108 protein-coding genes, 4 tRNA genes and 3 pseudogenes are annotated in these 111,803 nt (G+C 69.1%); 85 read left to right on the top strand and 30 right to left on the bottom strand.

Going from position 1 to position 111,803, the window contains the following annotated elements; genetic code table 11:
* The first annotated feature begins 456 nt into the window (after window positions 1-456).
* The 15 genes from ACFU6I_RS00575 to recQ all read left to right on the top strand — a co-directional run bounded on the left by ACFU6I_RS00575 (window position 457) and on the right by recQ (window position 18,609).
* The gene (locus ACFU6I_RS00575; RefSeq protein ID WP_003992243.1) at window positions 457-816 is read left to right on the top strand and encodes an NADH-quinone oxidoreductase subunit A; all 360 of its coding nucleotides are present in this window, start codon (window positions 457-459) and stop codon (window positions 814-816) included.
* A gap of 18 nt (window positions 817-834) precedes the next feature.
* Window positions 835-1,389, top strand: a complete 555-nt coding sequence (locus ACFU6I_RS00570; RefSeq protein ID WP_030926341.1) for an NADH-quinone oxidoreductase subunit B family protein — start codon at window positions 835-837, stop codon at window positions 1,387-1,389.
* Window positions 1,386-2,096, top strand: coding sequence for an NADH-quinone oxidoreductase subunit C (locus ACFU6I_RS00565; protein WP_384359879.1), 711 nt, complete (start codon window positions 1,386-1,388; stop codon window positions 2,094-2,096). The genes ACFU6I_RS00570 and ACFU6I_RS00565 overlap by 4 nt, the downstream gene beginning before the upstream one ends.
* Window positions 2,096-3,418 (top strand): NADH-quinone oxidoreductase subunit D, encoded by a 1,323-nt coding sequence (locus ACFU6I_RS00560; protein ID WP_345514884.1) that lies wholly within the window; start codon window positions 2,096-2,098, stop codon window positions 3,416-3,418. The genes ACFU6I_RS00565 and ACFU6I_RS00560 overlap by 1 nt, the downstream gene beginning before the upstream one ends.
* Window positions 3,419-3,447: 29 nt before the next feature.
* The gene (gene nuoE / locus ACFU6I_RS00555) at window positions 3,448-4,224 is read left to right on the top strand and encodes an NADH-quinone oxidoreductase subunit NuoE (RefSeq protein WP_376666265.1); all 777 of its coding nucleotides are present in this window, start codon (window positions 3,448-3,450) and stop codon (window positions 4,222-4,224) included.
* On the top strand, window positions 4,221-5,603 hold the full coding sequence (gene nuoF / locus ACFU6I_RS00550; protein WP_384359877.1) for an NADH-quinone oxidoreductase subunit NuoF: 1,383 nt from the start codon (window positions 4,221-4,223) through the stop codon (window positions 5,601-5,603). Before nuoE ends, nuoF begins: the two co-directional genes overlap by 4 nt.
* Window positions 5,600-8,107, top strand: a complete 2,508-nt coding sequence (locus ACFU6I_RS00545; RefSeq protein WP_384359875.1) for an NADH-quinone oxidoreductase subunit G — start codon at window positions 5,600-5,602, stop codon at window positions 8,105-8,107. Before nuoF ends, ACFU6I_RS00545 begins: the two co-directional genes overlap by 4 nt.
* Window positions 8,104-9,522 (top strand): NADH-quinone oxidoreductase subunit NuoH, encoded by a 1,419-nt coding sequence (gene nuoH, locus ACFU6I_RS00540; RefSeq protein ID WP_384359874.1) that lies wholly within the window; start codon window positions 8,104-8,106, stop codon window positions 9,520-9,522. Before ACFU6I_RS00545 ends, nuoH begins: the two co-directional genes overlap by 4 nt.
* Window positions 9,515-10,129: an NADH-quinone oxidoreductase subunit NuoI gene (gene nuoI / locus ACFU6I_RS00535; RefSeq protein ID WP_384359872.1), complete on the top strand. Its 615-nt coding sequence runs from the start codon at window positions 9,515-9,517 to the stop codon at window positions 10,127-10,129. Before nuoH ends, nuoI begins: the two co-directional genes overlap by 8 nt.
* Entirely contained in the window at window positions 10,126-10,953 is an 828-nt protein-coding gene (locus tag ACFU6I_RS00530) for an NADH-quinone oxidoreductase subunit J (protein WP_266982719.1), read from the top strand. The genes nuoI and ACFU6I_RS00530 overlap by 4 nt, the downstream gene beginning before the upstream one ends.
* The gene (nuoK, locus tag ACFU6I_RS00525) at window positions 10,950-11,249 is read left to right on the top strand and encodes an NADH-quinone oxidoreductase subunit NuoK (RefSeq protein ID WP_037693122.1); all 300 of its coding nucleotides are present in this window, start codon (window positions 10,950-10,952) and stop codon (window positions 11,247-11,249) included. Before ACFU6I_RS00530 ends, nuoK (ACFU6I_RS00525) begins: the two co-directional genes overlap by 4 nt.
* Before the next feature lie 14 nt (window positions 11,250-11,263).
* Window positions 11,264-13,159, top strand: a complete 1,896-nt coding sequence (gene nuoL, locus ACFU6I_RS00520; protein ID WP_384359870.1) for an NADH-quinone oxidoreductase subunit L — start codon at window positions 11,264-11,266, stop codon at window positions 13,157-13,159.
* A 5-nt stretch (window positions 13,160-13,164) separates the two neighbouring features.
* Window positions 13,165-14,736, top strand: coding sequence for an NADH-quinone oxidoreductase subunit M (locus ACFU6I_RS00515; protein WP_384359868.1), 1,572 nt, complete (start codon window positions 13,165-13,167; stop codon window positions 14,734-14,736).
* Window positions 14,733-16,397: an NADH-quinone oxidoreductase subunit NuoN gene (nuoN, locus tag ACFU6I_RS00510; protein WP_384359866.1), complete on the top strand. Its 1,665-nt coding sequence runs from the start codon at window positions 14,733-14,735 to the stop codon at window positions 16,395-16,397. The genes ACFU6I_RS00515 and nuoN overlap by 4 nt, the downstream gene beginning before the upstream one ends.
* Before the next feature lie 202 nt (window positions 16,398-16,599).
* Complete coding sequence (gene recQ / locus ACFU6I_RS00505) at window positions 16,600-18,609, top strand: DNA helicase RecQ (RefSeq protein WP_384359864.1); 2,010 nt, start codon at window positions 16,600-16,602, stop codon at window positions 18,607-18,609.
* A 28-nt stretch (window positions 18,610-18,637) separates the two neighbouring features.
* Here recQ and ACFU6I_RS00500 read toward each other — a convergent pair whose 3' ends face one another.
* The 4 genes from ACFU6I_RS00500 to ACFU6I_RS00485 form a co-directional block, all read right to left on the bottom strand.
* The gene (locus ACFU6I_RS00500) at window positions 18,638-18,982 is read right to left on the bottom strand and encodes a hypothetical protein (protein WP_384359862.1); all 345 of its coding nucleotides are present in this window, start codon (window positions 18,980-18,982) and stop codon (window positions 18,638-18,640) included.
* 175 nt (window positions 18,983-19,157) lie between these two features.
* Window positions 19,158-19,838: a GPP34 family phosphoprotein gene (locus ACFU6I_RS00495; RefSeq protein WP_384359860.1), complete on the bottom strand. Its 681-nt coding sequence runs from the start codon at window positions 19,836-19,838 to the stop codon at window positions 19,158-19,160.
* A complete protein-coding gene (gene fahA / locus ACFU6I_RS00490; RefSeq protein WP_384359858.1) occupies window positions 19,835-21,064 on the bottom strand; it encodes a fumarylacetoacetase in 1,230 nt (409 codons plus the stop codon). Before fahA ends, ACFU6I_RS00495 begins: the two co-directional genes overlap by 4 nt.
* A gap of 137 nt (window positions 21,065-21,201) precedes the next feature.
* Entirely contained in the window at window positions 21,202-23,196 is a 1,995-nt protein-coding gene (locus tag ACFU6I_RS00485; protein ID WP_384359856.1) for a CocE/NonD family hydrolase, read from the bottom strand.
* A gap of 436 nt (window positions 23,197-23,632) precedes the next feature.
* On the opposite strand from ACFU6I_RS00485, the gene ACFU6I_RS00480 reads away from it, so the two are divergent.
* The 7 genes and pseudogenes from ACFU6I_RS00480 to ACFU6I_RS00450 all read left to right on the top strand — a co-directional run bounded on the left by ACFU6I_RS00480 (window position 23,633) and on the right by ACFU6I_RS00450 (window position 30,365).
* Window positions 23,633-24,643: a polyprenyl synthetase family protein gene (locus ACFU6I_RS00480; protein WP_384359854.1), complete on the top strand. Its 1,011-nt coding sequence runs from the start codon at window positions 23,633-23,635 to the stop codon at window positions 24,641-24,643.
* Window positions 24,644-24,837: 194 nt separating this feature from the next.
* Window positions 24,838-25,296: pseudogene (locus tag ACFU6I_RS00475) on the top strand (hypothetical protein).
* A gap of 211 nt (window positions 25,297-25,507) precedes the next feature.
* Window positions 25,508-26,056, top strand: coding sequence for a DUF1062 domain-containing protein (locus ACFU6I_RS00470; RefSeq protein ID WP_384359852.1), 549 nt, complete (start codon window positions 25,508-25,510; stop codon window positions 26,054-26,056).
* A gap of 296 nt (window positions 26,057-26,352) precedes the next feature.
* On the top strand, window positions 26,353-27,591 hold the full coding sequence (locus ACFU6I_RS00465; protein ID WP_384359850.1) for an outer membrane lipoprotein carrier protein LolA: 1,239 nt from the start codon (window positions 26,353-26,355) through the stop codon (window positions 27,589-27,591).
* 89 nt (window positions 27,592-27,680) lie between these two features.
* A complete protein-coding gene (locus ACFU6I_RS00460; protein ID WP_384359848.1) occupies window positions 27,681-28,667 on the top strand; it encodes an ATP-binding cassette domain-containing protein in 987 nt (328 codons plus the stop codon).
* Window positions 28,654-29,538, top strand: a complete 885-nt coding sequence (locus ACFU6I_RS00455; RefSeq protein ID WP_384359846.1) for an ABC transporter permease — start codon at window positions 28,654-28,656, stop codon at window positions 29,536-29,538. Before ACFU6I_RS00460 ends, ACFU6I_RS00455 begins: the two co-directional genes overlap by 14 nt.
* A gap of 203 nt (window positions 29,539-29,741) precedes the next feature.
* Window positions 29,742-30,365: a TetR/AcrR family transcriptional regulator gene (locus ACFU6I_RS00450; RefSeq protein WP_384359844.1), complete on the top strand. Its 624-nt coding sequence runs from the start codon at window positions 29,742-29,744 to the stop codon at window positions 30,363-30,365.
* Between the two features lie 84 nt (window positions 30,366-30,449).
* Here the strand turns inward: ACFU6I_RS00450 and ACFU6I_RS00445 are convergent, their stop codons facing one another.
* The 5 genes from ACFU6I_RS00445 to ACFU6I_RS00425 form a co-directional block, all read right to left on the bottom strand.
* Entirely contained in the window at window positions 30,450-31,004 is a 555-nt protein-coding gene (locus ACFU6I_RS00445; protein WP_384359842.1) for a flavodoxin family protein, read from the bottom strand.
* Window positions 31,005-31,145: 141 nt separating this feature from the next.
* Window positions 31,146-31,952: an HAD family hydrolase gene (locus ACFU6I_RS00440; protein ID WP_384359840.1), complete on the bottom strand. Its 807-nt coding sequence runs from the start codon at window positions 31,950-31,952 to the stop codon at window positions 31,146-31,148.
* 411 nt (window positions 31,953-32,363) lie between these two features.
* The gene (locus tag ACFU6I_RS00435; RefSeq protein WP_384359838.1) at window positions 32,364-32,570 is read right to left on the bottom strand and encodes a hypothetical protein; all 207 of its coding nucleotides are present in this window, start codon (window positions 32,568-32,570) and stop codon (window positions 32,364-32,366) included.
* 108 nt (window positions 32,571-32,678) lie between these two features.
* Complete coding sequence (locus ACFU6I_RS00430; RefSeq protein ID WP_384359836.1) at window positions 32,679-34,220, bottom strand: FAD-dependent monooxygenase; 1,542 nt, start codon at window positions 34,218-34,220, stop codon at window positions 32,679-32,681.
* A 72-nt stretch (window positions 34,221-34,292) separates the two neighbouring features.
* A complete protein-coding gene (locus ACFU6I_RS00425) occupies window positions 34,293-34,742 on the bottom strand; it encodes a winged helix-turn-helix transcriptional regulator (protein WP_384359834.1) in 450 nt (149 codons plus the stop codon).
* 104 nt (window positions 34,743-34,846) lie between these two features.
* Here ACFU6I_RS00425 and ACFU6I_RS00420 point away from each other — a divergent pair.
* A pseudogene (locus tag ACFU6I_RS00420) lies at window positions 34,847-36,223 on the top strand (MFS transporter); the annotation flags it as partial.
* Here the strand turns inward: ACFU6I_RS00420 and rarD are convergent.
* Window positions 36,186-37,178, bottom strand: a complete 993-nt coding sequence (rarD, locus tag ACFU6I_RS00415; RefSeq protein ID WP_384359832.1) for an EamA family transporter RarD — start codon at window positions 37,176-37,178, stop codon at window positions 36,186-36,188. The pseudogene ACFU6I_RS00420 and the gene rarD sit on opposite strands and share 38 nt — an antisense overlap.
* Before the next feature lie 129 nt (window positions 37,179-37,307).
* On the bottom strand, window positions 37,308-38,168 hold the full coding sequence (locus tag ACFU6I_RS00410) for an SDR family oxidoreductase (RefSeq protein ID WP_384359830.1): 861 nt from the start codon (window positions 38,166-38,168) through the stop codon (window positions 37,308-37,310).
* A 110-nt stretch (window positions 38,169-38,278) separates the two neighbouring features.
* On the opposite strand from ACFU6I_RS00410, the gene ACFU6I_RS00405 reads away from it, so the two are divergent.
* The gene (locus ACFU6I_RS00405; protein ID WP_384359828.1) at window positions 38,279-38,662 is read left to right on the top strand and encodes a winged helix-turn-helix transcriptional regulator; all 384 of its coding nucleotides are present in this window, start codon (window positions 38,279-38,281) and stop codon (window positions 38,660-38,662) included.
* Here ACFU6I_RS00405 and ACFU6I_RS00400 read toward each other — a convergent pair.
* The 6 genes from ACFU6I_RS00400 to ACFU6I_RS00375 all read right to left on the bottom strand — a co-directional run bounded on the left by ACFU6I_RS00400 (window position 38,650) and on the right by ACFU6I_RS00375 (window position 47,705).
* Window positions 38,650-40,605, bottom strand: a complete 1,956-nt coding sequence (locus tag ACFU6I_RS00400) for an APC family permease (protein WP_384359826.1) — start codon at window positions 40,603-40,605, stop codon at window positions 38,650-38,652. The two genes, ACFU6I_RS00405 and ACFU6I_RS00400, sit on opposite strands and share 13 nt — an antisense overlap.
* A gap of 154 nt (window positions 40,606-40,759) precedes the next feature.
* Entirely contained in the window at window positions 40,760-41,839 is a 1,080-nt protein-coding gene (locus tag ACFU6I_RS00395; RefSeq protein ID WP_384359824.1) for a 2-oxoacid:ferredoxin oxidoreductase subunit beta, read from the bottom strand.
* A complete protein-coding gene (locus tag ACFU6I_RS00390) occupies window positions 41,832-43,805 on the bottom strand; it encodes a 2-oxoacid:acceptor oxidoreductase subunit alpha (protein ID WP_384359822.1) in 1,974 nt (657 codons plus the stop codon). The genes ACFU6I_RS00395 and ACFU6I_RS00390 overlap by 8 nt, the downstream gene beginning before the upstream one ends.
* 262 nt (window positions 43,806-44,067) lie before the next feature.
* Window positions 44,068-44,727: a LuxR C-terminal-related transcriptional regulator gene (locus ACFU6I_RS00385; RefSeq protein WP_384360205.1), complete on the bottom strand. Its 660-nt coding sequence runs from the start codon at window positions 44,725-44,727 to the stop codon at window positions 44,068-44,070.
* A gap of 204 nt (window positions 44,728-44,931) precedes the next feature.
* Window positions 44,932-46,287: a sensor histidine kinase gene (locus ACFU6I_RS00380; RefSeq protein WP_384359820.1), complete on the bottom strand. Its 1,356-nt coding sequence runs from the start codon at window positions 46,285-46,287 to the stop codon at window positions 44,932-44,934.
* A gap of 218 nt (window positions 46,288-46,505) precedes the next feature.
* Window positions 46,506-47,705 carry a sensor histidine kinase gene (locus tag ACFU6I_RS00375; RefSeq protein WP_384359818.1) on the bottom strand — a complete coding sequence of 400 codons (1,200 nt, stop codon included), beginning with the start codon at window positions 47,703-47,705 and terminating at the stop codon, window positions 46,506-46,508.
* Window positions 47,706-47,883: 178 nt separating this feature from the next.
* Between ACFU6I_RS00375 and ACFU6I_RS00370 the strand changes: the two genes are divergently transcribed.
* The 15 genes from ACFU6I_RS00370 to ACFU6I_RS00300 all read left to right on the top strand — a co-directional run bounded on the left by ACFU6I_RS00370 (window position 47,884) and on the right by ACFU6I_RS00300 (window position 60,632).
* Window positions 47,884-48,285, top strand: a complete 402-nt coding sequence (locus ACFU6I_RS00370) for an NADH-quinone oxidoreductase subunit A (protein ID WP_266990544.1) — start codon at window positions 47,884-47,886, stop codon at window positions 48,283-48,285.
* Window positions 48,276-48,905: an NADH-quinone oxidoreductase subunit B family protein gene (locus ACFU6I_RS00365; protein WP_323135876.1), complete on the top strand. Its 630-nt coding sequence runs from the start codon at window positions 48,276-48,278 to the stop codon at window positions 48,903-48,905. The genes ACFU6I_RS00370 and ACFU6I_RS00365 overlap by 10 nt, the downstream gene beginning before the upstream one ends.
* The gene (locus ACFU6I_RS00360; protein ID WP_384359816.1) at window positions 48,902-50,149 is read left to right on the top strand and encodes an NADH-quinone oxidoreductase subunit C; all 1,248 of its coding nucleotides are present in this window, start codon (window positions 48,902-48,904) and stop codon (window positions 50,147-50,149) included. The genes ACFU6I_RS00365 and ACFU6I_RS00360 overlap by 4 nt, the downstream gene beginning before the upstream one ends.
* Window positions 50,146-51,114 carry an NADH-quinone oxidoreductase subunit H gene (locus ACFU6I_RS00355; RefSeq protein ID WP_376340296.1) on the top strand — a complete coding sequence of 323 codons (969 nt, stop codon included), beginning with the start codon at window positions 50,146-50,148 and terminating at the stop codon, window positions 51,112-51,114. Before ACFU6I_RS00360 ends, ACFU6I_RS00355 begins: the two co-directional genes overlap by 4 nt.
* On the top strand, window positions 51,114-51,692 hold the full coding sequence (locus ACFU6I_RS00350; protein ID WP_384359814.1) for a NuoI/complex I 23 kDa subunit family protein: 579 nt from the start codon (window positions 51,114-51,116) through the stop codon (window positions 51,690-51,692). The genes ACFU6I_RS00355 and ACFU6I_RS00350 overlap by 1 nt, the downstream gene beginning before the upstream one ends.
* A complete protein-coding gene (locus ACFU6I_RS00345) occupies window positions 51,689-52,243 on the top strand; it encodes an NADH-quinone oxidoreductase subunit J (RefSeq protein ID WP_327244868.1) in 555 nt (184 codons plus the stop codon). Before ACFU6I_RS00350 ends, ACFU6I_RS00345 begins: the two co-directional genes overlap by 4 nt.
* Window positions 52,243-52,653 carry an NADH-quinone oxidoreductase subunit NuoK gene (nuoK, locus tag ACFU6I_RS00340; RefSeq protein WP_266982661.1) on the top strand — a complete coding sequence of 137 codons (411 nt, stop codon included), beginning with the start codon at window positions 52,243-52,245 and terminating at the stop codon, window positions 52,651-52,653. Before ACFU6I_RS00345 ends, nuoK (ACFU6I_RS00340) begins: the two co-directional genes overlap by 1 nt.
* Entirely contained in the window at window positions 52,650-54,650 is a 2,001-nt protein-coding gene (locus tag ACFU6I_RS00335) for an NADH-quinone oxidoreductase subunit L (RefSeq protein WP_327244867.1), read from the top strand. The genes nuoK (ACFU6I_RS00340) and ACFU6I_RS00335 overlap by 4 nt, the downstream gene beginning before the upstream one ends.
* Before the next feature lie 27 nt (window positions 54,651-54,677).
* Window positions 54,678-56,228, top strand: coding sequence for a NuoM family protein (locus tag ACFU6I_RS00330; RefSeq protein WP_384360203.1), 1,551 nt, complete (start codon window positions 54,678-54,680; stop codon window positions 56,226-56,228).
* A complete protein-coding gene (locus ACFU6I_RS00325; RefSeq protein WP_384359811.1) occupies window positions 56,225-57,775 on the top strand; it encodes an NADH-quinone oxidoreductase subunit N in 1,551 nt (516 codons plus the stop codon). The genes ACFU6I_RS00330 and ACFU6I_RS00325 overlap by 4 nt, the downstream gene beginning before the upstream one ends.
* Window positions 57,776-57,877: 102 nt before the next feature.
* Complete coding sequence (gene mscL / locus ACFU6I_RS00320) at window positions 57,878-58,339, top strand: large conductance mechanosensitive channel protein MscL (RefSeq protein WP_384359809.1); 462 nt, start codon at window positions 57,878-57,880, stop codon at window positions 58,337-58,339.
* Between the two features lie 205 nt (window positions 58,340-58,544).
* Window positions 58,545-59,408, top strand: a complete 864-nt coding sequence (gene htpX / locus ACFU6I_RS00315; protein ID WP_345514931.1) for a zinc metalloprotease HtpX — start codon at window positions 58,545-58,547, stop codon at window positions 59,406-59,408.
* Window positions 59,405-59,797, top strand: a complete 393-nt coding sequence (locus ACFU6I_RS00310) for a YccF domain-containing protein (protein WP_266982651.1) — start codon at window positions 59,405-59,407, stop codon at window positions 59,795-59,797. Before htpX ends, ACFU6I_RS00310 begins: the two co-directional genes overlap by 4 nt.
* Window positions 59,798-59,921: 124 nt before the next feature.
* Window positions 59,922-60,260 (top strand): hypothetical protein, encoded by a 339-nt coding sequence (locus ACFU6I_RS00305; protein WP_384359807.1) that lies wholly within the window; start codon window positions 59,922-59,924, stop codon window positions 60,258-60,260.
* Between the two features lie 99 nt (window positions 60,261-60,359).
* Window positions 60,360-60,632 (top strand): GlsB/YeaQ/YmgE family stress response membrane protein, encoded by a 273-nt coding sequence (locus ACFU6I_RS00300; RefSeq protein WP_384359805.1) that lies wholly within the window; start codon window positions 60,360-60,362, stop codon window positions 60,630-60,632.
* Window positions 60,633-60,647: 15 nt separating this feature from the next.
* On the opposite strand, the gene ACFU6I_RS00295 is transcribed toward ACFU6I_RS00300, so the two are convergent.
* The 3 genes from ACFU6I_RS00295 to ACFU6I_RS00285 all read right to left on the bottom strand — a co-directional run bounded on the left by ACFU6I_RS00295 (window position 60,648) and on the right by ACFU6I_RS00285 (window position 62,558).
* Window positions 60,648-61,307, bottom strand: coding sequence for an alpha-ketoglutarate-dependent dioxygenase AlkB family protein (locus ACFU6I_RS00295; protein WP_384360201.1), 660 nt, complete (start codon window positions 61,305-61,307; stop codon window positions 60,648-60,650).
* A 61-nt stretch (window positions 61,308-61,368) separates the two neighbouring features.
* The gene (locus ACFU6I_RS00290) at window positions 61,369-61,878 is read right to left on the bottom strand and encodes a methylated-DNA--[protein]-cysteine S-methyltransferase (protein WP_384359803.1); all 510 of its coding nucleotides are present in this window, start codon (window positions 61,876-61,878) and stop codon (window positions 61,369-61,371) included.
* A gap of 191 nt (window positions 61,879-62,069) precedes the next feature.
* Complete coding sequence (locus ACFU6I_RS00285; protein ID WP_030926258.1) at window positions 62,070-62,558, bottom strand: YajQ family cyclic di-GMP-binding protein; 489 nt, start codon at window positions 62,556-62,558, stop codon at window positions 62,070-62,072.
* Window positions 62,559-62,727: 169 nt separating this feature from the next.
* On the opposite strand from ACFU6I_RS00285, the gene ACFU6I_RS00280 reads away from it, so the two are divergent.
* A tRNA-Tyr gene (locus ACFU6I_RS00280) sits at window positions 62,728-62,809 on the top strand.
* Window positions 62,810-63,149: 340 nt separating this feature from the next.
* On the opposite strand, the gene ACFU6I_RS00275 is transcribed toward ACFU6I_RS00280, so the two are convergent.
* Both ACFU6I_RS00275 and ACFU6I_RS00270 read right to left on the bottom strand, forming a co-directional pair.
* A complete protein-coding gene (locus ACFU6I_RS00275) occupies window positions 63,150-63,806 on the bottom strand; it encodes an SDR family oxidoreductase (protein ID WP_384359801.1) in 657 nt (218 codons plus the stop codon).
* A 34-nt stretch (window positions 63,807-63,840) separates the two neighbouring features.
* The gene (locus ACFU6I_RS00270) at window positions 63,841-65,112 is read right to left on the bottom strand and encodes an amidohydrolase family protein (protein ID WP_384359799.1); all 1,272 of its coding nucleotides are present in this window, start codon (window positions 65,110-65,112) and stop codon (window positions 63,841-63,843) included.
* 370 nt (window positions 65,113-65,482) lie between these two features.
* Here ACFU6I_RS00270 and ACFU6I_RS00265 point away from each other — a divergent pair.
* The 8 genes from ACFU6I_RS00265 (at window position 65,483) to ACFU6I_RS00230 (ending at window position 70,296) form a co-directional block, all read left to right on the top strand.
* A tRNA-Thr gene (locus ACFU6I_RS00265) sits at window positions 65,483-65,555 on the top strand.
* A gap of 47 nt (window positions 65,556-65,602) precedes the next feature.
* Window positions 65,603-65,675: transfer RNA gene (locus ACFU6I_RS00260), tRNA-Met, on the top strand.
* 85 nt (window positions 65,676-65,760) lie between these two features.
* Window positions 65,761-65,925, top strand: a complete 165-nt coding sequence (gene rpmG, locus ACFU6I_RS00255; RefSeq protein ID WP_003956487.1) for a 50S ribosomal protein L33 — start codon at window positions 65,761-65,763, stop codon at window positions 65,923-65,925.
* 117 nt (window positions 65,926-66,042) lie between these two features.
* Entirely contained in the window at window positions 66,043-66,495 is a 453-nt protein-coding gene (locus ACFU6I_RS00250) for a MaoC family dehydratase N-terminal domain-containing protein (protein ID WP_345514940.1), read from the top strand.
* A complete protein-coding gene (locus ACFU6I_RS00245) occupies window positions 66,495-66,923 on the top strand; it encodes a MaoC family dehydratase (protein ID WP_384359797.1) in 429 nt (142 codons plus the stop codon). Before ACFU6I_RS00250 ends, ACFU6I_RS00245 begins: the two co-directional genes overlap by 1 nt.
* Window positions 66,924-67,076: 153 nt before the next feature.
* Complete coding sequence (locus ACFU6I_RS00240) at window positions 67,077-67,625, top strand: TetR/AcrR family transcriptional regulator (RefSeq protein ID WP_384360199.1); 549 nt, start codon at window positions 67,077-67,079, stop codon at window positions 67,623-67,625.
* 91 nt (window positions 67,626-67,716) lie between these two features.
* Window positions 67,717-69,147 (top strand): DHA2 family efflux MFS transporter permease subunit, encoded by a 1,431-nt coding sequence (locus tag ACFU6I_RS00235; RefSeq protein WP_384359795.1) that lies wholly within the window; start codon window positions 67,717-67,719, stop codon window positions 69,145-69,147.
* A 93-nt stretch (window positions 69,148-69,240) separates the two neighbouring features.
* Window positions 69,241-70,296 carry a UDP-N-acetylmuramate dehydrogenase gene (locus ACFU6I_RS00230; protein WP_384359793.1) on the top strand — a complete coding sequence of 352 codons (1,056 nt, stop codon included), beginning with the start codon at window positions 69,241-69,243 and terminating at the stop codon, window positions 70,294-70,296.
* Between the two features lie 13 nt (window positions 70,297-70,309).
* On the opposite strand, the gene ACFU6I_RS00225 is transcribed toward ACFU6I_RS00230, so the two are convergent.
* Window positions 70,310-70,945, bottom strand: coding sequence for an NAD(P)-dependent oxidoreductase (locus ACFU6I_RS00225; RefSeq protein ID WP_384359791.1), 636 nt, complete (start codon window positions 70,943-70,945; stop codon window positions 70,310-70,312).
* Window positions 70,946-71,031: 86 nt separating this feature from the next.
* Here ACFU6I_RS00225 and ACFU6I_RS00220 point away from each other — a divergent pair, with 86 nt between their 5' ends.
* Complete coding sequence (locus ACFU6I_RS00220; RefSeq protein ID WP_384359789.1) at window positions 71,032-71,637, top strand: TetR/AcrR family transcriptional regulator; 606 nt, start codon at window positions 71,032-71,034, stop codon at window positions 71,635-71,637.
* Window positions 71,638-71,660: 23 nt separating this feature from the next.
* Here the strand turns inward: ACFU6I_RS00220 and ACFU6I_RS00215 are convergent.
* From ACFU6I_RS00215 to ACFU6I_RS00205, 3 genes and pseudogenes are all read right to left on the bottom strand, one after another.
* Window positions 71,661-71,786: pseudogene (locus ACFU6I_RS00215) on the bottom strand (carboxymuconolactone decarboxylase family protein); the annotation flags it as partial.
* A gap of 55 nt (window positions 71,787-71,841) precedes the next feature.
* Window positions 71,842-72,861: an adenosine deaminase gene (locus tag ACFU6I_RS00210; RefSeq protein ID WP_384359787.1), complete on the bottom strand. Its 1,020-nt coding sequence runs from the start codon at window positions 72,859-72,861 to the stop codon at window positions 71,842-71,844.
* 121 nt (window positions 72,862-72,982) lie between these two features.
* Complete coding sequence (locus ACFU6I_RS00205; RefSeq protein WP_266982621.1) at window positions 72,983-74,209, bottom strand: pyridoxal phosphate-dependent aminotransferase; 1,227 nt, start codon at window positions 74,207-74,209, stop codon at window positions 72,983-72,985.
* Between the two features lie 224 nt (window positions 74,210-74,433).
* On the opposite strand from ACFU6I_RS00205, the gene ACFU6I_RS00200 reads away from it, so the two are divergent.
* From ACFU6I_RS00200 to tuf, 13 genes are all read left to right on the top strand, one after another.
* Window positions 74,434-74,506, top strand: a tRNA-Trp gene (locus ACFU6I_RS00200).
* 106 nt (window positions 74,507-74,612) lie between these two features.
* Window positions 74,613-74,900: a preprotein translocase subunit SecE gene (gene secE / locus ACFU6I_RS00195; protein ID WP_037687986.1), complete on the top strand. Its 288-nt coding sequence runs from the start codon at window positions 74,613-74,615 to the stop codon at window positions 74,898-74,900.
* A gap of 73 nt (window positions 74,901-74,973) precedes the next feature.
* Window positions 74,974-75,846, top strand: coding sequence for a transcription termination/antitermination protein NusG (nusG, locus tag ACFU6I_RS00190; RefSeq protein ID WP_384359785.1), 873 nt, complete (start codon window positions 74,974-74,976; stop codon window positions 75,844-75,846).
* Window positions 75,847-76,021: 175 nt separating this feature from the next.
* Window positions 76,022-76,456, top strand: a complete 435-nt coding sequence (rplK, locus tag ACFU6I_RS00185) for a 50S ribosomal protein L11 (RefSeq protein WP_384359783.1) — start codon at window positions 76,022-76,024, stop codon at window positions 76,454-76,456.
* Window positions 76,457-76,536: 80 nt separating this feature from the next.
* Window positions 76,537-77,259, top strand: coding sequence for a 50S ribosomal protein L1 (rplA, locus tag ACFU6I_RS00180; RefSeq protein WP_345514952.1), 723 nt, complete (start codon window positions 76,537-76,539; stop codon window positions 77,257-77,259).
* Window positions 77,260-77,834: 575 nt separating this feature from the next.
* The gene (gene rplJ / locus ACFU6I_RS00175; RefSeq protein WP_345514953.1) at window positions 77,835-78,365 is read left to right on the top strand and encodes a 50S ribosomal protein L10; all 531 of its coding nucleotides are present in this window, start codon (window positions 77,835-77,837) and stop codon (window positions 78,363-78,365) included.
* Between the two features lie 111 nt (window positions 78,366-78,476).
* Complete coding sequence (gene rplL / locus ACFU6I_RS00170) at window positions 78,477-78,860, top strand: 50S ribosomal protein L7/L12 (RefSeq protein ID WP_384359781.1); 384 nt, start codon at window positions 78,477-78,479, stop codon at window positions 78,858-78,860.
* A gap of 598 nt (window positions 78,861-79,458) precedes the next feature.
* Window positions 79,459-82,944: a DNA-directed RNA polymerase subunit beta gene (gene rpoB, locus ACFU6I_RS00165; RefSeq protein ID WP_345514955.1), complete on the top strand. Its 3,486-nt coding sequence runs from the start codon at window positions 79,459-79,461 to the stop codon at window positions 82,942-82,944.
* Between the two features lie 99 nt (window positions 82,945-83,043).
* Window positions 83,044-86,943 carry a DNA-directed RNA polymerase subunit beta' gene (locus tag ACFU6I_RS00160; RefSeq protein WP_384359779.1) on the top strand — a complete coding sequence of 1,300 codons (3,900 nt, stop codon included), beginning with the start codon at window positions 83,044-83,046 and terminating at the stop codon, window positions 86,941-86,943.
* A 764-nt stretch (window positions 86,944-87,707) separates the two neighbouring features.
* Window positions 87,708-88,079: a 30S ribosomal protein S12 gene (rpsL, locus tag ACFU6I_RS00155; protein WP_003948652.1), complete on the top strand. Its 372-nt coding sequence runs from the start codon at window positions 87,708-87,710 to the stop codon at window positions 88,077-88,079.
* A gap of 2 nt (window positions 88,080-88,081) precedes the next feature.
* Window positions 88,082-88,552, top strand: coding sequence for a 30S ribosomal protein S7 (gene rpsG, locus ACFU6I_RS00150; RefSeq protein ID WP_030977935.1), 471 nt, complete (start codon window positions 88,082-88,084; stop codon window positions 88,550-88,552).
* A 38-nt stretch (window positions 88,553-88,590) separates the two neighbouring features.
* Window positions 88,591-90,717 (top strand): elongation factor G, encoded by a 2,127-nt coding sequence (fusA, locus tag ACFU6I_RS00145; RefSeq protein ID WP_384359777.1) that lies wholly within the window; start codon window positions 88,591-88,593, stop codon window positions 90,715-90,717.
* Between the two features lie 160 nt (window positions 90,718-90,877).
* Complete coding sequence (gene tuf, locus ACFU6I_RS00140; protein ID WP_266358734.1) at window positions 90,878-92,071, top strand: elongation factor Tu; 1,194 nt, start codon at window positions 90,878-90,880, stop codon at window positions 92,069-92,071.
* A 105-nt stretch (window positions 92,072-92,176) separates the two neighbouring features.
* On the opposite strand, the gene ACFU6I_RS00135 is transcribed toward tuf, so the two are convergent.
* The 4 genes from ACFU6I_RS00135 to ACFU6I_RS00120 all read right to left on the bottom strand — a co-directional run bounded on the left by ACFU6I_RS00135 (window position 92,177) and on the right by ACFU6I_RS00120 (window position 99,334).
* A complete protein-coding gene (locus ACFU6I_RS00135; RefSeq protein WP_384360197.1) occupies window positions 92,177-94,156 on the bottom strand; it encodes a PIG-L family deacetylase in 1,980 nt (659 codons plus the stop codon).
* Window positions 94,157-94,340: 184 nt separating this feature from the next.
* On the bottom strand, window positions 94,341-94,799 hold the full coding sequence (locus ACFU6I_RS00130; protein WP_384359775.1) for a GNAT family N-acetyltransferase: 459 nt from the start codon (window positions 94,797-94,799) through the stop codon (window positions 94,341-94,343).
* A gap of 63 nt (window positions 94,800-94,862) precedes the next feature.
* A complete protein-coding gene (locus ACFU6I_RS00125) occupies window positions 94,863-97,682 on the bottom strand; it encodes a poly(A) polymerase (RefSeq protein ID WP_384359773.1) in 2,820 nt (939 codons plus the stop codon).
* 2 nt (window positions 97,683-97,684) lie between these two features.
* Entirely contained in the window at window positions 97,685-99,334 is a 1,650-nt protein-coding gene (locus tag ACFU6I_RS00120) for an RNA ligase family protein (protein ID WP_384359771.1), read from the bottom strand.
* Window positions 99,335-99,872: 538 nt separating this feature from the next.
* Between ACFU6I_RS00120 and rpsJ the strand changes: the two genes are divergently transcribed.
* The 23 genes from rpsJ (at window position 99,873) to ACFU6I_RS00005 (ending at window position 111,757) form a co-directional block, all read left to right on the top strand.
* Window positions 99,873-100,181 (top strand): 30S ribosomal protein S10, encoded by a 309-nt coding sequence (gene rpsJ / locus ACFU6I_RS00115; RefSeq protein ID WP_003948644.1) that lies wholly within the window; start codon window positions 99,873-99,875, stop codon window positions 100,179-100,181.
* 13 nt (window positions 100,182-100,194) lie between these two features.
* A complete protein-coding gene (rplC, locus tag ACFU6I_RS00110) occupies window positions 100,195-100,839 on the top strand; it encodes a 50S ribosomal protein L3 (RefSeq protein WP_030914132.1) in 645 nt (214 codons plus the stop codon).
* Window positions 100,840-100,843: 4 nt separating this feature from the next.
* Window positions 100,844-101,494: a 50S ribosomal protein L4 gene (gene rplD / locus ACFU6I_RS00105; protein WP_266982601.1), complete on the top strand. Its 651-nt coding sequence runs from the start codon at window positions 100,844-100,846 to the stop codon at window positions 101,492-101,494.
* Window positions 101,494-101,817 (top strand): 50S ribosomal protein L23, encoded by a 324-nt coding sequence (rplW, locus tag ACFU6I_RS00100; protein ID WP_030914135.1) that lies wholly within the window; start codon window positions 101,494-101,496, stop codon window positions 101,815-101,817. Before rplD ends, rplW begins: the two co-directional genes overlap by 1 nt.
* A gap of 40 nt (window positions 101,818-101,857) precedes the next feature.
* A complete protein-coding gene (gene rplB, locus ACFU6I_RS00095) occupies window positions 101,858-102,694 on the top strand; it encodes a 50S ribosomal protein L2 (protein ID WP_266982598.1) in 837 nt (278 codons plus the stop codon).
* 12 nt (window positions 102,695-102,706) lie between these two features.
* Complete coding sequence (rpsS, locus tag ACFU6I_RS00090) at window positions 102,707-102,988, top strand: 30S ribosomal protein S19 (protein ID WP_003966956.1); 282 nt, start codon at window positions 102,707-102,709, stop codon at window positions 102,986-102,988.
* Between the two features lie 42 nt (window positions 102,989-103,030).
* The gene (rplV, locus tag ACFU6I_RS00085) at window positions 103,031-103,378 is read left to right on the top strand and encodes a 50S ribosomal protein L22 (protein ID WP_004571827.1); all 348 of its coding nucleotides are present in this window, start codon (window positions 103,031-103,033) and stop codon (window positions 103,376-103,378) included.
* Window positions 103,378-104,214 (top strand): 30S ribosomal protein S3, encoded by an 837-nt coding sequence (rpsC, locus tag ACFU6I_RS00080; protein ID WP_037688007.1) that lies wholly within the window; start codon window positions 103,378-103,380, stop codon window positions 104,212-104,214. The genes rplV and rpsC overlap by 1 nt, the downstream gene beginning before the upstream one ends.
* A gap of 5 nt (window positions 104,215-104,219) precedes the next feature.
* A complete protein-coding gene (rplP, locus tag ACFU6I_RS00075) occupies window positions 104,220-104,639 on the top strand; it encodes a 50S ribosomal protein L16 (RefSeq protein WP_362619220.1) in 420 nt (139 codons plus the stop codon).
* Window positions 104,639-104,863: a 50S ribosomal protein L29 gene (gene rpmC / locus ACFU6I_RS00070; protein ID WP_014047786.1), complete on the top strand. Its 225-nt coding sequence runs from the start codon at window positions 104,639-104,641 to the stop codon at window positions 104,861-104,863. Before rplP ends, rpmC begins: the two co-directional genes overlap by 1 nt.
* Entirely contained in the window at window positions 104,863-105,147 is a 285-nt protein-coding gene (gene rpsQ, locus ACFU6I_RS00065; RefSeq protein ID WP_030977953.1) for a 30S ribosomal protein S17, read from the top strand. Before rpmC ends, rpsQ begins: the two co-directional genes overlap by 1 nt.
* Before the next feature lie 106 nt (window positions 105,148-105,253).
* Complete coding sequence (gene rplN, locus ACFU6I_RS00060) at window positions 105,254-105,622, top strand: 50S ribosomal protein L14 (protein ID WP_003966950.1); 369 nt, start codon at window positions 105,254-105,256, stop codon at window positions 105,620-105,622.
* Window positions 105,623-105,624: 2 nt separating this feature from the next.
* Window positions 105,625-105,948 (top strand): 50S ribosomal protein L24, encoded by a 324-nt coding sequence (gene rplX, locus ACFU6I_RS00055; RefSeq protein WP_073786786.1) that lies wholly within the window; start codon window positions 105,625-105,627, stop codon window positions 105,946-105,948.
* Window positions 105,948-106,505, top strand: coding sequence for a 50S ribosomal protein L5 (gene rplE, locus ACFU6I_RS00050; RefSeq protein WP_037688009.1), 558 nt, complete (start codon window positions 105,948-105,950; stop codon window positions 106,503-106,505). The genes rplX and rplE overlap by 1 nt, the downstream gene beginning before the upstream one ends.
* A gap of 2 nt (window positions 106,506-106,507) precedes the next feature.
* Window positions 106,508-106,693 carry a type Z 30S ribosomal protein S14 gene (locus ACFU6I_RS00045; protein WP_003948630.1) on the top strand — a complete coding sequence of 62 codons (186 nt, stop codon included), beginning with the start codon at window positions 106,508-106,510 and terminating at the stop codon, window positions 106,691-106,693.
* A gap of 224 nt (window positions 106,694-106,917) precedes the next feature.
* Complete coding sequence (gene rpsH, locus ACFU6I_RS00040) at window positions 106,918-107,316, top strand: 30S ribosomal protein S8 (RefSeq protein ID WP_005313538.1); 399 nt, start codon at window positions 106,918-106,920, stop codon at window positions 107,314-107,316.
* 21 nt (window positions 107,317-107,337) lie between these two features.
* Window positions 107,338-107,877 (top strand): 50S ribosomal protein L6, encoded by a 540-nt coding sequence (gene rplF, locus ACFU6I_RS00035; RefSeq protein WP_093897252.1) that lies wholly within the window; start codon window positions 107,338-107,340, stop codon window positions 107,875-107,877.
* A gap of 2 nt (window positions 107,878-107,879) precedes the next feature.
* On the top strand, window positions 107,880-108,263 hold the full coding sequence (gene rplR / locus ACFU6I_RS00030) for a 50S ribosomal protein L18 (protein ID WP_030914149.1): 384 nt from the start codon (window positions 107,880-107,882) through the stop codon (window positions 108,261-108,263).
* 47 nt (window positions 108,264-108,310) lie between these two features.
* A complete protein-coding gene (rpsE, locus tag ACFU6I_RS00025; protein ID WP_072485533.1) occupies window positions 108,311-108,916 on the top strand; it encodes a 30S ribosomal protein S5 in 606 nt (201 codons plus the stop codon).
* On the top strand, window positions 108,916-109,098 hold the full coding sequence (gene rpmD, locus ACFU6I_RS00020; RefSeq protein WP_030914154.1) for a 50S ribosomal protein L30: 183 nt from the start codon (window positions 108,916-108,918) through the stop codon (window positions 109,096-109,098). Before rpsE ends, rpmD begins: the two co-directional genes overlap by 1 nt.
* 1 nt (window position 109,099) lies before the next feature.
* A complete protein-coding gene (rplO, locus tag ACFU6I_RS00015; protein ID WP_037688017.1) occupies window positions 109,100-109,555 on the top strand; it encodes a 50S ribosomal protein L15 in 456 nt (151 codons plus the stop codon).
* A gap of 223 nt (window positions 109,556-109,778) precedes the next feature.
* Window positions 109,779-111,098 (top strand): preprotein translocase subunit SecY, encoded by a 1,320-nt coding sequence (secY, locus tag ACFU6I_RS00010; protein WP_345514965.1) that lies wholly within the window; start codon window positions 109,779-109,781, stop codon window positions 111,096-111,098.
* On the top strand, window positions 111,098-111,757 hold the full coding sequence (locus ACFU6I_RS00005; RefSeq protein WP_384359768.1) for an adenylate kinase: 660 nt from the start codon (window positions 111,098-111,100) through the stop codon (window positions 111,755-111,757). The genes secY and ACFU6I_RS00005 overlap by 1 nt, the downstream gene beginning before the upstream one ends.
* The last annotated feature ends 46 nt before the right edge of the window (window positions 111,758-111,803 follow it).

The raw sequence follows: 111,803 nt of genomic DNA, 5'->3' as shown, positions 1-111,803 counted from the left end.
CGGCAGGTGCGGCGGGCGACGTTTCGTCCGGAAGATCGCGAATGTCCGCACGCGTCCACTTCACTCCCCGCGAGCCCCTCGCGCGGGTGACCCGGAATGGGACGGATCCTCTTATCACCACCCGGCCGTCCATTGCCAATTTGCTAGTCGAGGCGTCTGATTGTTAGAGGAGCATCGCCTTGACCAGCAATAACAACACCAGATGTCACGTCTCGTGATCGAGCGGCCGCTTTGCGTACGAAGATCACTCCTCATCCGGCTTCATGATCCTTCGCCGGGTGGTGGAGATCACAAAGTCGGTGTAGTACCCCGTGTCGCAGATCACAGGACGGCAGGCATAGGATGCGGGGCAGTCGGGCTTGTGAACTGCCTCACATGTGCACGATCTTGGTGAGGTGGCGAGCCGGTCGCCCGATGCGGTCCAACGGTCAAGGACGACTGGAAGGAGCGAGGAGCGTGAATGCCTACGCGCCCATCCTCGTGCTCGGCGCCCTCGGGGCAGGGTTTGCGATCTTCTCCGTGGTCATGGCCACGCTTATCGGCCCAAAGCGGTACAACCGAGCAAAGCTCGAAGCGTACGAGTGCGGTATCGAACCCACCCCCACTCCAGCCGGAGGCGGCCGCTTCCCCATCAAGTACTACCTGACGGCGATGCTCTTCATCGTCTTCGACATCGAGATCGTCTTCCTCTATCCCTGGGCGGTCACGTTCGACGCCCTGGGGATCTTCGGGCTCGTCGAGATGCTGCTCTTCGTGCTCACCGTCTTCGTCGCCTACGCGTATGTATGGCGTCGCGGCGGCCTGGAATGGGACTGAGGGGCTGAGGGGCACACCATGGGACTCGAAGAGAAGCTGCCCAGCGGCTTCGTGCTGACCACTGTCGAGCAGGCCGCCGGCTGGGTGCGGAAATCCTCCGTCTTCCCCGCGACGTTCGGTCTGGCCTGCTGCGCCATCGAGATGATGACGACCGGAGCCGGGCGCTACGACCTGGCCCGGTTCGGGATGGAGGTCTTCCGCGGATCGCCGCGGCAGGCGGATCTGATGATCGTGGCAGGGCGGGTCAGTCAGAAGATGGCGCCCGTCCTGCGGCAGGTCTACGACCAGATGCCGAACCCCAAGTGGGTTATCTCCATGGGGGTTTGTGCATCATCAGGTGGGATGTTCAACAATTACGCCATTGTGCAAGGTGTTGATCACATTGTCCCGGTCGATATCTATTTGCCGGGTTGTCCGCCACGCCCCGAGATGCTGATGGACGCCATTCTCAAGCTCCACCAGAAGATCCAGGGCTCCAAGCTCGGGGTCAACGCGGAGGAGGCCGCCCGCGAGGCGGAGGACGCGGCACTCAAGGCGCTTCCCCTGATCGAGATGAAGGGGCTGCTGCGGTGAGCGACGAGCAGAACAACAACGGCGTACCCGCGCCGCGCGACGAGACCGGCGAGGTCATCGGCGTACGCAAGGGCATGTTCGGCGCCAACAACGGCGGCGACACCACCGGCTACGGCGGTCTCGTCCGCACGGTGACGCTGCCGGGCGCCACGTCCCGGCCGTACGGCGGCTGGTTCGACGAGGTGGCCGACGAGCTCGAAGGAGCCCTGGAGGAGCAGGATCTGCTTCCCGGCAACGCCATCGAGAAGACCGTCGTCGACCGCGGTGAACTCACCTTCCACATCGCGCGCGAGCACCTGCTCACCGTGGCCCGAACCCTGCGCGACGACCCGGCCCTGCGCTTCGAGCTCTGCACCGGGGTGAGCGGTGTCCACTTCCTCGGCGACAAGGGCCGCGAACTGCACGCCGTCTACCATCTGCGGTCGATCACCCACGGCCGGCTGATCCGGCTGGAGGTCTCGGCCCCGGACAGCGACCCGCACATCCCGTCGCTCGTCACGGTCTATCCGACCAACGACTGGCACGAGCGCGAGACCTACGACTTCTTCGGGCTCATCTTCGACGGGCACCCGGCCCTCACCCGCATCATGATGCCGGACGACTGGCAGGGCTTCCCGCAGCGCAAGGACTACCCGCTCGGTGGCATCGCCGTCGAGTACAAGGGCGCCCAGATCCCGGCTCCGGACCAGCGGAGGTCGTACTCCTGATGACTACTCCCCATGCAACGCCTCGCGCCACGACCGAGGGGACTGTATATACGGTCACCGGCGGCGACTGGGACGAGGTGGTCGAGTCGGCGGTCAAGTCCGACGACGAGCGCATCATCGTCAACATGGGTCCCCAGCACCCGTCCACGCACGGCGTGCTGCGGCTGATCCTGGAGATCGACGGCGAGACCGTCACGGAGGCCCGCTGCGGCATCGGCTACCTCCACACCGGCATCGAGAAGAACCTCGAATTCCGGAACTGGACGCAGGGCACCACGTTCGTCACGCGCATGGATTACCTGACGCCGTTCTTCAACGAGACGGCGTACTGCCTGGGCGTCGAGAAGCTCCTCGGTATCGAGGACCAGATCCCCGACCGGGCGACGGTCCTGCGCGTGCTCCTGATGGAGCTCAACCGGATCTCCTCGCACCTGGTGTGCATCGCCACCGGTGGCATGGAGCTCGGCGCCACCACGATCATGATCTACGGGTTCCGTGATCGTGAACTCGTTCTCGATCTGTTCGAGCTGATCACCGGGCTCCGGATGAATCACGCGTTCGTCCGGCCCGGCGGACTCGCCCAGGACCTGCCGCCGGGCGCGCTCGACCAGCTGCGCGAGTTCGTGAAGACCATGAAGAAGAACCTGCCGGAGTACGACAAGCTCGCCACCGGCAACCCCATCTTCAAGGCCCGCATGCAGGACGTCGGCTATCTCGACCTGACCGGCTGCATGGCGCTCGGCGCCACCGGCCCCATCCTGCGCTCCGCCGGGCTCCCGCACGATCTGCGCAAGACCGATCCCTATTGCGGCTACGAGACATACGAATTCGATGTCCCCACCGCCGACAGCTGCGACGCCTACGGCCGCTTCCTCATCCGTCTGGAAGAGATGCGGCAGTCGCTGCGGATCATCGAGCAGTGCATCGACCGGCTCGCCCCCGGGCCGGTCATGGTCGCCGACAAGAAGATCGCCTGGCCCGCTCAGCTCGCGCTGGGACCCGACGGACTCGGCAACTCGCTCGACCACATCAAGAAGATCATGGGGACCTCCATGGAGGCCCTGATCCACCACTTCAAGCTGGTGACCGAGGGCTTCAGGGTCCCGGCCGGACAGGCGTACACCGCCGTCGAATCGCCCAAGGGCGAGCTCGGCGTGCATGTCGTCTCGGACGGCGGAACCCGCCCCTACCGGGTCCACTTCCGCGACCCGTCCTTCACCAATCTGCAGGCCATGGCGGCGATGTGCGAGGGCGGCCAGGTCGCCGACGTCATCGTCGCCGTCGCGTCCATCGACCCCGTGATGGGAGGCGTCGACCGGTGACCGAAGCACGTCAGGAAGTCAGTCTGGGGATGCCGCAGCTCCCCGCCCCCGCCTACCCGGCCGAGGTGCGCGCCAGGCTCGAAGCGGACGCGAAGGAGGTGATCGCCCGCTACCCCGACAGCCGCTCCGCGCTGCTGCCGCTGCTGCACCTGGTGCAGTCCGAGGAGGGATACGTCTCCCGCACGGGCATGGCGCTCTGCGCCGAGCTGCTCGGCCTCACCACCGCCGAGGTCACCGCGGTCGCCACCTTCTACACGATGTACCGGCGCAAGCCCAGCGGCGACTACCAGGTGGGGGTCTGCACCAACACGCTGTGTGCGGTGATGGGCGGCGACGCCATCTTCGACCGGCTGAAGCAGCATCTCGGCGTCGGCAACAACGAGACGACCGAGGACGGCAAGGTCACCCTCGAACACATCGAGTGCAACGCGGCCTGCGACTTCGCACCCGTGGTGATGGTCAACTGGGAGTTCTTCGACAACCAGACGCCCGAGAGCGCGACGCAGCTCGTCGACGACCTGATCGCCGGGCGCACCGTCGAACCCACCCGCGGCGCCCCACTCTGCTCGTACAAGGAGACCGCGCGGATCCTGGCCGGCTTCCCCGACCAGCGCCCCGGCGCCGTCGAGGCGACCGGCGGAGCGGGCCCCGCCTCGCTGGTCGGCCTCCGGCTGGCGAAGGGTGAGGAACCGCACCCGAAGGTCGTCGCCCCGCGCGGCGAGCAGGCCCGCACCGACGCTCCGCAGCAGACCTCCGCATCCGACCCGGACCACCCGGCCGGTCCCGCAGCAGAGGAGGGAGAGTGATGACGTTGGCAGCCGAAATCAACGACGGGGGCGGCAACGACAGCGGGGCCAGCCCCGAGAAGCTGCTCTCACCCGTGCTCTCCGCCTTCTGGGACGAGCCCGAGTCCTGGACCCTGGACACCTACAAGCGGCACGGCGGCTACGAGGGGCTGCGCAAGGCCCTCGCCATGTCCCCGGACGACCTCATCGCGTACGTCAAGGACTCCGGACTGCGCGGCCGCGGCGGCGCGGGCTTCCCCACCGGCATGAAGTGGCAGTTCATCCCGCAGGGTGACGGCAAGCCGCACTACCTGGTGGTCAACGCCGACGAGTCGGAGCCCGGGACCTGCAAGGACATCCCGCTCCTCTTCGCCAACCCGCACAGCCTCATCGAAGGCATCGTGATCGCCTGCTACGCGATCCGCTCCTCGCATGCCTTCATCTATCTGCGCGGTGAGGTCGTCCCCGTACTGCGGCGCCTGCACGAAGCCGTGCGCGAGGCGTACGAAGCGGGCTACCTCGGGACGAGCATCCTGGGCTCCGGACTCGACCTGGAACTCACCGTGCACGCGGGCGCGGGCGCGTACATCTGCGGTGAGGAGACCGCACTGCTCGACTCGCTCGAAGGGCGACGCGGCCAGCCTCGGCTGCGGCCCCCCTTCCCCGCGGTCGCCGGTCTGTACGCCTGCCCCACCGTGGTGAACAACGTCGAGTCCATCGCCTCGGTTCCCGCGATCCTGAACAACGGCAAGGAGTGGTTCAAGTCGATGGGCAGCGAGAAGTCCCCGGGCTTCACGCTGTACTCGCTCAGCGGCCACGTCGCCAGCCCCGGACAGTACGAGGCCCCGCTCGGCATCACGCTGCGCCAGCTGCTCGACATGAGCGGCGGCATGCGCGCCGGCCACCGGCTGAAGTTCTGGACCCCGGGCGGCTCCTCCACCCCGATGTTCACCGACGAGCACCTCGATGTGCCCCTCGACTACGAGGGCGTCGGCGCCGCCGGTTCCATGCTCGGCACCAAGGCGCTCCAGTGCTTCGACGAGACGACCTGCGTCGTGCGGGCCGTCACCCGCTGGACCGAGTTCTACGCCCATGAGTCCTGCGGCAAGTGCACGCCGTGCCGTGAAGGCACCTACTGGCTCGTCCAGTTGCTCCGCGACATCGAGGCCGGCAAGGGACAGATGGCCGACCTCGACAAGCTGAACGACATCGCCGACAACATCAACGGCAAGTCCTTCTGCGCCCTCGGCGACGGCGCCGCCTCGCCGATCTTCTCCTCGCTGAAGTACTTCCGCGAGGAGTACGAGCAGCACATCACCGGCCGGGGCTGCCCCTTCGATCCCGCCAAGTCGACCGCCTGGGCCGACGACAAGAACGCTCACCAGGGGGTGAACGCATGACAGTCACCACAAGTGCGCCCTCCGGGGGCGGCGAGGCGGCGGTTCCGCCCGAGGACCTTGTCACGCTGACGATCGACGGCATCGAGATCAGCGTGCCCAAGGGCACCCTGGTCATCCGCGCCGCCGAACTCCTCGGCATCGAGATCCCGCGCTTCTGCGACCACCCGCTCCTCGACCCGGCCGGCGCCTGCCGCCAGTGCATCGTCGAGGTCGAGGGCCAGCGCAAGCCGATGGCGTCCTGCACCATCACGTGCACCGACGGCATGGTGGTCAAGTCGCAGCTCACCTCGCCGGTCGCCGACAAGGCGCAGCGCGGTGTGATGGAGCTGCTGCTCATCAACCACCCGCTGGACTGCCCGGTCTGCGACAAGGGCGGCGAGTGCCCGCTGCAGAACCAGGCGATGTCGCACGGCGACCCGGACTCCCGGTTCGACGGAAAGAAGCGGACGTACGAGAAGCCCGTTCCGATCTCCACCCAGGTGCTGCTGGACCGTGAGCGGTGTGTGCTCTGCGCGCGCTGCACCCGGTTCTCCAACCAGGTGGCGGGCGACCCGATGATCGAGCTGATCGAGCGCGGCGCGCTCCAGCAGGTCGGCACGGGCGAGGGCGACCCGTTCGAGTCGTACTTCTCCGGCAACACCATCCAGATCTGCCCGGTCGGCGCACTCACCTCGGCGGCGTACCGGTTCCGCTCCCGCCCCTTCGACCTGGTGTCGTCGCCGTCGGTGTGCGAACACTGCGCGGGCGGCTGCGCGACCCGCACCGATCACCGGCGCGGCAAGGTCATGCGGCGGCTCGCAGCCAACGACCCCGAGGTCAACGAGGAGTGGGTCTGCGACAAGGGTCGCTTCGGCTTCCGCTACGCGCAGCAGCGGGACCGGCTCACCACGCCGCTGGTACGGAACGCGGACGGTGTCCTCGAACCGGCGAGCTGGCCCGAGGCACTGGCTGCCGCGGCCGCCGGGCTCGCCGCGGCACGCGGCAGGACCGGCGTCCTCACCGGCGGCCGGCTGACCGTCGAGGACGCTTACGCGTACAGCAAGTTCGCCCGGATCGCCCTCGATACGAACGACATCGACTTCCGGGCCCGGGTGCACAGCGGCGAGGAGGCCGACTTCCTGGCCGCCCGCGTCGCCGGGCGCGGACGCGACCTGGACGGCAGCGGGATCACCTACACCTCGCTGGAGAAGGCTCCGACCGTCCTGCTGGTCGGCTTCGAGTCCGAGGAGGAGGCGCCCGGCGTCTTCCTGCGGCTGCGCAAGGCCCACCGCAAGCACGGCCAGCGCACCTTCGCCGTCGCCTCGCACGCCACCCGCGGTCTGGAGAAGGCGGGCGGCACGCTGCTGCCCGCAGCTCCCGGCACCGAGACCGAGTGGCTGGACGCGATCGCGGGCGCCGTCGGACTCGACGGCGACGGAGCCGCGGCGGCCGAGGCGCTGCGCGGCGAGGGTGCCGTGATCGTGGTGGGCGAACGGCTGGCCGGCGTACCGGGCGGGCTGACCGCCGCGGTACGGGCGGCCACCGCGACCGGGTCCCGCCTGGTGTGGATCCCGCGCCGGGCCGGCGAGCGCGGTGCGGTGGAGGCGGGCGCGCTGCCGTCGCTGCTGCCCGGCGGCCGCCCGGCCACCGACCCGCGTGCCAGGGACGAGGTGGCGGCCGTATGGGGCGTCGCCGAACTCCCCTCCCGGTTCGGCCGCGACACCGGCCAGATCGTCGAGGCCGCCGCCACCGGCGAACTGGGCGCGCTGCTCGTCGCCGGGGTGGAGACCGCCGACCTGCCGGACCCGGCCCGCGCCCTGGAGGCGCTGGACCGGATCGGCTTCCTCGTCTCGCTGGAGCTGAGGCCCAGCGAGATCACCGAGCGGGCCGACGTCGTCTTCCCGGTCGCCGCGGTGGCCGAGAAGCCCGGCACCTTCCTCAACTGGGAAGGCAGGGCCCGGATGTTCGAGGCGGCGCTGAAGCCCGAGCAGATGACGCGGAGACTCGCGCCGACCGATGCCCGGGTTCTGCACATGCTCGCCGACACGCTCGACGTCCACTTCGCGCTGCCGGATCTGAGGTCCGTACGCCGTGAGCTGGACCGGCTCGGCGGCTGGACCGGTACGCGCGCCGCCGACCCGCACGAGTCGGCGCAGCCGCTGCCCCGGCCCGGCGACGGCGAGGCGGTCCTCGCGGGCCACCGGCTGCTGCTCGACCAGGGGCGGCTCCAGGAGGGCGACGCGGCGCTGGCCGGCACCCGTCACGCGGCGGTCGCCCGGCTCTCCGCCGTCACCGCCGCGGAGACGGGTGTGAAGGACGGCGATCTGCTGGCCGTCACCGGACCGTCCGGCAGCGTCGAACTCCCGCTGCAGGTCACCGACATGCCGGACCGGGTGGTCTGGGTGCCGCTGAACTCCGTCGGGCGGGGCGTACCGGCCGACACCGGCGCCCACCCCGGCGGTCTGGTCCGGATCGGCCCCGCCGCACCGGGTACTCCCGACGTCACACCGGAGGTGCGAGCGTGACTGCCCTCGCTCAACTGGCCTCGGCACCCGACCGTGCCGTACTCGCCGCCGAGGATCTGTCGATGTTCGGCACCGACCCCTGGTGGCTCGTCGTCATCAAGGCGGTGTTCTGCTTCGCGTTCCTGATGGTGACCGTGCTCTTCTCCATCGTGTGGGAGCGCAAGGTCGTCGCCTGGATGCAGCTGCGCATCGGCCCCAACCGGCACGGCCCCTGGGGCATGCTCCAGTCGCTCGCCGACGGCATCAAGCTGATGCTGAAGGAAGACGTCATCGTCAAGCGGGCGGACAAGGTCGTCTATGTCCTCGCGCCGATCGTCGCCGCCGTACCGGCGTTCATGGCGATCGCCGTGATCCCGTTCGGGCCGTCCGGCAACGAGGTCTCGATCTTCGGCCACCGTACGGCGATGCAGCTCACCGACCTGCCGATCGCGATGCTCTACGTCCTCGCGGTCGCGTCGGTCGGGATCTACGGCATCGTGCTGGCCGGCTGGTCCTCCGGATCGACGTACCCGCTGCTCGGCGGATTGCGCTCCTGCGCGCAGATGATCTCGTACGAGATCGCGATGGGCGCCGCGTTCGCCTCCGTCTTCCTCTACTCCGGGTCGATGTCGACCTCGAAGATCGTGGAGGCGCAGCAGGACCGCTGGTTCATCATCCTGCTGCCGGTCTCGTTCATCATCTACATCGTCACCATGGTCGGTGAGACCAACCGCGCCCCGTTCGACATGCCGGAGTCCGAGGGCGACCTCGTCGGCGGCTTCAACACCGAGTACTCGTCGATCAAGTTCGCGATGTTCATGCTCGCCGAGTACGTCAACATGGTCACCGTCTCCGCCGTCTCCACGACGCTGTTCCTGGGCGGCTGGCGGGCCCCGTGGCCGATCAGCACCTTCTGGGAGGGCGCGAACCACGGCTGGTGGCCGATGCTCTGGTTCGTCCTCAAGGTCCAGCTGCTGCTGTTCTTCTTCATCTGGCTGCGCGGCACGCTGCCCCGCGTCCGCTACGACCAGCTGATGAAGCTCGGCTGGAAGGTCCTGATCCCGGTCTCCGTGGTCTGGCTGATGCTGGTCGCGACCGTGCGGGCGCTGCGCAACGAGGGCTACGACTTCTCGAAGATCGTGCTGTACGTGGCCGGGGCCGTGATCGCGATCCTGCTGATCTCCTTCGTCGTCGACATCTTCCGGGACCGCTCGGCCAAGGCGGCCGGGACGGAAGCCGGACCCCGGCCGGAGTTCGACCCGATGGCGGGCGGATTCCCGGTGCCGCCGCTGCCCGGACAGACCCTGCCGCCGGTACCGCGCCGCAGGCCACGGCACGAGCGGGAGCTCGTTGTCAGTGGCGGGCCGGATACCCAGAGTGACGGCAGTCAGATTGGTGGAAGTCCGAGTGACGGAAAGGAGGCTGACGGTGTCTGAGCCATCGGAGTCCACTGGGGACAAGTTCCAGAATCCTGTGGCCGGCTTCGGCGTGACCTTCAAGGCCATGTTCAAGAAGCGGCTGACCGAGCAGTACCCCGAACAGCAGAAGGTGACGGCGCCGCGCTTCCACGGCAGGCACCAGCTCAACCGTCACCCGGACGGCCTGGAGAAGTGCGTCGGCTGCGAGCTGTGCGCCTGGGCCTGTCCCGCTGACGCGATCTATGTGGAGGGCGCGGACAACACCGACGAGGAGCGCTACTCCCCGGGTGAGCGCTACGGCCGCGTCTACCAGATCAACTACGCGCGCTGCATTCTCTGCGGACTGTGCATCGAGGCGTGCCCGACCCGGGCGCTCACGATGACCAATGAGTTCGAGCTCGCCAACACCACCCGCGAGAGCCTCATCTACACCAAGGACGAGCTGCTCGCGGGCCTGGAGGAGGGCATGGTCGACACTCCGCACGCGATCTTCCCGGGCATGGACGAGCAGGACTACTACCGGGGTCTGGTCACCGAGGCGGCGCCCGGCACGGAGCGTCAGGTCGCGGCCTCCAAGGGGGAGTCCAAGGAGCAGGCGGCCAAGGACGAGGAGGTGGACGCATGACCGGCCTGGCCGCAGCGGCCTCCACCACATCGACCGGCGAGGCCTTCCAGTTCTGGGTGCTCGGCACGGTCGCCGTGATCGGCGCGTTGTCCACCGTGCTGATGAAGAAAGCCGTGCACAGCGCGCTGAGCCTCGCCGGGACCATGATCGTCCTGGCGGTGTTCTACCTGGCCAACGGCGCCTACTTCCTCGGCGTCGTCCAGATCGTCGTCTACACCGGCGCGATCATGATGCTGTTCCTCTTCGTGGTCATGCTCGTCGGCGTCACGGCGGCGGATTCGCTGAAGGAGACCCTCAAGGGTCAGCGCTGGCTGGCCGCGGGATGCGGGCTCGGCTTCGGTGTCCTGCTGATCGCGGGCATCGGCAACGCCTCGCTGAACAGCTTCAACGGACTCGGCACCGCGAACGCCGCGCACGGCGGAAACGTCGAGGGGCTGGCCAGCCTCATCTTCACCAAGTACGTCTTCGCCTTCGAGATCACCGGCGCCCTGCTGATCACGGCGACGGTCGGCGCGATGGTGCTCACCCACCGGGAGCGCACCGAACGGGCCAAGACCCAGCGGGAGATGTCGCAGGAGCGCGTACGCGGCAAGCACCTGCCGCCGCTGCCCGCCCCGGGTGTCTACGCCCGGCACAACGCCGTGGACATCGCCGGTCTGCTCCCTGACGGCACCGCGTCCGAGCTCACCGTCATGCAGACACTGCGGCAGCGCGGCCAGATCCGCGACGTGTCGAACGAGTCGCTGGCCGACCTCAAGGCGCTGGAGCAGCGCTCCGAGGAGCGGCTCGGCCGTGACCAGGACGAAGAGGAGGTCACCAAGTGAATCCGGTCAACTACCTCTATCTCTCCGCCCTGTTGTTCACCATCGGCGCGTCCGGGGTGCTGATCAGGCGGAACGCGATCGTGGTGTTCATGTGCGTGGAGCTGATGCTCAACGCCTGCAACCTCGCGTTCGTCACCTTCTCCCGGATGCACGGCAACCTCGACGGCCAGATCATCGCCTTCTTCACGATGGTCGTCGCCGCCGCCGAGGTCGTGGTCGGGCTCGCGATCATCGTGTCGCTGTTCCGTTCCCGCCACTCGGCCTCGGTCGACGACGCCAGCCTGATGAAGCTGTAAGGGGACGCTGAATCGTGGACAACCTCATTGCGCTGCTCGTCGCGGCGCCCCTGCTCGGAGCGGCCGTGCTGCTCTGCGGCGGTCGACGGCTGGACCGCTTCGGACACTGGATCGGCACGCTGCTCGCCGCCGCGTCGTTCGTCGTCGGTGCGGTGCTCTTCGTGGACATGCTGGGGAAGGGTGTCGGCCAACGGGCTCTGCACCAGTACCTGTTCAGCTGGATCCCGGTCGAGGGTTTCCGGGCCGACGTGGCCTTCCAGCTCGACCAGCTGTCGATGACGTTCGTGCTGCTGATCACCGGTGTGGGCACCCTGATCCACATCTACTCGATCGGCTACATGGAGCACGACGAGCGCCGGCGCCGATTCTTCGGCTATCTGAACCTGTTCCTCGCCGCGATGCTCCTGCTGGTCATCGCGGACAACTACCTGCTGCTGTACGTCGGGTGGGAGGGCGTCGGTCTGGCGTCGTACCTGCTGATCGGCTTCTGGCAGCACAAGCCCAGCGCGGCCACCGCCGCCAAGAAGGCGTTCCTGGTCAACCGGGTCGGCGACATGGGCCTGTCGATCGCGATCATGCTGATGTTCACCACGTTCGGCACCTTCGCCTTCGGCCCCGTCCTGGCCTCGACCGGGGAGACGAGCGAGGGCAAGCTGACGGCGATCGGCCTGATGCTGCTGCTCGCCGCCTGCGGCAAGTCGGCCCAGGTACCGCTGCAGTCCTGGCTCGGTGACGCGATGGAGGGCCCGACCCCGGTCTCGGCCCTCATCCACGCCGCCACCATGGTGACCGCGGGCGTCTACCTGATCGTACGCTCGGGCGCGATCTTCAACGCCGCCCCGGACGCGCAGCTGGTCGTCGTGGTCGTCGGTGGGGTCACGCTGCTCTTCGGTGCGATCGTCGGTTGCGCGAAGGACGACATCAAGAAGGCCCTCGCCGGGTCGACGATGTCGCAGATCGGCTACATGATCCTGGCCGCCGGGCTCGGCCCGATCGGCTATGTCTTCGCGATCATGCACCTGGTGACGCACGGCTTCTTCAAGGCCGGGCTCTTCCTCGGCGCGGGTTCGGTCATGCACGGCATGAACGACGAGGTCGACATGCGGAAGTTCGGCGGCCTGCGCAGGTACATGCCGGTCACCTTCATCACCTTCGGCCTCGGCTACCTGGCGATCATCGGTTTCCCCGGCCTGTCCGGGTTCTTCTCCAAGGACAAGATCATCGAGGCGGCGTTCGCCAAGGGCGGCACCGAGGGCTGGATCCTCGGCGCCGTCACGCTGCTGGGCGCCGCGATCACCGCGTTCTACATGACGCGCGTGATGCTGCTGACGTTCTTCGGCGAGAAGCGCTGGCAACCCGACGCCGAGGGGCACGATCCGCACCCGCACGAGTCCCCGAAGTCGATGACCATCCCCATGATCGTCCTCGCGTTCGGTTCGGTCTTCGCCGGAGGGTTCTTCTCCATCGGTGACCGTTTCCTGAACTGGCTGGAGCCGGTCACCGGACACAGCCACGGAGACTCCCCCGTCAGCGCCATGACGGTCACCGCCGCCACCATGGTGGTGCTCGTCATCGGCGTCGCCATCGCCTGGGCGATGTACGGTCGCGGACCCGTCCCGGTCGTCGCCCCGCGCGGCTCGCTGCTCACCCGGGCCGCCCGCCGCGATCTCCTCCAGGACGACTTCAACCACGTGGTCCTGGTCCGCGGCGGCGAGCACCTCACCCGCTCCCTGGTGTACGTCGACCACACCCTGGTCGACGGTGTGGTCAACGGCACGGCCGCAACGATGGGCGGGCTCTCCGGCCGGCTGCGCAAGCTGCAGAACGGCTACGCCCGCTCCTACGCGGTCTCGATGTTCGGCGGTACGGCGGTCGTCATCGCCGCGACCCTGCTGATGAGGGCGGTCTGATCACCATGTCCTTTCCCCTCCTGACAGCGACGGCGGCGCTCCCGGCGATCGGCGCGATCGCCACCGCCGCCGTCCCGGCCGCCCGGCGCACCGCCGCGAAATGGCTGGCGCTGCTCTTCTCGCTGGCCACCCTCGTGCTGGCGGGCATCGTGCTCGCCCGCTTCGAGCCCGGCGGCGCCCGCTACCAGCTCACCGAATCGCACGCCTGGATCAAGGACTTCGGCGTCCGGTACGAACTGGGCGTGGACGGCATCGGGGTGGCGCTCCTGGCGCTCACCGCCCTGCTGATCCCGTTCGTCATCCTGGCCGGCTGGCACGACGCCGATCCCCTGGAGACGAAGTCCTCGCGCTGGCGTCCCACCCAGGGCTTCTTCGCCCTGATCCTGATGGTCGAAGCGATGGTGATCCTCTCCTTCGAGGCCACCGACGTCTTCCTCTTCTACATCCTCTTCGAAGCCATGCTCATCCCGATGTACTTCCTCATCGGCGGCTTCGGGGACCGGGCGCACTCCGGCAGCGACGAGAACGCCGCGGCGCAACGTTCGTACGCCGCGGTCAAGTTCCTCCTCTACAACCTGGCCGGCGGGCTCATCATGCTGGCCGCCGTCATCGGCCTGTACGTCGTCGCGGGCACCTTCTCGCTCTCCGAGATCGCCGAGGCCCGCGCCAACGGCTCGCTCTCCATGGCGACCGACACCGAACGCTGGCTGTTCCTCGGGTTCTTCTTCGCCTTCGCGGTGAAGGCCCCGCTCTGGCCGCTGCACACCTGGCTGCCCAACGCCATGGGCGAGGCGACCTCCCCGGTCGCCGTCCTGATCACCGCGGTCGTCGACAAGGTCGGCACCTTCGCGATGCTCCGCTTCTGCCTCCAGCTGTTCCCCGAGGCCAGCAAGTGGGCGACGCCGGTGATCCTGGTCCTCGCGCTGATCAGCATCGTGTACGGTGCGCTGCTCGCCGTCGGCCAGCGCGACATCAAGCGCCTGATCGCCTATGCGTCGATCTCGCACTTCGGCTTCATCATCCTGGGCATCTTCGCGATGACCAGCCAGGGCCAGTCGGGCGCCACGCTCTACATGGTCAATCACGGCATCTCGACGGCCGCGCTGATGCTGGTGGCGGGCTTCCTGATCACCCGGCGCGGTTCGAGGCTCATCGCCGACTACGGCGGGGTGCAGAAGGTGGCGCCGGTCCTGGCCGGCACGTTCCTGATCGGCGGGCTCGCCACCCTGTCGCTCCCCGGCCTCTCCCCGTTCGTCAGCGAATTCCTCGTCCTGGTCGGAACGTTCAGCGCATATCCGGCGGCCGGCATCATCGCCACCACCGGTATCGTGCTCGCCGCGCTCTACGTCCTCGTCCTCTACCAGCGGACGATGACGGGCCCGGTGAAGGCCGAGGTCCAGGGCATGGCCGACCTGAAGGTCCGGGAGCTGGTGGTGGTCCTCCCGCTCGTCGCGCTCCTGATCTTCCTGGGCGTCTATCCGAAGCCGCTCACGGAGATCGTCAACCCGGCGGTGCAGCACACCATGTCGGACGTACACAAGAAGGACCCCCAGCCTGAGGTGGAGGCCGCCAAGTGAGCGCAACAGCTGTCCACAGCCTGTGGACAATGGCGGGCGGGGTGACAGCGGCCGCCCCGGACGAGAAGTTCAAGGCGCCGGTCATCGAGTACGCCCAGCTGACCCCGGTCCTCATCGTGATCGGTGTCGCCGTCGTCGGCGTACTCGTCGAGGCCTTCGTGCCGCGCCGGGCGCGCTACTACACCCAGGTCTTCCTGACCGTCGTCGCCCTCGCCGCCGCGTTCGCCGCGGTCGTCGGCCTCGCGGCCGGGGGGTACGGCACGACGAAGGCGCACATCGCCGCGATGGGTGCCATCGCCGTCGACGGACCCGCCCTGTTCCTGCAGGGCACCATCCTGCTGACGTCGCTGGTCGCCGTCTTCACCTTCGCCGAGCGGCGGCTCGACCCCGTGGCGCACGGCAACCGCGTCGACTCGTTCGCCGCACAGGCCGCCTCGGTGCCCGGCAGCGAGAGCGAGCAGGCCGCGGTCAAGGCGGGGTTCACCACCACCGAGGTCTTCCCGCTGCTCCTCTTCTCGGTGGCGGGCATGCTGGTCTTCCCGGCGGCCAACGACCTGCTGACGCTCTTCGTGGCCCTGGAGGTCTTCTCCCTCCCGCTCTACCTGCTGTGCGCCGTCGCCCGCCGCAAGCGGCTGATGTCGCAGGAGGCGGCGGTGAAGTACTTCCTGCTCGGCGCCTTCTCGTCGGCGTTCCTGCTCTTCGGGATCGCCCTGCTGTACGGGTACGCGGGCTCCGTCTCGTACGCGGCCATCGCCAACGTGGTCGACGGCTCCGTCACCCAGATCGACCCGGCGCTCGCCGCCACCATGGGCAACGACGTGCTGCTGCTGATCGGCGGCGCGATGATCCTGACCGGGCTGCTCTTCAAGGTCGGCGCCGTCCCGTTCCACATGTGGACCCCGGACGTCTACCAGGGCGCCCCGACCCCGGTCACCGGCTTCATGGCCGCGGCCACGAAGGTCGCCGCCTTCGGTGCGCTGCTGCGCCTGCTGTACGTGGTGCTGCCGGGCCTCAACTGGGACTGGCGGCCGGTCCTGTGGGCCGTCGCGATCGTCACGATGCTGGGCGGTGCGGTCGTCGCCATCACCCAGACCGACATCAAGCGGCTGCTGGCCTACTCGTCCATCGCGCACGCCGGATTCATCCTCGCCGGTGTCATCGCGACGACCCCCAGCGGCATCTCCTCGGTGCTCTTCTACCTGGGTGCGTACTCCTTCGTGACGGTCGGCGCGTTCGCCGTCGTCACGCTGGTGCGCGACGCGGGCGGCGAGGCGACCCACCTGTCGAAGTGGGCGGGGCTCGGACGGCGCTCGCCCCTGGTCGCCGCGGTCTTCGCGGTGTATCTGCTGGCCTTCGCCGGTATCCCGCTGACCTCCGGCTTCGCCGGAAAGTTCGCGGTCTTCAAGGCGGCGGCCGAGGGCGGCGCGGGCGGCCTGGTCGTCGTCGGTGTGATCGCGTCCGCCATCGCCGCGTTCTTCTACATCCGGGTCATCGTGCTCATGTTCTTCAGTGAGCCGAAGGCGGACGGCCCGACGGTCGCCGTCCCGTCCCCGCTGACGATGACGACGATCGCGGTCGGTGTCGCCGTCACGCTGGTGCTGGGCCTGGCCCCGCAGTACTTCCTCGACCTGGCGAGCCAGGCGGGAGTGTTCGTGAGGTGACGCGGAGCGGCCGACCGGTGTCCCGGTTGCCGTTCCGCTCCCGATCGCCGGGCGGGCTCCATGACGAGCCTGCCCGGCGATCGGCTTTCCGGGAGCGGCGGGCAGCGCGGGCTTGTCAAGCGTGGCGGGCGTTGTCACCGGCGGCGCTTATCGTGGCAGGGGACGGCGCAGGAGAACGGGACGGACCCCGGGTGACAGAGCGATGAGCGGGACGGGCGGGACCATGACGGATGTGACCGAGAGCGCCGAGAGCGAAGCGCAGCGGACGCTGCACCGGGTGTTCGGCTACGAGACGTTCCGCGGCGAACAGGAAGCGGTCGTCGACCATGTGGTGGCGGGCGGTGACGCCGTCGTCCTCATGCCCACCGGTGGCGGAAAGTCCCTCTGCTACCAGATCCCGGCCCTGGTCAGACCAGGTACGGGCGTCGTCGTCTCACCGCTGATCGCGCTCATGCAGGACCAGGTCGACGCGCTGCGGGCGCTCGGTGTGCGCGCCGGGTTCATCAACTCCACGCAGGACTTCGACGAGCGTCGGGTCACGGAGGCGGAATTCCTCGCCGGTGAGCTGGACCTGCTGTACCTGGCGCCGGAGCGGCTCCGTCTGGACTCCACCCTCCAGCTGCTCGCCCGCGGAAAGATCTCCGTCTTCGCCATCGACGAGGCGCACTGCGTCGCCCAGTGGGGCCACGACTTCCGGCCGGACTATCTGGCCCTGTCCGTGCTCGGCGAGCGCTGGCCCGACGTGCCCCGGATCGCCCTGACGGCCACGGCGACGAACGCCACGCACCAGGAGATCACCCAGCGTCTGGGCATGCCCGACGCGAAGCACTTCGTCGCCAGCTTCGACCGGCCCAACATCCAGTACCGGATCGTGCCGAAGGCCGACCCGAAGAAGCAGCTGCTCTCCTTCCTGAAGGAGGAGCACGCCGGGGACGTCGGCATCGTCTACTGCCTGTCGCGCAATTCGACGGAGAGGATCGCCGAGTATCTCTGCCGCAACGGCATCGAGGCGGTTCCGTACCACGCGGGTCTGGACGCCGGGACGCGTGCGCGCCACCAGGCACGGTTCCTGCGCGAGGACGGTCTGGTCGTCGTGGCGACGATCGCGTTCGGCATGGGCATCGACAAGCCGGACGTACGGTTCGTCGCCCACCTCGACCTGCCGAAGTCGGTCGAGGGCTACTACCAGGAGACCGGCCGCGCGGGCCGTGACGGGCTGCCGTCCACGGCCTGGATGGCGTACGGCCTCCAGGACGTCGTCCAGCAGCGCAAGCTGATCCAGGGCGGCGAGGGCGACGAGGCGTTCCGCCGCCGCGCGGCCGCCCACCTCGACGCGATGCTCGCCCTGTGCGAGACCGCCGACTGCCGGCGCGCCCGGCTGCTCACATACTTCGGCCAGGAGCCGCAGACCGCGGCCTGCGGCAACTGCGACACCTGCCTCACCCCGCCCGAGACCTGGGACGGCACGGTGGCCGCGCAGAAGCTGCTGTCCACCGTGGTCAGGCTGAAGCGGGAGCGCGGCCAGAAGTTCGGCGCCGGCCAGATCGTCGACATCCTGCTGGGCCGCAAGACCGCGAAGGTCATCCAGTTCGACCACGACCAGCTGTCGGTCTTCGGCATCGGCGAGGAGCTGTCCGAGGCGGAATGGCGTGGCGTGGTCCGGCAGTTGCTGGCCCAGGGCCTGCTGGAGGTCGAGGGCGAGTACGGCACGCTGGTGCTGACGGAGGACAGCGGCTCGGTGCTCGGCCGCGAGCGCGAGGTACGGCTGCGCAAGGAGGCGGCGAAGCCCGCGTCGCGCTCCTCGAAGGGCGAACGCAAGGCGAAGACCTCGGCGGCCGTCGCCGAACTGGCCCCGGAGGCCGTACCGGTCTTCGAGGCGCTGCGGGCCTGGCGTGGCGTCCGGGCGAAGGAGCAGGGCGTCCCGGCGTACGTCATCTTCCACGACGCGACGCTGCGCGAGATCGCGACGGTGCGGCCGGCTTCCCTGGGCGAGCTGGGCGGCATCGGCGGCCTGGGGGAGAAGAAGCTGGCGACGTACGGCGAAGGTGTGCTGGAGGTGCTGGGGTCGTTCGGGGACGCAGGGCCCGAGGCGCCGGACCCGGGACCCGCACCGGTCCCGCACCACGTTCCGGCCCCGGTTCCGGGACCGCCGGTGGCCCCGGACGCGGACCCGGAGTTCGGCTGGGACGAGGAACCACCCGAGTACGAGTGAGCGCCGGGGCGGTGCGGCGGGGGCCGGACTACTCCGGGTCCGCCGCCCGGCGGCGCGGGGTGATCGCGGTGAGATCGAGATCGATCGGGAAGGGCACGGAGACCTTCATCCGGTCGTGGAAGATGCCGGTGGAGATGTAGGCGCCGGTGGCGGGTTCCAGCAGCTCGGGAGGCACCAGCGACTGCAGCTGCCACTCGAAGAAGCTGACCGCCCGCGAACGGAAGAGGGTCTGCGGACTCACGAAAACAAGGCTCCCGTCGATCAGCTCCGTGTGCGGAGGCAGATTCGGGAGTGTGTCCAGGTCATCGGCGGTCCAGCCGCCCACGGGCGGAACCGCCCACCGCGGCTCGGGGGCCTCGGGTTCGACGCTCATGAGTGCTCCCATGCGTCGGAGTCTCGCGGGACTTTCCAGCGTATCCGCCGGGTATGGGATAGGGCTCCCCCGAACGTGTGATCGCCCCGCGCACCGTTGACCGTCGGGAGTCCCGTCCGGCCTCTGTCCCGGTCAGCCGCCGGTCAGGCGCCTGTCCCCGGCCACCTTGCCCGGGTCAGTCGTCCCCGTCGCCTCCGCCGCCCCCCGAACCCGTGCCGCTCCGGTCGGCCTTGTCCTGGCGTACGTTCTGGCGCACCGCGTACGCGGTCCACTCGTCGTGCACCAGGTCGCGCATCGTCGAACGGCTTCTCCAGCCGCCCTGTGCCACGGTGCCCGACAGACCGGTCGCCGAGACCAGCGCGGCCAGTGTGCGGCTCCGCCGGTCCGGGAAGCCGGCTGCCTCGGCGGCCGCGAAGCGTTCCCGGACCGCGGCCGGTCCGGCCGGGTCCGCCGCCGGGTGGCGGTGGTAGGGGAGCAGGCCGAGGAGCCGGTGGGTCTCCCTGCGCAGGACCGAGCGGCCCACCAGATGCTCCAGGCACAGCTCCTCGACGTACCGGCCGGTCCGCCGGATCCACCGCTCGGCGCTGACGCCGCCCGCGGGCCCGCCCTCGTCCGGGGCCGGCAGGCTCCCCAGGACCTGCGCGAGGAGCGGGTCCTGGGGAGCGAGCGGACTGATCACCCGTATCCGGCCGAGCTGTTCGGCGATCCGGCCGTGGAGCTCCAGCTCCGCGAGGACCGCGCCCGCCACCGCGTACTCCAGGAAACGGTTTCGGCAGTACGGCTTGCCGCGCTGCGGGTCCAGGGCGAGCAGGAGCAGTTCCTCGGGGAGCGTGGGCTCCGGGGGAGTGGGGTTCACGACGTGGGCACGATCCGTCCCGTGACCTCGCCGAGGCCGACCCGTGTGCCGTCCGGTCCCGGTGCCCAGGCCGTCATCGTCACGATGTCGCCGTCCTCCAGGAAGGTCCGCTTGCCCTCGGGGAGTTCCAGCGGTTCCCTGCCGTTCCAGGTGAGCTCCAGGAGCGAGCCGCGCTGTCCGGGCTCGGCGCCGCTGACCGTGCCGGAGCCGTACAGGTCGCCGGTGCGCAGCGAGGCGCCGTTCACCGTCATGTGGGCCAGCATCTGGGCCGCCGTCCAGTACATGGTGGCGAACGGCGGCTCGGCGACCACCTGCCCGTTGATCGCGACCGCGATCCGCAGGTCGAGGCCGCCGGGTTCCTCCTCGCCCGTGTCGTCGAGGTAGGGGAGCAGCGGGAAGTCCCGGGCGGGCGGGGCGATCCGGGCCGCTTCCAGGGCTTCGAGCGGCGTCACCCACGGCGATACGGACGTGGCGAAGGACTTGCCGAGGAACGGGCCCAGCGGGACGTACTCCCATGCCTGGAGGTCCCGTGCCGACCAGTCGTTGAGCAGCGAGAGCCCGAAGACATGGTCGCGGAACGCGCCGAGCGGGACCGGCCGTCCCTGCTCCGAGGGGACACCCACCACGAAGCCGACCTCGGCCTCGATGTCCAGCTTGACCGAGGGGCCGAAGACCGGGGCGGCGTCGGAGGGGGCCTTGCGCTGGCCGGAGGGGCGCACCACATCCGTGCCGGAGACGACGACGGTGCCGGACCGGCCGTGGTAACCGATCGGGAGATGCTTCCAGTTCGGCGTCAGTGCGGCGCCGTCCGGCCGGAAGATCTTTCCGACATTGGTGGCGTGGTTCTCGCTGGCGTAGAAGTCGACGTAGTCCGCGACCGCGTACGGCATATGGAGCGTCACCGCCCCGATCGGATGCAGCAGTGGCTCGATGTCCGGGCGGTGCGCAGGAACCGTCACCCACGCGGTCAGGGCCCGCCGGACGTCCCGCCATGCCGTGCGGCCCGCCGACAGCAGTGCGGTCAGGTCCGGCTGGGCGAGAAGCTGGGCGTAGGGCGAGCCGAGCGTGTGCGCCGCGGCTCCGGCGTCCAGCACGTGGCCGCCGATGCGGACGCCGACCCGGCGGTCCTCGGGGTGGTCGTGGGTGGAGAACACCCCGTACGGAAGGTTGTGCGGACCGAAGGGGTCGCCCTCGGCCAGATCGAGCGGGCTGTTCTGCTCGGGCATCTGTTGCTGCCTCGCTTTCCAGGTCGATTGGGGGACACGTTACGTCGGTGTTGCTACCCCGCGGCAGTGTCGCAACTACGCGCAATGGCCGGAAAGTTCCGGCATTCCCCCACGTGAGCAGGGGTACGGCGGTCTTTTCAGCCCGCTGTGCGCGGGATCCGCCTCTCCCAGGTCCGGTGGAAGACGATCTCGTCGCCGTCCTTGCACACCACCTCGTCCGACGTGATGAAGTCGGTCGCGTCCGCACTGATCTCGGACCGCGTCTCGATCCGCGCGTCCCAGGCCGTCTCCGGCCGGTGCAGCCGGATCGTCCAGTCGGAGCGGGTGCGTGCCGACAGCGGGTCGTCCTCCTGGATCGTGTACGTCTCCACCGCGTCCTCGGTGAATTCGAGGCCGTCCGGGTGGACGCGGGTGCCGCCGTGGCGCGGGTCGACCTCCAGCCGCCATTCGCCCCTGGCCACGTCGCGGACCACCAGCCGCTCCGGGCGGGGCTCGTCGAGCGTCACCGGGTGGACGACGCCGAGCGGCTCCGACTGCTCCGCCTGCTCGAACCTGATCGAGGGGTCCTCGGTGCGGCGGCGCACCGGCAGTTCGACGAAACTGCCGTCCGCGTCCAGCGTGAAGCCGGCCGAACCGGCCTGCGGCCAGATCCACGGCCAGTAGGAGGAGGAGACGGCGAGCCTGATCCGGTGGCCGGGCGGGAAGGCGTGCCCGATGCCGTTCAGCTCGAAGGCGACGTCCTCGGTCGCACCGGGCGGCCAGTCGTCGGACCGGTCGCGGCCGTGCCGGGCCGACAGGTTGAGGACCCCGCGGGTGACGAGTGTGGACGCGCCGTCCGGGGCGACGTCGCAGAGCCGGGCGATCGCCTGGCCGCGCGGCACGTCCATGCGGATCCGGAGCGTCACCCTCGGGCGGCCCAGGATCTCGATGGGGGAGTCCTCGACCGGGAACTCGAAGGAGACCGACTTGGCGTCCTCGTCGCGCTGGTCGGGTGGCAGATCGGCGTCGTTGCCGAACGGGAGGAACCGCCCGGCGTCCAGCCCCGTGTGCTGCGGCGAATCGACGGTCTGCGGTCCGCCCCGGAGGGCGTACGTGACCGGCGTGATGTTCTCCGAAGGTCGGCCGGTGTCACCGACCCACCGTCCGGGCAGCGTCTCGTACACCGTCGCGGGCCGGTGCGACTCGCTGATCCAGGACCGCAGCAGCGGCTCGGACATGACGCCGGTGTCCCTGTCCTTGAGGTGCTGGTCCCACCAGCGCAGCGTCTCCTGGAGGAAGCCGATCGAGGGTCCCGGCGGCAGGCCGCGGTCCGGGTACTGGTGCGACCACGGGCCGATCAGCCCGCGCACCTTCGCCGGGTCGAGGTGCTCGACGAGCCGCAGCACGGTGTCGCGGTACGGGTCGTGCCAGCCGCCGACCGCGAGCACGTTCGCCCGGATGGCGGAGTAGTCCTCGCAGACGCTTCCGTGCTTCCAGTAGTCGTCGCGGGTCCGGTGCGCCAGCCAGGTGTGGATGAAGGGCTCGACCGCTTCGAGCCGGTCGCACCACATGTCCTTCCAGTCCTCGCCGACGTGCGCCGGGTCCGGGGGCCGGCAGACGAAGGCGAGCATGGTGGCCGCCCGGGCGTGCATGTCGACGGCGAGGACCGAACCGCCCATGTAGTGCACGTCGTTGTCGTAGCGGTCGTCGGTCGAGCAGACGGTGACGATCGCCTTCAGCGGCTCCGGGGCGAGCGCGGCGATCTGGAGCGAGTTGGAGCCGCCCCAGGAGATGCCGAACATGCCGACCCGGCCGGAGCACCACTGCTGCTCGGCCAGCCAGTGGATGACGGCGACCCCGTCGGCGAGCTCGGTCGCGTCGTACTCGTCGCCCGGCATTCCCTCGCTGTTGCCGTGCCCGCGGACGTCCACGCGGACGGAGGCGTAGCCGTGGCCCGCGTACCAGGGGTGGCGCTGCCAGTCGCGCGGCGCCGTCCAGTCGCTCAGCCGGTACGGCAGGTACTCCAGGAGCGCCGGCACGGGTTCGTCGGTGACCGGCCTCCAGATCCGCGCGTACAGCAGGGTGCCGTCCGGCAGCGGGATGCGGACGTCCTCATGGGTGGTGTCGTACGGGAACCTGGTCCTGATGTGCATGGCGGTACCTCGGTGGAGGGGGTGCACGGTGCGCCTGAGCCAGGGGCCGGCCGCGAAGACGGCCGGACCGGCCCGCACCACGGTGCCGTTCGCCACCGTGTCGGGCCGCCACCGTGTCGGCGAAACGGAGGACCGGGGCGGCCTGCGTGCCGAGGAACGAGAACCGCTTCCGGACCTCCGGGCAGGACAGGGTCATCAGCCCCCGTGACCGGCCGGAACAGGCGTGGTCGTCGGCGGTTGGCGGCTCTGTCTCGTCGAGGGCGGCAGCGCTGTGGGACAAAGGGCCTACTCCTGATCGTATGAGCTGATCACGAACATACCGGCGGTGGCGGGAAGGCGCCCACGGTGATCCAAACGGGACCGGATACGCTGAGTTGAGTGATGACAGCGACACATCGACATTCCGTGTGATCGTCAGCAGACAGGAGATCCCCTCGTGACCGTCGTCGGGCCGTTCGGACTGAGCGTGCGGGACCAGGCTCTTGAGGCCGATGTCCAGACCGGTTTGGCCGCTGTCGAGGCGGGGCTGCTGGATGCCACCAAGAGCGACGTCCCGTTCATCACGGAAGCCGCGCAGCATCTCGTACGGGCCGGGGGCAAGCGTTTCCGGCCACTGCTGGCGATGCTGGCGTCCCAGTTCGGCGACGCGGACGCGCCGGGCGTCGTGCCGTCCGCCGTGGTCGTCGAGCTGACGCATCTTGCGACGCTCTACCACGACGACGTGATGGACGAGGCGGACGTACGCCGCGGCGTCGACAGCGCCAATACCCGCTGGGGCAACTCGGTGGCCGTGCTGACCGGCGACTTCCTCTTCGCGCGCGCCTCGCACATCCTGGCCGACCTCGGCCCGGAGGCCGTACGCATCCAGGCCGAGGCGTTCGAACGCCTGGTCACCGGACAGATCCTGGAGACCGCCGGCCCGCGCGACGGCCGCGACCCGGTCGACCACTACCTCGACGTGATGCGCGGCAAGACCGGCTCGCTGATCGCCGTGGCGTGCCGGTTCGGCGCGATGATGGCCGGCGCCGACGAGTCCGCCGTCGACATCCTCACCCAGTACGGTGAACGGCTCGGCGTCGCCTTCCAGCTTGCCGACGACGTGCTCGACATCGCCTCCGACAGCCACGAGTCCGGCAAGACCCCCGGCACCGATCTGCGCGAAGGAATCCCGACGCTTCCCGTCCTGCACCTGCGGGCGCAGGCGGCGGCCGCAGGCAAGCCGGACGACCTGGAGCTCATTGAGCTGCTGGACGGCGACCTGAGCGACGACGACCGGCTGGCCGAGGCGCTCGGCCGGCTGCGGACGCACCCGGCGCTGGAGCAGGCCCGGCGCGACACCGTCCGGTACGCGGAGGAGGCGCGGGCGACCCTGAAGCCGCTTCCCGAGTGCTACGCGAAGGCCGCACTGGAAGAGCTGTGCGACGCCGTGGTGCACCGCGCGGGCTAGGGCGTGTGTCGGAAGTCCCGCCGTCCGTCCGGAGGGTGGGCCCGGCGGCGTCCGGTGCGTGCGATCGCGAGGCGGAGGGTCGTCCTCGTACTGGACGTACTCGGATGACCCCGACAACGCAGCGAGCGTGCGTGCCAGGTGTCGCGGGGCAGGCGGGACTTCCGACACCCCCCAGTGCCCCTCCGGCGGATCATGTGACGGGTTCGGGCCGGGGGCGTTGCACCCGTCGTGGGACGGGGAATCCGACGAACGGCGAGTGGGCCCGGTCGAAGCCACATGTGCCCAGGACGGTTCGGCGGGGCGGGCGTTGGAAGAGCCACCGCAGGGTGCCGGGGCACCAGGAGGAGCTCGCCAGCCGACAGCACCGGCCCGACGAGGGACGCGGACGCTCCCGGGGCGGACCGGCCTGGAAGATCCATCCGGCCGGTGAAGGTGGTGCCGCCCGCTGTCATTCGTGATCACACGAGGGCAGTGGGGCGACGCACCGCAGCTCGTTCCAGTCGTGCAAGGCGTACAACTCCCGCTGTAACCCGCTACCTGCGCAGACGCCACATCCGAACTTCCGGGCCGTGGCCACGAGGTACGACGAGCCGGCCCACGTCTTCCACGGCACCGTCGTCGTCGCCGCGATCCGGGTCCGGATCCGTCCATGATCCGCCGGACGGAACCTGGCGGTGAGGCGCTGGAAAACCGGTGGAACAGCGCCGCTGTGCTGCCCTACCGTGCTGCCGAGCCAAGTTGTCCAGGCAAGGACGTGCCGTTGTACACCCTGTGAGACCTCCCGAGAGCTGATGTGTCGCGCGTCGCGCATGTGCGCCGCGCTCCTTTTTGCTGCGGACTTCTCACTGGAACCGGGGTACTTCTGTGCTCAAAACCTGGGTGGTCATGCCCACTTGCCTGCCGACCGTTCTCCGCCGTTGCCACGCGTGCGCGTCCGAGCGCTTCCGGGCAAACGGAAAATTTCGTGTCAACGCAAACCACAAGCTCCTCGACGCCTGGCTCCTCGTCCTCTGTACCGCTTGCGGGGACACGGCAAAGCTCACGGTCCTGGAGCGGATGCACGTGCGCTCCGTACGACCTGAGCTGCTGGACCGGCTGCATGACAACGACCCCGGCCTGGCGGCCGAACTGCTCCAGGATCCGGTCGTGCGGCGCCGTAATCGCATCGCCCTCGACTGGGACGACGCGTGGCGCCTCGACACCGGCGGATCGGATCAACCGGACCGCGAGGTGATCGACGTCTCGGTCCGCTTTGCGGCGCGGATCCCTGTCCGGCCGGTGCGACTGATCGCTGACGGTTGCGGTCTTTCGCGGGCCGAGGTCGAGCGACTGATCACGGAGGGGAAACTCGTTTCGGCGGTCCGGCTGAGCGGCAGGCTCTCCGGCGACTTCACCTTCATGCTCAAGCGCTGAGCCCTCCTCGCGGCCAGGGGCCTGTCCGGCAGGATCCGCCGGACAGGCCCCTGGTCCGCTCGTGCGGAGGCTTCAGCGGCGTTCGCCGGCCCCTACCCCTACGGGTCGGGGGAGGGACGACCGTGTTGTGTCATACCGAAGAGGTAGGCGCAGTTGCTTCCGCGGGTTGATGATTCCGCCCGGTGATTTTGGTCAGATGGAGAACAACCACTCCTGACCACATCGGGTGAGAACGGCGGCACGGAGTGGACGAGTGCATCCGGACGGAAGCCGCCGACCACGGAGGTAGGGCACACATGGCACCGAACGACAGCGCAGAGACCACCGGCAGCGCCACGAGCACCACGGCCGCCCGCAGAAAGGCGGCCCGCTACGTCGTCCCGGTCGCGGTGGCGGGGGTGGCGGCCGCGACGATCGGTCTGGTCCCGGCGCTCGCGGACTCCGGTGACCCCGAACTGCCGAAGATCAGCGCACAGAAGCTCATCGAGAAGATCGCGGCCTCGGACACCCAGCAGCTCTCCGGCACGGTACGGGTCAGCAGCGACCTCGGCATCCCGTCGCTGGGTGGTCTGGCCGAGTCGTTCGCCCAGAGCGCCGGCGGCGAGCAGGGTGGTTCGAGCGCCGCCCCGAAGGACAGGCTGACGGAGCTCGCCTCCGGCACGCACACGCTGCGGGTGGCCGCCGACGGCCCCGACAAGCAGCGCGTCTCCATTCTGGACAGCGCCGCCGAGTACAGCGTGATCCGCAACGGGGACCAGCTGTGGGCATACGACAGCAAGTCCGACGAGGCGTACCACGCGACCACCGACAAGGCCCCGGACGCCGGGAAGCACGAGGGGCGCACGGCCCCGGAGGGCGTGCCGACCACACCGAAGGCGCTGGCCGAGCAGGCGCTCAAGGCGGCGGACTCCACCACCTCCGTCACGGTCGACGGCACGGCGCAGGTCGCCGGGCGTGATGCGTACAAGCTGGTCATCAAGCCCAAGCAGAGCGGCTCGACGATCGGCGCGATCACCGTTGCAGTCGATGCGAAGAACGGCGTACCGCTGAAGTTCACCCTCTCCCCGAGCAGCGGTGGCAAGGCGGTGATCGACGCCGGGTTCACCAGCGTCGACTTCTCCAGGCCCGCCGCGTCCTCGTTCACGTTCACCCCGCCCAAGGGCACCGAGGTGACCGAGGCGGGCGAGGCGAAGGCGGAGAAGGACGTCGAGAAGGGGCCGGAGGGACTGACCGGTCTGGACAAGATCGCCGGCGGCGGAGGCGCGAAGGTCATCGGCGAGGGCTGGGGCGCGATCTACGCGATCGAGGCACCGGCCGGCGAGGGACTCCCCTCGTCGGAGAAGAATGCGGATGTTCCGCCCGCGGCCCAGCAGTTCCTGGACTCGTTCGGCGACAAGGTCACCGGAAAGTTCGGCTCCGGCACGGTCTTCAAGACCCGCCTGGTCAACGCCCTGATGACGGACGACGGCAAGGTCTACGTCGGTGCGGTCACCAAGGACGCGCTCGTCAAGGCGGCCGACAGCGCCGCCAACTGACGTTCCCGTCCTTCCTGCACCGCACCACCGCCCCGCCGTACCCTCCGTACGGCGGGGCGTTCCGTTACCCGAACCATGGGGAGTTGCGCATGACAGAGCCCGGTGCCGTGACCGAGTCCTCGGTGGTGCCCCGGACCGGAACGGCCGTGATCGAGACCCGGGGTCTCACCAAGCGGTACCGCGGCGGCCAACTCGCCGTCGACGGACTCGACCTCAGCGTTCCCGACGGCAGCGTCTTCGGCTTCCTCGGGCCCAACGGCTCCGGGAAGACCACCACGATCCGGATGCTGATGGGGCTGATCGCTCCGACGTCCGGTACCGCCCGGGTCCTCGGCGACCCCATGCCGGGCGCCGCCCGCACCGTGCTCCCGCAGGTCGGAACGCTGATCGAAGGACCCGCGCTGTACGCGTTCCTGACCGGCCGGGACAACCTCGTACGGTACGACTCCGCCGACCCGACCGCCGATCCGCGCACCCGCCACGCCCGGGTCGCCGCCGCCCTGGACCGGGTGGGACTCGCCGCCGCGGCGGGCAAGAAGGCGAAGGCGTACTCGCTGGGCATGAAGCAGCGCCTCGGGCTCGCCGCCGCCCTGCTGCAGCCGCGCCGTCTCCTCGTCCTGGACGAGCCGACCAACGGACTCGACCCGCAGGGCATGCGTGAGATCCGCACCCTGGTCCGGGAACTGGCGGCGGACGGCACCACCGTCTTCCTCTCCTCCCACCTCCTCGACGAGATCGAACAGGTCTGCACGCACGCCGCGGTCATGGCCAGGGGGCGGCTGATCACCCAGGGGCCGGTCGCCGACCTCGCGGCCGGCACCCGCGGCAGGCTCGCCGTCACCACTCCCGATCCCGCCGACGCCGCCCGCATCCTCAAGGAACACGGCCTCACCGGCGTCACCGTCGACGGCGACCGGGTCACCGCCGAACCCCCACCGCGCGAGGTCGAGCTCGCCGACCTGAGCGGGGCGCTGGTCCACGGCGGTGTACGCGTACGTTCCTTCGGCGTCGAACGGGCCTCGTTGGAGGACGCCTTCGTCGCACTCACCGGAGAGGGTTTCGATGTCGCAGGCTGAAATCGCACCCGTGCGGGCGGGCCGCTCCCGCTGCCCGCTGTGGACGTTCGGGATCCTCCGCTCCGAACTGGCCACGACCCTGCGCCGCGGGCGCACGCTCGCGCTGCTCGGGGTGCTGGCCGCCGTCCCCGTGCTGATCGGGATCGCGGTGAAGGTCCAGACGAGCGACGGCTCGCCCGCCGGGCCGCCCGACGGCGGGGGCCCGGCGTTCCTCTCCCAGGTGACCAACAACGGCCTGTTCCTGGTCTTCGCCGCCCTGGCGGTGACGCTTCCGGTCTTCCTGCCGCTGGCCGTCGGCGTCGTCGCGGGCGACGCGATCGCGGGCGAGGCCAGCGCGGGCACCCTGCGCTATCTGCTGGTCGCACCCGCGGGCCGGACCCGGCTGCTGCTGACCAAGTACACCGCCACCCTCGCGTTCTGCCTGACCGCGACCCTCGTCGTGGCGGTGTCGGCGCTCGTCGTCGGGGCGCTGCTCTTCCCGGTCGGCGAGGTCACGACGATCTCCGGGACCCGGATCGGCGTCGGCGAGGGGCTCCTGCGGGCCGGCCTGATCGCGGTGACGGTGGCGGCGTCACTCATCGGGTTCGCGGCGCTCGGACTGTTCATCTCGACGCTCGCCGGCAGCGGGATCGCGGCGATGGCCGCGACGGTCGGGGTGCTGATCACCGTACAGATCCTGGACACGATCCCGCAGTTGAGCGGCATCCACCCGTATCTCTTCCCGCACCACTGGTTGTCCTTCGCGGACCTGCTGCGCGATCCCGTCTACTGGGACGGGATCGTCAAGAACCTGGGGCTGCAGGGGCTGTACGCGGCGGTGTTCGGCTCGGCGGCCTGGGCGCGCTTCACGACGAAGGACATCACGGCCTGAGCGGGCGGGCCTTCGTCGGGTCCGGCCGCGCCGTCGGCCGGGCGAGCCGTCCCCCGATCGGCTCGTCGCGGCACGTACGGCACGAACGGTGCGAACAGTCGGAACGGACCGACACGGCACGTTCCGTTTCCGCTTGAACATTGTTCGACTTTTGGCGACGGGCTGTCAACAAGAATCAGATCAAACGCGCCTATGCTCACGGAATGATCACATCGTCGAGTTCCCTGCGCCGCAGCGAGCGATCGCGACGGGCGACCCTGGAGGCCGCGCTCGCCCTGTGCACGGAGAAGGGGTACGGCCGCGTCACCATCGAGGCGATCGCGGCCAGGGCCGGCGTCAGCAAGAAGACGATCTACCGCTGGTGGCCGTCGAAGAGCGCGGTGATCCTGGAGGCATTCACGGAGGCGCTGGTGGACGCCACCCCGTTCGTCGACACCGGCGACATCGCCGCCGACCTGCGCACCCATGTGTCGGGCGCGGTGAATCTGCTCGCCACCGCGCCGTTCGGCCCCGCGTACGCCGGGATCCTCTCCGAGGTCCACCACGACGACGAACTCGCCGAAACGGTCCGGACGCAACTGATCGAACCCCGCTTCGCCCAGGCGGTCGACCGGCTGCGCCGAGCCCAGGAACAGGGCCAGATCCCGCCGGACGCGAATCTGCCGCTGGCCGTGGAGATGCTCTACGGGCCGGTCTACTACCGCCATGTGCTGCGCAAGCCGGTCCAGGACGAGGCGACGATCGCCGCACTGGTCGCGCATGTGCTGTGCGCGCTGCGGGCTTCCGCGACGGACGCCGGTCGGATGCGGGAACCGATCGCGGGATGATCACCGGTGTCCCCGCGCCGGTGGTCGTGTTCCTGGTGCGGCGGTACCGGCGCGGGCCCGGCACCTGACGGCCGGCGCCCCGGGTCAGCCGAAGAAGGTCTTGGCGCGGGTGGCGGCGGCCGTGTCGTTCAGTACGTCGCCGGGCCGGTTGCCGAGCCCCAGCAGCATCCCGCCCCACTCCATCCGCATGTACGACGCGATGGTGCGCAGCGTCCCGGTGGCCGGCTCGGCCACGCTCGGATCGGCCGTCGCGAGCGCGGTGACGCCCCACAGGGTCCGTCGGGCCATTCGCTCCTTGAAGTCGACGCCGGGCACCCGCATCCACCCCGACCAGTGATCCAGGTACCGCTTGGTGGAGGTGGACATGGCGTACCAGTACAGCGGTGACGCCAGGACCAGATCGGTCGCGCCGAGCGTCGCGTCCAGCAGGGTGGCGGCGTTCCCGGTGGGTGCGCGGTAGCTGCCGTCGCCCTCGTGCCGCAGGTCCTCGAAGTCGGGGAGCGTCAGCTCGTTCAGGCTCAGCCAGCGCTGTTCGGTCTCGGGTGGCAGCTGCTCGGCGGCGAGTCGGGCGAGTTCCTCGGTGTTGCCGTCGGTGCGGGTGCTGCCCAGCAGGAACAGGAATGAACGAGCGGTGGTCATGGCGACTTCTCCCCGTGGACGCATCGGATGCCTTGCGCACAACGACTGTACGTGTCTGCACTATATGCACGTGCATGGAAATTGGGAACGGGGCACCGCCCGGGAGCACGGTCGCCGCCGGGACCATGCGCACAGCCGGGATCAGCCGAACAGCCGCTCCAGCACCACCGCGACCCCGTCCGCCTCGTTCGTCAGCGTCACCTCGTCCGCTGCCGCCTTCAGCTCGGGGTGGGCGTTGGCCATCGCGACGCCGTGCCCGGACCGGCGGAACATCGGCAGGTCGTTGGGCATGTCACCGAAGGCGATCGTGGCCGCCGGATCCACCCCCAGGGTCTCGGCCGCCAGGGCCAGCCCGGTGCCCTTGTCGACGCCGTACGGCTGGAGTTCGACGGTGCCGGGGCCGGAGAGGGTGACGGTCGCCAGGTCACCGACGACCGCGCGGGCCGCCTCCGCGAGTGCGTCGTCCGTCAGGTCGGGGTGGCGGACGAGGACCTTGACGATCGGCGCCTCCCACAGTTCCTCGCGGTGGCCGACCCATACGGCGGGCAGTGCGGGGTGGGGCATCAGGTACCCCGGCTCGATCAGCGTCCGCCCGTCGGTTCCGTCCTGGTCCACGGCCGCGAACACCGGCCCGACCTGGGCCTCGATCTTGCCGAGCGCGGTGTCCGCCAGGTCCCGGTCCAGGGTCGCCGTGCGAATGATCTGGCCGGCCCCGGCGTCGTACAGCTGCGTGCCCTGCCCGCAGACCACCGGACCCCGGTACTCCAGCCGCGCGAGCAGGTCCCGTACGCCGGGCACCGGCCGTCCGGTGACCACGATGTGCCGGGCCCCCGACGCGGCGGCCCGGGCGAGCGCGGCACGGGAGCGGGGGCTCACGGTGTCGTCGCGGCGTAGCAGGGTGCCGTCCAGGTCCGTGGCGACGAGGGCATATATGGGTGGGGTGGGCATGCCACAACCCTAGGGAGATCCGCTTCCGGGCGTACGGCCCTGACCTGCGCGGACGGTCGGGATCCGGGTGCGGCGGACAGTCCGGCAGGGGCATATGCGCAGGAATTGCACAGCGCGAGCGATCGTGATGATCTCCGGGCTCGCGCCGGTGAGCGGGCTGTGGTCCCAGTCCCGAGATCCGCGGCCACCGGCCCGGCGACCGGATCCGACACACCCGTGGGCGTACGACGGTTCGGGTCTCCGGAGCCGGGGCGGGCGGGGCAGGGGAGAGGACGTGCTCCGCTTCCACCGGGAACGCATGGCGAGCGCGGCGGAACGCGAGCGGCGGCGCGCGCAGCGGCGGCGCGTGATGGACCGGGTGGCCGCCGCGACGGGCTGAGCCCGTCCGCGGGGAGCCGTCAGCGGCGCGGCTCATCGGGATGTTGCCCAGGTGGACGCCGGCCGCGCGATTTCCTGACCCCCCGAAGTCGGGTCCGCGCTGCCGGGAGCGCTCTGGAGGCGGTACCAGGGGTCGGCCGGGCCGAGTCCGGAAGGGTGCACCATCTGCGCGGTGTCGGCGCGTGCGGTGGGTGTGGCTGCGCAGATGACGGCGGAGACGGCCACGGTGGCGGTCGCCACGCCCCAGAGTGTGCGGGAGTGTCTCTCGAAGTGCCGGGTTCGGGTCATAGGTGTTAGCGAAATATAAGCAGACGGTATGACTGCGCTTACTCACCGGGACACGCGCCGTCATCGCCCCAATGCCGTACGGTCCAGGTGATCCGCGACGGCTCCGTGGTCCGTGGCGCGCGCGATGAGCGCCACGTAGTTGTCGGGGCGGACCAGGACGAGGGCGTCCTCGGTGATCCCGTACGCCGAGCGGGCGTGCCCCTCGTCGTCGGTGAGGCCCCCGTGGCCGCCGCCGTCCACCGCGTGCACGCGCACCATGTCGCCGTACTCCGCCGCCACCTCCCGCAGCGCCTGCGCCGCGCCCGCACCGAAGCCCAGCAGCGTGAAGTGCGGCCCGGCGAACGTCTCGAACAGGCGGACCCGCGCGCCTGTCCCCGCGTCGCGACACGGGGCGTCCGGGGCGCGGTCGCCCGCCCGCAGCCGGGCGCGGGGACCGTCGGCCGCGCCGTCCCGGGCGAGCGAGCTCCAGCGGTAGTTCCCGTCCAGTCCCATGGTCTCCGCGGCGTTCGCCGCATCCAGTCCGCCGCCCGGCTTCCTGATCGCCTCCAGGGTCTCCCGCAGCCGGTCGGAGGCGAGGCCGATGGTCCGGGCGGCGACGGGCAACCGCTCCTCCTCGTAGGTGTCGAGCAGGCCCGTACCCGCCCGTCCGGTCGCCACGAGGGCGAGCTTCCAGCCCAGGTTGAACGCGTCCTGGATGCCGGTGTTCATGCCCAGCCCGCCCGCGATCGCGTGCACATGTGCGGCGTCGCCCGCGAGGAGGACGCGGCCCACCCGGTAGCGGTCGGCCATGCGCTCGTTGACCCGGTACGTCGACAGCAGGGTGGCGTTCGACAGGCGGGTGCCCGGGAGGCCGGAATGCTTGGCGAAGAGCCGCCGGAAGCTTTCCTGCGAGGGCGGTACGGGGGCCCCTGCGGCGTCCGTCTCGGGCCCGGCCTGGAACCACCAGCCCGACGGGGTGCCCGGGATCGGGCACAGCATCACGGCGCCGTCCTCGTCGAACCACTGGTGCCAGATCCCGCGGTCGAGACCCTCCACCTCGACGTCGCCGCAGACCATCATCTGCTCCTGCGTCGTCCGCCCCTCGAACGGCACCCCGAGCAGCTTGCGGACCGCGCTGTGGGCGCCGTCGCAGCCCACCACGTAGGCCGTGCCCGTCTCGCTGCCGTCGGCGAAGGCGACGGTCACCGAGGCGTCCGTCTCCACCAGCCCCGTCACCTCGGCGCCCAGTTCGACACGTACCCCGTACTCAGCGAGCCGGGCCCGCAGGATCTCCTCCAGCCGCCACTGCGCGATGAGCCACGAGCGGTCGTACGGGGCGTCCGGCGTCGGCTCCGACCCCTCGAACGGGTCGGCGTCGGCGATCGCCACTTTGCCCCGGTACTTGCGCATCGGCGGCGGCATCGCGCCCGCCGCCAGGACCTCGTCGACCACGCCGAGATCCTCAAGCACCTCGAGGGAGCGGGGATTGGGCCCCTTCGCCCGCGAACTGCGCGGGAAATCACCGGACTTGTCGACGATCCGTACGGCGATGTCACGTCGGGCGAGATCGCACGCCAGGGTCAGTCCGGTCGGTCCGGCTCCCACGATCAGTACGTCGGTCATGCCTGCTCCTCGGGTGCGGTTCCACTGTCCCCAGGAAATCGTAACTAGGTTAAGAAAGCAACCGGGTAAACATCAATGCGTGTCGGCGGCCTCGCGGGCGTCGTAGTCGGCGCGCGCCGCCGCGATCTCGCCCTGGTGCTCCTCGGTCCAGGTGACGAGTGCCCGGATCGTGGTGTGCAGTGTGCCGCCGAGCGGCGTCAGCTCGTACTCCACGCGGGGCGGCACCACGGCATGGACCGTCCGTTCGACCAGGCCGTCGCGTTCCAGCTGGCGCAGCGTGACGGTCAGCATCCGTTGGCTGATGCCGTCGATCTCGCGGCGCAACTGGGTGAAGCGGAGCTTGCGGCGGTCGAGCAGGGCGATGACGAGGAGCGACCACTTGTCGGCGACCCGGTCCAGGATCTGCCGTACCTCGCAGCCCTCGCGGGTGTCCCACTGGAACGGGTCGGGGTCGCCGACGAGGGCCGCGTCGTCGACGGTGCCTCCGAGGTGACTCGGTGACTTCGAAGTGCCTTCTTCCATGGCTGTTGATGCTGGCGCACGATGCCAGTGGTTACAAGAGGGAACCGACCCGCTTCCGAGTAACTCCCCATGCCCGCCCCATCAAGGAGACACCTGTGTCCACCATGCCCTCGCGCGCCCGGGCCCTGCTCCTCGTCCTCTGCGGCACGATCTTTCTGGAGGGCATCGATGTCGCCATGCTCGCCGTCGCGGTCCCCTCGATCAGATCCGATCTCTCCCTGCCGACCGGTGCCACCGCCTGGGTGATGAGTGCCTACGTCCTCGGCTATGCCGGGTTCACCCTGCTCGGCGGGCGCGCCGCCGACCTGTTCGGCAGGCGCCGGATGTTCCTCGTCTGGCTCTCCGTCTTCCTGGTCTTCTCCGGACTCGGAGGCTTCGCCGAGCGGGGCTGGATACTGATCCTCGCCCGCTTCGTCACCGGGGTGGCCGCCGCGTTCATGACGCCCGCCGCCATGGCGCTCATCACCACCTCGTACGAGGAGGGGCCGCAGCGCAACAAGGCGCTGCTGGTCTTCGCGGGCACCGCGGCGGGCGGCTTCTCGCTCGGGCTCGTCATCGGCGGGCTGCTCACCCAGCTCGGCTGGCGCTGGGTGTTCTTCGCGCCCGTCCTGCTGGCCGGCGGGATCCTGATCGCCGCGCTCCGCACCGTCCCCGCGGAGGCGCGCCCGGTCCGCACCGGCGGCTTCGACCTGCCGGGTGCCGCCGCTGCCGCCGGGGCGATGCTGCTGCTCGCGTACGGGATCGTGCGCCTGGAACACGGCACGACGGACTGGGCGTGGACCGCCGCAGCCTTCGCGGCGGGGCTTCTCCTGATCGCCGTCTTCGTCCTGATCGAACGCCGCTCGCCCGCCCCGCTGGTCCGGCTCTCCCTGCTGCGAAGGGCCTCGATGGTCCGGGCCGACCTCGGTGCCCTGCTCTTCGTGGGGTCCTTCTTCGGGTTCCAGTTCGTGGTGACGCTGTATCTCCAGGAGCTGCGCGGCTGGTCCGCACTGCAGACCGCCCTCGCCCTGGTGGTGATGGGCGCCGACGCGGTCATCGCACCGACGCTCACCCCTCGGCTGGTGAACCGTTACGGCAATGCGCGGGTCATCCTCGGCGGATTCGTCGTCGCCATCGTCTCGTACGGACTCTTCCTGCAGGTCGGGCCCAACTGGTCGTATGCGGCGATGTTCCCGACGCTGCTCCTCACCGGCACCGCCTTCGCCCTCGCCTACGGTCCGCTGACGATCGCGGCCACCGACGGCGTGCCCGACAGTGAGCAGGGGCTGGCGGGCGGGCTGCTGCACACCTCGACCCAGTTCGGTTCAGCGGTCGGCATCTCCGCGGTGACGGCGGTGTACGGGCTCGCCTCGGCGGGCACGGACGGCACGCCCGGAGCCACCCTGGACGCCTTCCGTGCGGCGCTCGTCGTGCCGGTGGTGATGGTGACGCTGGGCGCGCTGGTCAGTGCTCTCGGGCTGCGTACGAGGAGTCCGCGCCGGTTGCCGGAGACGTCCGCTCCGGCGTCGTCGGTGTCGCCGCCGTCGCCGCAAGCCGCGCGGCCTGCGCCCTCGTCCGCCGCACCGTCCGGAACGCGTCCCACGTCAGAAGCGTGAGCGCCAGCCACACCAGCGCGAACCCGGCCCACCGCTCCGGCGGCATCGCCTCGTGGAAGTAGACGATGCCGAGGATGAACTGGAAGACCGGCGCCAGGTACTGCAGCAGGCCCAGCGTCGAGAGGGGGACGCGGATCGCCGCCGCACCGAAGAGGACCAGCGGCGTGGCCGTCACGACACCCGTCGCGGCGAGCAGCGCCGCATGGCCGGCGCCACCGGAGACGAACGTCGCGTCGCCCTGCGCACCGAGCCACAGCAGATAGCCGAGCGCGGGGACGAACAGCACCGCGGTCTCGGCGGTGAGCGACTCCAGGCCGCCCATGTCGACCTTCTTCTTCACCAGGCCGTACGTCGCGAAGGAGAACGCCAGCGTCAACGAGATCCACGGCGGACGTCCGTAACCGATCGCCAGCACGAGCACGGCCGCGACGCCCGTGCCGACCGCCACCCACTGCACGGGGCGCAGCCGCTCACCGAGGAGCAGGACGCCCATGGCGATGGTGACCAGGGGGTTGATGAAGTAGCCGAGCGATGCCTCGACGACTTGGCCGTTGTTCACGGCCCAGATGTACAGACCCCAGTTGACGGTGATCACGGCCGCGGCGACCGTGATCAGCCCCAGCTTCCTCGGTCGGCGTATCAGCTCGCCGATCCACGCCCAGCGGCGCAGCGCGAGCAGCGCGATGCCGACGACGGCGAGCGACCAGACCATGCGGTGGGCCAGGATCTCGATGGCGCCGGACGGCTTCAGCAGCGGCCAGAAGAGCGGGACGATCCCCCACAGACCGTAGGCGCCGATGCCGGACAACAAGCCCGCCCGCTGTTCATTTGTCCCCTTCACGGGCCCTCCCGGCATCCCTCGCGTCGACTGCTCCGCCGACTGCACGACGGTATCGCCGGGAGGGCCCGGTGTCATAGCCGTATCGCAATACGGTCATGACAGCGGGCCCTTCCGGTCCGGGGCGAGGGCTCAGGCGGCGGCGACCGCGGCGGCCACCGTCTCGGCCATCGGCGTCGTCGGGCGGCCGATCAGGCGGGCCAGGTCGCCGCTCGTACCGGCGAGCAGGCCGCGCGCGATCGCCTCGTCGACGTCGACGAGGATCGCGGCGAAGCCCTCGGGCAGACCGGCGCCGACCAGGATCTCCTGGTGCACGGCGGCCGGGACGTTGTTGTACGCGATCTCCTTGCCGGTGGCCTTCGACACCTCGGCCGCGTACTCGGCGAACGACCAGGCGACGTCGCCGCTCAGCTCGTAGGCCTTGCCGAGGTGGTCCTCGCCGGTCAGTACGGCGGCCGCAGCGGCCGCGTAGTCGGCGCGAGTGGCGGAGGCGACCCGGCCGTCGCCCGCGTTGGAGACGACGGCGCCGTGTTCCAGGACCGGGGCGAGGTTCGCCGTGTAGTTCTCCGTGTACCAGCCGTTGCGCAGGAAGGTGTACGGCAGGCCGGAGTCGAGGATCAGCTGCTCGGTGACCTTGTGCTCGGCGGCCAGCTGGAAGTCGGCGTCCGGGCCGCCCAGCACTCCGGTGTACGCGAGCTGCGCGACGCCCGCCGCCTTCGCCGCGTCGATGACCGCCGTGTGCTGCGGCACGCGCTTGCCCACCTCGCTGCCGGAGATGAGCAGGACGCGGTCCCCGGCCTTGAAGGCGCCGGCGAGGGTCTCCGGGCGGTCGTAGTCGGCGACCCGGAGCTCGACACCGCGGGCGGCGAGGCCGGCGGCCTTCTCCTCGTTGCGGACGACGGCGGCGATCCCGCTCGCGGGCACGGTCTCCAGCAGTCGGTCGACGACGAGACTGCCGAGCTCTCCGGTGGCTCCGGTGACGACGATGCTCATGGGGGGTTTCTCCTCTTTGGCTGCTCTGGTCCTTGTTCGTGCTCTCTGTCGCTCACCCTACGGGATGCACTAACCATGAGAAAGTACCCACTTTGAAGTAAGGTACTGGCATGAGCGTAAGCAAGGTGCCCGATGTGAACCAGCAGATGTGCCCCTCCCGCCTGGTGCTCGAACACGTCACCAGCCGCTGGGGCGTCCTCGTCCTGGCCGCCCTGCTGGAGCGCTCCTACCGCTTCAGCGAACTGCGCCGCGAGGTCGGCGGCGTCAGCGAGAAGATGCTGGCCCAGACCCTCCAGACGCTGGAGCGCGACGGCTTCGTGCACCGGGATGCCAAGCCGGTGATCCCGCCGCGGGTGGACTACACGCTCACCGAGCTGGGCAAGGAGGCCGCCGAGCAGGTGTGGGGGCTGGCGCGCTGGACGGAGCGGCGTGTCGACGCCGTGCACGCCGCCCGCGAGTCGTACGACGCCCGGAAGCAGGATCAGTCCGGCTGAGGCGCCCGCCCCTCCTCCAGCTCCCGCAGCGCCCGTGAGACATCGAAGGGCAGGATCGTCACCGCCACATGCGGCAGCTGCGCCAGCGCCTTCGACATCGCCTCGCCGGTGCCCCGGTGCAGCATCTTGCCGAGCGCGTTCCGGTACAGCCGCCGTGGCACCAGGACCGTCAGCGACGTCTGTCCGTCCGCCGTGGTGCGGGTCGCGAGCTCCCGCATCGCATGGCGCAGCCGCCGGTCGGGGCAGGCCACCAGTTCCAGCGGCACGGAGGTCGCGGCTGTCGCCTCCCAGCGGGCGGCCAGCCGCCTGCCGTGCGCCTCGTCGATCGCGAAGTGCACCGCCCGGATCTCGTCCGGGCGCAGCTCATGGGCGTACCGCAGTGCCTTCAGGGTCGCCAGGTCCAGCGTCTCCACGAGGACGAACACCAGATGACGCCGGACCTGCGGCCGGTCTGCGCCCGGGGCCTGGAGGCTGTGCAGTGCGGCGGCCTCGCGTCGGTACTCGCGGTTGATCCGCATCAACGCCCAGACGCCGAGCGGGAAGACGATCACGACCAGCCAGGCGCCCTCGGTGAACTTGGTGACCGCGAAGATCAGAACCACGGCCGCCGAGCTGACCGCGGCCAGCCCATTGACCGCGATCTTCAGCCGGCGGTACCGCTCGCGGCGGCGCAGGTGGTACGCGGTGAGCCCGGACCCCGCCATGGTGAACGCGGTGAACACGCCGATCGCGTAGAGCGCCACCAGCTTGTCCACACTGGCGCCCGTGACGAGCAGCAGCGCCAGCGAGACGACGGTGAGCGCGATGATTCCGTTGGAGAAGGCCAGCCGGTGCCCGCGGCGGGTCAGTACCCGCGGCAGGAAACGGTCCTCGGCGACAAAACTGGCGAGGAACGGGAAGCCGGTGAAGGGCGTGTTGGCACCCGTGTAGAGGACCAGTGCCGTCGCCAGCTGGACGAAGACCAGCCCGGCCGTCCCGAGCGGGCCGGCACCGAAGGCGAGGTGAGCCTCCTGCGCGATGACGGTCGGCGTGCCGTCGATGTACGGGACGGCATGCGTGAAGTGCGCCAGCGTGGAGACGCCGAGGACGAGGATGCCGAGTACACAGCTCATCGCGACGAGGGTGCGGCGGGCATTGCGGCCCTGCGGTTCGCGGAACGCGGAGATGCCGTTGGAGATCGCTTCGAGTCCGGTGAGCGACGAGCCGCCGTTGGCGAAGGAGCGCAGCACGATGAAGAGCGATGCGCCGTATGCCCAGCCGCTGCCCGGCGTCCCCTGCGGAACCACCCCGGCGGCATGCAGATCGGCCTTTGGCAGCTCGCCCGTCAGCCCGCGCACCGCGGCGACGAGCAGCACCAGACCGACCGCGGCCATGAACAGATAGGCGGGCAGCGCGAAGGTCCGGCCCGCCTCGCGGATGCCGCGCAGATTCCCGTACGCGAGCAGCACGATCACCGCGACGGAGACCGGCAGCTGGAGATGGTCCAGGCCGGTCCAGCCGCCCCCGGCCAGATGGGCGAGGGAGATGAGGGCGTTCGTGCCGGCCGACACCTGGACGGCGACGGTCACGATGTAGTCGACGAGCAGCGCCACGGCGGCGATCTGCGCGACGTTCGGCCCGAAGTTCTCCCGGGCGACCACGTACGAGCCGCCCGCCCGCGTGTAGATCATGACGACATCGCTGTAGCAGAGCGTCAGAAGCAGCAGGACCAGCAGGATCGCGCCGGTCACCGGCATGAGGAGGGTGAAGGCAGCCACCCCGACGACGGGCACGAGGACCCGGAGCATCTCCTCGGAGCCGTACGCGGACGAACTGATGCAGTCCGAGGCGAGCACCCCGAGCGCCGTCCGGTTGTTCAGTTTCTCGTCACTGATTCGCTCGGTGGTGAGGGGTTTGCCGAGCAGGTGTCGTTTGATGCGGTACGCGGGACGGTCCAGGGCCATGGGCACATGAGAACGGGTGCCGGGCCGGGAGCGGTGAAGACTCCCCGGCCGGGCACCCGTACGGTGCGCCTCATGACGTCCCGGGGGGTGTCCGGCGGATCGGCCGGGGCCGCGACGAGTGGAACGGTCCGACCCCGATCCGCCGGGACACCCCTCAGCCGACGACCGTCCAGTTGTCGTTGCCCGCGAGCAGCGCGGCCAGATCGCCCTTGCCGTTCTGCTCGACCGCGGTGTCCAGCTGGTCGGCCATCTGCGTGTCGTACACCGGCCGCTCGACGCTGCGCAGGACCCCGATCGGGGTCTGGTGCAGCGTGTCGGGGTCGGCGAGCCGGGACAGCGCGAACGCCGTGGTGGGGCTGTCGGCATGCGCGTCGTGGACCAGGACCTGCGACTCGTTCTCCGCGGTGACCTCGACGACCTTGAGCTCGCCGGTGGCCGGGTCGCGCACCACGCCCTTGGACTGTCCCGTGCCGAAGCGGATCGGCTGTCCGTGCTCCAGCCGGATCACCGCGTTCTCGGCCTTGTCCTTGTCCTTGAGGACCTCGAAGGCGCCGTCGTTGAAGATGTTGCAGTTCTGGTAGATCTCCACCAGCGCCGTGCCCGGGTGGGCGGCCGCCTCGCGCAGCACGCCGGTGAGGTGCTTGCGGTCGGAGTCCACGGTGCGGGCGACGAACGACGCCTCCGCGCCGAGGGCCAGCGACACCGGGTTGAACGGGGCGTCGAGCGAGCCCATCGGCGTCGACTTGGTGATCTTGCCGACCTCGGACGTGGGGGAGTACTGCCCCTTGGTGAGCCCGTAGATCCGGTTGTTGAACAGCAGGATCTTCAGGTTCACATTGCGCCGCAGCGCGTGGATGAGGTGGTTGCCGCCGATGGACAGCGCGTCGCCGTCGCCCGTGACGACCCAGACGGACAGGTCGCGCCGCGAGGACGCCAGCCCGGTCGCGATGGCCGGGGCCCGGCCGTGGATCGAGTGCATCCCGTACGTGTTCATGTAGTACGGGAACCGGGACGAGCAGCCGATGCCGGAGACGAAGACGATGTTCTCCTTCGCCAGACCGAGCTCGGGCATGAACCCCTGCACGGCGGCGAGAACCGCATAGTCACCGCAACCGGGGCACCAGCGCACTTCCTGATCGGACTTGAAGTCCTTCATGGACTGCTTGGCCTCGGCCTTGGGCACCAGCTGCAGTGCCGGGAGCCCGGTGGGGAGTGCCTGGTCGGTGTTAGGCATCGATGGCCTCCTTGAGAGCTGTGGCGAGCTGCTCGGCCTTGAACGGCATTCCGTTGACCTGGTTGTAACTGTGGGCGTCCACCAGGTACTTCGCCCGGATCAGCATGGCGAGCTGGCCGAGGTTCATCTCCGGGACGACCACCTTGTCGTAACGCTCCAGCACCTCGCCCAGATTCCGCGGGAAGGGGTTGAGGTGGCGCAGATGGGCCTGCGCGATCGACTGTCCCTCCGCCCGCAGCCGGCGGACGGCGGCGGTGATGGGGCCGTACGTGGAGCCCCAGCCGAGCACCAGGGTCCGGGCGTCGGAGGGGTCGTCGACCTCCAGGTCGGGGACCTCGATGCCGTCGACCTTCGCCTGGCGGGTGCGGACCATGAAGTCGTGGTTCGCGGGGTCGTACGAGATGTTGCCGGTGCCGTCCTGCTTCTCGATGCCGCCGATGCGGTGTTCGAGACCGGGAGTGCCGGGGACGGCCCACGGGCGGGCCAGGGTCTGCGGATCGCGTTTGTACGGCCAGAAGACCTCGGTGCCGTCGGCCAGCTCATGGTTGGGTCCGGAGGCGAACTGCACGCGCAGGTCGGGGAGTTCGTCGACCTCGGGGATCCGCCACGGCTCGGAGCCGTTGGCGAGGTAACCGTCCGAGAGCAGGAACACCGGTGTGCGGTACGTCAGTGCGATCCGGGCGGCGTCGAGCGCGGCGTCGAAGCAGTCCGCCGGCGTCTTCGGCGCCACGATCGGCACCGGGGCCTCGCCGTTGCGCCCGAACATCGCCTGCAGCAGGTCCGCCTGCTCGGTCTTGGTCGGCAGACCGGTCGACGGGCCGCCGCGCTGGATGTCGATGATGAGCAGCGGCAGTTCGAGCGAGACGGCCAGGCCGATGGTCTCCGACTTCAGCGCCACACCCGGACCGGACGTCGTCGTCACCCCGAGCGAACCGCCGAACGCCGCACCGAGCGCCGCGCCGATGCCCGCGATCTCGTCCTCCGCCTGGAAGGTGCGGACGCCGAAGTTCTTGTGCTTGCTGAGCTCGTGCAGGATGTCGGAAGCCGGGGTGATCGGGTACGAGCCCAGGTAGAGCGGCAGGTCCGCCTGCCGGGCCGCCGCGATCAGCCCGTACGACAGGGCCAGGTTCCCGGAGATGTTCCGGTACGTACCGGTGGGGAACGCCTGCGTCGCGGGCGCCACCTCGTAGCTGACCGCGAAGTCCTCGGTGGTCTCACCGAAATTCCAGCCCGCCCGGAACGCCGCCACGTTGGCCTCGGCGATCTGCGGCTTCTTGGCGAACTTCGCCCGCAGGAACGCCTCGGTGCCGTCGGTCGGCCGGTGGTACATCCAGGAGAGCAGCCCGAGCGCGAACATGTTCTTCGAGCGCTCGGCCTCCTTGCGGGAGAGCCCGAACTCCTTCAGCGCCTCGATCGTCAGCGTCGTCAGGGGCACCGGGTGGACGTTGTACGCCTGCAGCGAGCCGTCCTCCAGCGGGCTGGTCTCGTAGCCCACCTTCGCCATCGGGCGTTTGGTGAACTCGTCGGTGTTGACGATGATTTCGGCGCCGCGCGGCACATCGCCGATGTTCGCCCTCAGCGCGGCGGGGTTCATCGCGACCAGCACGTTCGGGGCATCGCCCGGCGTGAGGATGTCATGGTCGGCGAAGTGCAACTGGAACGACGAGACGCCCGGCAGGGTACCTGCGGGGGCCCGGATCTCGGCCGGGAAGTTCGGCAGCGTCGACAGGTCGTTCCCGAACGACGCCGTCTCCGAGGTGAACCGGTCACCCGTGAGCTGCATGCCGTCTCCGGAGTCACCCGCGAAACGGATGATCACCCTGTCCAGGCGGCGGATCTCCTTCTCGCCGACGCCCGCTTTCTCGGAATGGGGGGCGCGTTGTCCCCCGAGAACAGTCTCGCCGGCCTGATCGGCGTCGTTGGTCTCGTCGGCCTGTCCGGCTGGGCTACTGACCTGGCTGGTCACTGAACTGGACCTCCCTCGGGGCGGCGGCTCGGGACCGTCCGGCCCGCCGGCGGTCCCCAAGCCCACCCTACGTCGGTAAGGGTCGCCTTCCCTGGAACGGTCACATGGTGGACGCCACTATGAGATGCAATTTTGTACCGCTTTGTCATATTCCGCGAACCCCTCTGGGCTGTCGGTCGACGTCGTTCGCTGCTTCTCGGCGCTCATCCTTTGGTCCCAGGCCCTCGATCGGCCTCGGATGACCTGGCAGGGTGTCAGATTCTCAGGATTTGAGATAGGTCAGAACGGCCAGCACGCGGCGGTGATCCCCGTCACTGGGCGAGAGCCCGAGCTTCAGGAAAATATTGCTGACGTGCTTCTCCACCGCGCCGTCGCTCACCACCAGCTGCCTGGCGACCGCGGAGTTCGTCCGCCCCTCCGCCATCAGACCGAGCACCTCGCGCTCGCGCGGCGTCAGCCCGGCCAGGACGTCCTGCTTACGGCTCCGGCCCAGCAGCTGCGCCACCACCTCAGGGTCCAGCGCCGTACCGCCCTGTGCCACTCGGACCACGGCGTCGACGAACTCACGGACCTCGGCGACCCGGTCCTTCAGCAGATACCCCACCCCCCGGCTGCTGCCGGCCAGCAGCTCGGTCGCGTACTGCTCCTCGACGTACTGCGAAAGGACCAGGACCCCGATGCCGGGATACTCCTTGCGCAGCCGCACCGCCGCCCGTACGCCCTCATCGGTGTGGGTCGGAGGCATCCGCACATCGGCGACGACCACATCAGGCAGCTCGTCCCGGGCGGCGAGGTCGCCCACCGTCTTGATCAGCGCCTCGGCGTCCCCCACCCCGGCGACGACGTCATGCCCGAGATCGGTCAGCAGCCGGGTGAGTCCCTCCCGAAGCAGTACCGAATCCTCGGCGATGACCACCCGCACCCTGTCCTCCACCACGACGCTTTTTCCCCACTGCACTGGTCCGCCGGCCCGCGGCCGACGGAAATCCGTCCCCTGGCCCCTCCAGCATCCCAGCATCGGCCCGCCGATGGGGACTGTGCCGAATGCTCGAGGGCACGGACGGGGCGAGGAAACGCCCGTGAGGGGGATGAGAAGGGACAGCGGCAGCGGGCCGGACGGTCCGCCTCAGCCGCGCCACGGCAGCTCGGCCGTGACCCGCGTCGGCCCGCCCACCGGGGAGTCGACGACGAGGACGCCGTCCACCGCGTCCAGCCGCTCGGTCAGACCGGCCAGACCGCTGCCCGCCGACAGGTCCGCGCCACCCCGCCCGTTGTCCGTGACCTGCAGCATCAGCCGGTCGGCCGTACGCCACACATCAACCGTCGCACGCGTCGCGTACGCATGCTTGCTGACGTTCTGCAGCAGCTCGGACACGGTGAAGTACGCAATCCCCTCGATGGCCTGCGCGGGCCGCGACGCCAGGTCCACCTCGACCGTGACCGGGACGGTGCAGCGGGAGGCGATGGCGGAGAGCGCGGCGTCCAGGCCGCGGTCGGTGAGGACGGCGGGATGGATCCCGCGGGCGAGGTCGCGGAGTTCCTGGAGGGCGACCTTCACCTCGCCGTGCGCCTCGTCGACCATGCGGGCGGCGGCCTGGGGGTCCTGCGCCAGCTTCTCCTTCGCCAGACCGAGATCCATGGCGAGGGCGACGAGCCGGGCCTGCGCGCCGTCGTGCAGATCGCGTTCGATGCGCCGCAGGTCGGCGGCGGCGGTGTCCACGACCACACCCCGGTCCGACTCCAGCTCCGAAACGCGCGACGCCAGCCGGGACGGCCCGAGCAGCCCGTACACCATCACCCGGTCCACGGACGTCAGACCACGGATGATCCACGGGGTGACCAGCACGAGTATCAGGCCGAACGCACTGGTCACGGCCAGCTCGAAGGGTGAGTCGAGATAGACGTCGTGGGTGGCGTCGCCGTACAGCTGGATGCCGTCGATCCCCGCGTACGCAGGGAAGACCCACTGCCACAACGGATACGTGAGGGCCGCCCATCCGTACGCCCAGAACGTCAACGAGACGGTGAACGCGAAGACCGCCCACGGGAAGTGCAGCAGCGCATAGAGAAGGTGCCGCCAGGACGCCCCGCTCTTCAGCACCGCACCGACCCAGGACATCGGCCCGCCGGTCCTGCCGCGCACCGGCGCCGGATCCGCCACCCGGAGCCGCAGCAGCCCCCGCGCCCGGACCCGCTCCATGGCACCGAAACCGCGGCACATGGCCAGGGTGCCGGCAAGGAGCGGAATGCCGACGAACGTGATCAGCAGACCCGCACTGGCGGAGGTCAGAGTGATCGCGAGGCTGAACAGCACCACACTGATGGGCAGACTCAGCAACAGATAGCCGAACTCGCGCCAGGTCCTCGCCTCGAACGGCGCGCGCAGCACCGCGGGAACGACGTGCTTCACCGAAGGGTGGTCCTCGGGGCCGGAACCGGACCGCTGAGGGTCGCGAGTGTCCGGTCCGTATGCCGTGGCCATGGTGCCGTCCGTTTCTCTGCTCGGCGGGTGGAGTGGTTCCTCTTCGGCAGCCCGCACAGGCCGCCACCTCAAGAGTGCTGTGCGGCGGGACTCCTCACCATGAGGCCGGTATCCCTTTTCGACCGGGGGTTTTCCCCACCCCCGACTGCGGCCTGGGCCCCCTCCCGCGGAATTCGGACCGGAGCAGGGAGCCGGGTCCGAATTCCGCAGGAAAGGCCCTACGGCCGTTTCGCGACGCCCGCGCCGTCCCCGCCCCGGTCCCGCCAGGGCAACTCGGCCACGACCGTCGTCGGCCCGCCGACCGGCGACGTCAGGACGAACAGCCCGTCCACCGCCCCCAGCCGCTCCGCCAGCCCGGACATCCCCGTACCGCCGTCCATCCGCGCCCCGCCCCGGCCGTCGTCACTGACCTGGATCAGCAGCCGTTCCCCCGACCGCCACACCTCGACGGACGCCGAACGCGCACCACTGTGCTTGCTGACGTTCTGCAGTAGCTCGGACACGGTGAAGTACGCAATCCCCTCGATGGCCTGCGCGGGCCGCGACGGCAGATCCACGCCCACCGTGACCGGGACGGTGCAGCGGGAGGCGATGGCGGAGAGCGCGGCGTCCAGGCCGCGGTCGGTGAGGACGGCGGGATGGATCCCCCGGGCGAGGTCGCGGAGCTCCTGGAGGGCGACCTTCACCTCGCCGTGCGCCTCGTCGACCATGCGGGCGGCGGCCTGGGGGTCCTGCGCCAGCTTCTCCTTCGCCAGACCGAGATCCATGGCGAGGGCGACGAGCCGGGCCTGCGCGCCGTCGTGCAGATCGCGTTCGATGCGCCGCAGGTCGGCGGCGGCGGTGTCCACGACCACACCCCGGTCCGACTCCAGCTCGGCGATCCTGCGCTCCAGCTCGTCCGAGGGCGAGAGCAGTCCCCGCGCCATGGCCCGGTCCGCGTTGGTCAGCAGCCGCGCCGTGAAGGGCAGCACGGGCCACAGGACGAACAGACTCAGCAACGTCACCGTGAACGTGAGCACGCCCCAGGGCAGCCGCATGAAGGAATACAGCACCGCCCGCCAGGCCACCGGATCCATGAGACTCGACCACAGCCACGGAAGGACGCCGCGGTCACGGCGGCCCAGCGCGGTCGCGCTCGGCTCGTCGATCCGCACCCCGAGCAGCGCACGGGCCCGGCCCCGCTCCACCCTGCCGAGCAGCCGCGCCCCCTGCAGCCCGCCGGCGAGAAGCGGCAGACCCACCACCGTGAGGGAAAGCCCCACACCGACGGTGATCATGAAAATTGTGTAAACAAACCCGGCAATCGCCACCGGCAGGTTGGACAGGAGATAGGAGATCTCCTTCCACGTCCACGGATCCAGTGCGAAGCGGGCGGGCGGCGGCCGGTCGCCGTCGGGCGCCGGGGAGCTCGAGGTCATGCGCCCAGCCTGCCGGGCCGGGCCTGTGCACGCCATGGGGTTCATGGGCGGGGCGAAGTAGGGATAACCCCACCCTTTGCCCGACGCGGCTGCTTACCGCCTCTTTAACAGGGCCTAGACTCCCGTGCGTACAGACGTCGAACAGGCATGAGGGAGCGGAGGGGCGGACGTGGCCTACGTGGCGGACCTGCCGGAATCGACCGTTCTCGCGTCGGACTACTTCCAGAGCTACTCGGTCGTCGGACTGCTCGCCGTGATCGGCGTGCTCTTCGTCGCCGTCGCCTTCGGAGCGGGCCGGCTGCTGCGCCCCGTGGTGCCGACACCGGAGAAACTCCTCACCTACGAATGCGGCGTGGACCCCGTCGGCGAGGGCTGGGCACACACCCAGGTCCGCTACTACGTCTACGCATTCCTCTATGTGATCTTCGCTGTCGACTCGATCTTCTTGTTCCCCTGGGCGACCGTATTTGCAGCACCCGGATACGGCGCGACCACCCTGGTGGAAATGTTCATCTTCCTCGGATTCCTCGCCGTGGGACTGCTCTACGCATGGAAGAAGGGCGTCCTCGAATGGACGTGACGAGCCCGCAGACCCCCGAGCCGCAGCACCGGCCCGAACCGACGCTGCTGCCCGAACCGAAACGGCTCGGCGTGCTCTCCCGGCTTGCACCCGAGCCCATGAAGGTGGTCCTGAACTGGGGCCGCCGGTACAGCCTCTGGGTCTTCAACTTCGGGCTCGCCTGCTGCGCCATCGAATTCATCGCCGCCTCCATGGCCCGGCACGACTTCATCCGCCTCGGTGTGATCCCGTTCGCACCGGGACCCCGCCAGGCCGACCTCATGATCGTTTCCGGCACGGTGACGGACAAGATGGCCCCCGCCGTCAAGCGGCTGTACGAGCAGATGCCCGAGCCCAAGTACGTCATCTCCTTCGGCGCCTGCTCCAACTGCGGCGGCCCGTACTGGGACTCGTACTCCGTGACCAAGGGCGTCGACCAGATCATCCCCGTCGACGTGTACGTACCGGGCTGCCCGCCGCGCCCGGAAGCCCTGCTCCAGGGCATCCTCAAGCTCCAGGAGAAGATCGCCCGCGAGTCGCTGGGCGAGCGGTACGCGACCGGCGGCAGCCGACCCTCCACCGCCGCACTCCGCAGCGGCCTGGTCGCCGCCCCGCCCGCCCCGGGGGAGGAGCAGAAGTGACCGATCCGAAAACGGCGCAGGCCTACGACCGCCTGCCGGAAGCCGTCACCGAACTCTTCGGCGAGGACGCCACGGCGGAGCACGCCTACGACCTGCTGACCGTCGACGTCCCGCCGGCCGCCTGGACCACCGCCCTCGAAACGGCCCGCTCCCTGCTGGGCTGCACCTATTTCGACTGGCTGAGCGCAGTCGACGAACCCGGCACCGGCTTCCGCGTCTGCGCCCATGTCGCCGCCCCGGCGACGGGCAGGGTCCGCCGGCTCCTGCTCCGTACGACCGTTCCGCACGACGCCCCGGTCCTGCCGACCGCCGTCGGCGTCTACGCGGGCGCCGCCTGGCACGAGCGCGAGACCCACGAAATGTTCGGCATCGGCTTCGAGGGCCACCCGCACCTGGTCCCCCTTCTCCTTCCGGAAGGCTTCGAGGGCCACCCGCTGCGCAAGGACTTCGTCCTGGCGGCGAGGGTCGCCAAAGCATGGCCGGGAGCCAAGGAACCGGGCGAATCAGAGCACGGCGGCCCCAAGCGGCGCACGATGCTGCCGCCGGGCGTGCCCGACCCGAACGAATGGGGCCCCCTCAAGGGCCAGCTCCCCCCAGCCCCGGCCCGCCCGGCCCGAGCAGCCCGCCCCGCGGGCGACCGCCCCGTGCGTCGGGCCCGCAGCGTGAGCGAGGGCTCGGCAAGCCAGCAGCCCGAGCCGGCAGCCCCGGCGTCCGCAGGCACCGGGACCACACCGCAGGCCGCCACCCCGACCGCGACTCCGCGCCGCACCCGCAGCGCGTCCCAGGGCTCGGTGAGCCAGCAGGCGGCGCCGGTGGAGCAGACGTCGCCAGCGACGGAACCGGCGGCCACGCCGAAGTCCGACGCGCCGGGCACCGCGGCGCCGCACTCGACGACCTCTCCGTCCGCAGCGCCGAAGGAGGCAGCGCCGGGGACGGCGTCCTCGGAGGCCGAGCCCCCCGGACCGACTCCCGAGGCGGCAGCCCCGGAGCAGGCCAAGCCCCGCGGCGCGGACGCGCCCTGGCACCACGCCCGCCCCGCCTTCGACCCGACCCCCGATCAGGACACGTCCCAGCCCACCCGGCGCCCGAGGAGCGACGGCCCGGGGGCGGAGCCCCCGGTTCGGGAAGGAGCGGACGGGGGAGAGGCCCCGCGCAGCGGCCCCGCCCCCGAAGACACCGAACCCGCGGCCACCCCCGAGAACCCCGAAACCCCCGACCACCTCGCCGGAGGCGATACCGCGTGAACGACGTACTCGACGTCGCCCTCCGGCTCATCATCGTCTTCGCGGTGTTCATGGTCGTCCCCCTCGTCGTGGGCCAGACCGAACACAAGGTGATGGCCCACATGCAGGGCCGCCTGGGCCCCATGTACGCGGGCGGTTTCCACGGCTGGGCCCAGCTCGTCGCCGACGGCGTGAAATTCGCGCAGAAGGAAGACATCGTCCCGGCCGAGGCCGACCGCCGCATCTTCCAGCTCGCCCCCGCCGTCGCCCTCCTCCCGTACCTCCTCGTACTCGTCGCCATTCCGATCGGCCCGAGCGAGGGCGCGGTCGGCCAGGTCGTCGACGCGGGCATCTTCTTCGTCCTCGCCGTCATGGGCGTGGGAGTGCTCGGCTCACTGATGGCGGGCTGGGCATCGGCCAACAAGTTCTCCCTCCTCGGCGGCCTCCGCACCGCCGCCCAGCTCCTCGCGTACGAACTTCCGATGCTGCTCGCCGCCGCCTCGGTCGCGATGGCCGCGGGCACGGTCTCCCTTCCCGGCATCGTCAACGCCTTCGAGTGGTGGTGGCTGCCCTGGCAGATCGTCGGCGGCCTGGTCTTCTTCGTGGCCGGACTCGCTGAACTGCAGCGCCCGCCGTTCGACATGCCGGTCGCCGACTCGGAGATCATCTTCGGTGCGTACACCGAGTACACCGGCCTCCGCTTCGCCCTGTTCCTGCTCGCCGAGTACGCGGGCATCGTCGTCCTGTGCGGACTGACCACCGTCCTCTTCCTCGGCGGCTGGCACGGTCCGCTCGGCGCCGACGGACTCGGCTGGGTCTGGACGCTCCTCAAGATCGCGGTCCTCGCCTTCGTCGTCATCTGGCTGCGGGTGAGCTACCCCCGCCTCCGCGAGGACCAGTTGCAAAGGCTCGCCTGGACCACGCTCATCCCGCTCGCTCTCGCGCAGATCGCGCTCACCGGCATCGTGAAGGTGGCGATCAGCTGATGCCTCCGATCCCCGGCTCCGGCCTCGCCAAGGGCCTGGCCGTCACCCTGCGGACGATGACGAAGAAGACGGTCACCGCCCAGTACCCCGACGTCCAGCCCGAACTCCCGCCGCGCTCCCGCGGCGTCATCGGGCTGTTCGAGGAGAACTGCACGGTCTGCATGCTCTGCGCCCGTGAGTGCCCGGACTGGTGCATCTACATCGACTCCCACAAGGAGACGGTGCCCGCCGCCGCACCGGGCGGCCGCGAACGCAGCCGCAACGTCCTCGACCGCTTCGCCATCGACTTCTCCCTCTGCATGTACTGCGGTATCTGCATCGAGGTCTGTCCTTTCGACGCGCTGTTCTGGTCGCCGGAGTTCGAGTACGCGGAGACCGACATCCTCGAACTCACCCATGAGCGGGACAAGCTCCGCGAATGGATGTGGACGGTGCCCGAGCCGCCCGCACTCGACCCGGGTGCGGAGGAACCGAAGGAGATCGCCGCCGCCCGCAAGACGGCGGAGAAGCTCGAAGCCCAGCGCGCCCAAGAAGCCCAGCAAGCCCAGCAGCAGGAAGAAGAGGAAGGAAAGGAGTGACCCTCGCAGCCGCCGCGGCCCACCCCGGTTTCCTCTCCCCGACCGGCATCGAGATCGCCTTCGTCCTGGTCGGCGTCGCCACCATCGGCGCAGCCCTCATCACCGTCACGACCAAGCAGCTGGTGCACGCCGCCCTCTGGCTGGTCGTGGCGCTCGGCGGCCTCGCCGTCGAGTACCTCCTGCTGACCGCGGAGTTCATCGCCTGGGTACAGGTACTGATCTACGTCGGTTCCGTCGTCGTCCTCCTTCTCTTCGGGCTGATGCTCACCAAGGCCCCCATCGGCCGCTCCCCGGACGCCGACTCCGAAAACCGCTGGGCCGCTCTCGGTGTCGCGGTCGCCGCCGCGGCCGCCCTCGTCTGGGTCGTCGTGGACGCCTTCCGCACCACCTGGATCGACCTGGACGGACCGGCCCACGGATCCACCGAAGCCACCGGCGCCTTCCTCTTCCGGCACTGGGTACTGCCCTTCGAAGCACTCTCCGTCCTGCTGCTCGCCGCCCTCGTCGGCGCGATCGTCCTGTCCCGCAAGCGCAGTAAGGAGCAGAGCTGATGCACCTCGCCTATCCCGCCGTGCTCGCCGCCCTCCTCTTCTGCACCGGGCTGTACGGAGTACTCGCACGCCGCAACGCGATCCTGGTCCTGATGTCCGTCGAGCTGATGCTCAACGCCGTCAACCTCAACCTCGTCGCCTTCGACGTCTGGCTCCGCGACGCCCTGCACTCCGGCCAGGCGCTCACCCTCTTCACCATCGCCATCGCGGCAGCCGAGATCGGCATCGGCCTCGCGATCGTCCTCGCCGTCCACCGCAACCGCGGCAGCTCGGACGTGGACCGCCTCCGCGACACCGCCGAGACCGACGCCGCGGAATCCCTCCCCGGCGACGAGGACGACACCACCGGCACCGAAGACCAGGCCACTGCTCCGGCAGGGAAGGCAAAGAAGGCAGAGGCCACCGCGTGACCACCACGACCCTCGCCGTCCTCGTCCCCCTCCTTCCGTTCCTGGGCGCCGCCGCCGGCCTGCTCCTCGGCCGCACCGCGCCCGGTTACGTACGCCCCCTCGCGATCCTTCCCACCCTCGCCGCGGCCGTGATCGCCGTCGTCGTCGCCGCACGCCAGGGCGGCGGCCCGGCCATCGACGCGTCGACCCGGCTCACACCCACCGGCTCGGTCCCGATCGACCTCGCCCTCCACCTCGACGGCTTCGCGGTCCTCGTCGCCGTCCTGGTCGGCCTCGTCGCGACCTGCGTGCAGATCTACTCGACCGCCTACCTGCGCCACGACCCCCGCTACCCCTCGTACGCGGCGCTCGTCTCCCTCTTCACCTCCGCGATGCTGCTCGTCGTCTACTCCGGCGACGTGATGGTGCTGCTGGTCGGCTGGGAAGTCATGGGCATCTGCTCGTACTTCCTCGTCGGTCACTACTGGGAGACACCCGAAGCCCGCGCCGCCTCCCTCAAGGCGTTCCTGGTCACCAAGCTCGGCGACGTCCCCTTCCTGATCGGCCTGTTCGCGCTTGCCGCCGACACCGGCACATTCCGGATCACCGGCATCCTCGGCGCCGTCGCGAACGGCGGGCTCGACCACCCCACTCTCATCGCCCTGCTGCTCCTGGCCGGCGTCGCCGGCAAGTCCGCGCAGTTCCCCCTGCACACCTGGCTGCCCGACGCGATGGCCGGCCCGACCCCCGTCTCCGCGCTGATCCACGCCGCGACGATGGTCGCCGCCGGCATCTACTTCGTGGCCCGGCTCCTCCCCGTCTTCGCCGAATCCGGCGCCGCCCTCGTCGTCCTCGCCGTCATGGCGGCGGTCACGATGATCGGATCGGGACTCGCCGCGCTCGCCCAGGACGACATCAAGCGCGTCCTCGCCTACTCGACCATCGGCCAGCTCGGCTACATGTCCGGCGCCCTGGCCGTCGGCGACCGCGGGGCCGCCGTCTTCCACCTCCTCTCGCACGGCGCGTTCAAAGCGGTCCTCTTCCTCGCGGCCGGCGTGGTCATCCACGCCGCCGGGACCAACTCGCTCACCGCCATGTCGCGCATGGGCGGCCTGGCCAAGCGCATCCCGGACGCCTACTGGACGATGACCGTCGCCCTCCTCGCGCTCGCCGCCATCCCGCCGTTCGCCGGCTTCTTCTCCAAGGAAGCCATCCTCGTCGCCGCCGAACACACCGCCCTGGGCGAGCGCCACGTCGCCCCGGCCGCCGCCGGCTGGACCGTCCTCGTCGCCGGACTGCTCGCCGCCGTCCTCACCGCCGCGTATGCCACCCGCCTCTGGCTCCTCGCCTTCCGCGGCCGCGGCGCCGAGGCCCCCGACCACGGCAGGCAGCCCGCCGCCATGACCACCGTCCTCTGGGTCCTCGCCATCCCCACCATCGGCTTCGGACTCACCGTCGGCGTGATCACCGACTGGTTCGACGGCCACAGCCTCACCCCGTCCGTGACCACCGCCGTCCTCTCCACCGGCGTGGGTCTCGTCGGCGGCCTCGTCACCTACGGCGCCTGGCGCCACACCACGGCCCTCGCCGCCCGCACCCCCGCCGGTGCCGTCGTCGCCCACCCCGAGGCCGAGCCCGCACTCATCGAGGCCGAGGCCATGACCCACCACACCGCCGGATACGGCGACACCCCGGGCACCCCCGACCCGGCCGACCCCGGACGGCTCCTGCTCGGCCCGCTTCACCGCCACGCCGCCACCGGCTTCCACCTGGACGCCCTCTACGCGACACTGTTCGTCCGCCCCGTCCAGGCCGCAGCGAGCCTCGTCCGCTTCCTGGACCGTGAGGTCGTCGACACGTACGTACGCGGCTCCGGCACCGGCGCACGCTGGCTCGGCACCGCCGTCCGCCGCGCCCAGACCGGCAACGTGCAGACCTACCTCAGCGCCCTGCTCGCCGGTTCCCTTGTCCTGGCGATCGCCGCCGTCGTTTTTGCCAACGTCAACGCCGGGTCGTGAGCCGTGATCGATATCAGCGAATCCGTGATGCAGTTCCTTCTCGCGTTCATCGTCGTCGGCCCGCTCATCGGCGCCGTCGCCGCTCTCCTGCCCGCCCCGCCCGGGCTGAAGGGAAAGAGCCCCGACCAGGCCGTGCTCCGCCACGGCGTGACCGTCACCGGCGCGATCCTCGTCGCAGCGATCGTCCTGGCCCTCGGCTTCGACCGCGACCACCCGTCGAAAATGCAGGCCACGACCGACATCAGCTGGATCCCGGCGCTCGACGTCCGCATCCACCTCGGCATCGACGGCATCTCGCTCCCCCTCCTCGTACTGACCGCGCTGCTGACCTTCCTCTGCGCGCTCTACAGCTACTTCAAAATGCCCGAGGGCCCCTCCCCGAAGGCCTTCGTCGCACTCGTCCTCGTCCTCGAGTCGGGCACCCTCGCGACCTTCGCCGTCCTCGACCTGCTGCTGTTCTTCCTGGCATTCGAGATGGTCCTCATCCCGATGTACTTCCTCATCGCCCGCTGGGGCGGCGCACAGAAGCAGGCCGCCGCCTGGAAGTTCATCCTCTACACACTGCTCGGCTCAGTGATCATGCTGCTGGGCCTGCTCCTCATCGGACTGAGGAGCGGCACCTTCGACATGGTGGCACTCGCCACTGACAACGGCCGTGGGCTCACCTCGTCCGTGCAGGTCATCGCCGTTCTCGCCATCGGTGTGGGGCTCGCCGTCAAGACCCCGATGTGGCCGCTGCACAGTTGGCTCCCGGATGCCCACACCGCCGCCCCGACCGTCGGCTCGGTGCTCCTCGCGGGCGTCCTGCTGAAGATGGGCACGTACGGATTCGTCCGCATCCTGCTCCCCATCACGCCCGACGGGATGCAGACCTTCGCGCCCTACCTCGCCGCTTTCGCCGTCGTCGGCATCATCTACGGATCCCTCGCCTGCCTCGCGCTCGCCCGCCCCGGCTCCAAGGGCGACCTCAAGCGCCTGATCGCGTACTCATCCGTCGGCCACATGGGCTTCGTGCTCCTCGGCATCGCGAGCATGACCCCCACCGGCGTCAACGGCGCGCTCTTCGCCAACATCGCCCACGGCCTCATCACCGGCCTGCTGTTCTTCCTGGTCGGCGCAGTCAAGGACCGCTACGGCACCGCCGACCTCGACACCCTCTCCGGCGCCACCGGGGCCGCCCTCTACGGCCGCGCCCCCCGCCTCGGCGGTCTCCTCGCCTTCGCCGCCGTCGCCTCGCTCGGCCTGCCCGGCCTCGCCGGATTCTGGGGCGAGATGCTCGCCCTGTTCGGCGCCTTCGACCCGGCCGACGGCCTCAGCCGCTCCGCCTTCCTCACCTTCATGTCGATCGGCGCGTTCGGCACCCTGCTCACCGCCGCGTACATGCTCATCGTCGTACGCCGCGTCTGCATGGGCGAGAAGCGCGAGGAACCGCACCGCATGGCCGACATCCAGACGTACGAATTCGCCGCCTGGACCCCGCTCGCGGCCCTCACCGTCCTCGCCGGCCTGTGGCCCGCCGTCCTCCTCGGCCTCACCGATCCGGCCGTGCAGAAGCTCCTCGCAGGAGGCAAGTCGTGACCACAGCGGCAGAGACCACCAGCCTCGTCCAGTCCGTCGACTGGCTCGCCGTCGCGCCCCCCGTCATCGTCGCGACGGTCGCCCTGATCATCCTGGTCGCCGACCTCTTCCTCCCCAGGGAGCGCAAGCCGCTGCTCGGCTGGGCGACCGTCGCCGGACTCGTCGCCGCGCTCGCCTTCCTCGTCCCGCTGCGCGACGGCGACCACTCCACCTTCTGCCTCACCACCGGCACCGGCACCACCACGGCCTGCAGCTACACAGCCGACCACTTCGCCCTGGTCATCCAGTTCCTCGTCCTCGGCGGCGCCCTTCTCACCGCACTGCTCTCCCTCGGAGACACCCGCAAGCTCCCCGCGGGCGAGTTCTGGTTCCTGCTGCTGTCCTCCGCGGCCGGTGCCGCACTCCTGCCCGCCGCCCGCGACCTCGCCACCCTCGTCGTCGCCCTCGAAGTCGCCTCCCTGCCCGCCTTCGCCCTCGTCGGCATCAAGCGCGGCGACCGGCGCTCCTCCGAGGCAGCCCTGAAGTTCTTCCTCTCCTCCGTCGTCGCGACCGCCGTCACGCTCCTCGGCGTCAGCTTCGTGTACGCCGCAACCGGCACCCTCCACCTCACGGAACTCGCCACCCGCCTCGACGACGTCCCCGGCCGGCTCGACACCCTCGCCCAGGCGGGCGTCGCCCTCACCCTCGTCGGCTTCGCCTTCAAGACAGCCGCCGCACCCTTCCACTTCTGGGTCCCCGACACCTACGTCGGCGCCCCGCTCCCCGTCGCCGCCTACCTCTCGGTCGTCGGCAAAGCGGTCGGCTTCTCCGGGCTCATCCTCGTCACCGTGATCGGGTTCCCGTCGTACGCCGACGTCTGGGGCCCCGCACTCGCCGTCGTCGCCGCACTCACCATGACCATCGGCAATGTCGCCGCGCTCCGCCAGACCGCCACCCGCGCCCGCAGCGCCGTACGCCTGCTCGCCTGGTCGTCCGTCGCCCAGGCCGGCTACCTCCTGGTGCCGATCGCCTCCGCCGCGTACTCCAGCAACGACCAGATCGGCTCCACCGTCGCGTACGCCCTCATGTACGCCGTCGTGAACCTCGGCGCCTTCGCGGTGGCCGCCCTCGTCTCCCGCACAAGCCCGGACAACCGTCTCTCCGACTACCGCGGCCTGTACGCCACCCGCCCCCTCGCCGCCCTCGCCATGGCCTTCTTCCTGCTCTGCCTCGCCGGACTGCCGCCGGGCATCGTCGGCCTCTTCGCCAAGGTCACGGTCTTCTCCGCCGCCGTCGACGCAGGCCTCGGCTGGCTCGCGGTCGTCATGGCCGTCAACGTCGTGATCGCGCTCTACTACTACCTCCAGTGGACGGCGGTGCTCTTCCGCGGACCGGAAGAGCCCGAGGCCGCGGCCGCCCCGGCAGGCGAGGCGGGCACGACACCCACCCTGCGCGTGACCGCACCGACGTCCCTCACCGCCGCGATCGCCCTCACCGCCGCCGTCGGCATCGTGCTCTCCGGAGCCCCCCAGCTCGTGCTCAGGTTCGCCGCGGTCAATCTCTTCTGACCGCGCACCGACCGCCCTGGATCGGCTTGCCCCGGCCTGGCCACACAGGGCAGGGTCATGCCCGCACACCACGCATACGTACACACAAAAGGAGCCAGGGCAGTGCTCAACGGGTTCAAGGACTTCATCCTGCGCGGAAACGTGATCTCCATGGCGATCGGACTCGCCGTCGGAGCCGCGTTCACCGCAGTCGTCACAGGATTCAGCAACGCATTCATCGTGCCGCTGATCGGAGTCATCACCCGAGGCACCGGAGACTTCAGCAGGGCCACCTTCCAGGTCGAGGGCGTGAAGTTCCCCTACGGACTGTTCGTCAGCGCCTCCATCGCCTTCCTGATCACCGCCGCCGTTCTCTACTTCTGCGTCGTCGTCCCCATGACGAAGGTCCAGAACCGCTTCTCGGTCAAGGCCGAGGAGAAGGTCGACATCAAGGCCGCCCTGCGCGACTGCCCCCGCTGCTACACGGCCATCCCGGCCATCGCCTCCCGCTGCGCCCACTGCACCAGCGAGATCACGCCCGACCCCGAGGCCCTCGCACTCGCCGGACTCCCCGCCCAGCGCTGACCCACCCCCGGCGACCGCGCGCACCGACACCCGTACGGCCCAGTGCCTGCTCCGGCCCGAACAGCCTGACAGGCCCTGCCCTCCGGCCGCACGCACAAGGGAACTAGCTCTCCTCGCCTGGCGTTGACCAGTACGGGAGGCTCCACTGGGGAGTGGAGCACCACCCAGCAAGGGTTCCCCTGCTGCACCACTTGGAGGGCGTACCGTGCACCGCCGGCACAACGGGCTGAGAACCGCCGTACTCCTCGGGGGCCTGTCCGCACTCATCATCGTCATCGGCAGTTTCTTCGGACGTACAGGCCTGATCGTCGCGCTCCTCGTAGCCGTCGGCACCAACGCCTACGCCTACTGGAACAGCGACAAACTCGCACTACGGGCCATGCGAGCCCGCCCGGTCAGCGAATTCGAGGCGCCACAGCTCTACCGCATGGTCCGCGAACTCTCCACCACGGCCCGCCAGCCCATGCCACGGCTCTACATCTCCCCGACCCAGGCACCCAACGCCTTCGCCACCGGCCGCAACCCGCGCAACGCCGCAGTGTGCTGCACCGAAGGCATCCTGCAGATCCTGGACGAACGCGAACTGCGAGGCGTCCTCGGCCACGAACTCAGTCATGTCTACAACCGCGACATCCTGATCTCGTCAGTCGCCGGAGCACTCGCCTCCGTCGTCATGTTCCTGGTCAACTTCGCATGGCTGATCCCGGTCGGCCGGTCCAACGACGACGAAGGCCCAGGCATCCTCGGCATGCTGTTGATCATGATCCTCGGCCCGCTCGCCGCCAGCGTCATCCAACTCGCCGTCAGCCGCTCCCGCGAATACGAGGCGGACGCCTCGGGCGCCCAACTGACCGGCGACCCCCTGGCCCTCGCCAGCGCCCTGCGCAAACTGGACGCCGGAACAAAACAGCTGCCCCTGCCCCCCGAGCCGAAGATCGAGACCGCGAGTCACATGATGATCGCGAACCCGTTCCGCCCCGGCCAGGGCATGTCCAAGATGTTCTCCACGCACCCGCCGATGGCGGAGCGCATTGCCCGACTTGAGCAGATGGCAGGTCATCGCCCATGAAGACAATCCTGAACGTCATATGGCTCGTCCTGTGCGGATTCTGGATGTTCCTCGGCTACCTGGTCGCCGGCGTCCTGCTGTGCATCACCATCATCGGCATCCCCTTCGGCCTCGCGGCCTTCCGCATCGGCATCTACGCACTGTGGCCCTTCGGCTACACCGTCGTCGACCGCCGAGACGCCGGTGCACCCTCCTGCGTGGGCAACGTCCTCTGGCTGATCCTCGCGGGCTGGTGGCTGGCCCTCGGCCACATCACCACCGGAATCGCCCTCTGCCTCACGATCATCGGCATCCCGCTCGGCATCGCGAACTTCAAGATGCTCCCGGTCTCCCTCATGCCCTTCGGCAAGGAAATCGTCCGCACGGACCAGCCGTTCGCCACCCGGTAGGACGACGGCACGACCGGGAGGCCACGGGGGAGCCGGGCAGCGCATCCGCCGAAACGGCCACGTCACGCAGACGGCATCGGGCCACCCGCCACCGATTGTCAGTGCCGTCCTCCACCATGAACCCATGAACGACACCGAGCAGTTGCCGGCAGCCGTGGAGAAGACAGCGCACACCACCCCACGGTGGGAGAGGTACCCCCTCCCGGCAGCTCCGTCCACCCAGGACATCGCCCGGGCGGAAGCGACCCTCGGCTTCGCAGTGGACTGCCGCACCGAGCGCACCACCGTCCTGCTCCTCGAACCGAACGCCGACGAACCGCAGCACGCCCGGTACATCGACCGGCCCGATCTCGCCACCTGGCTGCGCGCATGGCTGGACGGAGCGGGTTGGTACGGGGAGGACGCCGACGACGAAGCAATGGACCACCCGCAGCCCTGGCCGGACTACAACACCCGCATATGAACAGGCTGTGACCTGCCGCTCATCCCGCTCGACCGGCAACCGTCCAGGCCCACCCGACGTCTTGGATTCCACAACCAAGCGAAGGGTAGGTTCGGCAGCATGACGATTATCGGTTGGATCATTCTCGGACTGCTTGCCGGAGTCATTGCCAAGGTGCTGCTCCCCGGCCGCGACCCCGGCGGGCTGGTCGGCACCACCCTCATCGGAGTCGCCGGCGCCTTCATCGGTGGCTGGATCTCCTCACGCTTCCTCGACCACCCCATATCGAAGAACTTCTACGACACCGGGACATGGATCGCGGCCATCGGCGGCTCACTGGTCCTGCTCATCGTCTACCGGCTGCTCTTCGGGAACTCCCGGGACCGCCACTGACATCCCGTCCGCGCCTCAGACGCCCCACCCGGTCTCGCGCAGGGTCAGATTGAGCCGGCCTCTGCTCATGCCCGTCGCGGGATCGGCCGTCCCCGGACAGACCTTCGGCACACCGTGGAACGCGAAACGTGACTCCCCACCGAAGACGAACAGGTCACCGGAAGCCAACTCCACATCCGTATAAGGCCGTCCACGGTTCTCCGTGTTGCCGAAGCGGAAGACACACGTATCACCGATGCTGAGCGAGACCACCGGCGCACCGGACCGCTCCTCCTTGTCCTGGTGCATGCCCATCCTCGCCGCGCCGTCATAAAAATTGATCAGCGCGGTGTCCGGCGCGTACGTCCCGACCGGACTCTCCTCCCCGTACGCCTCGACCAGCGCCGCCCGCCCCAACTCCGCCAGCCAGTCCGGGAAATCGGCGACCCGCGCCCCGTTCACATCATCCGCGGTCCGCGAGTACCGGTACGGCTGCCAGTGCCACCCCACACAGACCGTCCGGACGGACATCACCCCGCCGCCCGGCAACACCGTGTGCCGCAGCGGCACCGGCCCCCGCGCCCACTCCCGGCAGGCCTCGACCAGCGCCCGCTGGCGCTCCACCGGCAACCACTCCGGCACATGCACGGCACCCGGCGCCACGACAGCCCGCGGCCTCGGGAAGAGACCCGTCATTTCGTCCACCGCCCATCCGTACACAGCCGCTCAGCGTGCAACCGCTCCGCACGCAGGCCGCTCAGCGCGCCGCCAGAGCGCCTTCCAGCCCCAGAAGCTGCTCCTTGCGCTCCAGTCCGCCCGCGTAACCCCGCAGGGCCCCGTCCGCCCCGATCACCCGGTGGCACGGGCGCACGATCAGCAGCGGATTGCGGCCGATCGCCGTCCCCACGGCCCGCACACCCGCCCCGGGTGCGCCGATCCGCTCGGCGATCTGCCCGTAGGACACCGTCTCCCCGTACGGGACGGCGTCCAGCGCGTTCCACACCCGCCGCTGGAACTCCGTGCCCCGACCCTCCGCGTACGCGATGTCGAAGCGGGTCAGCCGCCCCTCGAAATACGCCCTCAGCTGCGCGGCGATCCCGGCGAAGGCCCCCGGCGCGTGGATCCACCCGTCCTGGACGACCTCGGCGCCCTTCTGGCCGGGCAGGGAGAGCGAGGCGAGCGCCACACCGCCGGCGGCGGCCGGTGACTCCTCGCCGACCAGCAGCAGCTCACCCAGCGGGCTGTCGACGGTCGCGTACATGGTCATGGCCGGTCCCTCTCTTCTCCGTACAGGGCGACGAATCACCCGAATCGCCGCTCCATACGGACAAGTCTGCGGCCGCCCGCCACTTGCGACCGGCGGTATTCGGACATCACGTCCGGTGAGGTGCGAGGCGGGCCGGTGCGTACCTCCCGGCCTGCCCCACCCGCGCCCGGACGGACGACCGAAAGACGGACCTACCGGTAGTTCACGAACTGCACCGCGAAGTCGAAGTCCTGGCCCTTCAGCAGTGCCTGCACGGCCTGCAGGTCGTCCCGGCTCTTCGAGCTGACCCGCAGCTCGTCGCCCTGGACCTGCGCCTTGACGCCCTTCGGACCCTCATCGCGAATGATCTTCGCCACCTTCTTGGCGTTCTCCTGGGAGATGCCCTCCTCGATCGTGGCGAAGATCTTGTACTCCTTGCCGGACAGCTGCGGCTCGCCCGCGTCCAGCGACTTGAGCGAGATGCCCCGCTTGATCAGCTTGGACTGGAAGATGTCGAGGATCGCCTTGACCCGCTCCTCGCCGTTCGCCTCCATCAGGATCTTCTCGCCGGACCAGGAGATCGAGGCGCCCGTGCCCTTGAAGTCGTAGCGCTGCGAGATCTCCTTGGCGGCCTGGTTGAGGGCGTTGTCGACCTCCTGCCGCTCGACCTTCGAGACGATGTCGAAACTGGAGTCGGCCATGACGTGTGGCTCCTTGCGTCGAATGCTTGTGGGGTACGACGTAAAGCCTAGCCATCGCCCACCGCCACGAGCACTGATCAATCAGGTGGCGGAGCACCCCACGTCATCAGGTATCGTTTACGTCGTCGCCAAGGAGCCCCGCTCAACGGAGTTCCAACGCGTCGTTCGAGGCGGTGTGCCCGAGTGGCCAAAGGGAGCAGACTGTAAATCTGCCGGCTCAGCCTACCCAGGTTCGAACCCTGGCGCCGCCACTCGAACAGAGCCCCCGACCATCACAGATGGTCGGGGGCTCAGTCATTTTCTGTCCCCTTTGCGGTGAGGCTGCTCAGCCGGCCCACCCGTCAAGCGAGTTGGCGCCGGGTCAGCTGTTCGCCGGTGTCCTCGCGGAGGCCGCGCGCGACACGGCGGGTGGCTGTGCGGATCAGGGCGGTCGAGCGACGCAGGGGTCCTCCTCCCGGCGGGGCTTACGGGCCGTCGGGAGGATCGATGACGCGGGCGGCGGATGGTCACCCGTTCGGCCGCAGAAGCTTCGTACGGGGGAGAGCGGGGGGAGGGGCGTGCCGGGGCTCCGTGCTCCTCCCCGTCGCCCGTTCAGTTGCCCGCGACGTCCTTGATCGCCACCGTCAGCGGCACGTGCCCCGAGATCAGTTCCAGGGTCAGTCCCGCTGTCGCCGGGGTGTCCAGCAGTTCGACCAGCGTTGCCGCCACGTCGTCGCGCGGTACCGTTCCGCGCCCCGTCGAGGCTGCCAGCAGAACCTGCCCGTTGCCCGCGTCGTTGGTGAGCATTCCGGGGCGCAGGATCGTCCAGTCCAGTGCGGTCCTGGAGCGCACGTAAGCGTCGGCGGCGCCCTTGGCCCGCAGGTACACGTCGAAGACCTCGTCGCCCGGGTGGTCCGGATCGGCGCCCATGGAGGAGACCACGACGCAGCGCCGTACGCCCGCCCGTTCCGCCGCGTCCGCGAACAGCACTGCCGCGCCGCGGTCCACCGTGTCCTTGCGGGCCGTGCCGCTGTTCGGTCCCGCGCCGGCCGCGAAGACCGTCGCGTCGGCGCCGCGCAGTACCTCGGCCACGTCCTCCACGGAGGCCGATTCGAGGTCCAGGACGACCGGTTCGGCGCCTGCCGACCGGAGGTCCGCGCCCTGTTCCGGGTTGCGGATGATGCCGACCGCTTCATCTCCGCGCGCAGCGAGCAGCCGCTCCAGCCGCAGCGCGATCTGACCATGTCCACCTGCGATGACAATGCGCATAGTCACGACCGTACGCCGCGGCGCGCCGCCCCGCTCAGGACCCGCCGCCCGGCCCGGGGTCGGGGCGGCTCTGGCGGGGCAGATCGAGTGCGACGACTGTCTCGGAGTCGCAGTACTCGCGGACCGCGCTGGTGCGGGCCACCACGCGTCCGCCGTGCACGACGATCCGGCTGTACGCGAGCGAGAGCGCGCCGGAGAGCTGTTCGCCCCGTACGGCGAGGAGTTCGGCGGGGAAGCCTGCCTCGACGCGGATCTCGGGCAGTCCCATGGCCTTTCTGGCGGCCGTGGAGACGGCGTCGTATGCGTCCTCGGGGCGGAGGCCGCTCTGTGAGGCGAGCAGGTAGGCGGCCTCCAGCGGGTCTCCGCGGCCCACGGGGTTCGCGACGTCGCGCAGTGCCCCGCTGCCTGCCGCCACGCGCACGCCGGCGGCGCGCAGCAGTCGGACGGGGGCGGTGCCGCTGCGTTCGGCGCCGCAGCAGCCGCCCTGGGGGAGGCAGATCACGGTCACGTCGGCGGCGGCGAGCCGGTCGGCGGTGCGGGTCGCGGTTTCCGGGGGGAGCCGGTCGAGGCCGGCGCACGGGCCTATGGCGACGCCGGGCCGGTGTCCGGCGGCCATGGCGGCGAGCCGGGCGATGCGGGCGGGATCGTCGCCGTCCATGTGCAGGTCGACGGGGCAGTGGTGCTCGGCGGCGATCTCCAGGACGGCTTCGGTGTATCCGGCCGGGTCGGGGTCGAGCTCGGGGCAGCCGCCGATCACGCCGGCCCCTGTTTTCACCGCGTCGCGCAGCATGGCGAGGCTGTCGGCGCCTGCGATTCCGGTGAGCAGGCGGGGTACGGCGACCGGGGTCAGCTCGGTGAGTCCGCGCAGGGAGCGGCGCGCCTGGAGCACTGCTTCGAGGCCGGCCAGTCCGGTGACGTCCCCGATCCGTACGTGTGAGCGCAGGGCGGTGGCGCCGTGGCCGAGTTGCAGCAGGGCGGCTTCGGTGGCGCGGCGCTGGATGTCCTCGGGGTGGTGCGAGGCGGGTCCGGAGCTGTCGGGGCCGGTGCTGTCCGCGGTGAGTGCGGTGTCGCTGTGGGCGTGGGGTTCTGCGGGGGCGGGGAGCAGGAGGTAGCCGCGCAGGTCGATGCGGGGGCCTGGGGCGGTCAGGCTGCCCGTGGTGCCGACGGCCTCGATGCGGCCGCGGCCGAGCCGTACGTCGACGATGCGGCCGTCGGTGAGCCGGGCGCCGCACAGGATCAGGGCGTTGGCTTCGGTGGCGGCGTCGGCGGCGTGGTCGTCGGGCTGCCGCGGCCGGCTGTCGGGCATCGCGCTCCTGGGAGGGGTGCAAGATCACGCAGAGTGAGTCGAGCCTAGGGGCGTGTTCGTCCCGGTTCGAGGAGGAGGGAAATAGTCGTACCGGTGTGGCCTCGTGAGCCGTGCGCGACGGGCGGGAGGAGCCGGTGCGGTGGCTGTTCCCGGGCGGCCGGGCGTGGCTCGCGAGGCCGGTCGGGTTGCCGGTCACGTTGCTGATCAGGCCGCGGTTCCGGCCGCCGGTCGGGCTCCCGGCCGGGTCGGCTGCCGGCCGTGGATCGGGGGTCGGTCGGGGTATCGGGGCGGGGCCGGTCATCGCTGGGGCCGGGGGCTCCGAAACGGATTTGGGCGATCGGCGGAGGACCGTGTAATGTCTTCATCGCTCGCCCCAATAGCTCAGTCGGTAGAGCGTCTCCATGGTAAGGAGAAGGTCTACGGTTCGATTCCGTATTGGGGCTCTGGTGATCGGAGAACCCCGCCTCACGGCGGGGGGACCCGTCATCAAAGCGGTGTAGCTCAGTCGGTAGAGCAAGCGGCTCATAATCGCTGTGTCACCGGTTCAAGTCCGGTCACCGCTACTTACGGTAGCCGATTGTGGGGTCGGTCCTTCGATCGGCTACTCTTTTTTGCGTTCATCCGTCCATCCGTCCAAGGAGCACTCACGTGGCTGCCACCGACGTCCGCCCGAAGATCACGCTGGCCTGCGTGGAGTGCAAGGAGCGGAACTACATCACCAAGAAGAACCGGCGTAACAACCCGGACCGTCTTGAGATGAAGAAGCACTGCCCGCGCTGCAACTCGCACACCGCGCACCGCGAAACGCGCTGAATCAGGCTCGCACACGAGGCCGTCCCCACTGGGGGCGGCCTCGTGTCGTTGTATAGGACTGTCCCGTACAGGGTTGTTCATCGGCCTTTTCGTCTTTCATCAGGAGGTAGCGAGCCCATGGCGCTCGACCAGTCCTTCGTCGGGCGGACCTATCCGCCCACCGCGCCGTACGAGGTCGGCCGGGAGAAGATCCGTGAGTTCGCCGAGGCGGTGGGGGACACCAATCCCGCGTACGTCGATCCGGCGGCCGCCCGGGCGCTCGGACATTCCGATGTGATCGCGCCGCCCACCTTTGTCTTCTCGATCACGTTCAAGGCCGCGGGGCAGGTGGTGCAGGACCCGCAGCTGGGCCTGGACTACAGCCGTGTGGTGCACGGTGACCAGAAGTTCGTGTATGTGCGTCCGGTGCGGGCGGGGGACCGGCTGACGGTCACTTCGACGATCGAGAGCGTCAAGTCCATGGCGGGCAACGACATTCTCGACATCCGTGGTGAGGTCCATGACGAGGCCGGCGAGCATGTCGTGACCGCGTGGACGAAGCTGGTGGCGCGCGCCGCCGAGGAGGCGTGATGACGGCGAAGGTGAGTTACGCATCGGTCGAGGTCGGTATGGAGTTGCCGGCGCAGTCCTTCCGGGTGACCCGCGCGACGCTGGTGCAGTACGCGGGCGCCTCCGGTGACTTCAACCCGATCCACTGGAACGAGAAGTTCGCCCTCGAGGTCGGGCTGCCGGATGTGATCGCGCACGGCATGTTCACCATGGCCGAGGCGATCCGGGTGGTCACGGACTGGGCCGGTGACCCGGGTGCGGTCGTCGAGTACGGGGTGCGGTTCACCAAGCCGGTCGTCGTGCCGAACGACGACAAGGGTGCACTGATCGAGGTCAGCGCCAAGGTGGCGGCCCTGCTGGACGACAACCAGGTGCGGGTTGACCTGACGGCGACGAGCGAGGGCAAGAAGGTGCTGGGGATGTCCCGCGCCGTTGTGCGGCTCGCCTGAGCCGTCGGCGAGCCACGTTCATGAGTGAGGGGCATCCCTGCCGGGGGTGCCCCTCACCCGTACTCGCGCGGCCCTCGCGTCACGTTCCGGAGCGGCAGCCCCTACCGCTTGATTAAGTTAGTGATTGAGTACTAACTTAGCTGCATGGTCAGGATGAGCGCAGAGGAGCGGCGCGAGAGCGTCATCCGCGCGGCGATCACCGAGTTCGCCCGCGGTGGGTACAACGCCACTTCCACGGAGGCGATCGCCAAGCGGGTCGGCGTCTCGCAGCCGTACCTCTTCCGTCTCTTCCCCAGTAAGCAGGCCATGTTCCTCGCCGCCTCCGACCGCTGCCTGGCGGACACCCGGAAGGTCTTCGCCGAGGCGGGTGAGGGTCTGGAGGGTCAGGAGGCGCTCCTGGCCATGGCGGCGGCGTATCAGCGCCTCATCGTCGACGACCCCGACAAGCTGCTGATGCAGATGCAGATGTACGCGGCGGTCGCGGCGGCCGAGGCCTCCGGGGACCACGAGTTCGGTGAGTCGATGCGGGCCGGCTGGCTGCAGATGTGGGACGAGGTCCACCTCGCGCTCGGCGCCGATCCCGGCGGGACGACCACCTTCCTCGCGTACGGCATGCTCGTCAACACCCTGACCTCGCTCGGCTTCCCGGCCGGTCACCGTGTCTGGTCCGGTTTCTATCCCTCGGCGCAGCCGAGGGCCTGAGTGGCCGACTGCCCGAACAGTGCGACCCGGGTTCGGCCCGGTTCTCTGCCCACGAAAGTTAGTAATCAATAACTAACCCCCAGGGGGAGCAGTGAATCAGCACACGACAGGCCGCTCAGGAGCGGTCTGGGCCCTCGTCATCACCGGTCTCGCCGGTTTCATGGCGGCCCTCGACAATCTCGTCGTCACCACCGCACTGCCCTCCATCCGCAAGAGTCTCGGCGGCGAGCTGGCGGAGCTCGAGTGGACGGTGAACGCGTACACCCTGACCTTCGCCGTCCTGCTGATGCTCGGTGCCGCTCTCGGCGACCGGTTCGGCCGACGGCGGCTCTTCCTCGCCGGGCTCACCGTCTTCACCGGCGCCTCCGCCGCGGCGGCCCTGTCGTCCGGGATCAACGAGCTGATCGCCTTCAGGGCCGTCCAGGGCATCGGCGCGGCGATCATGATGCCGCTGACGCTCACCCTGCTCACAGCCGCCGTGCCGGCCGCCCGCCGCGGCATGGCTCTCGGGATCTTCAGCGCCGTCACCGGACTCGCCGTGGCCAGTGGTCCGCTGATCGGCGGCAGCCTGACCGAGCACATCTCCTGGCAATGGATCTTCTGGCTGAACGTGCCGGTCGGCCTGGTCCTGCTGCCGCTGGCCCGGCTGCGCCTGGCGGAGTCGTACGCCCCGAACGCCCGGCTCGACATCCCCGGCACGCTCCTCGTCAGCGGAGGCCTCTTCGGCATCGTCTACGGGCTGGTCAACGCCAACGCCGACGGCTGGACCAGCGCCACGGTCCTGACCGGACTGATCGCGGGTTCCGCGCTGATGGGCGGCTTCGTCCACCACGGTTTCCGGGCGAAGAACCCGATGCTGCCGATGCGGCTCTTCCGAAACCGCGGGTTCCTCGGGATCAACATGGCCGGCCTGCTGATGTTCCTCGGGATGTTCGGATCGATCTTCCTGCTCAGCCAGTACCTCCAGGGCGTGCTGGGCTACTCGCCGACCGAGGCCGGGCTGCGGATGCTGCCCTGGACCGGCATGCCGATGCTGGTCGCCCCGATTGCCGGGTATCTCTCCGACCGGTTCGGTGGGCGCCCGGTCGTCGTGACCGGTCTCGCGCTCCAGGCCGTCGGGCTGGCCCTCTTCGCCATGGTCATCGCCCCCGACGCCTCGTACACCGCGCAACTGCCCGCCCTGATGATCGGCGGTGCCGGCATGGCGCTCTACTTCGCGCCGGCCGCCAGCCTCGTCATGTCGAGTGTCCGGCCCGCCGAGCAGGGCATCGCCTCCGGTGCCAACAACGCCCTGCGCGAGGTCGGCGGCGCCCTCGGGGTCGCGGTGCTCGCCTCGGTCTTCTCCGCGCAGGGCGGTTACGGCTCCGCGCAGTCCTTCACGGACGGGACCGTCCCGGCGGTCTGGATCGGGGCCGGTTTCGTGGCGCTCGCCGCGCTCGTGGCACTGCTGATCCCGGGCCGCCGCCCCGCGCCGGCGGCGGAGCCGGAGCCGGCCGTGGAGCGGGCCGCCGTCGCCGTCTGACCCATGGCCCGGTCCGGTCCGAACCGGCTGCCCTGTGTGCACGGTCCGTGGCCCCGCCGGAGCGGTGGTGCCGCGGACCGTACTCTTGTCCCCGTGCAGGAACTCCACGACGCCCCCCTCGCCCCCCTGACCACCTTCCGGCTCGGCGGCCCCGCGGCCCGCCTCCTCACGGCAACGACGGACGCCGAGGTGGTCGACGCCGTGCGTGAGGCCGACGAGGACGGCACTCCGCTCCTCGTCGTCGGCGGCGGCAGCAACCTGGTCATCGGCGACAAGGGCTTCGACGGCACCGCCCTGCGCATCGCGACCAGGGGCTTCGCGCTCTCCGGTACGACGCTGGAACTGGCTGCCGGAGAGATCTGGACGGACGCCGTCGCCCGCACGGTCGAAGCCGGTCTCGCGGGCATCGAGTGCCTGGCCGGAATCCCCGGCTCGGCAGGTGCGACGCCGATCCAGAACGTCGGTGCCTACGGCCAGGAGGTCGCGTCGACCATCACGGAGGTCGTCGCCTACGACCGGTACGCCCGCGAAACGGTCACCATCCCGAATGCCGAGTGCGCGTTCTCGTACCGCCACAGCCGCTTCAAGGCCGAACCCGACCGCTTCGTGGTGCTGCGGGTCCGTTTCGAGCTGGAAGACGCGGGCGGTCTCTCCGCGCCCATCAAGTACCCCGAGACGGCCCGTGCCATGGGTGTCGAACAGGGCGACCGGGTGCCCGCGGCGGCCGCCCGTGAGACCGTGCTGCGGCTCCGGGCCGGGAAGGGCATGGTGCTCGACCCGGAGGACCACGACACCTGGTCGGCGGGGTCCTTCTTCACCAACCCGATCCTCGACGGTGCGCAGTACGAGGCGTTCCTCGCCCGCGCCAAGGACCGGCTCGGCGCCGAGGTGACGCCCCCCGCCTTCCCCGCGGACGGGGGACGCACCAAGACCTCGGCGGCCTGGCTCATCGACCGGGCCGGTTTCACCAAGGGGTACGGATCCGGGCCCGCCCGCATCTCCACCAAGCACACGCTCGCCCTCACCAACCGCGGCGGGGCGACCACCGAGGACCTGCTCGCGCTCGCCCGCGAGGTCGTCGCGGGCGTTCACGACGCCTTCGGCGTCACGCTCGTCAACGAACCGGTGACGGTCGGCGTCACCCTCTGACGCGGGTGTGGCGTCAGTACGCCACGCCCACGCCCTGTTTCACCGCCGCCGGATCGTCGATCAGCGCCAGCATCGCGTGTGCCACATCGGCCCGCGAGATGGACCGGCCGCTGCGCGGATTGCTGCCGTAGACCGTCCGGTACGTCCCGGTCAGCGGCCCGTTGGTGAGCTTCGGCGGCCGGACCGACGTCCAGTCCGTCGCGCTGCGGGCCAGTGCGGCCTCCATCAGCGTGAGGTCGGCATAGACCTCCTTGAGGATCGCCCCGATCGCCTTCAGCATCATCCGGTCCAGCCACGGATCGTCCGCGGGCTTCGGTGCGACCGGGGCCGCGCTCACCACGAGCAGCCGCCGCGTCCCCTCCGCCTCCATCGCCCGCAGCACCGAACCGGTGAGCCGTTCGGCGATCCCGTCGGCCCTCCGGCCGCGCGAGCCGAGTCCGGAGAGCACCGCGTCCCGCCCGGCGACCGCTTCGCGCAGCGCCTCCGGATCGTCGATCCGCGCCGTTGTACGGACCGTGACGTCGGAGAGCGGGACCGGCAGCCGTGCCGGATCGCGGACCACTGCCGTCACGTCATGGCCCGCGGCCACCGCCTGGCGGACGATCTCCTGGCCGATGCCGCCTGTCGCGCCGAACACCGTGAGTCTCATGGCGCACCCTCCCCGGGTGGGTAAGTATTCACTTACCCCTAGAGTGAGTGGATACTCACCACGCGTCAAGCCTCATTGGAGTGCACATGGAGCAGAAGCCGGCCCGCGTCCGCATCGTCGACGCCGCCCACCAGCTGATGCTCACCATCGGCCTGGCCCGGGCCACCACCAAGGAAATCGCCCGGACCGCGGGCTGTTCGGAGGCGGCCCTCTACAAGCACTTCCGGAGCAAGGAGGAGCTGTTCGTGGCTGTCCTCAAGGAGCGGTTGCCGAAGCTCAACCCGCTCCTGCGACGGCTGACCGCCGACCCGGCGGCGGGGGAGCGGACGGTCGAGGAGAACCTCACCGAGATCGCCCGCGAGGCCGCGCTCTTCTACGCCCAGAGCTTCCCGATCGCCGCGTCCCTCTACGCCGAGCCGCGGCTCAAGACCCGCCACGACGCGGCCATGCGCGAGCTCGGCACCGGCCCGCACATGCCGATCCAGGGCGTCGCCGCCTACCTCCGCAGCGAGCAGTCCGCGGGTCGCGTCCGGCCCGGCGCCGACACCTATGCCGCCGCGTCGCTGCTGCTCGGCGCCTGCGTCCAGCGCGCGTTCGCCTACGACGCGACGGACGAGGGCCGCCCGCCGCAGTCACTCGACGAGTTCGCCGCATCCGTGGCCCGGACGGTGCTGCACGGAATCGGCGCGTAAGGCCTGTCCCGTCATCCCTGCGGGCGGTCCTCGGCGTAGTGCTCGGCGGCATTCGCCCGGGCCACGTCCGTGACGCCACCGGCCGCGTCAGCGATGCGAGCGCCCAGCTCCGCCAGCTCCAGGGCGGCGCGCCCGGCATCGGTCCACACGAAATCGCCGGCCGGGTCCCGCGGTGAGCCCGCCTTCTTCCCGGCCGTCGTGCTGTCAGGCCGGCTTCGCCAGCCAGTCGTCGATCTCGCCGAGGAGCCGCTTCCGCACGTCGGACGGCGCCGCCGACCCCCGTACCGACTGCCGCGCCAGCTCCGCCAGCTCCTCGTCCGTGAATGCGTGGTGGCGGCGTACGAGTTCGTACTGCGCGGCCAGCCGGGAGCCGAAGAGCAGCGGGTCGTCCGCGCCGAGCGCCATCGGCACCCCGGCCTCGAACAGAGTGCGCAAGGGGATGTCCGACGGCTTCTCGTAGACGCCCAGTGCCACGTTCGACGCAGGGCACACCTCGCAGGTCACCCCGCGCTCCGCCAGCCTGCGCAGCAGAAGCGGGTCCTCGGCGGCCCGTACGCCGTGGCCGATCCGGGCCGCGTAGAGGTCGTCCACGCAGTCCCGCACGCTCGACGGGCCGGCCAGCTCCCCGCCGTGCGGGGCTGCCAGCAGGCCGCCCTCCCTGGCGATGGCGAAGGCCCGGTCGAAGTCGCGCGCCATTCCGCGCCGCTCGTCGTTGGAGAGCCCGAAGCCGACGACGCCCCGGTGCGCGTAGCGGACCGCGAGCCGTGCCAGAGTCCGCGCGTCCAGCGGGTGCTTCATCCGGTTCGCGGCGATCACCACCCGCATCCCGAGGCCGGTCTCGCGGGCGGCGGCGTCCACCGCGTCCAGAATGATCTCGATCGCCGGGATCAGCCCACCGAGCAGCGGGGCGTACGAGGTGGGGTCGACCTGGATCTCCAGCCAGCCGGAGCCGTCGGCGACGTCCTCCTGGGCGGTCTCGCGCACCAGCCGCTGGATGTCCTCCGGCGCCCGCAGACAGGACCGTGCGATGTCGTAGAGCCGCTGGAAGCGGAACCAGCCGCGCTCGTCGGTGGCCCGCAGCTGGGGCGGTTCGCCGCCGGTCAGCGCCTCCGGCAGGCGTACGCCGTACTTGTCGGCGAGTTCGAGCAGTGTCGTGGGCCGCATCGACCCGGTGAAATGCAAATGCAGATGGGCCTTGGGCAACAGCCGTACATCACGCTCCATTCGAAGATCCTGCCGCACCCGCGGGTCCTCGCGGTAGCCGGTTTCCCCATCGAGTCGATCCCCGAACAAAAAAATGACCCCCGGCCGCGGCCGGGGGTCACAGGGGCGGGATCCGGGACGGTCAGTCCTTCGCCTCGCCCAGCAGCTTCTGGAGCCGCGACACGCCCTCGACGAGGTCCTCGTCGCCCAGCGCGTACGACAGCCGCAGGTAGCCCGGGGTACCGAAGGCCTCGCCCGGAACGACCGCGACCTCGGCCTCGTCCAGGATCAGCGCCGCCAGCTCGACCGAGGTGGCCGGGCGCTTGCCGCGGATCTCCTTGCCGAGCAGTGCCTTCACCGACGGGTAGGCGTAGAACGCGCCCTCGGGCTCCGGGCACAGCACGCCGTCGATCTCGTTCAGCATCCGCACGATGGTCTGCCGACGGCGGTCGAAGGCGGTCCGCATCTCGGCGACCGCGTCCAGGTTCCCGGAGACGGCGGCCAGCGCGGCGATCTGAGCGACGTTGGAGACGTTGGACGTGGCGTGCGACTGCAGGTTGGTCGCGGCCTTGACGACGTCCTTCGGGCCGATGAGCCAGCCCACGCGCCAGCCGGTCATCGCGTACGTCTTGGCGACACCGTTGACCACGATGCACTTCTCGCGCAGGGCGGGCACGAGCGCCGGCAGCGAGGTGAACTTCGCGGTGCCGTAGACCAGGTGCTCGTAGATCTCGTCGGTCAGCACCCACAGGCCGTGCTCGACGGCCCACTCACCGATCGCCTTGGCGTCGGCCTCGCTGTACACCGCACCGGTCGGGTTCGACGGCGAGACGAACAGGACGACCTTCGTACGCTCGGTGCGCGCCGCCTCCAGCTGCTCGACGGAGACCCGGTAGCCGGTGGTCTCGTCGGCCACGACCTCCACCGGGACACCGCCGGCGAGACGGATCGACTCGGGGTAGGTGGTCCAGTACGGCGCCGGGACGATGACTTCGTCGCCCGGGTCGAGGATCGCGGCGAACGCCTCGTAGATGGCCTGCTTGCCGCCGTTGGTCACCAGGATCTGGGAGGCGTCGACCTCGTAACCGGAGTCGCGCAGCGTCTTCTCCGCAATGGCGGCCTTGAGCTCGGGGAGCCCGCCGGCGGGGGTGTAGCGGTGGTACTTCGGGTTGCGGCAGGCCTCGACCGCGGCGTCGACGATGTAGCCGGGGGTCGGGAAGTCGGGCTCGCCGGCACCGAAGCCGATCACCGGGCGGCCGGCGGCCTTGAGGGCCTTGGCCTTGGCGTCGACGGCGAGGGTGGCGGACTCGGAGATTGCACCGATGCGGGCGGAGACCCGGCGCTCGGAGGGGGAAGTGGCAGCGCTCATGGACCCCATCGTTCCAGACCCCGATCCCGGCAGGCACACGGGTTTCAGGGACCGGACAGGACTCGGACAGCATGCGGACAACATGCGGCCACGAGTTGTCGGGAGCTGTCTGTTCGACGCCGGGCCGTTGAGCACGTACACTCACCTGTCGTTGGCCTTCACCAGCCGCACCGTTGCTGCACCCGAGGTAGGGGAAAGATGCGGTAGGTTGGTGGAAACCACAAAGGGTCGTAGCTCAATTGGTAGAGCACTGGTCTCCAAAACCAGCGGTTGGGGGTTCAAGTCCCTCCGGCCCTGCTACACACTCCTTCGCCAGGATGTGTGCGCATGTACGTACTTCAATGCACCGCCGTGCGGCTCCACCGGGCGCGGCACGGCCATGACCCGGAATCAGGTGAGTAGCGTGACGGACGCCGTGGGCTCCATCGACATGCCTGATGCTGAGGATGAAGTCCCCGAGTCGAAGAAGAAGACTCGGAAGGGCGGCAAGCGCGGCAAGAAGGGCCCCCTGGGTCGTCTCGCGCTGTTCTACCGCCAGATCATCGCCGAGTTGCGCAAGGTTGTCTGGCCGACTCGCAACCAGCTCACGACGTACACATCCGTGGTGATCGTCTTCGTCGTCGTCATGATCGGTCTTGTTACCGTGATTGACTTCGGATTCCAGCGGGTCATCAAGTACGTCTTCGGCTGATCCCGCGGAGGGCGCCCCAAGGGCGCCCCTTTCGCATGTTCCACCCATTTGTATCCAGGAAGAAGCAGCCACCGTGTCTGACCCGAACCTGAACGACGCCGTCGACGCGACGGCGGGCGACGTCGAGTCCGCCGAGGACGAGTTCGAGATCGTCGAGGCGGCGGACGCTGTGGAGCCGGACCAGGCCGAGGCCGACGACGCTGCCGCGGGCGAGCCCGCCGAGCAGGCCGCCGTGCACGTCGAGGACGAGGACGGCTCCGGGGAGGACGAGGACAGCGCGTCCGAGAGCGACGAGGAGGCCGAGGAAGAGGCCGAGCCGGCCGCTCCCGTCGACGCCGTCACCGCGCTCCGTGACGAGCTCCGCGGTCTCCCCGGTGAGTGGTACGTCATCCACACCTACGCCGGTTACGAGAAGCGTGTGAAGGCCAACCTGGAGCAGCGCGCCGTCTCGCTCAACGTCGAGGAGTTCATCTACCAGGCCGAGGTGCCCGAGGAAGAGATCGTCCAGATCAAGAACGGCGAGCGGAAGAACGTCCGTCAGAACAAGCTCCCGGGTTACGTCCTGGTGCGCATGGACCTGACGAACGAGTCCTGGGGCGTCGTCCGCAACACGCCCGGAGTCACCGGCTTCGTGGGCAACGCCTACGACCCGTACCCGCTGACCCTGGACGAGATCGTCAAGATGCTCGCCCCGGAGGCCGAGGAGAAGGCCGCCCGCGAGGCCGCGGAGGCCGAGGGCAAGCCGGCTCCGTCCCGCAAGGTCGAGGTCCAGGTGCTGGACTTCGAGGTGGGCGACTCGGTCACCGTCACCGACGGCCCGTTCGCGACGCTGCAGGCGACGATCAACGAGATCAACGCCGACTCGAAGAAGGTCAAGGGTCTCGTCGAGATCTTCGGCCGCGAGACCCCGGTCGAGCTCAGCTTCGACCAGATCCAGAAGAACTAGCGGTTTCCGCCGACTCCTGGACACATGCCTACCGAGCAGGTCAGAGAGGCTTCGCAGCTTCTCTGACCTGCTCGGTTTTTGGTCGCGCAGCTATACCCGTTATCGTTGTGCGGTATGCCTGCATCCGGATGACCGGATGACGGCGAAAAACTCTCACTAGGACCCGGAGAGAGCAATGCCTCCCAAGAAGAAGAAGGTCACGGGGCTTATCAAGCTCCAGATCAACGCCGGAGCGGCCAACCCGGCCCCGCCGGTCGGCCCCGCGCTCGGCCAGCACGGTGTCAACATCATGGAGTTCTGCAAGGCCTACAACGCCGCGACCGAGTCGCAGCGTGGCATGGTCGTGCCGGTGGAGATCACGGTCTACGAGGACCGTTCCTTCACCTTCGTGACGAAGACCCCGCCGGCCGCCAAGCTCATCCTCAAGGCCGCGGGTGTGGACAAGGGCTCCGGCGAGCCGCACAAGACCAAGGTCGCGAAGCTCACGAGCGCCCAGGTCCGCGAGATCGCCACGGTCAAGCTGCCCGACCTGAACGCCAACGACCTGGACGCCGCGGCGAAGATCATCGCCGGCACCGCCCGTTCGATGGGCATCACGGTCGAGGGCTGATCAGCCCCGTAGTCCTTCAGTGGCAGGGCCAAGCGCTGGCCCGTACCACGCCTCCACACCTGAAACCACAGGAGCAAGAAGTGAAGCGCAGCAAGAACCTCCGCGCTGCGGACGCCAAGATCGACCGGGAGCGCGTCTACGCCCCGCTCGAGGCTGTCCGTCTCGCCAAGGAGACCGCGACCACCAAGTTCGACGGCACCGTCGAGGTCGCCTTCCGCCTGGGTGTTGACCCTCGCAAGGCCGACCAGATGGTCCGTGGCACCGTGAACCTCCCGCACGGCACCGGCAAGACCGCCCGGGTCCTGGTCTTCGCGACCGGTGACCGTGCTGCGGCCGCGGAAGCCGCGGGCGCCGACATCGTCGGCGCCGACGAGCTCATCGACGAGGTGGCGAAGGGCCGTCTGGACTTCGACGCCGTCGTCGCCACCCCGGACCTCATGGGCAAGGTCGGCCGCCTCGGCCGGGTGCTCGGTCCGCGTGGTCTGATGCCGAACCCGAAGACCGGCACCGTCACCCCCGATGTCGCGAAGGCTGTCAACGACATCAAGGGCGGCAAGATCGAGTTCCGCGTCGACAAGCACTCGAACCTGCACTTCATCATCGGCAAGGTCTCCTTCGACGAGACGAAGCTGGTCGAGAACTACGCCGCGGCGCTGGAGGAGATCCTCCGTCTGAAGCCGTCCGCCGCCAAGGGCCGCTACATCAAGAAGGCCGCACTGGCCACCACGATGGGCCCCGGCATCCCGCTGGACGCCAACCGCACCCGTAACCTCCTCGTCGAGGAGGACCCGGCCGCCGTCTGAGCCTCCGCGCTCGCACGGCAGCCGTGTCACGTGTGACACCGACGGGCCCCGCAACCTTTCGAGGTGCGGGGCCCGTCCTCGTATCCGCCGGGGGACGAACGGGGCGTCGTCACCACGCACCGCTCCGGGACGGCCGACGTCGACAGGCCGACCGCGAAAGGCTCCGGCTCGACGCCGGCACGGCACCCTGGTCGCGGTCGAGGAGCCTCCTGCCGCCGGCACGGTGGACTTCCAGAAGCTCAGAGGGAGCAGCAGCGGGGCAGCCCCGTGAGGTCGCCTCCCGGGTGCCGGTCGGTCCAAACCTCCCGCACCGCCCGAACCGGGGCGGATTTGCTAGGCGCGACCCCGGTCGCGTACTCTCCTCCAGAAGCCAAAGACCGCTGGTCGTTGCTGCGCTCTCGCAAGAGGGGGCAGTGACCGAAGGTTCCGTTGAGTGCGGACGACCTGCGCAGGTGACTGTGGAAAGCTCCCGGACTTCGTTCGGTCGAGCTACGCCCTGGCGCCTGCGCCGGGGCGTTTCGTCTTTCCCGGCCCCTTCTGAGCGGTCCTCATCACCCGGAAGGAGGCCGACGCTCATGGCAAGGCCCGACAAGGCTGCCGCGGTAGCCGAGCTCGCGGACCAGTTCCGCAGCTCGAACGCCGCCGTGCTGACCGAGTACCGGGGTCTCACCGTGGCACAGCTCAAGCAGCTGCGCCGTTCGCTCGGTGAGAACGCCCAGTACGCCGTGGTGAAGAACACGCTGACCAAGATTGCGGCCAACGAGGCCGGGATCACTTCGCTGGACGACCAGTTCACTGGTCCGACGGCGGTTGCCTTCATCACCGGTGACCCGGTGGAGTCGGCGAAGGGTCTTCGTGACTTCGCCAAGGAGAACCCGAACCTGATCATCAAGGGCGGTGTCCTTGATGGCAAGGCGCTGTCCGCCGATGAGATCAAGAAGCTTGCGGACCTCGAGTCCCGCGAGGTTCTGCTCAGCAAGCTGGCCGGTGCCTTCAAGGGCAAGCAGTCTCAGGCTGCCTCGCTCTTCCAGGCGCTGCCGTCGAAGTTCGTCCGCACCGCGGAGGCGCTTCGCGTCAAGCTCGAAGAGCAGGGCGGTGCCGAGTAATTCGGCTCGCGCAATGATCGTCGCCCACTAGGGAGACGGTCGCAGCGGGCCGAACGTACGCCCGCCTACATGTACATCCGGCACCTGCCGAATTAGTGGAAGGACGCCATCATGGCGAAGCTGTCCCAGGACGACCTGCTCGCGCAGTTCGAAGAGATGACCCTCATCGAGCTCTCCGAGTTCGTGAAGGCCTTCGAGGAGAAGTTCGACGTCACCGCCGCCGCCGCGGTCGCCGTTGCCGCCCCGGGTGCCCCCGGCGCCCCGGTCGAGGCTGCTGAGGAGAAGGACGAGTTCGACGTCATCCTCACCGGCGCCGGCGAGAAGAAGATCCAGGTCATCAAGGTCGTGCGTGAGCTGACCTCGCTGGGTCTGAAGGAGGCCAAGGACCTCGTCGACGGCACCCCGAAGCCGGTCCTCGAGAAGGTCGCCAAGGAGGCCGCCGAGAAGGCTGCCGAGTCCCTGAAGGCCGCCGGCGCTTCCGTCGAGGTCAAGTGACTCAGGGAGTCTGCTGACTCCTTCTGACGGCCTCTGCCGCACGGCACGGACGTCACATCACGAAGGGCGACCATCCATACGGGTGGTCGCCCTTCGGCGTACCCGAGACGGTTGCCTTGCTCTTCCGCGGTTGACGAGTATGGTGATCATCGCCGTACGCCTCTCGGGGCCGTCGGCCGATGCCGAGGGGCGGCGGGTGACGGTCTCGGGGGCTCTGTCCTGGCAGGGGGGCCTTGACGAACCGCACGTGGCGCGCAATTCTCAGGACGCGTCGTCACATCGATCCGAATCCGAGGCATGGATCGGTGACGAAGAGGGCAGTAAAGAAGAGCGCGTTCCGCGCGAGGGCGATTCATAGGTGTTGAGAACAGCTGTTGCGAGCTACAAGGGTCTCTGAGAACCCGGACTGGACATCAGTGTGCCGTTTGGCTACACTGACCCTTTGCGCTGCCTGTTAGCTGCCTCCTGCCCGTCACCAGGGGCATGCCCACGCTTGAGCACCGATGGCCGATCCTCCCTGACCTGGGATTTCTGTCTCCGTGTCCAACTTGGGACCGGTACGCGCGTAGTGAGTCCGAGCCCTCGGAAGGACCCCCTCTTGGCCGCCTCGCGCAACGCCTCGACCGCGAATACGAACAACGGTGCCAGCACCGCCCCGCTGCGCATCTCTTTTGCAAAGATCAAGGAGCCCCTCGAGGTTCCGAACCTCCTCGCGCTGCAGACCGAGAGCTTTGACTGGCTCCTCGGCAATGCCGCCTGGAAGGCTCGCGTCGAGGCTGCTCTGGACAGTGGACAAGACGTCCCCACCAAGTCCGGCCTGGAGGAAATCTTCGAGGAGATTTCACCGATCGAGGACTTCTCCGGGTCGATGTCGCTTACGTTCCGCGACCACCGCTTCGAGCCCCCGAAGAACTCGATCGACGAGTGCAAGGAGCGCGACTTCACGTTCGCCGCCCCACTCTTCGTCACGGCCGAGTTCACCAACAACGAGACCGGCGAGATCAAGTCCCAGACGGTCTTCATGGGCGACTTCCCGCTCATGACCAACAAGGGCACCTTCGTCATCAACGGCACCGAGCGTGTCGTCGTGTCGCAGCTCGTCCGCTCGCCGGGTGTCTACTTCGACTCCTCCATCGACAAGACGTCCGACAAGGACATCTTCTCCGCCAAGATCATCCCGTCCCGGGGTGCCTGGCTCGAGATGGAGATCGACAAGCGTGACATGGTCGGTGTCCGCATCGACCGCAAGCGCAAGCAGTCCGTGACCGTTCTCCTGAAGGCTCTCGGTTGGACCACCGAGCAGATCCTCGAGGAGTTCGGCGAGTACGAGTCCATGCGTGCCACCCTGGAGAAGGACCACACCCAGGGCCAGGACGACGCGCTGCTCGACATCTACCGCAAGCTGCGCCCGGGCGAGCCGCCCACCCGCGAGGCTGCTCAGACGCTGCTCGAGAACCTCTACTTCAACCCGAAGCGCTACGACCTCGCGAAGGTCGGACGCTACAAGGTGAACAAGAAGCTCGGCGCGGATGAGCCGCTGGACGCCGGGGTGCTCACCACCGACGACGTCATCGCGACCATCAAGTACTTGGTCAAGCTGCACGCCGGGGAGACCGAGACGGTCGGCGAGTCCGGCCGGACGATCGTCGTCGAGACCGACGACATCGACCACTTCGGCAACCGTCGTCTGCGCAACGTCGGCGAGCTCATCCAGAACCAGGTCCGTACGGGTCTCGCCCGTATGGAGCGCGTCGTGCGTGAGCGCATGACGACCCAGGACGTCGAGGCGATCACGCCGCAGACCCTGATCAACATCCGGCCGGTCGTCGCCTCCATCAAGGAGTTCTTCGGCACCAGCCAGCTGTCGCAGTTCATGGACCAGAACAACCCGCTGTCGGGTCTCACCCACAAGCGCCGTCTGTCGGCACTCGGCCCGGGTGGTCTCTCCCGTGAGCGGGCCGGCTTCGAGGTCCGTGACGTGCACCCGTCCCACTACGGACGCATGTGCCCGATCGAGACCCCTGAAGGTCCGAACATCGGTCTGATCGGTTCGCTCGCCTCGTACGGACGTGTCAACGCGTTCGGCTTCATCGAGACGCCGTACCGCAAGGTCGTCGACGGCCAGGTCACCGACGAGGTCGACTACATCACGGCCGACGAGGAAGACCGTTACGTCATCGCCCAGGCGAACGCGACCCTCTCCGAGGAGCTCCGTTTCGTCGAGCCCCGCGTCCTGGTCCGCCGTCGTGGCGGAGAGGTCGACTACGTGCCCGGCGCGGACGTCGACTACATGGACGTCTCGCCGCGCCAGATGGTGTCCGTCGCCACCGCGATGATCCCCTTCCTGGAGCACGACGACGCCAACCGTGCCCTCATGGGCGCGAACATGATGCGTCAGGCGGTGCCGCTGATTAAGTCGGAGGCTCCGCTCGTCGGCACGGGCATGGAGTACCGCTGCGCCACCGACGCCGGTGACGTCCTGAAGGCCGAGAAGGACGGTGTCGTCCAGGAGGTCTCCGCGGACTACATCACCGTCACCAACGACGACGGTACGTACACCACGTACCGCATCGCCAAGTTCTCGCGCTCGAACCAGGGCACCTCGGTCAACCAGAAGGTCGTCGTCTCCGAGGGCGACCGGGTCATCGAGGGCCAGGTCCTCGCCGACGGGCCGGCCACCGAGAACGGTGAGATGGCGCTCGGCAAGAACCTGCTCGTGGCGTTCATGCCGTGGGAGGGTCACAACTACGAGGACGCGATCATCCTGTCGCAGCGCCTCGTGCAGGACGACGTCCTCTCCTCGATCCACATCGAGGAGCACGAGGTCGACGCCCGTGACACCAAGCTCGGCCCGGAGGAGATCACCCGGGACATCCCGAACGTCTCCGAGGAGGTCCTCGCCGACCTCGACGAGCGCGGCATCATCCGTATCGGTGCCGAGGTCGTCGCCGGTGACATCCTCGTCGGCAAGGTCACGCCCAAGGGTGAGACCGAGCTGACCCCCGAGGAGCGCCTGCTCCGCGCGATCTTCGGTGAGAAGGCGCGCGAGGTGCGCGACACCTCGCTGAAGGTGCCGCACGGTGAGATCGGCAAGGTCATCGGTGTCCGCGTCTTCGACCGCGAAGAGGGCGACGAGCTGCCGCCGGGCGTGAACCAGCTGGTCCGCGTCTACGTCGCGCAGAAGCGCAAGATCACCGATGGTGACAAGCTCGCCGGCCGTCACGGCAACAAGGGCGTCATCTCGAAGATCCTCCCGATCGAGGACATGCCGTTCCTGGAGGACGGCACCCCGGTCGACATCATCCTCAACCCGCTGGGTGTCCCGTCCCGAATGAACCCGGGACAGGTCCTGGAGATCCACCTCGGCTGGCTCGCCAGCCGCGGCTGGGACGTCTCCGGCCTCGGTGACGAGTGGGCCAAGCGCCTGCAGGCCATCGGCGCCGACCAGGTCGCCCCCGGCACCAACGTCGCCACGCCCGTCTTCGACGGTGCGCGCGAGGACGAGATCTCCGGTCTCTTCGAGGCCACGATCCCGAACCGCGACGGCGACCGCCTGGTCCAGCCCTCGGGCAAGGCCAAGCTGTTCGACGGCCGCTCCGGTGAGCCGTTCCCGGACCCGGTTTCGGTCGGGTACATGTACATCCTCAAGCTCCACCACCTCGTCGACGACAAGCTGCACGCTCGCTCGACGGGTCCGTACTCCATGATCACCCAGCAGCCGCTGGGTGGTAAGGCTCAGTTCGGTGGACAGCGCTTCGGTGAGATGGAGGTGTGGGCGCTGGAGGCGTATGGCGCCGCTTACGCACTCCAGGAGCTGCTGACGATCAAGTCCGACGACGTGACCGGCCGCGTGAAGGTCTACGAGGCCATCGTCAAGGGCGAGAACATCCCCGAGCCGGGCATCCCCGAGTCCTTCAAGGTGCTCATCAAGGAAATGCAGTCGCTCTGCCTCAACGTGGAGGTGCTCTCCTCGGACGGCATGTCCATCGAGATGCGCGACACGGACGAGGACGTCTTCCGCGCGGCGGAGGAGCTCGGTATCGACCTGTCCCGGCGCGAGCCGAGCAGCGTCGAAGAGGTCTGACGGGTCTGGCCGGGGCCTCGCTCATGAGGCCCCGGCCCTGCCCCGGACCCGTTCAGACCATTGATTGAGACTCGACCCCGAAAGAGGGATTGACGACAAGTGCTCGACGTCAACTTCTTCGACGAGCTGCGGATCGGCCTTGCCACCGCGGACGACATCCGGACCTGGTCGCACGGCGAAGTGAAGAAGCCGGAGACCATCAACTACCGCACGCTCAAGCCCGAAAAGGACGGACTCTTCTGCGAGAAGATCTTCGGTCCGACCCGGGACTGGGAGTGCTACTGCGGCAAGTACAAGCGTGTCCGCTTCAAGGGCATCATCTGTGAGCGTTGTGGCGTGGAGGTCACGCGCGCCAAGGTGCGTCGTGAGCGCATGGGCCACATCGAGCTTGCCGCCCCCGTCACCCACATCTGGTACTTCAAGGGCGTCCCGTCGCGTCTCGGCTACCTGCTCGATCTCGCGCCGAAGGACCTCGAGAAGGTCATCTACTTCGCCGCGTACATGATCACGTTTGTGGACGAGGAGCGCCGTACGCGTGACCTGCCCTCGCTGGAGGCGCACGTCTCCGTCGAGCGTCAGCAGGTCGAGAACCGTCGCGACTCCGACCTGGAGGCCCGCGCCAAGAAGCTCGAGAGCGACCTGGCCGAGCTCGAGGCCGAGGGTGCCAAGGCCGACGTGCGCCGCAAGGTGCGCGAAGGTGCCGAGCGTGAGATGAAGCAGCTGCGCGACCGTGCGCAGCGCGAGATCGACCGTCTCGACGAGGTGTGGAACCGCTTCAAGAACCTCAAGGTCCAGGACCTCGAGGGCGACGAGCTGCTCTACCGCGAACTGCGTGACCGCTTCGGCACGTACTTCGACGGCTCCATGGGTGCCGCTGCCCTGCAGAAGCGCCTGGAGTCCTTCGACCTCGACGAGGAGGCCGAGCGCCTCCGCGAGATCATCCGTACCGGCAAGGGCCAGAAGAAGACCCGTGCGCTCAAGCGCCTCAAGGTCGTCTCCGCGTTCCTGCAGACCAGCAACAGCCCCAAGGGCATGGTGCTCGACTGCGTGCCGGTCATCCCGCCGGACCTGCGTCCGATGGTGCAGCTGGACGGTGGCCGCTTCGCGACCTCCGACCTGAACGACCTGTACCGCCGCGTGATCAACCGCAACAACCGCCTCAAGCGTCTCCTTGACCTCGGTGCCCCCGAGATCATCGTGAACAACGAGAAGCGGATGCTGCAGGAGGCCGTCGACGCGCTGTTCGACAACGGCCGCCGTGGTCGCCCGGTCACCGGTCCGGGCAACCGCCCGCTGAAGTCCCTGAGCGACATGCTCAAGGGCAAGCAGGGTCGTTTCCGTCAGAACCTTCTCGGTAAGCGTGTGGACTACTCCGCGCGTTCCGTGATCGTCGTCGGTCCGCAGCTGAAGCTGCACCAGTGCGGTCTGCCGAAGGCGATGGCGCTGGAGCTCTTCAAGCCGTTCGTGATGAAGCGCCTGGTCGACCTGAACCACGCGCAGAACATCAAGTCGGCCAAGCGCATGGTCGAGCGCGGCCGCACCGTGGTGTACGACGTCCTCGAAGAGGTCATCGCCGAGCACCCGGTGCTGCTGAACCGTGCACCCACCCTGCACCGCCTCGGCATCCAGGCCTTCGAGCCGCAGCTGGTCGAGGGCAAGGCCATCCAGATCCACCCGCTCGTCTGCACCGCGTTCAACGCGGACTTCGACGGTGACCAGATGGCCGTGCACCTGCCGCTCTCCGCGGAGGCGCAGGCCGAGGCCCGCATCCTGATGCTGTCCTCGAACAACATCCTGAAGCCGGCCGACGGTCGTCCCGTCACCATGCCGACCCAGGACATGGTGCTCGGCCTGTTCTTCCTCACCACGGACGAGGAGGAGCGCAAGGTCATCGGCCAGGGCCGTTCCTTCGGTTCCACGGCCGAGGCGATCATGGCCTTCGACGCCGGCGAGCTGTCGCTCCAGGCGCAGGTCGACATCCGCTTCCCGGTGGGCACCATCCCGCCGCGTGGCTGGGTGCCGCCGGTCGCCGAGGAGGGCGAGCAGGAGTACCAGCAGGGCGACACGTTCCGGCTGCGTACGTCCCTGGGCCGCGCGCTCTTCAACGAGCTGCTGCCCGAGGACTACCCGTTCGTCGACTACTCGGTGGGCAAGAAGCAGCTCTCCGAGATCGTCAACGACCTGGCCGAGCGCTACCCCAAGGTCATCGTGGCGGCGACGCTCGACAACCTGAAGGCGGCCGGTTTCCACTGGGCGACCCGCTCGGGTGTCACCGTGGCCATCTCCGACGTCGTCGTGCCCGAGGCCAAGAAGGCCATCGTCGCGGGTTACGAGGCTCAGGACGAGAAGGTCCAGAAGCAGTACGAGCGCGGTCTGATCACCAAGGACGAGCGCACGCAGGAGCTCATCGCGATCTGGACCAAGGCGACCAATGAGGTTGCCGAGGCGATGAACGCGAACTTCCCGCGGACGAACCCCATCTTCATGATGGTTGACTCGGGTGCCCGAGGAAACATGATGCAGATGCGTCAGATCGCCGGTATGCGTGGTCTGGTGTCCAACGCCAAGAACGAGACCATCCCGCGTCCGATCAAGGCGTCCTTCCGTGAGGGCCTCACCGTTCTGGAGTACTTCATCTCCACGCACGGTGCCCGTAAGGGTCTGGCGGACACCGCCCTGCGTACCGCCGACTCGGGTTACCTGACCCGTCGTCTGGTGGACGTCTCGCAGGACGTGATCATCCGCGAGGAGGACTGCGGCACCGACCGTGGCCTCAAGCTGAAGATCGCCGTCAAGGGTGCGGACGGTGTGCTCCGCAAGACGGAGGACGTCGAGACCTCGGTCTACGCCCGCATGCTCGCCGAGGACGTCGTCGTCGACGGCAAGGTCATCGCGCCTGCCAACGTCGACCTCGGTGACGTCCTGATCGACGCCCTGGTGGGCGCCGGCGTCGAGGAGGTCAAGACCCGTTCGGTCCTGACCTGTGAGTCCGCGGTCGGCACCTGTGCCTTCTGCTACGGACGCTCGCTCGCCACCGGCAAGCTGGTCGACATCGGTGAGGCGGTCGGCATCATCGCCGCCCAGTCCATCGGTGAGCCCGGTACCCAGCTGACGATGCGTACCTTCCACACCGGTGGTGTGGCCGGTGACGACATCACCCAGGGTCTGCCCCGTGTCGTCGAGCTCTTCGAAGCCCGTACGCCCAAGGGTGTCGCCCCGATCTCGGAGGCGGCCGGCCGCATCCGTATCGAGGAGACCGAGAAGACCAAGAAGATCGTCGTCACCCCGGACGACGGCAGCGACGAGACGGCGTTCCCGATCTCGAAGCGTGCCCGTCTGCTCGTGGGCGAGGGCGACCACGTCGAGGTGGGCCAGAAGCTCACCGTGGGTGCCACCAACCCGCACGACGTGCTGCGCATCCTCGGTCAGCGCGCGGTCCAGGTCCACCTGGTCGGCGAAGTCCAGAAGGTGTACAACTCGCAGGGCGTGTCGATCCACGACAAGCACATCGAGATCATCATCCGGCAGATGCTGCGCCGCGTGACGATCATCGAGTCCGGCGACGCGGAGCTGCTGCCGGGCGAGCTGGTCGAGCGGTCGAAGTTCGAGACCGAGAACCGTCGTGTGGTCACCGAGGGCGGTCACCCCGCCTCCGGCCGTCCGCAGCTGATGGGTATCACCAAGGCCTCGCTCGCCACCGAGTCGTGGCTCTCGGCGGCGTCCTTCCAGGAGACGACCAGGGTTCTGACCGACGCGGCGATCAACGCCAAGTCGGACTCCCTGATCGGCCTCAAGGAGAACGTCATCATCGGTAAGCTCATCCCGGCCGGTACGGGCCTGTCCCGCTACCGCAACATCCGGGTCGAGCCGACCGAGGAGGCCAAGGCCGCGATGTACTCGGCCGTCGGCTACGACGACATCGACTACTCGCCGTTCGGCACGGGCTCCGGCCAGGCCGTTCCGCTGGAGGACTACGACTACGGTCCGTACAACCAGTAAGCGAGTCGCCTGATCGACCGGAGGGCGGTCACCCCGTTGCGTACGGGGTGGCCGCCCTCCGGCGTGTGCGGGGTCGGCTGCGACCCGGAATGCCGTGGCTCGCCGGACGCCGGAGGGGCCGTGCACCCGGTCCGGCCGGTCCCCTGTACGGCCCAGCCCGGGCGTCCAGCGGCAGCTGTGGCGTCGCGGGGTTCTGCGGGGCCCACCCGGGAAGCAGCTGGTTCGGAACATCGCTCATGCCCGCGGAGCGGGCGTCTTCGGCGCCTCCCGCTCGTAGCCCTTCGGCGCTGCCGGGCGACGGGCCGGCCGGGTCGATCAGGGCCTGGGCCATGCGGAGGTGGTTCTCACGCATGCCGTCCAGGGCGAGCCGGGAGTTTTCGGGCGGTCGGCGAGGGGGAGCGCCCCTCGGCGCGCCCCGCCGGACGGTGGGGCGAGAGGCTGATGAAAGTGACCGTGGCATGTGCGGGGAACGACTGGTTTGCACCAGGTGGTGAACGGGCCGCAACGCTCTGTCCTGCGTGTCCCGGCGGACAGCATTTGTTTTGACCGGAGTCCGTGAGGTAGGTACGCTCAGACCTTGTGCCTGGGGTGTGCCTGGGCTCGTGTGCGTGTCCTCAACCGCACGGCGAGTCCGTCAGTGGCCACCGCGATCTGTGCCCCTTCTGTCCTCGGGCGGGAGTCCGCAGTATTCGACACACCCGACCGCGTGGGTCGGTGACGTTCCAGGTTAGTTTCACGAACGGCACACAGAAACCGGAGAAGTAGTGCCTACGATCCAGCAGCTGGTCCGGAAGGGCCGGCAGGACAAGGTCGAGAAGAACAAGACGCCCGCGCTTGAGGGTTCGCCCCAGCGCCGCGGCGTCTGCACGCGTGTGTTCACGACCACCCCGAAGAAGCCGAACTCGGCCCTCCGTAAGGTCGCGCGTGTGCGTCTGACCTCCGGTATCGAGGTCACGGCCTACATCCCGGGTGAGGGACACAACCTGCAGGAGCACTCCATCGTGCTCGTGCGTGGTGGCCGTGTGAAGGACCTGCCGGGTGTTCGTTACAAGATCATCCGCGGCTCGCTTGACACCCAGGGTGTCAAGAACCGCAAGCAGGCCCGCAGCCGCTACGGCGCCAAGAAGGAGAAGTAAGAATGCCTCGTAAGGGCCCCGCCCCGAAGCGCCCGGTCATCATCGACCCGGTCTACGGTTCTCCTCTTGTCACCTCGCTGATCAACAAGATCCTGCTCAACGGCAAGCGCTCCACTGCCGAGCGGATCGTGTACGGCGCCATGGAAGGCCTCCGCGAGAAGACCGGCAACGACCCGGTCATCACGCTGAAGCGCGCGCTTGAGAACGTCAAGCCCTCGCTCGAGGTCAAGTCCCGCCGTGTCGGTGGCGCCACCTACCAGGTGCCGATCGAGGTCAAGCCCGGTCGCGCCGCCACCCTCGCGCTGCGCTGGGTCGTGGGTTACTCCCGCGCCCGCCGCGAGAAGACGATGACCGAGCGCCTCATGAACGAGCTGCTCGACGCCTCCAACGGTCTTGGCGCTGCCGTCAAGAAGCGTGAGGACACCCACAAGATGGCCGAGTCCAACAAGGCCTTCGCGCACTACCGCTGGTAGTCGCTACCCACATCGAGACCGAGAGAAGACTGAGCCTTATGGCCACCACTTCGCTTGACCTGGCCAAGGTCCGCAACATTGGGATCATGGCCCACATCGACGCGGGCAAGACGACCACCACTGAGCGGATCCTCTTCTACACCGGCGTTTCGTACAAGATCGGTGAAGTCCACGACGGCGCTGCCACGATGGACTGGATGGAGCAGGAGCAGGAGCGCGGCATCACGATCACGTCGGCCGCGACGACCTGCCACTGGGCGCTCGGCGATGTTGACCACACCATCAACATCATCGACACCCCGGGTCACGTCGACTTCACCGTCGAGGTGGAGCGTTCGCTCCGCGTCCTCGACGGCGCCGTCACCGTGTTCGACGGTGTCGCCGGCGTCGAGCCGCAGTCCGAGACCGTCTGGCGTCAGGCGGACCGCTACGGCGTGCCGCGTATCTGCTTCGTCAACAAGCTCGACCGCACCGGTGCCGACTTCTTCCGCTGTGTCGACATGATCACGGACCGCCTCGGCGCGACCCCGATCGTGATGCAGCTCCCGATCGGTGCCGAGGCCGACTTCACGGGTGTCGTCGACCTCGTGACGATGAAGGCGTTCGTCTACCCGGTGGAAGCCACCAAGGGCGAGGCGTACGACATCGTCGACATCCCCGCGAACCTCGTGGAGAAGGCCGAGGAGTACCGCGCCAAGCTCCTCGAAGCGGCCGCGGAGAACGACGAGGCCCTCATGGAGCTCTACCTGGAGGGCGAAGAGCCTTCCGCGGAGCAGCTCTACGCGGGCATCCGTCGCATCACCATCAACTCGGGCAAGGGCGGCGAGACGACCGTCACCCCCGTGTTCTGCGGCACCGCGTTCAAGAACAAGGGCGTTCAGCCCCTGCTCGACGCCGTCGTGCGCTACCTCCCCTCCCCCCTGGACGTCGAGGCCATCGAGGGCCACAGCGTCAAGGACCCGGAGGAGGTCGTCAAGCGCAAGCCGTCCGAGGACGAGCCGCTCGCGGCCCTCGCGTTCAAGATCATGAGCGACCCGCACCTCGGCAAGCTCACCTTCGTCCGGGTCTACTCGGGCCGCCTGGAGTCCGGCACCTCGGTGCTGAACTCCGTCAAGGGCAAGAAGGAGCGCATCGGCAAGATCTACCGCATGCACGCGAACAAGCGTGAGGAGATCGAGTCGGTGGGCGCCGGCGACATCATCGCCGTCATGGGCCTGAAGCAGACCACCACCGGTGAGACGCTGTGCGACGACAAGAACCCGGTGATCCTGGAGTCCATGGACTTCCCGGCGCCGGTCATCCAGGTCGCCATCGAGCCCAAGTCCAAGGGTGACCAGGAGAAGCTGGGTGTCGCCATCCAGCGTCTCTCCGAGGAGGACCCGTCCTTCCAGGTGCACTCGGACGAGGAGACCGGCCAGACCATCATCGGTGGTATGGGCGAGCTTCACCTCGAGGTGCTCGTCGACCGGATGAAGCGCGAATTCCGCGTCGAGGCCAACGTCGGCAAGCCCCAGGTCGCGTACCGCGAGACGATCCGCAAGGCCGTCGAGCGCATCGACTACACCCACAAGAAGCAGACCGGTGGTACCGGTCAGTTCGCCAAGGTGCAGATCGCGATCGAGCCCATCGAGGGCGGCGAGGCCTCGTACGAGTTCGTCAACAAGGTCACCGGTGGCCGCATCCCCCGTGAGTACATCCCCTCGGTGGACGCGGGTGCTCAGGAAGCCATGCAGTTCGGCATCCTGGCCGGTTACGAGATGGTCGGCGTCCGCGTCATCCTTCTCGACGGTGGCTACCACGAGGTCGACTCCTCCGAGCTGGCGTTCAAGATCGCCGGTTCGCAGGCGTTCAAGGAGGGTGCCCGCAAGGCGTCCCCCGTGCTCCTCGAGCCGATGATGGCCATCGAGGTGACCACGCCCGAGGACTACATGGGCGATGTCATCGGTGACATCAACTCCCGCCGTGGCCAGATCCAGGCCATGGAGGAGCGCAGCGGCGCTCGCGTCGTGAAGGGCCTCGTGCCCCTTTCGGAGATGTTCGGCTACGTCGGAGACCTCCGCAGCAAGACCTCGGGTCGCGCAAGCTACTCGATGCAGTTCGACTCCTACGCCGAGGTTCCGCGGAACGTCGCCGAGGAGATCATCGCGAAGGCCAAGGGCGAGTAACTCTCCCGAGCTCACGCTTTAGGCTTGTCACCGGAGCCTGGTGGGGCATTCCTCGCAGAGCGAAAGCAATGTGTTGAATGCCCCCGGGCCCGGCATCCCAGCAAAGATCACCTGGCGCCGATGAAGCAAGGCGTACAGAACCACTCCACAGGAGGACCCAGTGGCGAAGGCGAAGTTCGAGCGGACTAAGCCGCACGTCAACATCGGCACCATCGGTCACATTGACCACGGTAAGACGACCCTCACGGCCGCCATTACCAAGGTGCTGCACGACGCGTACCCGGACCTGAACGAGGCCTCGGCCTTCGACCAGATCGACAAGGCTCCCGAGGAGCGCCAGCGCGGTATCACGATCTCGATCGCGCACGTCGAGTACCAGACGGAGTCGCGTCACTACGCGCACGTCGACTGCCCGGGTCACGCCGACTACATCAAGAACATGATCACGGGTGCCGCGCAGATGGACGGCGCCATCCTCGTGGTCGCCGCCACCGACGGCCCGATGCCGCAGACCAAGGAGCACGTGCTCCTGGCCCGCCAGGTCGGCGTTCCGTACATCGTCGTCGCCCTGAACAAGGCCGACATGGTGGACGACGAGGAGATCCTGGAGCTCGTCGAGCTCGAGGTCCGTGAGCTCCTCTCCGAGTACGAGTTCCCGGGCGACGACCTGCCGGTCGTCAAGGTCTCGGCGCTCAAGGCTCTTGAGGGCGACAAGGAGTGGGGCCAGACCGTCCTCGACCTGATGAAGGCCGTCGACGAGTCGATCCCGCAGCCCGAGCGCGACGTCGACAAGCCGTTCCTGATGCCGATCGAGGACGTCTTCACGATCACCGGTCGTGGCACCGTCGTCACCGGTCGTATCGAGCGTGGTGTCCTGAAGGTCAACGAGACCGTCGACATCGTCGGTATCAAGCAGGAGAAGACCACCACCACGGTCACCGGCATCGAGATGTTCCGCAAGCTGCTCGACGAGGGCCAGGCCGGTGAGAACGTCGGTCTGCTCCTCCGTGGCATCAAGCGCGAGGACGTCGAGCGCGGCCAGGTCATCATCAAGCCCGGTTCGGTCACGCCGCACACCGAGTTCGAGGCCCAGGCCTACATCCTGTCGAAGGACGAGGGTGGCCGTCACACCCCGTTCTTCAACAACTACCGCCCGCAGTTCTACTTCCGTACCACGGACGTGACGGGCGTTGTGACCCTTCCCGAGGGCACCGAGATGGTCATGCCGGGCGACAACACCGTCATGAACGTCGTGCTGATCCAGCCGGTCGCCATGGAAGAGGGCCTGAAGTTCGCCATCCGTGAGGGTGGCCGGACCGTGGGCGCCGGCCAGGTCACCAAGATCGTCAAGTAATTACTTGATTGTCTGACCTGGTTGCTCCGCACAGAGCACCAAGAAGGGCCCCGGCCCGCCGCGCAAGCGGTGGACCGGGGCCCTTCGCCATGTCCCGGTGCGGCGTCACGGACGCCAGAACCAGGGGCGTGCGTCCGGCCCCAGCCCCACCACCGCCGGGCGCCCCCCGCCTTCCGCGTGGAGCGCGGGACCGTCGAGCGCCACCGCTCCCCGCGTGCGTACGGACAGCCCCGCGCCGGTTCGGAGCTGGATCAAGCCCTTCTCGGTGCGGCCCAGCAGCACCTGGCCGAACGGCGAACCGGCCACGGTCACCGGCCCGTACCCGTCGAAGTCGGTGCGTTCCTCCGCAGCCCCCGTGCGTACGACCGTCAGTGCGGCCCGCGCCGCCGCCCGGTACAGCAGCTCCACGGACCCGTCCGCGACGACCTGCGCGGCCGCCCCGTCGCCCGGCACCGGCGCCCCGTCGATCTGCGGATGGGCGGTCAGTTCGGCTCCCGGTGTCTCCTGCGTCCAGTGGTGCACCGTGTGATGCCCGGCGGCGAACACATGGACCAGGCCCTGTCCGTCCACCACGGCGCTCAGTCCGTCCTGGACCTCGCCGCCGCCTGTGTCCCGCCAGTCGCTCCACCGCCCGGACGGTTCCCGCACCCGCGTGCTCACGCCCTTGTCCGCGTTCCGTACGAAGAGATGGACCCGCCCGTCGGGCGCCGTCACCGCCACCGGGACACCGATCCTGCGGCCGCGGTCCTCGTCCCGCTCCGGGTTGCCCAGCCCCCGCCAGGCGCGGAAGGCGCCGCCCGGGGAGCTCTGTTCGAGGAGCACGATCTCCCGCTCGTCGGCCGCCCCGTGTCCACCGAGCGCCGCGAAGCGCAGCCCGAACAGCAGCTGCCTGCCGTCCGCCGTCGTCGCCCCGCCGAGCACCGGTGCCAGCGGTCCGCCGCCGAGATCGTCGGGATCGTCCCAGACCCCGCTGCCGGGTGCGCTCTCGCGCCACCGCACCGCCCGCAGTCCGAGGACTCCGTACGCGGTGAGCCGCCCGTCCGTTCCGGTGGCGAGGGTCGGGCGGGGGCCCGGGTAGCGGTAATGGGTGGAGCGGACCCAGCCCTTGCGGTTGGTCAGCGGCCTTTTGCCGCCCACGTTGTAGTCCCCGCAGCCCGCCACGTTCCCGCACCGCCAGTCGGCCTCGCCCCCGTACGGGACGAGGTGCGCCGCCTTCTCCTTCAGCACGCGGTACGGCAGGTTCTTCGGCCAGTGCCGGTTGTAGTAGCCGCGGTAAGCCGTGGTGACGAACCGCGGCACGGGCCCACCGCCGCCGGTGGCGCGGGCCACCCACCGGATCAGCGCCGCCCAGGTGAACGAGGCGGTCGCGGTGTGGTCGGGGTGGTCGGAGTAGCCGGGCTGCTCGCTGTCCCGGCGACGGACGGCCTCGGTGCTGTGCTGGATGTCAGGGTCCGGGTCCATGGTGTGGACGAGGGTCGGCCGGTAGTGGTCGAGGAGCCCGACGAGGACGTCGATCATCCTGTCGTACGTGTACCAGCCCACCCGTTTCAGCGGCGAGCCCACGGCGACGACGGTGGGCAGGCCGAGCTCCCGGTCGTGCCAGAGGCTGGGCAGGCCCAGCCTGCCGCGGCCGGTGTGCATCGCCGTATTGAGGAAGACCAGCTCGACCCGGCGTCCATGGTGCGTCAGGGTGTTGATCTCGGCCCGGAGCCCGTCCGCCGGCGCGATGACGGACTTCTGCCAGGCGGTGAACATCGGCAGCCCGAGCTGGATCGCGTACGACTGGCGCAGCCCCTGGTGCCTGGCGGACGAGTATGCGGCCTTGTCGGGGGCGGGCCGTGGCGCGCCGGGAATCCGGTTGAGGCCGATGGCCTCACCGGCGGTGAGGTACACACAGACCACCGGGGTCCCGGCGTCCAGAGCCTGCTGGGTGTCCGGGTTCATGAAGTACAGGTCGTCGTCCGGGTGGGCGAGGATCTGCATCAGCAGGGACTGCCGGGCGTCGCCGATCACCATTCCGGGCGTCGGATCCGCCATGGCGTCACTGCGCCGGGGAGCCGGTACGGAACAGGCGCCGACGCCCATCAGGGCGGCTGCGGCGGCGGCCGCCACGACGCTGCGCCGCCGCACCCCGGCGCCGCCCGGTCCCAGGCCGAATCGATCCGTCACGCCCTGTGCTCCGTCCGTCCACCCCGTCGAAGCGGCCGGTCAGTGCCGCTTCCCGCGGCAGATTAGACGGGGATCGGAGCGGTCGCGTTGCTTGTCGGGGCTACACGCCGGACCGGCGCACCATAAAGACATCGATCGGGTCCTCGCGCTCCAGGGTGAACCCGTGGCGTTCGTACAGCTGACGGGCGGCGCTGCCCCGGAGGACGTCCAGGCGGACGTCCACGCCCGCGGCGTCGGCGCGTTCCAGCAGGCCGCGCAGGACGGCGGTGCCGATCCCACGGCCCTGGAGTGCGGGGGAGAGGTAGAAGTTCTCCAGCCACCAGCCGCTCTCGTCCGGGCGCAGGGTGACGCAGCCGGCGAACACGCCGTCGGCGACCACGACGGAGGTGTGCTCCGGCGCGAAGATGTCCCGCAGCCGCTGCCGCACGCGATGCTCGTCGTAGCGGCCCAGGCGCTCCAGGTCGGGGCGCATGACAACGGCCCGGAGCTCCGCCATCTGCTCGACGTCGGCGGGGTCCGCGGGGCGCAGGGCCCAGCCCCGGTTCGTAAGCGCAGACATGGCGGGATTCTCTCAGGGCCGTTCGCGGCCGCTGTACGCCCGGGGCACCGCGCCCGGGCCAGGTCAGTGCAGGGTCGGCACGTCCCCGCCGTCGACGCGCGTGAGCGTGACCCCGGTGAGCCCCCGCAGTCGGCGCCCCGCGACCTCTTCGACCAGTGCGCGGTCCGGAGGGACCGGACCGAGGCCGATCGCGTAGCGGACCGGGTCCGTGCCGAAGGAGCGGGGCCAGGCGTGGGACTCGGGGGCCATGTCCGACAGGTCGCCGAGCAGGGCGCGCATGCGGCCGCGCACCCGGCCCTCGTCCGGTCCCGGGCGTACGGCCACGACGGCCCAGGCCGCGTGGCGGCGGTGCAGCGGCGGCGGCGACAGCAGCCCGGGGGCGCCCGTCTCCAGCAGTTCCCAGGCACGGAACAGCTCCTGGGTGAGCAGGTCGCGCATGCCCGGCGTGACCTGGTCGGTGCAGGAGCGTACGGGCTCCGACGGAGTCGTGATCGTGACCGGCAGTTCCGGTGTCCGCGGTCCTGCCGTACCCACCGGCACGCGCCAGTCCCAGGCCGCCCAGGTCGCGAAGAAGCGCCGCAGCAGCCCGTCGGGGGACAGGTCGTCCGCCCCGCGGACCGTACGGGCCGCCAGGACGGACCACGCCAGGCCGGGAAGTCCGCCGAACGGCGCCGAGTCCAGGCCGCGTGCCCTCGCCCACGCCTTGACCTCCCGGGCCAGTCGCGCGAAAGCCTCCTGCCGGTCGCCCGCCAGGGCGAGCACCGCCTCCGCGTCGCTCACCGCGCTGAGCGCGACCGCCGCCGCCTCGCCCAACTCCGCTCGGCGCTCGATCGCATCCGCCGGGTCCATCGGACCGGTGGGGACCACGACCAGGTCCACGCGCAGGCCGTCGACGTCCGTCCGCAGGCCGGGGACCCGTGCTCCGGCCACCTCCCGGACGTCCGCCGCGTCCGGCAGCACCGCCGCCAACCGGGCTCGTACAACGGCCAGTTCGGCATCGCCCGGCAGCGCCGCCACCAGATCCAGATCCGCGCCGGGCAGGGCGCAGTCCATGCGCCGGGAGCCGACGACGTGAACGACCCCGCCGGCCAGCGCCTCGCGGACGCGGCGTACGACACCGGTGGCGTCCGCGACCGGCCGGCCGGCCGAGGCCGGGCCGGGGTTCCCGTGTCCGGGGTTTCCGTGTCCGGGCGCGGGGGGCTCGTCCGCCGGCTGCGCGTCCGGTACCCAGCGCACCTCGCCCGTTCCCAGCGCCACCGTCGCCCGTACCCGCATCGGCTCGTCGCCGCGGCGCGACAGCAGCGCCAGCTCCCCGACCCGGACCGCCATCGGATCGAGCCGCCAACCGCACTCGGCGGCCAGGGCGTGCGGGTCCCTGGTCCGGCCCAGGCTGAGGTGCGGGGTGAATCCCCCGTGGTGGCCACGGCAGTTGGGGAACCGCCGTACGAGTTCCTCCCACAGGCCGGCCCACGGTTCCCCGCCCCCGGCCGCCGGGTCCAGCCACACCGTGGCCCCCTCGCGGTGCCCGAACCACTGCACACCCGCCAGCAGCGCGTCGAAGGGCGCACACCCGGCGGCAGCGGCGGCGAGCAGCGGCGCGGCCTGTTCGAAGGCGTACTCCGGGACGAAGCCGAAGAGCAGATTGACGTGCGGCGGCCAGCGGCGGATCTGCGGGTCGTGGTCCCGCCGGATCGCCTGCAGCGGCGGCCAGAGCTCCTGCGGCGGAATCCATGCCAGTGCCGTACGGGGCGTGGGCTTCACGTCCAGGGCCTCGGCGCTCTCCGCGTCCACAGGGGCCAGTTCGGTCAGCACGCCGTAGTGGTCGGAGATGTACAGGCCCTCGGCCGTGGGGATGTCGCCACGGAGTTCGGCGCGCCGCACCTGCAGTCCCTCCGCGCGCAGTAGTACCCGGTCCAGCCGGGACGCACGCCCGGTCAGCGAGGCGACGGAGGCCAGCGGATTGACGCGCGGGTCGAACGTCGGTGTCGCGTCATCCGGACCGTGGAGCTCGCTCCACGCGTCGCGCATTCCGAGCGTCGTGCCCGGTGCGTCGGTGCCGTCGTTGAAGTCGCCCATGAGGACGAGGTCACCGTCCAGGGATGCCAGCCCCTCGGCGATCCGGGCCAGCTCGGCGTTGCGCCGCTGTGTGCCGTTCTCCGAGTGGTCGCTGCTCAGGTGGGTCGCGGCTACCGTGACCGGCCCGGCGCCGGTCTCCGCGACGAGGGCCGCCACCGCCTTGTGCGGGCCGAGCTCGTGGTGACCGGCCTCCCGCACGGGCAGCCTGCTCGGCAGCAGCAGACCGCACGCGTCGACGTCCCGCGCCGCCGGTTCCGTCCCCAGGGTGTACGCCTCACGCACCCACGGCTCCCGCAGCAGCAGGGTGAGCAACTGCGGCTCGACCTCCTGGAGCGCGATGACATCGGCGTCGGCCTCGCGGAGCGCGGCGATCAGCAGCGGTCTGCGCGCGGCCGTGTCGATGCGGTCGGCGTCGTAGCGGTCCCACAGCGTGTTCCAGGTCAGTACGCGCAGCCGTCCCGCGGGCCCGGCGCCCCGGGGTGTCCGCGCAGGGACCCAGTCGGCGCCGTCCCAGGCGTACGGCGTGCGGGCGGTGAAGAACGGCGCCCGCAGCCTGCGTGCCTCCCGCACCCGCCCGGCGTCCGTGTCGTCGATCCGGTCGACGCCCGTGGTCCGGTCCCATACGACCTCGCCGTCGGCCTCGAAGAACAGCACCCGGTGCCAGGGGATGTCTCCGCCCGGCACGAACATGGGCAGCGGGACCCGCTCGGGCGGAGCCCCGCGCTGGCTGACGCCGACGACGAAGCGGGCCGGATCGAAGCGGGCGTCCCAGCGCACCCGGTGGTAGATCTCCTCGCTGGTGCGCACGGCTATGCCTCCTCCTCGATCATCCCGCTCGCCCCGATGTACCAGGTGCGGTGCGCCTGGCCCGGGTACGGCGGGGCGAAGCGGTGCAACTGGGTGGCGAGAACGCCGGGCGGCACCGGGTGCTCGCGTCCCGCGTTGCGCCGGGTCAGCTCGTCCTCGTCGACGAGCATCACGGCGTGGGTGACGAGTGCGTCCCGGCGCCGGGCGACGGAGCGCACCAGGGAACGCTGCTGCTGATTGAGTGAGGTCGCGTCCCACACCACGGTCCCGCCGGCGGCCAGCGCGGTGTCCAGCCGGTCGAGTCCGGTGCGCAGGACATCCGCGTTGGCCCTCTGGTCGGCGCGGGAGCCGCGGGCCGCGCGCAGCTCGTCGAGGCAGATGCGGGTGTCCACCCCGGCCAGCTCCCGTGCGAACGTGCTCTTGCCGCTGCCTGACGGGCCGACCATCTGGATCAGCTTCGGGAAGGCGCCCGACCGCCACCGCCAGGTGGCCGCGACCGCTTCCCCGGTCGTGCGGATGCGTCCGAGCGCGTACGCCTCGCGTGCCTCGGCCAGGCAGCGGACCGAGGCGTCGGTGTCCAGCCCGGCGAACTGCTCATGCAGCCCGGCGAGCGGTCCGGCGTCCTGCGCGTGCAGCGCGGACCACTCCACCTGATCGCGCGCCTCGTCGTCCCGGGCGGTCGCGCGTGCGACGGCGTGGAGGACGCCCAGGTCGGCGGCGTACGACAGCCGCACCAGACCGGCGCGCCGCTCCTCGTCCGGGTAGGGCCGGTGCAGGGCCGGATGCAGCCCGACGAGGTCGGCGACGCGCCTGGCCAGCGGCATGCCCAGCGCCGGGGCGAGCTTCGGCGCGAGCCACGACCGCCGGCTGCCGTGCAGCAGCGCAGCCAGTACGCCGGAGAGCCGGACGTCCCCCGACTGCCCGACGGTCAGCCGGCCGAGGGCATCCGCGTCCCCGCCGGGCACATCCAGCGCGGCGGCCAGTGCCTGCGCGTCGGCGCCTGCGCCCGAACGCACCGCCCACAGCGGCGCCTGCGGGCCCAGACCGTTCGCGACGACGGCCGCGTGCATCCAGTGCGTACCGGTGCGTACATGGTGGGGTCTGACCCACTTCGCGACCCGCCGCGCGAAGTCGTCGTCGGCGAATCCATCGACGGTCCGGACGACGTACCCCTCCTGGCGGTCCCGGTCGACGCCGAGCGCCCGCAGCGCCCGCTCGTCGAACGTGCCCCGCCACAGCACCCTGGGCACGGGGATGCCGAGTGCGCGCAGACAGCTCACCGTCTCGTCCCAGTCGAGGCAGCGCCCGTCCGCCTCCCACACGGAGAAGCCGTAGAAGTAGCTGTCCAGGTCCTCGTACGCGATCGAGTGCCGGGCGTACATGTTCTCGCCGCACACTCGTCGGCCCGTGGGGATCGCGTGCCCGATCCGGCCCTGCAGGGCCTTGACCCAGGTCCTGGACGGGTGAGGCGCCGAATCCGGCGAACGGGCGTGCAGACCGTCGGCGTACAGAGTGGTGTTCTCGCCGTCGAGCTTCTCGGTGACGACGACCTCGCGGCCACGGAACCCGCCCAGGCCGGTCACCCGTACATCGTCCGTGGTCACCCCTGGGGACCATGGCAGATGCGGTGTCCGTGGATAGTGCGTACGCATGACGGTCGAGGCCCCCGTGTCGATGACGTGGTCAGCGTAGGAGGGTGGGGGAGCGGCGTTCCAGCGGATATTCCTCGCGCTGTTCTCCCGGTTCCCCGCCGCCGCGTCGCGGGGCCTCGGACGAGCCGCGGTTTGACACGCAACACCCGCGGGGTAATCTCTTCGGCCGGATTGGCCAGGCTCCCGCCGCGTATGGCACACTGACCAGGTTGCTCGGTTGAGTGTCAATGCTGCGCGCCTCCCGCCGGGAGGACCGGAAGCGAGTCCCACAGTACTCGTCGGCCCCATGAGGGCCGGACGTACGGGAATCTTTCGGGAAGCGTAAGTGGGGCGCCGACCAGGCACCCGGTGGGTGTTCCACCCCCGACGCTCTTCATTGAGCACAGCGCGGTCCACGGCCCGCACCCCCTTGGTTGGGAAATCCTTCGGGAGATCTGCGTAGAGGGGATGCGACACGCCCGACCGCGTGGGTCGGAGGAGGAGTTACCAGAACCCCCGGGTTCCAGAGCGTTAACGAGAGACAGGACTACTAGTAGCCATGGCGGGACAGAAGATCCGCATCCGGCTCAAGGCCTACGACCACGAGGTCATCGACTCCTCGGCGAAGAAGATCGTCGAGACGGTGACCCGCACTGGTGCGTCGGTCGCGGGCCCGGTGCCGCTGCCCACTGAGAAGAACGTGTACTGCGTCATCAAGTCGCCGCACAAGTACAAGGACTCGCGCGAGCACTTCGAGATGCGCACGCACAAGCGCCTCATCGACATCCTCGACCCCACGCCGAAGACGGTTGACTCGCTGATGCGTCTCGACCTGCCGGCCGGCGTCGACATCGAGATCAAGCTCTGAGGTGACGCGCGAGATGGCTAAGAACATTAAGGGCGTCCTGGGCGAGAAGCTCGGCATGACCCAGGTCTGGGACGAGAACAACCGGGTCGTCCCGGTGACCGTCGTCAAGGCCGGGCCCTGCGTCGTCACCCAGGTCCGCACCAACGACAGCGACGGCTACGAGTCGGTCCAGATCGCCTTCGGCGAGATCGACCCGCGCAAGGTGAACAAGCCCCTCAAGGGCCACTTCGCCAAGGCCGACGTGACCCCGCGCCGCCACCTGGTGGAGCTCCGCACCCCTGACGCCAGCGAGTACACGCTGGGCCAGGAGGTCACTGCCGCAGTGTTCGAGTCCGGCGTCAAGGTTGACGTCACGGGCAAGAGCAAGGGCAAGGGCTTCGCCGGTGTGATGAAGCGTCACAACTTCAAGGGTGGCAAGGCGTCCCACGGTGCCCACCGTGTGCACCGTATGCCCGGCTCCATCGGTGGCTGTGCCACCCCCGGCCGCGTCTTCAAGGGCATGCGCATGGCGGGTCGCATGGGCAACGAGCGTGTCACCACCCAGAACCTGACCATCCACGCGGTTGACGCGGAGAAGGGTCTGCTCCTCATCAAGGGCGCAGTCCCCGGTCCGAACGGCGGCCTCGTCCTGGTCCGTACCGCGGCCAAGGGGGCTTGAGGTAATGAGCACCATTGACATCCTTTCGCCGGCAGGCGACAAGGCCGGTACCGTCGAGCTCCCCGCGGAGATCTTCGACGCGAAGACCAGCGTTCCGCTGATCCACCAGGTCGTTGTCGCTCAGCTGGCTGCTGCCCGTCAGGGCACGCACAAGACCAAGCGTCGTGGCGAAGTCCGTGGTGGTGGCCGCAAGCCGTACCGCCAGAAGGGCACCGGCCGCGCCCGCCAGGGTTCGACCCGCGCGCCGCAGTTCGTCGGCGGTGGCGTCGTCCACGGCCCGCAGCCGCGCGACTACTCGCAGCGCACCCCGAAGAAGATGAAGGCCGCCGCCCTGCGCGGTGCCCTCTCCGACCGGGCACGCCACTCCCGTATCCACGTCGTCACCGGCGTGGTCGACGGTGCAGTCTCCACGAAGGCCGCCAAGACGCTGTTCGGCAAGATCTCGGAGCGCAAGAACCTGCTCCTGGTCGTCGAGCGCGCCGACGAGGCCGCGTGGCTGTCCGCCCGCAACCTGCCCCAGGTGCACATCCTGGAGCCGGGCCAGCTCAACACGTACGACGTGATCGTCTCCGACGACGTGGTCTTCACTCAGGCCGCCCTCGAGTCCTTCGTGTCTGGCCCCAAGGCCGATGAGACCGAAGGGAGCGACGCCTGATGAGCGAGGCGACCGTAACCAGCAAGACCTTCACGGACCCGCGCGACGTTCTCGTCAAGCCGGTCGTTTCCGAGAAGAGCTACGCGCTGCTCGACGAGAACAAGTACACGTTCATCGTCGCGCCCGGCTCCAACAAGACCCAGATCAAGCAGGCCGTGGAAGCGGTCTTCTCGGTCAAGGTCACCGGGGTCAACACGATCAACCGGCAGGGTAAGCGCAAGCGCACCAAGACCGGTTTCGGCAAGCGCGCCGACACGAAGCGCGCCATCGTGACCCTCGCCGAGGGCGACCGTATCGACATCTTCGGCGGTCCGACCGCCTAAGGGCGGTCTGGATCGTCCGGAATCGGACGAGGACTGAGAAATGGGTATCCGCAAGTACAAGCCGACGACCCCGGGCCGTCGTGGCTCCAGCGTCGCCGACTTTGTCGAGATCACGCGGTCCACGCCGGAGAAGTCGCTGGTCCGCCCCCTGCACAGCAAGGGCGGCCGTAACAACGCCGGTCGTGTGACCGTTCGCCACCAGGGCGGTGGCCACAAGCGCGCCTACCGAGTGATCGACTTCCGTCGTCACGACAAGGACGGCGTGCCGGCCAAGGTCGCGCACATCGAGTACGACCCGAACCGCACCGCGCGCATCGCGCTCCTGCACTACGCGGACGGCGAGAAGCGCTACATCATCGCGCCGCGTGGACTGACGCAGGGCGACCGGGTCGAGAACGGCCCGACGGCCGACATCAAGCCCGGTAACAACCTGGCGCTGCGCAACATCCCGGTCGGTACGACCATCCACGCCATCGAGCTGCGGCCCGGCGGCGGCGCGAAGTTCGCCCGTTCCGCGGGTGCCTCCGTGCAGCTGCTGGCGAAGGAGGGCACCATGGCCCACCTTCGTATGCCGTCGGGTGAGATCCGCCTGGTCGACGCCCGCTGCCGCGCCACGATCGGCGAGGTCGGCAACGCCGAGCAGTCGAACATCAACTGGGGCAAGGCCGGCCGCATGCGCTGGAAGGGCGTTCGCCCGACCGTCCGCGGTGTCGCGATGAACCCGGTTGACCACCCGCACGGTGGTGGTGAGGGCAAGACCTCCGGTGGTCGCCACCCGGTCTCGCCGTGGGGTCAGAAGGAGGGTCGTACTCGCTCGCCGAAGAAGGCATCGAGCAAGTACATCGTCCGCCGCCGCAAGACGAACAAGAAGCGCTAGGAGCGGGTTTAGATGCCGCGCAGTCTCAAGAAGGGGCCCTTCGTCGACGGCCACCTCATCAAGAAGGTGGACGTACAGAACGAGGCAGGCACCAAGAACGTCATCAAGACCTGGTCCCGTCGCTCGATGATCGTCCCGGCCATGCTGGGTCACACCATCGCGGTGCACAACGGCAAGATCCACGTCCCGGTGTTCGTCACCGAGTCGATGGTCGGCCACAAGCTCGGCGAGTTCTCGCCGACTCGCACCTTCCGCGGCCACGTCAAGGACGACCGGAAGTCGAAGCGCCGCTAATCGCGGGGTGGAACGACTATGACTTACACCGAAGGGACAACCATGGAAGCCAGGGCCCAGGCGCGGTACATCCGCGTCACGCCCATGAAGGCCCGCCGCGTGGTGGACCTCATCCGTGGCATGGACGCCACGGAGGCTCAGGCGGTCCTGCGTTTCGCCCCGCAGGCCGCGAGCGTGCCGGTTGGCAAGGTGCTGGACAGCGCCATTGCCAACGCCGCACACAACTACGACCACACCGACGCCTCTTCGCTGGTCATCAGCGAGGCGTACGTGGACGAGGGCCCGACCCTGAAGCGGTTCCGTCCGCGTGCTCAGGGCCGTGCCTACCGGATCCGTAAGCGGACCAGCCACATCACCGTGGTCGTCAGCAGCAAGGAAGGAACCCGGTAATGGGCCAGAAGGTAAACCCGCACGGGTTCCGGCTCGGCATTACCACGGACTTCAAGTCCCGTTGGTACGCCGACAAGCTGTACAAGGACTACGTCAAGGAAGACGTCGCCATTCGTCGCATGATGACGAAGGGCATGGAGCGGGCCGGTATCTCGAAGGTCGAGATCGAGCGCACCCGCGACCGCGTCCGCGTTGACATCCACACCGCCCGCCCGGGCATCGTCATCGGTCGCCGTGGCGCCGAGGCCGACCGCATCCGTGGCGAGCTGGAGAAGCTGACCGGCAAGCAGGTCCAGCTGAACATCCTCGAGGTCAAGAACCCCGAGGTGGACGCTCAGCTGGTGGCCCAGGCCGTCGCCGAGCAGCTCTCCTCCCGCGTCTCCTTCCGTCGTGCGATGCGCAAGAGCATGCAGAGCTCGATGAAGGCCGGCGCCAAGGGCATCAAGATCCAGTGCGGTGGCCGCCTCGGCGGCGCCGAGATGTCCCGCTCGGAGTTCTACCGCGAGGGCCGTGTGCCCCTGCACACGCTCCGCGCGAACGTCGACTACGGCTTCTTCGAGGCCAAGACGACCTTCGGCCGCATCGGTGTGAAGGTCTGGATCTACAAGGGCGACGTCAAGAACATCGCCGAGGTCCGCGCCGAGAACGCTGCTGCCCGCGCAGGCAACCGCCCGGCCCGTGGCGGCGCTGACCGTCCGGCCGGCCGCGGTGGCCGCGGTGGCGAGCGTGGCGGTCGCGGTCGTAAGCCGCAGCAGTCCGCGCCGGCAGCCGAGGCCCCCAAGGCCGACGCTCCCGCCGCCGCTGCTCCGGCTGAGAGCACCGGAACGGAGGCCTGACCGAAATGCTGATCCCCCGTAGGGTCAAGCACCGCAAGCAGCACCACCCGAAGCGCAGCGGTATGTCCAAGGGTGGCACGCAGGTTGCGTTCGGCGAGTACGGCATCCAGGCGCTGACCCCGGCGTACGTGACGAACCGCCAGATCGAGGCAGCTCGTATCGCGATGACCCGCCACATCAAGCGTGGCGGCAAGGTCTGGATCAACATCTACCCGGACCGTCCCCTCACCAAGAAGCCTGCCGAGACCCGCATGGGTTCCGGTAAGGGTTCTCCCGAGTGGTGGATCGCGAACATCAAGCCGGGTCGGGTGATGTTCGAGCTGTCCTACCCGAACGAGAAGATTGCTCGTGAGGCGCTCACCCGCGCTGCTCACAAGCTTCCGATGAAGTGCCGCATCGTTCGGCGCGAGGCAGGTGAGGCGTGATGTCGGCCGGAACCAAGGCGTCCGAGCTGCGCGAGCTGGGCAACGAGGAGCTGCTCAACAAGCTCCGCGAGGCCAAGGAAGAGCTGTTCAACCTCCGCTTCCAGGCGGCGACCGGGCAGCTCGAGAACCACGGTCGGCTCAAGTCCGTCCGTAAGGACATCGCCCGGATCTACACCCTGATGCGCGAGCGCGAGCTGGGCATCGAGACGGTGGAGAGCGTCTGATGAGCGAGAAGACTGTGACTGAGACGAACACCGACCGCGGTTTCCGCAAGACCCGTGAGGGTCTCGTCGTCAGCGACAAGATGGACAAGACTGTCGTCGTCGCTGTCGAGGACCGCGTGAAGCACGCCCTGTACGGCAAGGTCATCCGCCGTACGAACAAGCTGAAGGCTCACGACGAGCAGAACGCTGCGGGCGTCGGCGACCGTGTCCTCCTCATGGAGACCCGGCCGCTGTCTGCGACGAAGCGCTGGCGCGTCGTCGAGATCCTCGAGAAGGCCAAGTAATTCCTGAGGGGCATTCCCCTCAGGCAAGTTCCGCCAGGCTCGGTGGGGTTCGACCCGTTCAGGGTTCGAACCCCACCGGGAACCGGCAGACGATCAGGAGATAGACGTGATCCAGCAGGAGTCGCGACTTCGCGTCGCCGACAACACGGGTGCGAAGGAAATCCTCACCATCCGTGTTCTCGGTGGTTCGGGTCGCCGCTACGCGGGCATCGGTGACGTCATCGTCGCCACCGTCAAGGACGCGATCCCCGGTGGCAACGTGAAGAAGGGTGACGTCGTCAAGGCCGTCATCGTTCGCACCGTCAAGGAGCGTCGTCGTCAGGATGGCTCGTACATCCGCTTCGACGAGAACGCCGCCGTCATTCTGAAGAACGACGGCGACCCCCGCGGCACCCGTATCTTCGGCCCGGTGGGCCGTGAGCTGCGCGAGAAGAAGTTCATGAAGATCATCTCGCTCGCGCCGGAGGTGCTGTAAGCATGAAGATCAAGAAGGGCGACCTGGTTCAGGTCATCACCGGTAAGGACAAGGGCAAGCAGGGCAAGGTCATCGTTGCCTACCCTGCTCAGGACCGCGTCCTCGTCGAGGGTGTCAACCGGGTCAAGAAGCACACCAAGGCCGGTCAGACGGCTCGCGGTTCGCAGACCGGCGGCATCGTCACCACTGAGGCCCCGATTCACGTCAGCAACGTTCAGCTGGTTGTGGAGAAGGACGGCAAGAAGGTCGTCACCCGCGTCGGCTACCGCTTTGACGACGAGGGCAACAAGATCCGCGTTGCCAAGCGGACCGGTGAGGACATCTGATGACTGCCACCACTGCGCCGCGTCTCAAGACGCGCTACCGCGAGGAAATCGCCGGCAAGCTGCGTGAGGAGTTCTCGTACGAGAACGTCATGCAGATTCCCGGTCTGGTCAAGATCGTGGTCAACATGGGTGTGGGCGACGCCGCCCGCGACTCCAAGCTGATCGATGGCGCCGTGCGCGACCTCACCACGATCACGGGCCAGAAGCCGGCCGTCACCAAGGCCCGCAAGTCCATCGCGCAGTTCAAGCTGCGCGAGGGTCAGCCGATCGGCTGCCACGTCACCCTCCGCGGTGACCGGATGTGGGAGTTCCTGGACCGTACGCTGTCGCTCGCGCTGCCGCGTATCCGTGACTTCCGTGGCCTGTCGCCGAAGCAGTTCGACGGCCGTGGCAACTACACCTTCGGTCTCACGGAGCAGGTCATGTTCCACGAGATCGACCAGGACAAGATCGACCGGGTCCGGGGCATGGACATCACCGTGGTCACCACGGCGACCAATGACGACGAGGGTCGTGCCCTCCTTCGTCACCTCGGCTTCCCGTTCAAGGAGAACTGACCGTGGCGAAGAAGGCTCTGATCGCTAAGGCCGCCCGCAAGCCGAAGTTCGGCGTCCGCGGGTACACCCGCTGCCAGCGCTGCGGCCGGCCCCACTCCGTCTACCGCAAGTTCGGCCTGTGCCGCGTGTGCCTTCGTGAGATGGCTCACCGTGGCGAGCTGCCGGGCGTGACCAAGAGTTCCTGGTAAATCTCCTTCGCCCTCTGGGCGTTGGGACTACCCGGAAGCTCTCGGTAAGCATCTGGTCGGCAGGAGTCCGGCTCTTCATGCCGTAGGCTTGAAGGGTTGGGCGCCTGCCGCCCTGGACCGACTTACTACGCCGTAGGTCCCCGCACCGCACCCGTCCCGCCACTGAGTGGGGAGAGGGATGGCGCATACAGGAAACCCCGGCGAGAGAGGCCGAAGGCCAATTCATGACCATGACTGATCCCATCGCAGACATGCTCACGCGTCTGCGTAACGCGAACTCGGCATACCACGACTCCGTCGTGATGCCGCACAGCAAGATCAAGTCGCACATCGCGGAGATCCTCCAGCAGGAGGGCTTCATCACCGGCTGGAAGGTCGAGGACGCCGAGGTCGGCAAGAACCTCGTCCTCGAGCTGAAGTTCGGCCCGAACCGCGAGCGTTCGATCGCCGGCATCAAGCGCATTTCGAAGCCGGGTCTGCGTGTCTACGCAAAGTCCACCAACCTGCCGAAGGTCCTCGGCGGCCTGGGCGTGGCGATCATCTCCACGTCCCACGGTCTCCTGACCGGCCAGCAGGCTCAGAAGAAGGGCGTAGGTGGGGAAGTCCTCGCCTACGTCTGGTAGTCGGGAACGGAGGAATAGCTCATGTCGCGAATCGGCAAGCTCCCCATCCAGGTTCCCGCCGGTGTGGACGTCACCATCGATGGCCGCACGGTCGCGGTGAAGGGCCCCAAGGGCACCCTCACCCACACCGTCGCGTCGCCGATCGAGGTCACCAAGGGTGAGGACGGCGTCCTGAACGTCGTCCGCCCGAACGACGAGCGTCAGAACAAGGCCCTCCACGGCCTGTCCCGCACGCTGGTGGCGAACATGATCACCGGTGTGACCCAGGGATACACCAAGGCGCTCGAGATCAGTGGTGTCGGTTACCGCGTCCAGGCGAAGGGCTCCAACCTGGAGTTCGCCCTGGGCTACAGCCACCCGATCCTGATCGAGGCCCCGGAGGGCATCACCTTCAAGGTGGAGTCCCCCACGAAGTTCTCCGTCGAGGGCATCGACAAGCAGAAGGTCGGCGAGACCGCGGCCAAGATCCGCAAGCTGCGGAAGCCTGACCCGTACAAGGCCAAGGGCGTCAAGTACGCCGGCGAGGTCATCCGCCGCAAGGTCGGAAAGGCTGGTAAGTAGCCATGGCATACGGCGTGAAGATCGCCAAGGGCGACGCCTACAAGCGTGCCGCCCTCAAGCGTCGCCACATCCGCGTCCGCAAGCACATCTCCGGTTCGCCGGAGCGTCCGCGCTTGGTCGTGACGCGTTCCAACCGCCACATGGTCGCTCAGGTCATCGACGACATCGCGGGCCACACGCTCGCGTCGGCGTCGACCCTGGACGTGTCCATCCGTGGTGGCGAGGGTGACAAGAGCGCCCAGGCCAAGCAGGTCGGCGCCCTGGTCGCTGAGCGTGCCAAGGCCGCAGGCGTCGAGGCCGTCGTGTTTGACCGCGGTGGCAACCAGTACGCCGGGCGGATTGCCGCTCTGGCTGACGCCGCCCGTGAAGCCGGGCTGAAGTTCTAAGCCCCGGTTCCTACGCACAGCGGACGTAACAGAGAGAGGTAAATCCAATGGCTGGACCCCAGCGCCGCGGAAGCGGTGCCGGTGGCGGCGAGCGGCGGGACCGGAAGGGCCGTGACGGCGGCGCAGCTGCCGCCGAGAAGACCGCGTACGTTGAGCGCGTTGTCGCGATCAACCGCGTCGCCAAGGTTGTGAAGGGTGGTCGTCGCTTCAGCTTCACCGCGCTGGTCGTGGTGGGCGATGGTGACGGCACCGTCGGTGTCGGTTACGGCAAGGCCAAGGAAGTTCCCGCGGCCATTGCCAAGGGCGTGGAAGAAGCCAAGAAGAACTTCTTCAAGGTTCCGCGTATCCAGGGCACCATTCCTCACCCGATCCAGGGCGAGAAGGCTGCGGGCGTCGTCCTGCTGAAGCCTGCTTCCCCCGGTACCGGTGTTATCGCCGGTGGCCCGGTGCGCGCCGTTCTGGAGTGCGCCGGCGTTCACGACATCCTGTCGAAGTCGCTCGGCTCCGACAACGCGATCAACATCGTGCACGCGACCGTGGAGGCCCTCAAGGGCCTGCAGCGTCCCGAGGAGATCGCGGCTCGCCGTGGTCTGCCGCTCGAGGACGTCGCCCCCGCGGCTCTGCTTCGTGCACGTGCGGGAGCGGGTGCGTAATGGCTCGCCTCAAGATCACGCAGACGAAGTCGTACATCGGCAGCAAGCAGAACCACCGCGACACCCTGCGTTCGCTCGGGCTCAAGCGCCTGAACGACGTGGTTGTCAAGGAGGACCGTCCCGAGTTCCGCGGCATGGCTCACACCGTCCGCCACCTCGTGACGGTTGAGGAGGTCGACTGACATGGCGGAGAACAACCCGCTGAAGGCACACGACCTCCGGCCTGCCCCGGGCGCCAAGACCGCCAAGACCCGTGTGGGTCGTGGTGAGGCGTCCAAGGGTAAGACCGCCGGTCGTGGTACCAAGGGCACGAAGGCCCGCTACCAGGTTCCGGAGCGCTTCGAGGGTGGCCAGATGCCCCTCCACATGCGTCTCCCGAAGCTCAAGGGCTTCAAGAACCCGTTCCGCACCGAGTACCAGGTCGTGAACCTGGACAAGCTCGCGACGCTCTACCCCGAGGGTGGAGAGGTCACCGTGGCCGACCTGGTCGCCAAGGGTGCGGTGCGCAACAACCACCTCGTCAAGGTCCTCGGACAGGGCGAGATCTCCGTGGCGCTGCAGGTTTCGGTTGACGCCGTCTCCGGCTCCGCCAAGGAGAAGATTGCCGCCGCCGGCGGCACCGTCACTGAGCTCGTCTGAGACAACTCGGACAACTCGATGGCTTGAACATCCGACCGGGGATGCCTCTTATTTGGGGCATCCCCGGTTGGTCGTTCCTAGGTGGGCATGGTCGCCGGTAAGGTGGCGTGCATTGTTGCTGTGGTAACCCCTGGGCGCATGCCCGGGAATCTTTGACTCTTTCGTATTTGTCGATCCTCAAGACCGTCACCTCTCGCTCTGCGCGGGGGTCGCAGGAGGCACCGTGCTCACCGCGTTCGCCCGGGCGTTCAAGACGCCCGACCTGCGCAAGAAGCTGCTCTTCACGCTCGGCATCATCGTGCTCTACCGGCTCGGGGCGCACATCCCGGTACCGGGAGTGAGCTACGAGAACGTCCAGACCTGTGTTGACCAGGCAAGTAAGGGCAACAACAGCCTCTTCGGCCTGGTGAACATGTTCAGCGGTGGTGCACTGCTGCAGATCACGATCTTCGCGCTCGGCATCATGCCGTACATCACGGCCAGCATCATCCTTCAGCTGCTGACCGTGGTCATTCCCCGACTCGAGGCGCTCAAGAAGGAGGGGCAGTCCGGCCAGGCCAAGATCACGCAGTACACGCGTTATCTGACCGTCGCACTCGCCATCCTCCAGGGCACCGGCCTGGTGGCCACCGCCACCAGCGGCGCGCTGTTCAGCGGTTGCCCGGTCGCCGACCAGATCGTGCCGAACCACTCGATCTTCACGACCGTCGTCATGGTGATCACTATGACCGCGGGCACCGCTGCCGTCATGTGGCTCGGTGAGCTCATCACCGACCGCGGCATCGGCAACGGCATGTCGATCCTGATGTTCATCTCGATCGCCGCCAGCTTCCCCGGCGCCCTGTGGGCCATCAAGCAGAGCGGCAAGCTGGCGGACGGCTGGATCGAATTCGGCACCGTCATCCTGGTCGGCTTCGTCATGGTGGCCCTGGTGGTCTTCGTCGAGCAGGCCCAGCGCCGTATCCCGGTGCAGTACGCGAAGCGCATGATCGGCCGCAGGTCGTACGGTGGTACGTCCACGTACATCCCGCTGAAGGTGAACCAGGCGGGTGTGATTCCCGTCATCTTCGCTTCTTCGCTGCTCTACATTCCGGCCCTGGTCGTCCAGTTCTCCAACTCCACTGCGGGCTGGGCCACATGGATCAAGGACCACTTCGTCAAGGGTGACCACCCGTACTACATCACGGCGTACTTCCTGTTGATCGTCTTCTTCGCCTTCTTCTATGTGGCGATTTCGTTCAACCCCGAGGAAGTCGCCGACAACATGAAGAAGTATGGTGGCTTCATCCCGGGTATCCGGGCTGGTCGACCTACTGCCGAGTACCTGAGCTACGTGCTGAACAGGATCACTTGGCCGGGCTCGCTGTACCTGGGTCTGATCGCTCTCGTGCCGACGATGGCGTTGGCAGGCTTCGGTGGCGCTAACCAGAACTTCCCGTTCGGCGGGACGAGCATCCTCATCATCGTGGGTGTGGGTCTGGAGACCGTGAAGCAGATTGAGAGTCAGCTCCAGCAGCGCAATTACGAAGGGTTCCTCCGCTGATGCGAATCGTCCTCGTCGGACCGCCCGGTGCCGGCAAGGGAACGCAGGCTGCGTACCTTGCCAAGAACCTGTCGATTCCGCACATCTCCACGGGCGATCTCTTCCGCGCCAACATCAGCCAGGGCACTGACCTTGGCAAGCAGGCCCGCGCCTACATGGACGCGGGGCAGCTGGTGCCGGACGAGGTCACCATTGCGATGGCCAAGGACCGCATGTCCCAGCCGGACGCCGTGAACGGCTTCCTGCTCGACGGCTTCCCGCGCAACGTGGGCCAGGCCGAGGCTCTCGACGAGATACTCAAGGGCGAGGGCGTGACGCTGGACGCGGTTCTCGACCTGGAGGTCCCCGAGGACGAGGTCGTCAAGCGCATCGCGGGGCGGCGTATCTGCCGCAACGACAGCGCGCATGTCTTCCACGTGACGTACAACCCGCCGAAGACCGAGGGTGTCTGCGACACCTGCGACGGCGAGCTGTACCAGCGCGACGACGACACCGAGGAAACGGTCCGCACGCGGCTCGAGGTCTACCACACCCAGACCGAGCCGATCATCGACTACTACCGGGCCCAGGGCCTGGTGGTCACGATCTCGGCGCTCGGCAAGGTCGAGGACGTGACCAAGCGGTCGATGGATGCCCTCAAGAAGGACCGCGAGGACTGAGGAACACCCCGTAATACCTGTACAGACGGCCGCGGCGTCCTTGGGC

The sequence above is a fragment of the Streptomyces sp. NPDC057486 genome, assembly GCF_042802415.1.
In the GTDB taxonomy this organism is placed as follows: domain Bacteria; phylum Actinomycetota; class Actinomycetes; order Streptomycetales; family Streptomycetaceae; genus Streptomyces; species Streptomyces yanii.
The sequence above is the reverse complement of the archived record's forward strand: the minus strand, read 5'-3'. Positions and strand labels throughout refer to the sequence as shown.

Excerpts from the sequence above, each read along its gene's own strand:
- rplO (WP_037688017.1), top strand. The coding sequence starts at position 109,100 with ATGGCGGAGAACAACCCGCTGAAGGCACACGACCTCCGGCCTGCCCCG.
- rpsH (WP_005313538.1), top strand. The coding sequence starts at position 106,918 with ATGACCATGACTGATCCCATCGCAGACATGCTCACGCGTCTGCGTAAC.
- ACFU6I_RS00220 (WP_384359789.1), top strand. The coding sequence starts at position 71,032 with ATGGAGCAGAAGCCGGCCCGCGTCCGCATCGTCGACGCCGCCCACCAG.
- nuoE (WP_376666265.1), top strand. The coding sequence starts at position 3,448 with ATGCCGCAGCTCCCCGCCCCCGCCTACCCGGCCGAGGTGCGCGCCAGG.
- ACFU6I_RS00465 (WP_384359850.1), top strand. The coding sequence starts at position 26,353 with ATGGCACCGAACGACAGCGCAGAGACCACCGGCAGCGCCACGAGCACC.
- ACFU6I_RS00500 (WP_384359862.1), bottom strand. The coding sequence starts at position 18,982 with ATGAGCGTCGAACCCGAGGCCCCCGAGCCGCGGTGGGCGGTTCCGCCC.
- rplR (WP_030914149.1), top strand. The coding sequence starts at position 107,880 with ATGGCATACGGCGTGAAGATCGCCAAGGGCGACGCCTACAAGCGTGCC.
- ACFU6I_RS00240 (WP_384360199.1), top strand. The coding sequence starts at position 67,077 with ATGAGCGCAGAGGAGCGGCGCGAGAGCGTCATCCGCGCGGCGATCACC.
- rpsE (WP_072485533.1), top strand. The coding sequence starts at position 108,311 with ATGGCTGGACCCCAGCGCCGCGGAAGCGGTGCCGGTGGCGGCGAGCGG.
- ACFU6I_RS00270 (WP_384359799.1), bottom strand. The coding sequence starts at position 65,112 with ATGCCCGACAGCCGGCCGCGGCAGCCCGACGACCACGCCGCCGACGCC.
- ACFU6I_RS00210 (WP_384359787.1), bottom strand. The coding sequence starts at position 72,861 with ATGGAGCGTGATGTACGGCTGTTGCCCAAGGCCCATCTGCATTTGCAT.
- ACFU6I_RS00430 (WP_384359836.1), bottom strand. The coding sequence starts at position 34,220 with ATGACCGACGTACTGATCGTGGGAGCCGGACCGACCGGACTGACCCTG.
- ACFU6I_RS00530 (WP_266982719.1), top strand. The coding sequence starts at position 10,126 with ATGACCGGCCTGGCCGCAGCGGCCTCCACCACATCGACCGGCGAGGCC.
- ACFU6I_RS00285 (WP_030926258.1), bottom strand. The coding sequence starts at position 62,558 with ATGGCCGACTCCAGTTTCGACATCGTCTCGAAGGTCGAGCGGCAGGAG.
- ACFU6I_RS00005 (WP_384359768.1), top strand. The coding sequence starts at position 111,098 with ATGCGAATCGTCCTCGTCGGACCGCCCGGTGCCGGCAAGGGAACGCAG.
- ACFU6I_RS00410 (WP_384359830.1), bottom strand. The coding sequence starts at position 38,168 with ATGAGCATCGTCGTCACCGGAGCCACCGGAGAGCTCGGCAGTCTCGTC.
- rplD (WP_266982601.1), top strand. The coding sequence starts at position 100,844 with ATGAGCACCATTGACATCCTTTCGCCGGCAGGCGACAAGGCCGGTACC.
- ACFU6I_RS00545 (WP_384359875.1), top strand. The coding sequence starts at position 5,600 with ATGACAGTCACCACAAGTGCGCCCTCCGGGGGCGGCGAGGCGGCGGTT.
- fahA (WP_384359858.1), bottom strand. The coding sequence starts at position 21,064 with ATGCCCGAGCAGAACAGCCCGCTCGATCTGGCCGAGGGCGACCCCTTC.
- ACFU6I_RS00485 (WP_384359856.1), bottom strand. The coding sequence starts at position 23,196 with ATGCACATCAGGACCAGGTTCCCGTACGACACCACCCATGAGGACGTC.
- ACFU6I_RS00560 (WP_345514884.1), top strand. The coding sequence starts at position 2,096 with ATGACTACTCCCCATGCAACGCCTCGCGCCACGACCGAGGGGACTGTA.
- rplB (WP_266982598.1), top strand. The coding sequence starts at position 101,858 with ATGGGTATCCGCAAGTACAAGCCGACGACCCCGGGCCGTCGTGGCTCC.
- ACFU6I_RS00515 (WP_384359868.1), top strand. The coding sequence starts at position 13,165 with ATGTCCTTTCCCCTCCTGACAGCGACGGCGGCGCTCCCGGCGATCGGC.
- rplL (WP_384359781.1), top strand. The coding sequence starts at position 78,477 with ATGGCGAAGCTGTCCCAGGACGACCTGCTCGCGCAGTTCGAAGAGATG.
- ACFU6I_RS00245 (WP_384359797.1), top strand. The coding sequence starts at position 66,495 with ATGACGGCGAAGGTGAGTTACGCATCGGTCGAGGTCGGTATGGAGTTG.
- ACFU6I_RS00330 (WP_384360203.1), top strand. The coding sequence starts at position 54,678 with ATGCAGTTCCTTCTCGCGTTCATCGTCGTCGGCCCGCTCATCGGCGCC.
- ACFU6I_RS00295 (WP_384360201.1), bottom strand. The coding sequence starts at position 61,307 with ATGACGGGTCTCTTCCCGAGGCCGCGGGCTGTCGTGGCGCCGGGTGCC.
- rpmC (WP_014047786.1), top strand. The coding sequence starts at position 104,639 with ATGTCGGCCGGAACCAAGGCGTCCGAGCTGCGCGAGCTGGGCAACGAG.
- rplE (WP_037688009.1), top strand. The coding sequence starts at position 105,948 with ATGACTGCCACCACTGCGCCGCGTCTCAAGACGCGCTACCGCGAGGAA.
- rplC (WP_030914132.1), top strand. The coding sequence starts at position 100,195 with ATGGCTAAGAACATTAAGGGCGTCCTGGGCGAGAAGCTCGGCATGACC.
- ACFU6I_RS00425 (WP_384359834.1), bottom strand. The coding sequence starts at position 34,742 with ATGGAAGAAGGCACTTCGAAGTCACCGAGTCACCTCGGAGGCACCGTC.
- nuoK (WP_266982661.1), top strand. The coding sequence starts at position 52,243 with ATGCACCTCGCCTATCCCGCCGTGCTCGCCGCCCTCCTCTTCTGCACC.
- rpmD (WP_030914154.1), top strand. The coding sequence starts at position 108,916 with ATGGCTCGCCTCAAGATCACGCAGACGAAGTCGTACATCGGCAGCAAG.
- ACFU6I_RS00450 (WP_384359844.1), top strand. The coding sequence starts at position 29,742 with ATGATCACATCGTCGAGTTCCCTGCGCCGCAGCGAGCGATCGCGACGG.
- ACFU6I_RS00135 (WP_384360197.1), bottom strand. The coding sequence starts at position 94,156 with ATGGGCGTCGGCGCCTGTTCCGTACCGGCTCCCCGGCGCAGTGACGCC.
- ACFU6I_RS00250 (WP_345514940.1), top strand. The coding sequence starts at position 66,043 with ATGGCGCTCGACCAGTCCTTCGTCGGGCGGACCTATCCGCCCACCGCG.
- rplX (WP_073786786.1), top strand. The coding sequence starts at position 105,625 with ATGAAGATCAAGAAGGGCGACCTGGTTCAGGTCATCACCGGTAAGGAC.
- ACFU6I_RS00400 (WP_384359826.1), bottom strand. The coding sequence starts at position 40,605 with ATGGCCCTGGACCGTCCCGCGTACCGCATCAAACGACACCTGCTCGGC.
- ACFU6I_RS00130 (WP_384359775.1), bottom strand. The coding sequence starts at position 94,799 with ATGTCTGCGCTTACGAACCGGGGCTGGGCCCTGCGCCCCGCGGACCCC.
- ACFU6I_RS00445 (WP_384359842.1), bottom strand. The coding sequence starts at position 31,004 with ATGACCACCGCTCGTTCATTCCTGTTCCTGCTGGGCAGCACCCGCACC.
- ACFU6I_RS00310 (WP_266982651.1), top strand. The coding sequence starts at position 59,405 with ATGAAGACAATCCTGAACGTCATATGGCTCGTCCTGTGCGGATTCTGG.
- ACFU6I_RS00460 (WP_384359848.1), top strand. The coding sequence starts at position 27,681 with ATGACAGAGCCCGGTGCCGTGACCGAGTCCTCGGTGGTGCCCCGGACC.
- rpsC (WP_037688007.1), top strand. The coding sequence starts at position 103,378 with ATGGGCCAGAAGGTAAACCCGCACGGGTTCCGGCTCGGCATTACCACG.
- ACFU6I_RS00455 (WP_384359846.1), top strand. The coding sequence starts at position 28,654 with ATGTCGCAGGCTGAAATCGCACCCGTGCGGGCGGGCCGCTCCCGCTGC.
- ACFU6I_RS00120 (WP_384359771.1), bottom strand. The coding sequence starts at position 99,334 with ATGCGTACGCACTATCCACGGACACCGCATCTGCCATGGTCCCCAGGG.
- rplJ (WP_345514953.1), top strand. The coding sequence starts at position 77,835 with ATGGCAAGGCCCGACAAGGCTGCCGCGGTAGCCGAGCTCGCGGACCAG.
- ACFU6I_RS00290 (WP_384359803.1), bottom strand. The coding sequence starts at position 61,878 with ATGACCATGTACGCGACCGTCGACAGCCCGCTGGGTGAGCTGCTGCTG.
- rplF (WP_093897252.1), top strand. The coding sequence starts at position 107,338 with ATGTCGCGAATCGGCAAGCTCCCCATCCAGGTTCCCGCCGGTGTGGAC.
- ACFU6I_RS00225 (WP_384359791.1), bottom strand. The coding sequence starts at position 70,945 with ATGAGACTCACGGTGTTCGGCGCGACAGGCGGCATCGGCCAGGAGATC.
- ACFU6I_RS00440 (WP_384359840.1), bottom strand. The coding sequence starts at position 31,952 with ATGCCCACCCCACCCATATATGCCCTCGTCGCCACGGACCTGGACGGC.
- rpsQ (WP_030977953.1), top strand. The coding sequence starts at position 104,863 with ATGAGCGAGAAGACTGTGACTGAGACGAACACCGACCGCGGTTTCCGC.
- rpsJ (WP_003948644.1), top strand. The coding sequence starts at position 99,873 with ATGGCGGGACAGAAGATCCGCATCCGGCTCAAGGCCTACGACCACGAG.
- rpsS (WP_003966956.1), top strand. The coding sequence starts at position 102,707 with ATGCCGCGCAGTCTCAAGAAGGGGCCCTTCGTCGACGGCCACCTCATC.
- ACFU6I_RS00570 (WP_030926341.1), top strand. The coding sequence starts at position 835 with ATGGGACTCGAAGAGAAGCTGCCCAGCGGCTTCGTGCTGACCACTGTC.
- ACFU6I_RS00350 (WP_384359814.1), top strand. The coding sequence starts at position 51,114 with ATGCCTCCGATCCCCGGCTCCGGCCTCGCCAAGGGCCTGGCCGTCACC.
- ACFU6I_RS00375 (WP_384359818.1), bottom strand. The coding sequence starts at position 47,705 with ATGACCTCGAGCTCCCCGGCGCCCGACGGCGACCGGCCGCCGCCCGCC.
- rpsG (WP_030977935.1), top strand. The coding sequence starts at position 88,082 with ATGCCTCGTAAGGGCCCCGCCCCGAAGCGCCCGGTCATCATCGACCCG.
- ACFU6I_RS00395 (WP_384359824.1), bottom strand. The coding sequence starts at position 41,839 with ATGCCTAACACCGACCAGGCACTCCCCACCGGGCTCCCGGCACTGCAG.
- rplW (WP_030914135.1), top strand. The coding sequence starts at position 101,494 with ATGAGCGAGGCGACCGTAACCAGCAAGACCTTCACGGACCCGCGCGAC.
- ACFU6I_RS00300 (WP_384359805.1), top strand. The coding sequence starts at position 60,360 with ATGACGATTATCGGTTGGATCATTCTCGGACTGCTTGCCGGAGTCATT.
- ACFU6I_RS00205 (WP_266982621.1), bottom strand. The coding sequence starts at position 74,209 with ATGAGCGCTGCCACTTCCCCCTCCGAGCGCCGGGTCTCCGCCCGCATC.
- ACFU6I_RS00365 (WP_323135876.1), top strand. The coding sequence starts at position 48,276 with ATGGACGTGACGAGCCCGCAGACCCCCGAGCCGCAGCACCGGCCCGAA.
- rplV (WP_004571827.1), top strand. The coding sequence starts at position 103,031 with ATGGAAGCCAGGGCCCAGGCGCGGTACATCCGCGTCACGCCCATGAAG.
- rplP (WP_362619220.1), top strand. The coding sequence starts at position 104,220 with ATGCTGATCCCCCGTAGGGTCAAGCACCGCAAGCAGCACCACCCGAAG.
- ACFU6I_RS00380 (WP_384359820.1), bottom strand. The coding sequence starts at position 46,287 with ATGGCCACGGCATACGGACCGGACACTCGCGACCCTCAGCGGTCCGGT.
- ACFU6I_RS00305 (WP_384359807.1), top strand. The coding sequence starts at position 59,922 with ATGAACGACACCGAGCAGTTGCCGGCAGCCGTGGAGAAGACAGCGCAC.
- ACFU6I_RS00405 (WP_384359828.1), top strand. The coding sequence starts at position 38,279 with ATGAGCGTAAGCAAGGTGCCCGATGTGAACCAGCAGATGTGCCCCTCC.
- rplK (WP_384359783.1), top strand. The coding sequence starts at position 76,022 with ATGCCTCCCAAGAAGAAGAAGGTCACGGGGCTTATCAAGCTCCAGATC.
- fusA (WP_384359777.1), top strand. The coding sequence starts at position 88,591 with ATGGCCACCACTTCGCTTGACCTGGCCAAGGTCCGCAACATTGGGATC.
- recQ (WP_384359864.1), top strand. The coding sequence starts at position 16,600 with ATGAGCGGGACGGGCGGGACCATGACGGATGTGACCGAGAGCGCCGAG.
- ACFU6I_RS00275 (WP_384359801.1), bottom strand. The coding sequence starts at position 63,806 with ATGCGCATTGTCATCGCAGGTGGACATGGTCAGATCGCGCTGCGGCTG.